Raw genomic sequence first — 115,010 nt, 5'->3', positions numbered from 1 at the left:
CCAACGGCCAGTACGATAGTACCGAGCACGATGACGCGTTTGGTGCCGAGAACTTTGTCACCCAGCCAGCCGCCGATAGCGACCATGCCGTAAACCAGCGCGCTAAAGGATGAGAACAGCGTGATGGAGTCCGCTTCGGACATGCCAAGCATTTTGACCAGGTACACGGCCATAATGCCCTGTAGGCCATAGAAACCAAAACGTTCCCAAAGTTCGATTGAGAAAATCAGATAAAACGATTTCGGTTGTTTGAAAGCGTTCAGGCTAACGCTTTCTGCTGGTTTATTGTTTGCAGTCGACACATATACCTCTTTTTTTACATCCCAATTTAACAGGAGTTTTATAAGCGTGATGCCCGCTGGCATTCACTTTATTGTTATTAAGGGAGGGGGAAACGGCGGGTAATGTTCACTATCTGGCTGCGTCAGGCAAGGGGTTTGTAATACCCTGTTACATATATCTGCGGCGGGATAATGCCCTTTAGACGCAATTGTTATTCAGCGTTAAATTTTAATAATCGAATTTTTACCGACTAAATATCTTTCCGGACGCGCAGGCGAAGCTCGTTTGGGCATATATCCTGCTGTTTAGCCAAAAAAGCAGTGATATGGACCATTCATTAAGAAACATCCAGTTTAATGTATTGGTTAAGATCGTGTATCGCTAAAGATCGCAAAGGGTTATCGACAAAAAAGTGACCAAAAATTAACGTCATGTTATCAAAGTGATCTGCATCACAAATTTATAGAAAATTCTCATCGTAAAAAAATGATTAACCTGCTGAAGCGATTATCAACCACAGCTTATAAGCATCATGGCGGGGATTTATGGAATAAATTGTTGTTAAATGGCGTATTTACGGTAGGGATTAAGGATGGGGCGACGGCCCCGCCAGCTATCTGGCGGGAAGAGAGGAGATCAAAACTCGGTTTTGTCTTTATATTCGCACAGATCTTCGATGATGCACGAGCCGCAGCGCGGCTTGCGGGCGACGCAGGTATAGCGGCCATGCAAAATCAGCCAGTGGTGGCAGTCGACTTTAAATTCCGCAGGAACGACCTTAAGCAGTTTTTCTTCCACCTGCTCCACGTTTTTGCCCGGAGCAAAGTTGGTGCGGTTACAGACGCGGAAAATATGCGTATCCACGGCGATTGTCGGCCAGCCGAAGGCGGTGTTCAGCACCACGTTGGCCGTTTTGCGGCCGACGCCCGGCAGCGCTTCCAGCGCCGCACGGTCTTCCGGCACTTCGCCATGGTGCAGCTCCAGCAGCATGCGGCAGGTTTTAATGACGTTTTCCGCTTTGCTGTTAAACAGGCCGATGGTCTTGATATAAGACTTCACGCCCTCCACGCCCAAATCCAGCATCGCCTGCGGCGTGTTGGCTACCGGATAGAGCTTCGCCGTGGCCTTATTTACGCTCACGTCCGTCGCCTGCGCTGAAAGCAGCACGGCGATCAGCAGCTCGAAAGGCGAGCTGAACTGCAGCTCGGTAGTGGGGCTGGGGTTGTCGGCACGCAGACGCGAGAGGATCTCCAGGCGTTTGGCTTTGTTCATCGGGCTTCCTTATATTTGCTGGACATTTCCTTTCACGGCCGCGCTTTTAGCCGCGCGACGAGCCTTCATTTTTTCATCGATAAGATACTTCACCGCCAGCATCAGGCCGAGACCGATAAAGGCCCCGGGCGGCAGCATGGCGAGCAGGAAAGGCGTATCGGTGTGGAACACCTCAATACGCAGCGCCTTAGCCCAGCTGCCGAGCAAAGCGTCCGCGCCGTCAAACAGGGTGCCGTTGCCGATAATTTCACGCCCTGAGCCCAGCACGAACATGGCGCTGGTCGCGCCAAGGCCGATAGCGAGGCCGTCAAGCGCCGCCATAGGCACGCTGTTTTTTGCCGCGAAGGCCTCCGCCCTTCCAATTACGATACAGTTGGTCACGATGAGCGGAATAAAAATGCCGAGCGACTGATAAAGGCCGTAGGCATAAGCATTGATAAGCATCTGCACGGTGCTTACAACCGAGGCTATGATCATCACGTAAATCGGAATGCGGATTTCGTCCGGCGCCCAGCGGCGAATAGCCGAGACGGCAGCATTCGTCAGCGTCAGCACCAGCGTGGTCGCAAGGCCGAGCCCAAGCGCGTTGGTGGCGGTCGAGGTGACGGCCAGCAGCGGACACATGCCCAGCAGCTGCACCAGCGCGGAGTTATTCTTCCATAACCCCTGTACGATAACGTCTTTTACATCGCTCATGGTTGTGCTCCACAGGAGGGGAACTGCGCCAGACGAGGCGGCAGCGTTTCAGCGAAAAGCCCCGCGCGCTTAACGGCGTTGACTACCGCGCGCGGCGTAATGGTCGCGCCGGTAAACTGATCGAACTGTCCGCCGTCTTTCTTCACCGCCCAGGCGGCGTCGTCCGCGCCCTGGATGGTTCTGCCCGAGAAATGGGTTATCCAGTCGCTCAGGCGAAGTTCGATTTTATCGCCAAGCCCCGGCGTCTCATGATGTTCGGTCACGCGGGTGCCCAGCACTTTGCCGTTGAAATCGGCGCCCACCAGCAGCTGGATTGCGCCGGAATAGCCGTCGGGAGCGGTAACTTCCATCACCGCGGCGACGGGCTCATCGCCTTTACGCGCCACGTATACCCGGCGGTCGCCCGCGCCGATCTGCGGGTCGTTGACGAGGACGCAGCTCTGCTGGATGTCGTTGTCGTACATGTCGGCAGGTAAAACCTGATCGAACAATAATTTTTGCTGCAGCGCGGCCTGGCGATCGATAGTCGGTTTGGTCAGCTCGTTAACCACCGCGGTGAGGCCGGTGGCCAGCGCGGCGAAAATCGCCAGCGTAACGCCATGTTTTTGCATTGTTTTCAGCATGACGATTCCTTAACGATGGCCGTAGACGCGCGGACGAGTGTAGTAGTCAATTAGCGGCACGGTGATGTTCGCCAGCAGCACCGCAAAGGCCACCCCGTCGGGATAGCCGCCCCAGGTGCGGATCAGCCAGACCAGCAAACCGGCCAGCGCGCCAAACAGCAGGCGCCCGCGGTTGGTTGTCGAGGCGGTAACCGGGTCGGTAAGAATAAAGAAAGCCCCGAACATCGTCGCGCCGGAGAAAAGATGCACCGCAGGCGAAACGCATTTTTCCGGCGCAAGCAGCCAGCCGAGCGTGGCGCAAAGGGTCAGCGTCAGCAGGAAACTGGCCGGAATATGCCAGCGGATAGTGCCGCGCCACAGCAGGAAAACGCCGCCCGCCATAAACGCCACGTTAACCCACTGCCAGCCAAGTCCTGCCAGCACGCCGCCGTAAATCGGGGTATTGAGCAAATCCGCAGCCTGACGGCCCGCGTGAATGCCCGTTTTAAAAGTATCGAGCGGCGTAGCCTGGCTGATGCCGTCCACGCCGATGCGCAGCTGCGTCATGGTATCGCCCGCGGCCGTGCTGCCGGTGAAGATAACGTGCAGCACGTCGGTAAAGCCCGGCACCGTAGCGGCGATAGACTGCGGCGGCAGCCATGAGGTCATTTGCACCGGGAAGGCGATTAGCAGCACAACGTAGCCAACCATCGCCGGATTAAAGGGGTTATGGCCCAGGCCGCCATAGAGCTGTTTTGCGATAATCACCGCAAAAACCGTCCCGAGAATTATCATCCACCAGGGCGCCAGCGGGGGAAGGCTGATCCCCAGCAGCAGGCCGGTCAGCGCGGCAGAATTATCGCCAAGGGTAAGACGCAGCGACTGCTTGCGCAGCTTGACCACCAGCGCTTCAGCCGCCACCGCGCTGAGAATGCCCAGGGCGATTTGAATCAGGCTACCCCAGCCGAACCAGAAGCACAGCGCTGCGATGCCCGGCAGGGCGGCGTAGGTCACCAGCAGCATGATCCTTGAGGTGCTGCGCTGGTTGTGGGTATAGGGAGAGCTTGCGATTTTAAAAACCATTTAATCCTCTGGCGCCATCTGCTGAGCGGCTTTACGTGCCTGTACGCGGGCGATGGCCGCAGCGACAGCCGCTTTTCTTGGGTCTTGTTCTTCTGTGGAACCTGCTGCAACGGCCTGTTCCTGCTGAGCCGCTTTACGCGCTTTGGCGCGGGCGATAGCGGCTTCGACGGCGGCCTTGCGCGGATCAACCGGCTCGGCAGGCGCGGCATCTGCGACAGGTTCGCTGTTTGCCTGCGCCGCTTTACGCGCTTTGGCTCGGGCGATAGCCGCTTCGACTGCTGCCTTACGCGGGTCAACCGGTTCGACAGGCGCGGCCTGGGCGACGGTTTCGCTTTCGTTACCCGCCTGAGCCGCTTTACGCGCTTTGGCGCGGGCGATAGCCGCTTCGACCGCGGCTTTACGCGGATCGGCAGCTGTGGTTTCCGTAGCCTCTGCCTGCTGCGCTTTTTCCGCCTGTTTTGCGCGCGCCTGCGCTTTGCGGGCCTCGCGCGCGGCGATTATTTCGCTGTTGTCCGGCTTGCTGCCAGCCTGCACGATAATCGGCTCGCTGCCGGCGGCGTTTTTGCTTTTCACGCGGGCAAGAGCCGCCTGAATCGCATCGCTGTCTTTGGCTGAAGGTTGAACCGTGGCCTGCTTATGACGCTCAAGGCGCGCGGCTTTTTCGCGTTCAAGGCGCGCCTGGCGCGCTTCAAAGCGCTCTTTGGCCTCGGCTGTACGCTTCGCTTCCAGCTCGATTTCGCGGATTTGCGCTTTTTCCTGACGGAAATACTGCACCAGCGGAATATTGCTCGGGCAAACGTAAGCGCAGGCGCCGCACTCGATGCAGTCCTTAAGATTATGCGCGGTGGCTTTGTCGTGCTGCTGGCCTTTGCTGAACCAGTACAGCTGCTGCGGAAGGAGATCCGCCGGGCAGGAGTCCGCGCAGGCGCTGCAGCGAATACAGCTTTGCTCTTCGCCCGGCTCGCCCATTTCGTTTGCCGAAGGGGCGAGCAGGCAGTTGGTTATCTTCACCACCGGCACGTCGAGCCACGGCAGGCTAAAGCCCATCAGCGGGCCACCCATAATGACCTGCTGATCCTGGGAAGGGCGGAAACCGGCGAAATCCAGCAGGTGACGAACCGGCGTGCCCAGACGCGCCCAGACGTTGCCGGGCCGGGCGACGGCTTCGCCCGTTAAGGTCACCACGCGTTCGGTCAGCGGTTCGCCGTCGATGATTGCGCGTTTTACCGCATAGGCCGTACCGACGTTCTGCATCAGTACGCCGATATCCGACGAGCGCCCGCCGTGCGGAACCTGCCTGCCGGTGAGGATTTGCGTAAGCTGTTTCGCGCCGCCGGACGGATATTTGGTTGGGATCACGCGTAGCTGAATATCGTGTGCATCGACCAGCACCGCGCGCAGCATGGAAATCGCCTGCGGTTTATTGTCTTCAATACCGATTAACACCCGCTGCGGCTGCAGGATATGCGCAAGAATGCGGATGCCTTCGACAATCTGCGCCGCGCAGTCCTGCATCAGGCGGTCATCCGCGGTGATGTACGGCTCGCATTCGGCGGCGTTAATAATCAGCGTCTCGATTTTATCGCCGCCGCCCTGCAGCTTGTTGCCGGTCGGGAAGCCCGCGCCGCCCAGGCCGGCGACGCCGAACTGGTGAATACGTTCGATTAACGCTTCGCGGCTGCGGCAGCGGTAATCCGCCCAGCCGTCCAGCTCGGTCCAGGTATCCTTACCGTCGGCCTCGATAATCACGCTCAGCTCGGCAAGGGCTGAAGGATGAGCCGTGGAGTGGGGCGTAATCGCCGTAACCGTACCTGAAGTGGGCGCATGAACCGGCAGCATTCTGCCGCGTCCTTTGGTCAGGGGCTGGCCGCGCAGCACGAAGTCTCCGGCTTTCACGCAGAGTTCGCCCTCGGCGCCGATATGCTGCTTGAGGGGAAGAATAAGCCGTTTCGGCAGGGTAACCTGGCGCAGCGGCGTGCCGTTGGACTGGTTTTTCATCTCCGGCGGATGAATGCCGCCGTCAAAGTCCCAGATACGATCTTTATGAAAACGTTTGAAGAAATTAAGCATGTTGCTCCACCGGAATATTACGTACCGGAATCGTCTGCAGATCCCATTTCCAGCTTTCAGTGGTGGTGGCGACCGGCACCAGCTCAATACAGCTTGTCGGGCAAGGGTCCACGCACAGATTGCAGCCGGTGCACAGGTCGCTCATCACGGTGTGCATCGCACGGGTTGCGCCGACAATGGCGTCGACCGGGCAGGCCTGAATGCATTTCGTACAGCCGATGCAGTTGGCTTCATCAATAACCGCCAGCATGCGCGCGGGAGCAAGCGCTGAATCATCGCCTTCGATAGGCTGCGGATCGACGTTCAGCAGGGTGGCGATTTTTTGCATGACCGCTTCGCCGCCGGGGGCGCAGAGGTTTATCCTGGCGCCGTTATTGCCCACCGCTTCGGCATAGGGACGGCAGCCGGGGTAGCCGCATTGGCCGCACTGGCTTTGCGGCAGCAGCTCTTCGATTTTCTCGACGATAGGGTCTTCTTCAACGGCGAAGCGGCGCGAGGCATACCCCAGGATCAGACCAAAGGCCAGCCCCATCAGGGTCAGCGCGGCAACGGCAATCCACACGGTGCTCATCAGAATTTCACCAGCCCGCTAAAGCCCATAAAGGCCAGAGACATCAAGCCTGCGGTAATCAGCGCAATGGCGTTGCCCCGGAAGGGCGCCGGCACGTCGGCCACGGCAAGGCGTTCGCGAATTGCCGCGAACAGAACCATCACCAGCGAAAAACCGATCGCCGCGGAGAAGCCGTACAGCGCGGATTGCAAAAAGTTGTGGCCGAGATTGACGTTTAACAGCGCCACGCCCAGCACCGCGCAGTTGGTGGTGATAAGCGGTAAAAATATGCCTAACAGACGATAAAGCGCAGGGCTGGTTTTGCGCACCACCATTTCGGTGAACTGCACCACCACGGCGATAACCAGAATAAAAGCAAGGGTGCGCAAATAGACCAAATCCAGCGGGATCAGGATCAGGTCGTTAATCACCCAGGCGCAAATCGAGGCCAGGGTTAAGACGAAGGTGGTGGCAAGCCCCATGCCGATGGCCGTCTCCAGCTTTTTGGAAACGCCCATAAACGGGCACAGGCCGAGAAACTTCACCAGCACGAAGTTATTGACCAGCACCGTACCAACAAAGAGCAGCAAGTAATCTGTCATTTTCTAACCTGAAACGAAAAAAGCCGTCCATTATCGGCGAAAAAATAATCGACGACAACAGGGTATTTATAGGGTTATTACGGATTAATAAAAGTTTGCTTCACGCGCTGCGAGCGTTTGAGGTAGGGCACCAGCAAAGAGGCGGCGAGCAGCGGGAACAGAAGCTGGCGTAGCGCCAGTTCGTCACTGACCGGAGAAAAGGCAAAGGCTTTAAGCGCCAGCAGCACCGAAATCAGCAGCCAGAGAATATAGTGACGCACCGTTTTTTTGCGGCGTTTAAAAAATGCCACGGTCAGCCATACCGTGTAGCCCCACATGGCGATGGCGCAGGCAACCGAGAAGTACCAGAACAGCACCATGTTGTGCCCCTGGGCGTTCATCAGGCGATGGCTTTCAGGAGAGATGAGCATCATCAAATAGATGACCAGCGCAATGGAGCTGCTAAGCAGGGTCAACAGCAGCCAGGCGAGAGGGGCAATAAGCCAGCCTGCAATACGCGGCGCTTGCGTGGTAGTCATGTAGCCTCCCGAATGCAAAATAACGAAATGCGTTTCTTATGTGTGACATAAGGCGGGGGGATTATAAGACTTTTTACGCGTAATGCTACCCGCAAGCGGTTACACGACGTAACGCCAGACGGATTTCGGCACGCGACCGGGATCGAAAAGCCGGCCGCCCGAAACCAGCTCGGCGCGGCGATGATCCGCGGCGCGGTACATATTGATAATCTCGTGGCTGTCGGTAAGGCGATAATTGAGGTGATCGAACAGTTTTTCCAGGCTTTCCAGCGTGGTGATTTTCCTGAACTTAATTAAATAATCTTGCACTGTCATAGCGTTGGGTATCCATACCTGAAAGGGCGTCTGCCGCCTGCCTGCGGCGAATAATAAACGCTGCCCGGCATTCCCTTTAGCGCAATTGTCAAATAACTGATTATTTAAGATTTTTCATCAATCTGCGGCGGAAATAAATCAGGCCCGTTAACCGGGCCTGATTGGGATAACCTGGCTACCTTTTTTCGCCGCGGCTGGCGATCAGCTCCTGATACCAGAAGAAGCTTTTCTTGCGCTTGCGCGCCAGCCCGTTTTGATGGTCCACATAAACGAAGCCGTACTGCTTCTGATAGCCGTTGAGCCAGCTTAGCAAATCGATAAACGACCAGGGGTAGTAGCCCCGCACGTCGGCGCCCTGCTGCATGGCGGCCTCGATGGCGTCGATATGTATTTTTAAATAGTCGATGCGCGGGTCGTCAACGACTTCGCCGTCGATAATGGGATCTTTGGCGCCAAGGCCGTTTTCGGTGATATACATGGGAATATCGCCGTAGCGCGCTTTAATCTGCAAAATACCTTCGGTTAACCCCTGCGGGTAAATCTCCCAGTCCCAGTCGGTATAAACGCCGGTGGGGTTACGAACAAATTTAAATAAACCCTTAAAGCCAAATTCGTGGCCGCTATTACGCTCGCCGCTGTGATTGGCCTGCAAATGCGTCTGCTGGTTATTGGCGGCAACGGTTTCGCGTTTGTAGTAGTTAAGGCCGATAAAGTCGCAGATATTTTCTTTGAGCAGCTGCTCGTCGCCGGCGGCGAATTGCGGCACGTTCCACAGCTCCCGGGCCCTGGCCAACAGCCGGGCGGGATACTCGCCCTTTAACACCGGATCGTACAGCCAGTGGGTCCAGATGCCGTCGGCCAGCTCTGCGGCTTGCTTATCTTCCTGCGAGTCCGTTAGCGGCGTATGGGTCTGCAAAACGTTCACAAAGCCGATGGCGCCCGCGATTTGGCCTGCGCGAAACGCTTTCACCGCCCCGGCATGAGCCACGAAGACGTGGTGGCAGGCCTGAATAGCGCGGGCGGGATCGCGCACCGAAGGCGGGTGGCTGCCGGTGATATAGCCGTGGCCGATAAATACCACGGTTTCGTTAAAGGTTGACCACAGCTTCACGCGGTCGCCAAAGCGGGCATAGCACAGGCGGGCGTAATCCACGAAGGGCCTCGGCGGTGGCTCTGTTTTCCCAGCCGCCCTCATCCTGTAACGCCTGCGGCAGATCCCAGTGATAAAGGGTGATCATGGGTTCAATATTGTTTTCGAGCAGGCAATCAATCAGCTCGCTGTAGAATTGCACCCCGGCCTCGTTAATTTCCCCGCGCCCCTGCGGGAACAGGCGCGGCCAGGAAAGCGAAAATCGGTAGCTCTGCAATCCCTGTTCGGCCATTAGCGCCACGTCTTCACGGAAGCGGTGGTAGTGGTCGACGGCGACGTCGCCGTTGGTGCCCTGGAAGGTGGCGCCCGGCTGATGGGCGAAGACATCCCAGATTGACGGGCCTTTGCCATCGGCATCATGGCCGCCCTCAACCTGATACGCCGCGGTAGCGGCACCCCAAAGAAAGTGTTGCGGAAAAGCTGACATGACCAGGCTCCTTGAGTTGACTCGACCCCGGCAGTGTAGGCAGGGCGGCCAGATGGCCGCAACCGGTTTCCGAAACCGGTTTCATATTTGCGAACTGAATCACTTTTGCCGCCGGACGCGCTAACGCCTGGCAAGTGTGCAACCAGCACGTAACAATTAAAGCAGCTGTTGTTACACTAAACAGGATGATGTCAAATGAGGGCGTCCATAAAAGTGAGGAATACAAATGAGTGATAACATTCGTGTCGGGCTAATCGGCTACGGTTACGCCAGTAAGACTTTTCATGCGCCGCTCATCGTTGGCACGCCGGGAATGGAGCTTGCGGCGGTATCCAGCAGCGATGAGTCAAAGGTCCATGCGGACTGGCCGACGATGCCGGTAGTTTCCGACCCACACCATCTGTTTAACGACCCATCTATCGATCTCATTGTGGTTCCCACCCCCAACGATACCCACTTCCCGCTGGCGAAAGCCGCGCTGGAGGCCGGCAAACACGTGGTGGTCGACAAGCCGTTTACCGTGACGTTGTCACAGGCACGCGAACTGGATGCGCTGGCGAAAAGCCGCGGCCAGCTGCTTTCGGTGTTCCATAACCGCCGCTGGGACAGCGATTTTCTGACGCTAAAGGCGCTACTGGCCGAAGGCACGCTCGGCGAGGTGGCCTATTTTGAATCTCATTTCGACCGCTTCCGCCCGCAGGTGCGTAACCGCTGGCGCGAGCAGGCGGGCGTCGGCAGCGGCATCTGGTACGATTTGGGGCCGCACCTTCTCGATCAGGCGATTAACCTCTTCGGCCTGCCGGTGAGCTTAACCGTCGATCTCGCCCAGCTTCGTCCGGGCGCCCAGGCGACGGACTATTTCCACGCCGTGCTGGCCTATCCGCAGCGTCGCGTTGTGCTGCACGGTTCCCTGCTGGCCGCCGCTGAATCCGCGCGTTATATCGTGCACGGCACCCGCGGCAGCTACATTAAATATGGCCTCGATCCGCAGGAGGATCGCCTGAAGGCGGGCGAAAGACTGCCGCAGGAGGACTGGGGCTATGATATGCGCGACGGCGTGCTGACCCAGGCCGTGGGCGAGGTGATGGCCGAGCAGACGCTGCTGACCGTTCCGGGCAACTATCCGGCCTACTACGCCGCGATTCGCGACGCGTTAACCGGCCACGGTGAAAATCCGGTGCCGGCCGCGCAGGCGATCCAGGTCATGGAGCTTATCGAACTGGGCATTGAGTCGGCGAAAAAGCGCGCGACGCTGAATCTGGCTTAAACGGAGCCCCGGCGTCTGTTGCTATAAATTGTTAAAATTGTAGGTAAACGTCAGGCTAAAACGCCAGCCGCGCTTATCACTGTCGCCCGGCCTGTCGGCCAATGGCCGGGCGCCTTCCACCGTTACCCGATAGTGCTTATCGTCCCCTAACATTACCCCCGCCGCCGCTGAGGCAAGCCGCTGATGGCGGTAGCCGGACTGGTTAAACCAGGTCTGAGCGCTGTCAAGCAGCACGTAGGGCTGCACGCTTTTAAGCCATCTCGCTTCCGGCCGCGCGTGGAGATAGCGCAGCTCAAGCTGCCCGCCGTAGCCGTAATCACCGCTGGCCTCGCCGTCGGGATAGCCGCGACCGAAGCGCTGGGCGCCGAAGGTGACGCGCTCGGCCTCGGGCAGGTCATTATCCGACCAGTCGCCTTCAAGGGCGGTGCTCAGCCGCCAGTTTGGGATAAACAGCCAGCCCGCCTCCAGGTTTCCTTTCCAGCGTGTGAAGTTCAGGTCGCTGCCTTCAGCGGGCGAGGCGTCTGCGCCGAAGGCATCGATACCCTGGCGCAACGTCAGGCGCGACACGAGGCTTGCGGTAGCAAATTCACGGGAACCGTTAACCGAAACTTCTGCCGCCGGATAGCGGGCGTGCTGATGTACCGAAGGCAGATCCAGGGTGTTGCCAAAGCCCTGCGCGCGCAGCCGGTAATCGTTGCGCTTGTCCACATAATCCAGACCGCCGCTGACGCTGAGCTGTTTCTTACGTTCAAGGATCAACGGATAGTTGAGCGAGGCGCCGGCGGTATACTGCTGCGTTTTTTGCCGGGCGTCGATGGATACGCCCTCCGGCAGATAAAGCAGCGGGCTGTAATCGCGCGGGTCTTCCCGGTAGAAGCTGCCTTTAAGCTGCAGCAGCAATCCCTCGTCGGTGAGGTATTGCTGGTAGTTTGCCCCAAGATAGGTTTTACGCGTGTCCTTATCCAGCGGAATAAGCGTGGCCAGCCCCAGCCGATCGCCGTGCGTGGTGAGATTACTCAGCGTGCCGTTTACCAGCGCCAGGTTTTGCCCCTTGCGAAAATCCATCGTCGAGGAGAGATCCCAGCTATGCGGCTGCTTTGCGTCAACCTGCATCGTCGCCGCCCCGTAGATGTTATCGGGCAGGCGGGCGTTTGCCTCCACGACGGTGGCGGGCGTTCTGGCCATCAGCAAACTGTAGCGGTCGAACCTTGCCTGAGTCAGCGGCTTTTCCGTCATCATATGCTGCGCCAGACGGCTTAACCGCACGCCGGCGGCCGCATTTTCACTCTTTATAAAGCTGTGGGCGATATAGCCTTCCACCAGCACGATGCGAACCGTGTCCTGGCGAAAGTTATCCTGCGGCAGGAAGGCATAAGAGAGGGGATAGCCGTCCTGCTTATAGCGTTCGGTAATCGCATTCGTCAGCAAAACGATCTCCCCCAGCGGCACCTTTTTGCCGATCAGAGGACGAAAAGGGGCGACAAGCTCCGGCAGCGGGTAGCGCGTGCCGCCGATAAACTGCACATGCCGTACCGCAACCAGCGTCTGCGCGGTCAGCTTTGGCTGCTGAACCGCAACCGTCACCCGCGGCGCGGCGTTTTGCTTTGTAGAGCTGACGGGCATATTTTGCGAGGGCCTGGCCGGGTTTTCCGGGTCTATCAGGGCGGGAGCCGTATCCGCGTAGCTTACGCACGCGGTGGCACCATAAAGCAGCACGGCGCTAATTCGATGCTTCATCGGCAGGTCCTTCGTCACGCGCTGAAATCAGCTTTAAAATGTATGCTCCCGCCGTTAATACGGGAGCATGCGTGCCGTTATCAATATTATTTTTTAGGCGTCAGAACGCCGCCCAGGGTGGTAGTCAGGCCGCTGACCGGGCCGCCTGTGCTCCCGGCAGCAGCATTGTTGGTGGTAGCGGTATTGGTCGTCAAAGCGGCTGTCAGCCCGGTGGTTACGCCATTAACGGTTGCGCCAAGGTTTGCAGCCAGCCCTTGTTTACCCACGTCGACGTTGGCATCGGCCCCCGCTGATATGCCGCCTGCGCCGGAGCTTCCTGAACCCTGCGCCGGCTTGACCAGGCCGCCGGTATCCGTCACCACTTGACCTACGTTTTGCACAAGCTGCCCGGTACCGTTGAGCGCAGGCGCGCTTTCGCTGACCCGGGCGCCAGCGCCGCTGACGCCGGTGCCTACCGTCGTCAGCAGGTTATTGACCGGCGCGCCAAGTCCCGTCGCGCCGCCCACGGCCTGGGTGGTTTTCTGGGTATCGGTAAGGGCGGTATTTACCGCCCCGGTGGTCGCGGTGGTCAACCTTGTGACACCGTCACTTTGTACGGCCGAGGTCAGGGCGTTGCCCGTACCGGTAACCACTCTGCCGGTAGAGTCGACTACGCCGCCCACGAGGCCCGTCGCGCCGTTAACCGGCGTACCTGAGGTCGTGCTGGCAAGGTTGGTCCCGATAGCCGAAACGGTCGTGCCTAATCCGGACACCGTCCCGGTTGTGCCGGCGAGCGCCGTTCCCAGCCCGTTGGGATTATTAGCGTTGCCGGGCCCCTGGGTTATGCCATTGCTCACGGTGGACACGGCCGTACCCGCGCCTTCAACGGCCAGGGACACGGTTGAGGTAACGGGATTATTGCTAAGTGGGATTTGGCTGCCGACGTCGGTGAGCGTGGAGCCCAGGCCGCTGCCGGCATTTCCCGTATCTTTGAGGATATTATTTACGGCCGAGTTATTCGACGCGGTGCTGGTGCCCCCGCCATCGCCGCCTCCGCCGGTGCCGTCGCCTCCCGTACCCGTGCCGCCGCCGGCGTTTCCGCCTCCGTTACCGGTACCGGCGCCTGCGCCGGAGCCGCCATTGCTTCCGGAACCTGAACCCGTACCGCCGTTACCTGCGGTTGCGCCGTTGCCGTTATTGCCGCTACCGTTGCCTGCGTTTGCGCCATCCCCATTGCCATCGCTGCCGTTACCGGCGGTGCTGCCATCACCGCTGCCTGTTCCTCCATCCGAGCCGGCGCCCGAACCGGCGTTACTGCCGGTGGGCCGGATTGTTTTTCGCCGTATTATGCGAGCCGCCGCCGCTTCCACTACAGGCGGAAAGTGAAAGTGCAAGAAGTACTACCACCGCAACCGCGCTGAGGTGGCCAACGTTATTTGAACGCATAATCATACTCCACAGAATAGAACGCCAGAGGGCGTAATAATAATTGTAAGTTAATTTTTCATCACCGCCATTGGCGCGATAAAATTATTTCATAAAAGGTTAATAAATGACGACGAGATCGCCTTTGTTTTTATTGGTAGTTAATTTTGAATTAATTTCCAATATTTAATCCAATAAAATACAATGAGTTATAATAAACTTTAGAGTGGTTGTTTTATTACATTCAGGCAGCTGGCTAAGCTGCATGATTTTTGTTATTGAGAATGTTCTTAAGGAGAAAATTGCATGACCTTAAAAGAGACATTGTGCTTTATATTAAATTACCGAACGAAGCGGGTAATACAGAATATATGCTTTGAAATTCCCCTTAAATTTCGTGGGTTTCCCATTGCTCGCAACTTTAATAAATTTGATGCAAAGTAAGGAAATGAAGTTCCCGAAACGTTAATGAAGGACAGGACATGGGTTGGTTGCAGCGTCTGAAAATCGATAAATTTTTACTGGTGATGATTGCGGTGGTGGTGGTGGCCTCGCTCTTTCCCTGCGAAGGCGTAGTCAAAACGGGGTTTGAATATCTGACCGCGGTTGCCATAGCGCTGCTGTTCTTTATGCACGGCGCGAAGCTTTCCCGCGACGCGATCGTGGCGGGGATAGGGCACTGGAAGCTGCATCTGGTGGTGTTTCTCAGCACCTTTGCGCTCTTCCCGCTGCTTGGCCTGGCGATGGGCTTTTTGTCGCCCGCCGTGCTTAACCAGCCGCTGTACATGGGCTTTCTCTATCTCTGCGCGCTGCCGGCGACGGTGCAGTCGGCCATCGCTTTTACCTCCGTGGCGGGCGGGAACGTGGCGGCGGCGGTTTGCAGCGCCTCGGCATCCAGCATTCTGGGGATATTTCTCTCGCCGGTGCTGGTCGGCGCGCTGATGAATACCCAGGAAGGGTCGACGGATACCCTGCATGCGATTGGCAAAATTATCATGCAGCTGATGGTGCCCTTTGTGGTTGGCCACCTGTCGCGCCCGCTGATTGGCCGCTGGGTGGATAAGCATAAAAAACTCATCAGCCTGACGGATCGCTCCTCCATTCTGCTGGTGGTGTACGTCGCGTTCAGCGAAGCGGTGGTGCAGGGGATCTGGCATCAGGTTGACGGCTACGCCCTGTTGGGCGTGCTGGCATGCTCAGTGGTGCTGCTGGCGATAGTGCTGTTGATTAATACCTGGGCTGCGCGGCTGCTGGGCTTTAACACCGCCGATGAGATTACCATTGTCTTCTGCGGCTCGAAGAAAAGTCTCGCCAACGGCGTGCCGATGGCGAACGTCTTATTCCCTGCGAGCGCGGTGGGGATGATGGTGCTGCCGCTGATGATTTTCCACCAGATTCAGCTGATGGTGTGCGCGGTCCTGGCCCAGCGCTATGCGCGTAAGACGGCAAAAGAGAAGCGGCAGCTGGAGTCAGCCTCCTGACCCGAGTCGCCGCCGGCGCTATTAAGCAGCGCGCACTTTAGCAAGCAGCGCCTGCTTTTCAGCTTCGCTAAGGAAGGCGATTTTTAAACCATTCTCCTGCGCGGTGCGGATCTGCGCCGCGCTCAGGCCCGCCTGCGGCGCCGCAACGGTATATTCGTGAACGATATCGATGCCCTGAACCGCCGGGTCGTCGGTATTAATGGTCGCCAGCACGCCGTGGTTGAGGAACTTGACCAGCGGGTGTTTATCCAGCGACGCCACTGTGCTGGTCTGGATATTGGATGTCAGGCAGGATTCGATGCCGATGCCTTGCTCCGCCAGGAAATCCATCAGCGCAGGATCCTCAATCGCCTTGACGCCGTGACCAATGCGCTCGGCGCCCAGCTCGCGAATCGCCTGCCAGATGCTTTCCGGCCCGGCCGCTTCGCCCGCGTGCACGGTGATGCGCCAGCCGGCGTCGCGCGCGCGGTTAAAATGATTAAGGAACAGGCTGCCGGGGAAGCCCAGCTCATCGCCCGCCAGATCCAGCGCGGTTATCCGATCGCGGTGGGCAAGCAGGGCTTCCAGCTCGGCCTGACAGGCGGCTTCGCCGAAGGTGCGGCTCAGAATGCCAATCAAACGGGCTTCGACGCCAAAATCACGGCAGCCTTCGCGCACGCCTGCGATAACGGCCTCCACCACTCCGGCAACCGGCAGGCCGTGCGTCATCGCCATATAGCCCGGCGAGAAGCGCAGCTCAACGTAATGCAGGCCGTTACGGGCGGCGTCTTCAATATTTTCCCAGGCTACGCGGCGGCAGGCGTCGAGGGTGGCAAGCACCTTCACGCCCCAGTCCAGCTTCGACAGGAAGCTCACCAGGTCCGGCGCGGTTTCCACCACCTGCACGTGCGGGATCAGGGATTCAACGGTGGTTGCCGGAAGCGGCAAATTATACTGGCGGCCCAGGTCAAGGATAGTTTGAGCACGAATGTTGCCATCAAGGTGGCGGTGCAAATCGGTTAACGGCAGGCTGGTATCAATCATGGTCGCACTCTTTTTTTGATTAAAGTGCGACACATTATAAAAACATTCATAGCCAAAATGCTATCTGCCGGCAGCAATAAGTTGCGCAAATAAAAGGGCGGCGGCCTCCCCGTTGCTTTATTGCAGCGATCGGATAGCGGCGATGAGGCGCTTGACGCCCTCTTCAAGCTTCACCCGCGGGCAGCCGGCGTTGAGCCGGATAAAACCGTTTCCTTCAGCGCCGTAGGTATATCCCGGCATGATGGCGACCTTTTGCTGCTCAATCAGCACTTTTTGCAGAGCTTTATCATCCAGGCCCAGCGGACGCAAATCGATCCACGCCAGATAGGTCGACTGCGGCGGCCGCCAGCTAAGTTGCGCAAACGCCTCGTTCAGCGTACTGGCGACGTACTCAAGATTGCTTTGCAGGTAGGCGCGCAGGGCCTCAAGCCAGGGCTCTCCTTCACGATAGGCTGCGATATGCGCCACCAGCGCCAGCACCGCAGGCGAGGAAAGCCCGTCCTGGCCCTTGAGCACGCCCAGATAGGCCTGCCGATCCTGCTCATCGCTAATCAGCCCGTATGCGCCGGTCAAGGCGGGAATGTTGAAGCTCTTCGAACCGGAGGTAAACAGCGCCCAGCGCCCTTTGCCCACCTCGCACCACGGCGTGTGCCGATGGCCGTCCCAGACCATGTCCATATGGATTTCATCGCTGATGACGCGCACGCTATGGCGTTCGCACAGCTCCGCCATGGTTTCCAGCTCTGCACGCGTCCAGACTTTGCCCGTCGGGTTTTGCGGGCTGCACAGCAGCATGATTTTGCATTCAGGTTTTGCAAGCTGCGCTTCAAGAGCGGCCATATCACACAGCCAGCCCGCGGCGGTATTGCGCAGCGGGGCGCTGAATACCTGGCGATCGTTGCCGGCGATGGCTTTATAAAAGGCGTCGTAGGCAGGCGTATGGATAAGCACCGCGTCGCCCGGGGCGGACCACAGGCGGATCAGCTGCGAAACCATATAGATAACCGACGGACCATAGACCAGGCTTTCAGCATCGACAGCGCTGTTAAAGCGTTTTTGATACCAGTGCGCAACGGCGCCGATAAAATCGTCATTCTTCCAGCGGCTGTAGCCAAGCACCCCGTGCGTAAGGCGCTGCTGCAGCGCCGAGAGAATAACCGGAGCGGTGGGGAAATCCATATCGGAGATGGTGAAGGGCAGCAGATCCGCCGCGCCAAAACGGTCCGCCACGTAATCCCACTGGGTGCACCACGTGCCGTGGCGATCGACCGGAACAGAAAAATCGAACATAGAACCTCACAGCAAAGGGCGCCGCTGCGCCCCTGAGACATTGATAAAGCATTATCGTGCTTAAGGGGGAGTTAATCATGACTGATAAAATCAGGGATAATATTTTCTGGTTTATCCCGGACGACCGAAAACCACGCTTTTCGGTCGTTTGTCATCAACCTTAAGGGCGCCGCCGCGCCCTTTGTGGTTTACGCCTGCGCGGTACTCATCAGGCTGGCCATTTCATCTTTAACCGACTGGACCTGCGGCCCGATAACCACCTGCAGATTGTGCTGGTTTAGCTGCACAACGCCGATGGCGCGAAGGTTTTTCAGCGCGGCGCTGTCCACCAGCGACATATCCTTCACCGTCATCCGCAGGCGGGTAATGCAGTTGTCCAGCGTGACGACATTTTCCGCGCCGCCAAGCGCTGCAAGCATCGCCGGAACGTTGTAGCCGGATTTGCCCACCTGGCCGGCGATCGCTTTTTCCGCGCTGCTGGTGGTGTCGATATCGCGACCGGGCGTTTTGATGTTAAAGCGGGTAATGGCGAAGCGGAAGATGCCGTAGTACGCCGCGAACCAAACCGCGGCCACCACCGGCACCATATACCATTTGGTCGACAGACCGTGCAGGATGCCGAAGACCACGAAGTCGATAACGTTGCCGTCGGTATTGCCGATAGTCACCCCCAGCACCGCCATCATGGTAAAGCCGAGGCCGGTGAGCAGGGCGTGGATGAGATACAGCACCGGAGCCACGAACAGGAAGAGGAACTCCAGCGGTTCAGTGGTGCCGCCCACCACGCAGGCGATAACGCCGGAAATCAGCAGGCCTTTAATCTTGTGGCGGTTTTCCGGACGGGCGCAGTGGTACATCGCCAGGGCCGCGCCGGGCAGGCCGCCCAGGAAGGCCGGCATTTTACCCTGCGAGAGGAAGCGGGTCGCGCTTTCAGAGAAACCGTGCACCGTCGGGCAGCTCAGCTGCGCCTGGAAGATGGTCAGCGCGCCGCTGACGCTGTGGCCGCAGACGTCCATAGTGCCGCCAGCTTCGGTAAAGCGAATCAGCGCCACCAGAATATGCTGCAGGCCAAACGGCAGCAGCAGGCGCTCGCCGGTGCCGAAAATCATCGGGCCGAACACGCCGGCGCTGTTAATCAGGTTGCCGATGCCGGTGATGCCGGCTGCGAATACCGGCCAGATTAAAGGGATAACCAGGCCCACCAGGCCCATCACCACGGTGGTGATAATCGGCACGAAACGGGTGCCGCCGAAGAAGGCCAGCGCGTCCGGCAGGCGGATATTGTGGAAGCGTTTATGCAGCATCGCCACGATAACGCCGGCGATCACGGCGCCAAGAATGCCGGTATCGATGGACTGAATGCCCAGCACGTTCTGAATATTGTTCGCTTTCAGCACCGCGGCATCGGTGGTCGGCAAAATACCTTTGGCGGTTAGCCAGAAGTTAACCCCGAGGTTCATCACCACGTAGCCGACAAAGCCGGCGAAGGCGGCCACGCCTTTGTTTTCGCTCGCCAGCCCCAGCGGGATGGCGATACAGAACATAACCGGCAGGAAGCTGAAGGCAAAAGAGCCGACCTTGCTCATCCAGACAAAGATCAGCTGCAGCGCCGGATTGCCCAGCGCAGGAATTAAGGTGACGACGTCATGGCTGCTTAAAGAGCTGCCGATACCGAGCATAATGCCGCAGAATGACAGCAGCGCCACCGGCAGCATGAAGGTTTTGCCAAGGTTTTGAAAAAATTCCCACAGCGTGACTTTTTGTGATGTATTAGCCGCCATAACGACTCCTGTACCGGGGTTAAAAGACAGTAACGGTGCGAAACAGCGCGGATGATAAAACGTTTTACCAAACTATAGTGCGCGACAGTTCACAGTTTAAAAAGAGAGCTGCGCGCCTGATATACGAGTTTGGGTAAAACGTTTTATCCTGTGCCACAACTGATTCACGGAGGAGCTGTACTGGCTATGAGCACGATGGCAAAGAAAATCACCATTAACGACGTGGCCGACGCCGCAGGCGTCTCGGTTACGACGGTTTCGCTCGTGCTGAGTGGCAAAGGGAGGATCTCTGCGGCTACCGGTACGCGCGTCAATGAAGCCATCGAAAAGCTCGGTTTTGTACGCAACCGGCAGGCGGCGTCGCTGCGCGGCGGACAAAGCGGCGTCATCGGGCTGATCGTCCGCGATTTGTGCAACCCTTTTTATGCGGAGCTGACCGCCGGGCTGACGGATGAACTGGAAAAGCAGGGCAAACTGCTGTTCCTTACCCAAAGCGGCGCTCAAGGCCAGCATATGCAGCGCTGCTTCGATACGCTGCTGGGCCCAGGGCGTGGACGGCATTATTATCGCCGGCGCGGCGGGACAGGGCGCGGAGCTGCGGGAATTAGCGGAGCAAAAAAATCTGCCGCTGGTTTTTGCCTCCCGCGCCAGCTACCTCGACGAGGCGGATATCATTCGCCCGGATAATATGCAGGCCGCGCAGCTGGTGACGGAACATTTAATTAAGCGGGGGCACCAGCGCATCGCCTGGATCGGCGGCCGCGGCTCGTCGCTGACGCGGGCAGAACGCCTGGGAGGCTATTGCGCGACGCTGTTAAAATTCGGCTTGCCTTTCCACAGCGAATGGATAATCGAATGCGAGTCCAGCCAGAAACAGGCGGCGGATGCCATCACCACTTTGCTGCATCACAACCCCACCATTACGGCCGTGCTTTGCCACAACAGCACCATCGCCATGGGCGCGTGGTTCGGCCTGCTGCGCGCGGGCAGACAAAGCGGAGAGGGGAGCCTGGACAGCTATTACGACCGTCACGTCGCCCTGGCCGCCTTTGCGGAGGTGATGGATGACGAGCTGGACGATTTGCCGCTGACCTGGGTTTCGACGCCGGCAAGAGAAATCGGCCGCAGCGCGGGGCAGCGCATCCTGGCGCGAGCGAAGAACGGCGAGGAGGAAATGCGCAGCCAGATAATGCCCGCGCGGCTGGTGGTGCGCAATAGCTAAGGCTGAAAAGCAAAAACCTCCCGAAGGAGGTTTTTTTTACTTACTGCGCAGGCGGCACGGCCGGCGCCGGCGCTTCAGGCTCCGGAGGCGCGACGTCCATTCCCGGCAGGGCAAACATCCCTACCAGTTCGCCCAGCGACATCTGCTCGCCGTTTAGCGACACTTTGCCGCTGCCGTACTGCAGGCTGGTGGTGATGCTATCGTCCTCAACTTTGGTCACGCGGAACATCTGGCCCATGGCCGCAAGGCCCTTGATCTGCTGGCTGGCCAGCTTAGCGGCGTCTTCAGCGTTATAGCCTTCAAGCTGCGCGACCTGCGTCATAAACGCCGTAGCCATATCCATCGGGATAACCAGCCTGCTGTCGAGGGATTTCACATAGCGGTCAAGCTGCTCTTCAGGAGAGTTCGCCGGGCCGGTTGCGCCTGCGGGATCCTTCATATACAGCGAAAGGTTAAAGGTGCTTTCGCCCTTATCGTTTTTCCAGCTCAGCGGCGCAACGGTCACAACCGGGCTGCCTTTTAACAGCAGCGGGAAGTTGGCTGCAAAGACTTCGATGGCTTTTTGCTGATAAATTTCCGGATTTTCCGCCACCGCCGGGTCGGCCAGCAGCTGCTGGGTTTGCGCGTTATAAATTTTGCTGAACTGATGCAGCGCGGCGCCGTCGATATTGCCGACTTTCAGCGTCAGTTTGCCGCTGCCCATATTTTGATTCTGCACCTTCAGCGCATCGATGGCGTAATCGATTTGGCCGGAGAGATGCTTTTTATCCTGCACGTCGGACTTAGCGTTAAGCGTCAGGCCTTCGAGCACCGCCAGCTCCTTGCCTTCCACGGCAACGGCCAGTTTTTCGACCGAGGCTTTTTGCTCGCCCACGCGCTCGTCAAATTCGCTGCGTTCGCTGTTGCCGTCGGTTTTCACGCCGTTGAACGTCATCTGAACGTGCTGGCCGTACTGGTTAACGGTATTCACCAGGCCGCTTTGGGCTTCGCCGGACACGGAGATTTTATTGCCTTCGCCGTCAACGTCCGCGGTGAACTGGCCGCCGCTGAAGGCCATTTTCTCTTCGCCGTTTTGATAGCTCAGCGGCAGCAGCTTGATATCGGATGCCGTCGCGCCGCTGTAGCCCACGCGGGTTTGCGCATCGATAAAGGACTGGCCTTTGGTAATGTCAAACAGCGGCTTAGTGGTGGGGTTGTTGACCAGCACGGTACGGATGGAGGCCATGCCGGGAAGCAAATTGAATTTTTTCAGCTGGGCAAACGGGAAGGGACCGTGGTCGATAGTTTCCGCGAGCACGACGCTCTGGCCGGGTTTCAGAAGCGCGCTTTGCGCGCCCGCCGTTGGCTTAACGACCAGCTGCATGCTGCTGTGGAACAGGCCGCGGTGGTAATCCTGATAGCTCAGCGTCAGGCCGGCTTCCGGCGAGGTCCTGTTTAATTCGGCGTTGGCATTGCCAATCATCTCAGCCATGCGTCCTTCAAGCTGTTTACCGGTGTACCAGGCCGCGCCCGTCCACACCACGCCCAGCGCAACAATTACACCTACCGCAACCAGTGATTTTTTCATCGTGTCCTGTCCATTTTGAAGCGGCGGTCAGACATCCCCTGACCGCCGAATGAAAAACGCCCGCGGGCGTTTTAGAAAACTATCGCTCTAAGCTTAGCAATCCACACGTAAAAGATCAGTAAGTTACTTAAAATCAGAGCCTGTTGTACACGCGGGCGATACGGCCTACGCCGCTTGCGGAAACCGGAGATTCGTTGGCCGCGATAAAGGCGGACTCGCCGGGCCTGAGTACCAGCTGCTGCTCGCCTTTGCTAAGCACGGTTTCGCCTTCCACGCAGAAGATAATCGCTGCGCTATCCTGCGCCAGCTCGGCAGGCGTTGCGTTCAGATCGTGTAAGGAGAAGGCGAAATCAGCCACCGGAACAGGGAAGTCCAGCTCGCTGCCGTTTTGCTGCGGCTGCGTCAGCAGTTCGTCCGCGGGCTTGGGCTCAAACCTGACGTTTGCGACCAGCTCCGGAATATCGATGTATTTCGGCGTCAGGCCCGCGCGCAGCACGTTGTCCGAGTTCGCCATAACCTCCAGCGCCACGCCTTTAAGGTAGGCGTGAGGCGTTTCGGCAAACAGGAACATGGCTTCGCCCGGCTGAAGTTTAACCACGTTGAGCAGCAGCGGGGAGAACAGGCCGCTGTCGTCGGGATAGAATTCGGCGATCGCGCGAATGGTTTCCCACGGCTCGCCCTGCTGGCCGTTCAGCGCGGCTTTCAGGATGGCTAACGCGCGGGATTTTTCCTCGCCCTGCATATTCAGCAGGCTGGCGAACAGCTGGGCCAGGCGTTCGGCACCGGGCTCCTGCAGGAAGTGGGCGATGGCGCCGTGCGCGCCGGATACCGGTTGCAGCAGGGAAACAATTTCAGAAAATTCGCGAAAGGCGTTCATGGCGAGGAACGGGGTTAAGGCGAAGACCAGCTCGGGCTTGTGGTTAGGATCTTTGTAGTTACGCTCGGCTGCGTCAAGGGGGATGCCGGCCGCGTTTTCTTTGGCAAAGCCGATTTCAGAAGCTTTTTTGTTCGGGTGTACCTGAATGGAGAGCGGCTGATCGGCGCAGAGCACTTTGAAGAGGAACGGCAGCTCGCCAAATCGCCGGGCGACGGCCTGGCCGAGGGCGGCGTTCTGGTCGGCGTCAATCACCTCGCGCAGGGCGCGCGGCTGGCCGTTTTCCAGCACTTTCGAGCTGCTTTTAGGGTGCGCGCCCATCCACAGTTCCGCCATCGGCAGGTTTTCAGGATTCTGTACGCCGTAGAGATCCGTTAAGGCGGTTTTACTTCCCCATGCGTAGTTCTGCACCGAGTTGATTAATTTTTGCATTATCAAGCCCTGTTCTAATGTAGATAAGATTCCGGCTATTAAACCAATTATCCGTGGGGAAGTAACCAGGGCAGCAAAAAGTCGTATTAGTCTCAGTTTTTGTTAAAAAATTGTGTAGCATGTCGTGATTCGATTTTTAACAAGGCGCAAGATGGCGCCCGAAGCCAAAATAATTAACGTAGCTGATGTCGTAAGTGAGAGAACAATGCCGAACAAAGCCTTTCATTATCAAGAGCCGTTCCCGTTAAAAAAAGATGAAACCGACTATTACCTGCTGAGCAAAGACTATGTTTCCGTCGGTGAGTTCGAAGGGCAGGAAGTCCTGAAAGTTGACCCGCAAGCCCTGACCCTTCTCGCCCAACACGCCTTCCACGATGCCTCATTTATGCTGCGCCCGGCCCATCAGCAGCAGGTTGCCGACATCCTTAGCGATCCCGAAGCCAGCGAAAACGACAGGTACGTCGCGCTGCAGTTCCTGCGCAACTCAGAGATAGCCGCCAAAGGCATTCTGCCTACCTGCCAGGATACCGGCACGGCCATTATCGTCGGCAAAAAAGGCCAGCGCGTGTGGACCGGCGGCGGCGACGAGGCCCGCGTTGTCGCAGGGCGTCTATAACACCTACATCGAAGACAACCTGCGCTATTCCCAGAACGCCGCGCTGGATATGTACACCGAGGTGAATACCGGCACCAACCTGCCTGCGCAAATCGATCTCTACAGCGTGGACGGCGCGGAGTACAAATTCCTGTGCATCGCCAAAGGCGGCGGCTCGGCCAACAAAACCTATCTCTATCAGGAAACCAAGGCGCTGCTAAGCCCGGGCAAGCTGAAGGATTATCTGGTGGAGAAAATGCGCAGCCTCGGCACCGCCGCGTGCCCGCCGTACCACGTCGCCTTTGTTATCGGCGGCACCTCGGCGGAGTCCACGCTTAAAACCGTCAAGCTCGCCTCCACTAAATATTACGACGGCCTGCCGACGGAAGGTAACGAGCACGGCCAGGCGTTCCGCGATATTCAGCTGGAAGCAGAGCTGTTAAAAGAAGCGCAGAACCTTGGCCTTGGCGCGCAGTTCGGCGGCAAATACTTCGCGCACGATATTCGCGTGGTGCGCCTGCCGCGACACGGCGCTTCCTGCCCGGTCGGCATGGGCGTTTCTTGCTCCGCGGACAGAAACATCAAAGCGAAGATCAACCGCGACGGCATCTGGCTGGAAAAGCTGGAGCACAATCCGGGCAAATTTATTCCGCAGGCGCTGCGCCAGGCGGGGGAAGGCGAGGCGGTTAAGGTCGACCTCAATCGTCCGATGAGTGAAATCCTCAAACAGCTTTCAGGGTATCCGGTTTCTACGCGTCTTTCCCTGAGCGGGACTATTATTGTGGCACGCGATATCGCTCACGCTAAGCTCAAGGAGCGCATCGACAGCGGTGAAGGCCTGCCGCAGTACGTGAAGGATCACCCGATTTATTACGCCGGCCCGGCAAAAACGCCGGACGGCTATGCTTCCGGTTCGCTTGGGCCAACCACCGCAGGGCGCATGGACTCCTATGTGGATCTGCTGCAGGCCAACGGCGGCAGCATGGTTATGCTGGCGAAAGGCAACCGCAGCCAGCAGGTGACCGACGCCTGCCACAGGCACGGCGGCTTCTATCTGGGCAGCATTGGCGGCCCGGCGGCGGTGCTGGCGCAGCAAAGCATTAAGAGTCTGACCTGCGTCGAATATCCGGAGCTGGGAATGGAAGCCATCTGGAAAATAGAAGTAGAGGACTTCCCGGCCTTTATTCTGGTGGATGACAAGGGCAACGACTTCTTCCAGAAAATACACGCCTCGCAGTGTACAAGGTGCGTGAAATAAACCACTGAAACCGCGCGCGCCGACGCTTTTTTAAGCTCAAAAGGAGAGACAAATGGCATCCAGTCGTATCGAAAAAGATTCCATGGGACCCATTGATGTTCCGGCAGACCGGCTCTGGGGGGCGCAAACCCAGCGCTCGCTCGAGCATTTCCGCATTTCTACGGAAAAAATGCCCGTAGCGCTGATTCAGGCGCTGGCGTTGACCAAGCGTGCGGCGGCCAAAGTGAACATGGATCTCGGCTTGCTGGCGGCGGAGCGCGGGAAAGCGATACTGGCCGCCGCAGACGAAGTGCTGGAAGGCAGGCATCCTGATGAGTTCCCGCTCGCCATCTGGCAGACCGGCTCGGGCACCCAAAGCAACATGAACATGAACGAAGTGCTGGCGAACCGCGCAAGCGAGCTGCTGGGCGGAGCCCGCGGCATGGAACGCCTGGTGCATCCCAACGATGACGTGAACAAGAGCCAGAGCTCCAACGACGTTTTCCCGACGGCGATGCACGTTGCAGCGGTTATCGCGGTACGCGAACAGCTCATTTTGCAGCTCAGGGTGCTCAAAGACACTTTGCAGGACAAAGCGGAAGCCTTCCGCGACATCGTCAAAATCGGCCGCACGCATCTGCAGGACGCCACGCCTTTGACGCTCGGCCAGGAAATCTCCGGCTGGGTGGCGATGCTTGAGCACAACCTTAAGCATATCGAACAAAGCCTGCCCCACGTGGCGGAGCTGGCGCTTGGCGGCACCGCGGTAGGTACGGGGCTGAACACGCATCCCGAATACGCCGTACGGGTGGCGAAGGAGCTGGCTGACATCACCGGTCAGCCTTTCGTTACCGCGCCGAATAAATTCGAGGCGCTGGCCACCTGCGATGCGCTGGTCCATCTGCACGGCGCGCTCAAAGGTCTGGCCGCGTCGCTGATGAAAATCGCCAACGACGTGCGCTGGCTGTCGTCCGGCCCGCGCTGCGGCATCGGCGAAATCGCCATTCCTGAAAACGAGCCGGGCAGCTCCATCATGCCGGGCAAAGTAAACCCGACCCAGTGTGAAGCCATGACCATGCTGTGCTGCCAGGTGATGGGCAACGACGTGGCGGTGAACATCGGCGGCGCATCCGGCAACTTTGAGCTGAACGTCTATCGCCCGATGGTTATCCACAACGTGCTGCAGTCGATTCGCCTGCTGGCCGACGGCATGGAGAGCTTTAACGAGCACTGCGCCGTCGGCATCGAGCCGAACCGCGACCGCATCAGCCAGCTGCTGAATGAATCGCTGATGCTGGTGACGGCGCTGAATACGCATATCGGCTACGACAAAGCGGCGGAAATCGCCAAGAAGGCGCATAAAGAGGGGCTGACCCTGAAGGCCTCCGCGCTGAAGCTGGGCTACCTGAGCGAAGAGGAGTTTGACGCCTGGGTACGGCCGGAAGAGATGGTCGGCAGCATGAAGTCCTGACCCTGGAGCCTGAGCGCCTCTTCGGAGGCGCTTTTTTATTGCTCGCAATACAGGTGCAGACGCGGGATCAGTAACCGCAGCGCCTGCGCTTCGGGTTTGTAGCGGTGACGAATATTCTCCGCGTCATAATTTAACAGCTCGCCTGTCTCCGGCGGCATCTCGCCTTTATCGCGCTGGCACAGCACGACCAGGGGCGAAGGGCAGGCGAGCTGCACCTGCTTTTGCCGTTCCTGATACCACACCCGCGCCACCGGCTGCACCTTCACCGGCCGCTTGATTTTCAGCTTCGCGCCCGCGCAGAGCATGGCGACGTTATTCATCTCCCGCTCGATTTGCGCGGCCCACTGTTCGCGCGTGTAAGGCGGCACGGCGCGGTTTGCCTTGCGGCTTTTCTCCAGCATCGCCATAACCTCGTCGCGGGTCAGATTTTTGATTATCTGCTTGTTGGCCCAGCCGAAGCGCAGCGTGGTGGGATTATCGATAAGGGAAATGGCGCGGTAGGCATTGAGCGTAATCAGGCCGGGAAGATGGCGGTGCACCCACTCAAAGCGCTGCACGCTCGCAAGGCCCGAATCAACGCTGATAATCTTCTCCAGCGCGAGTTTGCGCTGATTTATGCAGGCGATCAGGTCATTGATCTCCCGGTATTGCTCAGCGCTTACGTCGTAACAAACGGCGCCGGGAAGGCGCACCGCGGCCTTGCTGCTGATTTTTTCCGACTGCTGCTGGATGAAGAGGCGGGTAAAGTGCGCAAGCGTCTTCTCATGCGCCTCCTTGCCGACCAGCTGCCTGACTTCAATCTGCGTCAGCGGCTCGTGCTCCTGACCTTTCTCTATTAGCGGCAGGGTAAACACGCGGCCCACCAGCAGGCGACAGGCCGCCAGCTGTTCCTGCAACTGGTGCAGATCCCGCTCCAGCTCGCGGAAGGTGGTGGTCAGTCGTTCAATCAGGTCGTAGTCAGTCATCGCGCGCCCACTTTAGTTACAACATACTTATAAGTTATAACACAGGAAATATAACCTGACCACCAGCGTCGCCATCGGTCAGGCAGGTTAAAAAGGGCCTCAGGCAGCAGGCAGGGACGGAGCGCCGGAAAGCGTGACGGGCCAGCTAAAGCGGAAACGGGCGCCGCCCAGAGCGCCGCTATCCACGCTGACCGCCCCGCCCATGGCTACGGCAACGGAGTGAACAATCGCCAGCCCCAGGCCGCAGCCGCCGGTGGCCCTGTCCCGGCTGGGGTCCAGGCGCACAAAGGGCTGGAAAACGCGTTCGCGTTCCTGCTCGGGAATGCCCGGCCCGTCGTCTTCGACCTGCAAAACGGCGCTCTGCGCATCCAGCCACAGGCTGACGCGCAGCTTTTGCCGGCTGTAGCGAAGGGCGTTATTGATCAGATTATCGATAACCCGCTCCATCAGGCGCAGATCAATCTGCCCGAAAATGCCGGCGGCGGGGCACTCCAGTTCGATATGCCGATGGGGATGAATCAGGCGGACGTCGGCAATATGGCTCCGCAGCCAGTCCGGCAGGTCAACCTGCGAAAGGTGCAGGTCGGTCTGAGGACGGTCGAGGCGGGCGTAGGTCAGCAGCTCATCAATCAGGCCTTCGAGCTGGCCGATATCACGGTTAAGGGCCTGCGACTCTTCGTCGGTAAGGTTATCGCTCATCTCCAGCCGGTAGCGCAGGCGAACCAGCGGCGTACGCAGTTCGTGGGCGATGCCGTCGATCAGCAGCTTTTTACTGGCGATCAGCGCGTTAATGTCGTCCGCCATCTGGTTAAAGGCAACGCCCAGGCGTTCAAAGCTGGAGGCGCTGTCAAAATGAATGCGCTCGTCCAGATGCCCTTTGCCAAGCCGCTGCGCCGCGGTTTCCAGCTTCAGCATGTCCTGCCAGTGCGGGCGCATCCAGATGAAAACGGGGAAGGCGAGGGAGATGGCGATAAAAATCATCAGCGCGATATCAAGCAGGCGCATCTGATGCAGGAAAAATAAATAGGGTATAGGGCCGACGGCCAGAACGTAATGGCTGCGGGGAATGCGCTGGATAAACGTATATTCATCGTCGAGGGCGACGATTTCGCCTTCGCGCAGATGGCGCGCGGTCATCTCATCAAGCTTGAATTTGCTCATCGGCTCGATGTTCAGCTTAAACGAAAGGTTAAGATCGAGGTCGTTGATGGTTTTATTCCAGTCGCGGGGGGGAATTTCCCGCAGCTCGCTGCGCATCAGATAGAGGGAGCTTTTCATCAGGTCGTCCAGCGACTGTCGCCCCGCGCGCTCGGCGGTAAATTTATAGACCAGCCCGACCAGCATAGTCATCACCAGAAAGCAGACAAACAGCAGGAGATAAAACTGAATAAACAGCTTTTTCATTCAATATCACCGATAAAACAACGAATTAATTAGTTGACCCTGGGCGGCCGGGGCATTACGGGGGATGACCGTATCCGCCAATACGCTTATTCAGGAACGTAATCCGATCGCCGCAGGTGCATTTACCCACGCCGGGCAAACGGTGTAAACCATTTCAGCATTTTCATTAGCCATCCGTTTCGCGATGCGCGCCTGGTTTGCGCCGGCTTCATTATTTCTGCTCAATTTTTGTGTAAAATGGCCGCCTAAGGTAAATCCGAGTATCCATCATGAAAAACTTTCAGCTCTACGTCGGCGGCGTTAACGACATCACCTACCGGTATGATATTCAGAAAACAGGTGATGCCTTTAGCGTTCGCATTTTCAATCTGGCCAGCAGGCAGCCCGTCGAAGATGGCGTTAAGTCTCTTCGCAGCATCACCTCGCAGGATGTCATCGCCGAGTGCGTCTCGCACTACAACCGGCGCGCAAAAAGCGTCAAAGGTTTCCTCAGATGGCTGGGATTCCACTAGCGCAGACCCCGGCTGAGCCCGGGGTTTTTTATATCTGTCATATATTCTGCGGCCGCTAAAGCTGAAGAAGCGGCTTTTTTATCAAAAATGACCCCGCGGTTAAAACATTCGTTCCTCCTTCTGCCATCCCTATGGCCTGACACAAGCCAGGGTTGAATCTCGGATTTATTATGTTATAACGTAACAATTCGAGCAAAGGGACATACAGGAGAAAGTAACGATCATGAAGAACGCCGCTATTTTACTGGGGCTGGGAGCCCTGCTTGGCAGCCCGCAGGTTTTTGCGCATGCGCATCACCACGGAAAGCCTTTGACGCAAGCGGAACAGAAAGCCAGTGAAGGCGTGTTTGACGATAAAAACGTCAAGGACCGCGCGCTGAGCGACTGGGACGGCATCTGGCAGTCGCTGAACCCGTATTTATTACAGGGCGACCTGACGCCGGTTCTGGAACAAAAGGCGAAAAAGAGCGGGAAATCCATTGCCGAGCTGGAAGCCTATTACCAAAAGGGCTATGCGACCGATATCGAAACCATTGGCATTGAAAACAACGTTATGGAGTTCCACGTCGGGAAAGAGGTGAGGTCGTGCGAGTATAGCTACCAGGGGTTTAAAATCCTCAACTATGTCTCCGGGAAGAAAGGCGTCCGCTATTTATTTACCTGCCCGGACAGCCAGTCAAAGGCGCCGAAATACGTCCAGTTTAGCGATCATATTATTGGCCCGCGCAGCTCCCAGCATTTCCATCTATTTATGGGCAACGCGTCACAGGACGCGCTGCTAAAAGAAATGGACAACTGGCCTACGTTTTATCCCTACAACATGACGAAAGCGCAGATAGTGGACGAAATGCTGCACCATTAACGAAATTAATGCCGCCCTGAGGCGGCATTTTTTCAGGCTTAACTCTCCCAGGCATGGGGAGCAAACAGGTAGCCCTTATTGCGCACGGTTTTAATACGGAAGGGCTCGGTCGCGCTGTCGTAGAGCTTTTTGCGCAGCCGGGAGATGGCGACGTCCACGCTTCGGTCCATGCCGTCATAGCTTACGCCGCGCAGGTTTTTCAGCAGCGCGTCCCTGTCCATGATTTGCCCGGCGTGGGTCGCAAGCTCCCAGAGCAAATCAAAATCCGCCGTCGAAAGCGCAATATTCTCGTCGCCGAGCGTGACCTGCCGATTGAGCGGATCGATGCACAGCGCGCCAAACCTCATCGCCTTATGCGGTTTTAACGCAGCCGGCGTGGTTTCAACGGTGTGCTGGGCCGAAATGCGCTGGCGTAAATGCAGGCGCAAACGCGCCAGCAGCACGGCGGGCGGCGTGGTTTTCAGAATATAGTCGTTCGCGCCCATTTCCAGCGACAGAATATGGTTCATATCGCTGTCCAGCGAGGTGAGCAGAACAATAGGGCCATCCCACTGCGGACGCAGATCGCGGCACAGCGTCATGCCGTCTTTGCCGGGCAGCATCACATCCAGAAGCACCAGGTCGGGTTGCTGTTGTTTAATCACCGCTTCGGCGCGGTCGCCGCGGCTTTCGACGATCACTTCAATGTCGTGTTTACCCAGGTAGGCTGCAATCAGCGCGCCCACTTCGGGGTCGTCTTCCACATATACGATTTTGTTCATAACCCGGCATGTCAGGTAAAAGAGGAAACATACACCGAGCGAATCTATTACGCCATAAATCGCTGGTAAACAGATTTATCGAAGAGGGCGGCCGCCGTCCACCGCATGGGTACGCCCGGTAACGTACCGGCTCGCCAGCAGATACTTCACCAGCGAGACTATCTCTTCTTCGCCCGGCGCGATCTTCATCAGTGATTTATTCAACGCCTCTTTACGGTAACCGGCGTCATCATGCTCGTTAAATAAAATCATCGCCGGGGCGATGGCGTTGACCTTCACTTCGGGAGCAAGCTTGCGGGCGAAAGAGCGCGTAAGGTTATCTAACGCGGCTTTACTGGCGGCGTAGGCGATATGTTTGTCGCTTCCGCGTTCGACCACGTAGTCGGTGAAGTGAATAATGTCCGCACTGGCGTGGCCACGCCCGCGCAGCAAAGGCTCAAGCAGATGGTTTAACAGGTAGGGAGCATGGACGTGGATTTGCAGCATGGCGGCAAGCGTTTCGCCGTGCGCAACCGCGGAGGATTCAGCCTGCCAGGCGCTGGCGTTGTGAATGATGGCGCGCAGGCCGTCGCAGCGCGCCAGCACGCTGTCAGCGAAGGTCCTGATCCCCTCATCGGTAGAGAAATCGCCCGGCAGGCAAAGCGCGCCCGCCTGTTCGAGCTCGTCAATGGAGGCGTAGCGCGTTCTGAAACTGACGATAACGGGCTGCTGACGAGCCAGAAAATCTTTCGCCAGCGCAAGACCGATACGGCGGCCGGCGCCGGTAATCAGCACCGGCCGGGTGGAACACGCTTTATCCATTAGGGGCTTCTCCTTGCTTGCGTTCGGGCGTTATCTCACCAGCATCCACGTCGCCGGGAACGCGGCGACCAGTATCCCGGCGATAATCGCTTTTTCCTGCACGTTGAGCTTGATTTCATGGCTGTGCGTGCTGCGGGCGTACATGAAAACAAGCAGCCCCGGGGCATACAGTACCACCGAAAGAAGCAGGTGCATCGGGCCGGAGGCGTAGAGCAGCCACAGCCCGTAAATGCATGCGCCAAGGCCGATGGCCTGATACAGCGGTCGGGTGGCGACTTTCAGCAGATAAGCGCCCACCAGGAAATAGGGCACGAGGATCATCTCTGAAGCGATGGTCAACAGCGTGTTGTAATCGGAGCCCGTAAGCCAGATCAGCACCAGGCAAACCTGCACGCTGATGTTCGTCAGCCACAGCGACGCCGAAGGCGCGTTGTTTTTATTCTGGCGCGCAAAAATTTTTGGGAAAGCCTTATGCGTGGCGGCGAGGAAAGGCACTTCCGCGGCCATAATCGTCCAGCTCAGGTAGGCGCCGCATACGGAAACGATCAGGCCCGCGGCGATGATCACCTCGCCCCACGGGCCCATCATCTCCACCATGATGCCCGCCATGGACGGGTTGCGCATCGCCGCCAGCTCAGGGCGGGCCACCACGCCAAGAGAAAGCAGGGTCACCAGCAGATAAACGCCCAGCGCGGCAATCACGGCGAGCAAGGTTGCGCGGCCGACATCTTTTTTATTGCGCGCGCGCGCGGAAACCACCACCGCGCCTTCAACGCCGATAAACACCCACAGCGTAATCAGCATGGTGTTTTTCACCTGCTCCCAGACCGGCACGCCCAGCTGCAGGCCGGAAAAGTCGAGGCTGAAGGTAGGAAGCCGGAAAGCCATGGCTGCAAGGACGATAAACATCCCGAGCGGCAGAAGTTTGGCGAGGGTGGCGACCAGATTAATGCTGGCGGCCGTTTGCACGCCGCGCAGCACCAGCCAGTGAACCATCCACAGCAAGACGGAGGCGCCGACGATAGACTGCCAGGTATTGCCGTCGCCAAACAGGCGCAGCTCGGGCGTATCGGTAAAGAAGCTTAACGCCGAGAAGACGATAACCAGGTAAGAGACGTTAGCGATGACCGCGCACAGCCAGTAGCCCCAGGCGGAGCAAAAACCGATTAATTCACCGAAACCTGCCCGTGCGTAGGTGAAGATTCCGCCGTCGAGATCCGGACGCAGACGGGTCAGCACCAGCATGGCGAGCGCCAGCAGCAGAATGCCCGCTCCGGTGATAGCCCAGCCGATCAACAGCGCCGCAGGGCTTGCTACGCTTGCCATGTTTTGCGGCAGGCTGAATACCCCGGCGCCGAGCATCGAGCTGAGGACCAGTGCGGTTAACGCGGCGAGGCCAAGTTTCTTTTCCATAGGTGTCCAGTAAAGGTGAGCCAGGATCCAGAATAATTATTATGCTTTGACGCATAAAAATGGTGGATCACGCTAAGGCGCGGAATTTTACGGAGTGTCGCCACTGCTTGCAATCAGATGCGCCGGAAATTGGACCAACAGCGCAAAAAGAGGACATAAAAAAGGGCAGCGAAGGCTGCCCCGGGAAATTTTTAACGTTTATTTATAGAGGTCCGCGCTGATGGTCATGTTGCCGCCACGCTCCTGCCACTGACGGGTCACGTGATAGAACTTCGCCCCTTTTTTGGCGGCGCGCTTCGCGACCTGGTACGACACTTCGGTCATGCCGCTGTAGTTGCCGGTAAACTTGATGCTGTCGAACGGCACCATCTGGGCGGCGGTAACCTTATTAAGCTCCTGGATCTTAGTCCCGTCCGGCAGGGTGACAGTGTAACGCCCGCCTTTTGATGACTGGGTTTCAAAGAAGCGGCCCACGTCGCTGCTTGGCATAGAAGAGGTGGCAACGCCTGGGATTTCAACTTTTGCGGCGGCTGTGCCACCGGCGGCAATCGCCGCTTTACCGGCTTCAGAGTTTGCAGGAATGGCGTCGGGGCTTTGCACTACGCGCTTTTTCGCATCGGCTTTGTAGATGAACGCGGTAATGCGCTGGTTGCCGCCCTGGTTTGCATCAACCTGGCGCACGATATAGTAAGAGGCGGCGCCTTTTTGCCTGGCCGCTTTGGTAATGGCGTCGTTCACTTCCGGCTGGCTGCGGAAGAAACCCTGTACGGTAACGGTGTCGAAAGGCTCAAGCAGGTAGGGCCTGATCCTTTGGCAGCTCCATCACGCCATTGATGACGCGGTTGCCTTCGGCTGCGGCTTTCGGCGCATCGGCATGGAAAATATCCGCCACCACGCGCCAGTTGCCGCTGTTGCCGGTGTCGTTCAGATCCTGAATATAGAAAGAAGCGGCGCCGGCGTCGTCAGCGCGGCGAGAGACGGCTTTAGCCGCATCGCTGATCGCCGTAAAACGACCCGTTACGATGATGCGATCAAAAGGTTTAAGAGAGGCCGCTTGCTCCGGGGTCAATTCCTGCGCTGCCTGGGCAGACAGCGTCGTCAGGGAGATAAGTGCTGACGCCAGAAGGGTGTTCTTGAGCTTCATAAAAATAATCCTTCGCCTTGCGCAAAATGAATACTAATACCGCATTCTCTGAAAGTTACCAGTAAGCGGCAGATTATGCATCGAATGAGGGCTACTGTCTGCGGCATTTTTCAAAGCGTTAACCTGCCGCGGCAGAATTTCCATAACTAAAAATTATATCTCCTGAATTTGCCCGCTTGACCAGTAAAAGTGATAAAGCTTACGACTTATTTAGTTAATACAATGTTAAAACTGGCTTTTGACGCGGCGCAGAATCATGTTTTCCCGCTTCGCTTAAGCGTATTATCAGGTGTCAGCGATGAATTTTAGTTAAAAATAGCTAGTTTAAGGTCTGGACACTGAGATTTTGCGGTAAAGATACAAATACTGCGATCGCGATGTGGATCACAGGCGTTATTTTCAGTAGGTTATAAAAAGTTTGTTACAGATGTATTTTTTGTTGAAGTGGTAACGGAGATGACGTTTGTCAGGGGTACAGACAACGGGCATACGGTTGGCCGCGGCAACGTCTGACAAACCATCATAATAAACAGATGGAAGGGAATACTATGCGTATTGGTGTACCAAAAGAGCGGTGGGCCGGTGAATCCCGCGTGGCTGCCACACCGAAAACCGTGGAACAACTGCTGAAGCTGGGATTTACCGTCGCCGTTGAAAGTGGCGCGGGCAATCTGGCGAGCTTTGATGATGAAGCTTTTGCGCAGGCGGGAGCCACCGTTACCGACACTGCCGATGTCTGGCAATCCGATATCATCCTGAAGGTTAACGCTCCCCAGGACGATGAAATCGAGCTGATGCGTGAAGGCTCAACGCTTGTGAGCTTTATCTGGCCGGCGCAAAACGCCGAGCTGCTTGAGAAGCTCGCCGCCCGCAACGTAACCGTCATGGCGATGGACTCGGTGCCGCGTATTTCGCGCGCTCAGTCTCTTGACGCCCTGAGCTCAATGGCCAACATTGCCGGCTATCGCGCCATCGTTGAAGCCGCTCATGAATTCGGCCGCTTCTTTACCGGACAGATAACCGCGGCCGGCAAAGCGCCTCCGGCGAAGGTAATGGTCATCGGCGCGGGCGTAGCAGGCCTTGCGGCGATAGGCGCGGCAAACAGCCTTGGCGCCATCGTGCGCGCTTTCGACACCCGCCCTGAGGTAAAAGAGCAGGTGCAGAGTATGGGCGCCGAGTTCCTTGAGCTCGACTTTAAAGAAGAGGCGGGCAGCGGCGACGGCTATGCCAAAGTGATGTCCGAAGCCTTTATCAAAGCCGAGATGGAGCTCTTTGCCGCGCAGGCGAAAGAGGTCGACATCATCGTTACCACCGCCCTGATCCCGGGCAAGCCGGCGCCGAAGCTCATCACCCGTGAAATGGTGGACTCCATGCAGGCGGGCAGCGTGATTGTCGATCTGGCGGCGCAAAACGGCGGCAACTGCGAATACACCGTGGCCGACAAAATTACCGTGACGCCAAACGGCGTGCGCGTCATTGGCTATACCGATCTGCCGGGCCGCCTGCCGACCCAGTCCTCGCAGCTGTACGGCACCAACCTGGTGAACCTGCTAAAACTGCTGTGCAAAGAAAAAGACGGCAATATCAACGTCGATTTTGAAGACGTGGTTATCCGCGGCGTGACGGTTATTCGCGAAGGCGAAGTCACCTGGCCTGCGCCGCCGATTCAGGTTTCCGCGCAGCCTCAGGCGGCGCAGCCGAAAGCTGCCGCTGCGGTAGAAGAGAAAAAACCGGCATCCCCATGGCGCAAATACGCCTTGATGGCGCTGGCGATTATTCTGTTCGGCTGGCTTGCGGACGTCGCGCCGAAAGAGTTCCTCGGCCACTTTACGGTGTTCGCCCTGGCCTGCGTGGTGGGCTACTACGTGGTGTGGAACGTTTCGCACGCGCTGCATACGCCGCTGATGTCGGTGACCAACGCTATTTCGGGGATCATCGTGGTCGGCGCGCTTTTACAGATTGGGCACGGCGGCTGGGTCAGCTTCCTGAGCTTTATCGCCGTGCTGATTGCCAGCATCAATATTTTTGGTGGTTTCACCGTCACTCAGCGCATGCTGAAAATGTTCCGGAAGAACTAAGGGGTAACAAATGTCTGGTGGATTAGTTACAGCTGCATACATTGTTGCCGCGATCCTGTTTATTTTCAGCCTGGCCGGGCTGTCAAAGCACGAAACCTCGAAGCAGGGCAACCTGTTCGGCATGGCCGGGATGGCGATTGCGCTTGTGGCGACCATCTTCGGGCCGGAAACGGGCAACGTCGTGTGGATAATCGTTGCGATGGTTATCGGCGGTGCTATCGGCATGCACCTTGCGAAGAAAGTCGAAATGACGGAGATGCCGGAGCTGGTGGCGATTCTGCACAGCTTCGTGGGTCTGGCGGCGGTTCTGGTTGGCTTTAACAGCTATCTGGATCATGCGCCGGGCCTCGAGCCCGTGATGGAAAACATCCATTTAACGGAAGTTTTCCTCGGCATCTTTATCGGGGCGGTGACCTTCACGGGTTCAATCGTGGCCTTTGGCAAACTGCGCGGCAAGATCTCTTCTAAACCGCTGATGCTGCCGAATCGTCACAAGCTGAATCTGGCGGCGCTGGTGGTGTCCTTCGCCTTGCTGATCGTCTTTGTCCGTACCGAAAGCATTGGCCTGCAGGTGATGGCGCTGCTGTTGATGACCATTATCGCGCTGGCTATCGGCTGGCACCTGGTGGCGTCTATCGGCGGCGCGGATATGCCGGTGGTGGTTTCAATGCTCAACTCTTATTCCGGTTGGGCCGCGGCGGCCGCGGGCTTTATGCTCAGCAACGACCTGCTGATTGTGACCGGCGCGCTGGTGGGTTCTTCGGGCGCCATCCTGTCTTACATCATGTGTAAGGCGATGAACCGCTCGTTCATCAGCGTTATCGCAGGCGGCTTCGGCACCGACGGCTCGTCTACTGGCGAAACCGACGAGGCAGGGGAGCACCGTGAAATCACCGCGGAAGAAACGGCAGAAATGCTTAAGAGCTCCAGCTCGGTGATTATCACCCCGGGCTACGGGATGGCGGTTGCGCAGGCGCAGTATCCGGTGGCGGAAATCACCGAGAAGCTGCGCGCTCGCGGGATCAAAGTACGCTTTGGTATTCACCCGGTTGCGGGCCGTCTGCCGGGCCATATGAACGTATTGCTGGCCGAGGCGCGCGTGCCTTACGACGTGGTGCTGGAAATGGATGAGATCAACGATGATTTCAGCGATACCGACACCGTGCTGGTCATCGGCGCTAACGATACGGTCAACCCGGCCGCCCAGGAAGATCCGCGCAGCCCTATCGCCGGCATGCCGGTGCTGGAAGTGTGGAAGGCGCAAAACGTTATCGTCTTTAAGCGTTCGATGAACACCGGCTATGCCGGCGTGCAGAACCCGCTGTTCTTTAAAGACAATACGCAAATGCTGTTCGGCGATGCCAAAGCAAGCGTGGAAGCCATTCTTAAAGCGCTCTGATTTAACGGGCCGCTAAAAAACCGCCTCCAGGGGCGGTTTTTTATTGCCAGAAAACAGCCGGCGTCAGATCGTCGCGGCCGCGGCGTTAAGGCCCGGGACAAGGATTATCTTGCGGCAGTCTTCCTGGCGCTTTTCAAAGATCTCATAGCCGCGGGCGGCGTCTTCAAGAGGAAGATGGTGGGTGACGATTTCTTCCGGATGCAGATGGCCGCTTTCAATCAGCTTGAGCAGCTCCGGCAAAAACGCATGCACGTGGGTTTGCCCCATTTTGAAGGTTAAGCCTTTGTCGAAGGCGTCGCCGAACAGGAAGCCGTGGATAAAGCCGGCGTAGACGCCCGGCACGCTGACGATCCCGCCCCGGCGTACGGCGGCAATACACTGCCGCAACGCTTTCCCGCTGCTGCCTTCAAGCTTAAGGTTGCTGAGCACCGTTTCGGTTATGCTGCCCTTGGCTTCAAAGCCCACCGCGTCTATGACCGCGTCCACGCCGCGGTTTCCGGCGGTGTTTTCAATAATCCAGGCCGCGGCGTCGTCGTTTTCATCGAAATTAATCGGGATCGCGCCGTAGCGCTGCTGGGCGAAAGCGAGCCGGTAAGGATGATGATCGATAATAAATATCTTCTCGGCCCCGGCCAGGCGGGCGCAGGCGGCGCTCAGCAGTCCCACGGGGCCGGCGCCGAATATCGCCACGCTTGAGCCTTGTTTTACCTCGGCATTTTTAACGGCCTGCCAGGCGGTAGGCAAAATATCCGAAAGGAATAAAACTTTTTCATCGGCAAGGTTTGTGGGAACTTTAAAAGGGCCGGTGTTGGCTTTCGGCACGCGGACATATTCTGCCTGGCCGCCGGGTATACCGCCGTAAAGATCGCTGTAGCCAAATAAAGCGGCAGGCGGCGTAATTGTTTTGCGGTTAAGCGCCGCGCCTTTACCGGTATTGGTCGTTTCACAAGCCGCATACTGATGCATATGGCAAAAGAAACAGTCGCCGCAGGCGATAACGAAAGGGATAACGACCCTGTCGCCTTTATTTACCGCCGTTACGTCAGAACCCGTTTCAACGACTTCGCCCATAAACTCATGACCGAAAATATCCCCGTGATGGGTGCCCGGGATCTTTCCCCGGTACAGATGCAGGTCAGAGCCGCAAATTGCCGTTGCGGTGACCTTGAGGATGATATCGTCAGAGGCTTCGATGATGGGGTCGGGCATGTTGTCTACGCTAACATGCTTAGGGCCATGATAAGTAAGTGCTTTCATAAGTTGGCTTCATCCTCTCAAACGTAATTAATAGCGGAGCGACCCTAAAAATGTAGCCTGGATTCTATTTGCGCGGGTCAGATAAAGCTTATTGTGCAGAATAAAAAAGCTTTTTCAGGATTTTGTATCATACTTATGTTCTGGCGGAATCAGGTAAAACGTCGCTTATCAGGCAGCATGCAGGTTAATAAAAGAGGCTGCGCTTTGGCTTCGCGGTTTATTTTTTTTAGCCTGCAGCCTGGGAAAGCGTAATTTTTTCTGGCCGCATAACAAAGATTAACTTTATCAATTTGCATTCCTGTATAGCGCTATTTCTGACTGCAGGATTTATTTATCTGTCTGGCTAACCAAATGTTGAATACAGGAGAAGCCCAAATGAATTACACCGAAAATTATCATGACTGGTTACGTGACGCTCATGCCATGGAAAAACAGGCAGAATCGATGCTTGAAAAAATGGCGTCGCGCCTTGAGCATTATCCCGATCTTAAAGCACGCATTGAACAGCATATTATTGAAACCCGTCAGCAGCAGCAGCTCCTCAATGAAGTTATCGACAGAAACGGCATCTCCAGCTCGATAGTGAAAGACGCGGTAAGCAAAATGGCCGCCTTCGGGCAGGCTATGGGCGGGATGATGACCCCGGACGAAGTGGTTAAAGGGGCCATCAGCGGCTACGTCTTTGAGCACTTTGAAATAGCCTGTTATACCTCGCTAATCGCCGCGGCTAAGCTTGCGGGCGACCACGACGGCGCGGCGGTTTTCGCCAAAATCCTTGAACAGGAAAAAGCGATGGCCGAATGGGCGATAACGCACCTTGCAGACGTCACGGAGCAGTTTATGGTCCGTTCAAACGCCCCGGATACCGAAGCCAAAAAATAGCTCCGCTCGTTCATTAATAAAAAAGCCCATCGGCGTTGCCAGCGACGGGCTTTTATTTATTCTGACGGCGCGTTAATCGTCTTCATCATCGTCTAATTCAACGGGGGTCTGATATTCATCAGGCTTGATGACTAAAAGGTCGCAGCGTAAATGGTCGATAACCTGCTCTGCGGTGTTGCCGAGGAACGCGGCGGAAAGCCCGGTGCGTCCTACGGTTCCCAGCACGACGATCCCGGCCTGCAGATGCTCCGCCAAATCCGGGATAACCTCTTCAGGCAGCCCCTTTTCGACGTGGGTCATTTTCTCATCGATGCCGAACTGCTGACGGATGGCCCTTCATCGCCACCAGGTGCTGGCCGCGAATGGCGTCGTTATAGACGCTTGGATCAAAATCGGGCAGTTCGATGGCGATATTGATAGGGGTAACCGGATAGGCGCCGACCAGATGAACCTCAGTGTGGTTGATGTCATCCGCGAGGCGCAGGGTTTCTTTGACTAACTTCTCGTTAAGGGCGTTATGATACTGCTCTTCGCTGGCAAGGTTTACCGCGACCAGCGCCTTGCCGCCTTCCGGCCAGGGCTTCTCGTTCACCATCCACACCGGGCATGGGCATTTACGCAGCAGATGCCAGTCGGTCGGGGTGAAAATCACCGCCTCAAGCTTGTCGTGCTGGTGGGTCATTTTCAGCAGCAGGTCGTGACCGCCGCTGATGACTTCCTGAATAATGGCTTCGAAAGGTCGGTTATGCCATACCACTTTAATTTCAACGGGCACGCCGGCTTCGATGTAATACTGGGCCTGTTCTTTAATCCAGGCCGCACGCTGGCTGATCACGCCTTTACGCATAGCGGTGCGTTCATCCGGCGACAGAAGGGTGGTCATTTCATAGGAAAAGTCATAGATAGGCAAAAACGCCTTAATTCTGCCGCCAATCCTTTGGTGCAAATAAACGGCACGCCGCAGGGCAGGTTGGTCGTCCTGATTGGGATCAATCACGACTAGCATGTTTTGATACTTTGCCATACAGGTCTCCTTACAACTGCTTAACCACAGTCTGTTAAGTAAGATTAACCTATAAGAAGAGAATGAAACAGGTGAGAAGCCGTTGCCGGATCAAAAACATAGAAAATATTAGCGATCCGGCAAAGGTCAGGGTTTATCAGGCGACGCTACGCGATTGACCAGCAAGCTGCGACAGCAGCTCGATATTTTCAATCGTAATGTACTTGCCTTTAACCGCCAGCATGCCGCTTTTCTGGAAACGACCCAGCAGGCGGCTGATGGTTTCCACGGTTAAGCCAAGATAGTTACCGATGTCGCCGCGGGTCATGGTCAGGCGGAATTCGCGAGGCGAGAAGCCGCGCTGCGCGAAGCGACGCGAAAGGTTATAAACAAAGGCCGCCAGACGCTCTTCCGCATTCTTCTTGGAAAGCAGCAGGATCATATCCTGATCGCCTTTGATCTCGCCGCTCATTAAACGCATCATCTGCTGGCGCAGGTTCGGCATCTTGCCGGACAAATCATCCAGCGTTTCGAACGGAATTTCGCAAACCATGGACGTTTCGAGCGCCTGGGCGAAGCTTGGGTGATGCCCGGTGCCGATAGCGTCGAAGCCGACCAGATCGCCGGCAAGGTGGAAGCCGGTAATTTGCTCGTCGCCCTGTTCGGTGATGGTGTAGCTTTTAATGGTCCCTGAACGAATGGCGTACAGCGATTTCAGTTCGTCACCCGCTTTAAACAGGGTTTGTCCCTTTTGGATAGGCTTTTTACGCTCGATGATATTATCAAGTTGATCAAGCTCATGCTCGTTGAGCGTAAAAGGGATGCATAATTGGCTGATGCTGCAATCCTGACAATGGATAGCACAACCGCCAGACTGAATGCGTCGAATAATTCGCTTTTCAGGGATCATAGATATGCTCAGGCCGTAATTGATATTGGTCAATTTTAACATCTTTTTGCTGAGCAGGTAAGTATGGCGAAACCCCATTGAGAATATAATGGTATTCAAAATGTAATTTTCATCGCCATCTTATTGATAAGACAGTTATTATCTGATTAAGCTCGCGAATTGCCACCGCATTTATGGCTTAATTCCCGCTTTGAAAACAACCCGCTTGCCTACAGCAGCAAATAGCCTTCATGCCGCAAAAGCCACTCTTTACGGGTTACGCCACCGGCATAACCCGTCATGGTGCCGTTGCGCCCGATAACGCGATGGCAGGGCACCACGATACTTACCGGATTAGAGCCGTTGGCCGCTCCGACGGCCCGCGCCGCACTCGCGCGGCCAAGCTGCTCCGCCAGCTGTCCATAGTGCATGACCTGTCCGCAGGGTATGGCGCGCAGCGCTTGCCATACTTCGCGCTGGAACGGCGTGCCGGCAGTCGCGGTCGGCAGATCCTCAATGATGCTCAAATCGCCGTCGAAGTAGTCGCGCAGCCTGTCGCTCATGCCGCCGGGATTTTGACTGCCGACGCGCTGGTAACCTTCGGCCCGGTAGTGAATATTCAGCAGCTGCACCATACGGTCGCTGTGTTCTTCCCACTCCACGGCGCGCAGCCTGAACTGCTCATCGCACAGTATCCATAGCGGCCCAAGCGGCGTGGCAATCTTGTCTTCAAGCAGTGTCAGCATTATGCGCTCCTTGTTCATCCTCGCGCGGGTAAACCCCACCGGCCGCTAAGATACCATGCCGTCAGCGGAAGCCGCCAGACACCCAAAAAGGGTAGGGAAGCCTTTAAAACTTTGTGGTATTTGCCGCGTAGGTCCGCTCGACAAAATATTCATTTTTTGAACAATGTTTAAATAAGACGGAAAATAACGATTTATAAAGCAGCTATTTTAAATAGGCGCCGGCATAACGATTGATGATGAAAAGATATATTCGATCGTTTTTTGCGCAGTATTTTCCCGCCCGCTCTATTTGGGCGCTCATTTTGTCGTCAGCAGGGTTAATTGTTTGGGCGCGGCTGATAACTAAGCGAAAAGCAAGAATAAAATATATCCATTCGCCGTTAAAAAAAGGGGGCCAGACGACATCAGTCTGACCCCAGTACACACAGCAATGCTTCCTGTTTAGACCCTGTTATATTCCTGTTTCGGGCTACTGTTATTTATAGCCATTTCTGAAAAAAATGCATGGTTATCCAGGTGATTAGTTTCACGCTTTTGCATATGCAATATATTTCTTATTAACAAGTGAAATAAAAATAACCTTGCTGAGCATTATTTGCCCGTGTCGGGCAGCCATTGCCGCGGCCGCTGATATTGAGCCACGGCAGTTCGGCGGCTATAGTACACAGCGAAGACGAGCCTGGAGGACTTTCCATGAACCTTGACGACAAAGCGCTGTTTCTCGACGCCATGGAGGATGTCAAACCGCTGAAAAACTGTACCAGCAGCCAGTGGCTCAAACCTGCCAAAGCAAAACCCCTGCAAAAAATCGACGCTGTGCAGCTCGATAACTTTCTGACCACCGACTATCTGGATATCGTGCCGCTGGGCACGCCGCTGGAGTTTAAACGCGAAGGGCTGCAAACCGGCGTGCTCGACAAGCTTCGCCTGGGTAAATACGGCCAGCAGGCGAGCCTCAATCTGCTGCACCAGCCCGTTGAGCAGTGCCGCCAGATGCTGTTTGCCTGGCTGCAGCAGGCGAAACAGGAAGGGTTGCGCAACCTGCTCATCGTTCACGGCAAAGGCCGCGAAGATCGCTCCCACGCCAATATTGTGCGCAGCTATCTGGCGCGCTGGCTGCCGGAATTTGATGAAGTGCAGGCTTTCTGCAGCGCGATGCCGCACCACGGCGGCAGCGGCGCCTGCTACGTGGCGCTAAAAAAATCGCCTCAGGCCAGGCTTGAAAACCGGGAGCGCCACGCGAAACGCAGCCGTTAGCCGGGCATAGATTTCCGAATCGAAGCCAGCAGAATTTGCGCGCCCGGCGATAGCGTGGCATCCACGCGCGTCAGGATCCCAATCGGCTCTCCCGCGCCCTGTGCGGCAATCGGCAGGGCCGTTAGCGTGCCCTGGCGTAAATCCTCTTTGACCGCGCCGGAGGGCACAAACCAGACGTAGTTGTAATCCACCGTCAGCTGGCGCGAAAGCGAGGCGGACAGGGTTTCGATGCAGGTTGCCGGGAGCTTGCATCCCTGGCTTGCAAGCAGCGTTTCGGCATTCTGGCGTGGAACCGTGCCCTGCGGGGAAACCACCACCGGCCACTCCATTATCCGGCTTAAGGTAATATTTTCCTGCAGGATAGGGTGGCCCGGACGCACCACCAGCTTTAGCGACTCGAGGAACAGCAGCTCGTAATTCAGCCCGGTCATCAGCTCCGGGTCGGACATGCGGCCGATGCCCAAATCCAGCTCGCCGGATTTCAGCCCCGCCAGCAGCATGGTGTTGTTCATGGTGCCGACCTGAAGCGTGACATCGCTTTGCTGCCGGTGAAACTGCCCGATAACCGCGGGCAGGATGCCCAGCGCTGCGGTAGGCAAGGCGCCGATTCTGACCACGGAGCAGGGCTGGTCATCTCTGCGGGTCAGGGACTGCCCGGCGTGGTTGAGCGCGTCAAGCACCTTGACGGCGTGAGTGAGGAACTGCTCCCCCATCAGCGTAAGCTGCGCCCCTAACCGCCCGCGGTCGAACAGGCGCGTGCCGGTCAGCTGCTCCAGCTCGTTAAGGGTTTTGGAGAGCGCCGGTTGACTCAGATTAAGGGTTTCAGCCGCCCGCCCCAGTGTTCCCTGCTGAGCGACGGCTACGAAAGTGTGGAGATGGCGCAAGCGAATGCGCTGACTGAAAAGACCATTTTTTTCCATAAGCGATGTTAAAAACAGACCGCAGGCGGTGACAAGATAAGTTGTTTAATTATGATAACTTGCTAGCAAAATAATGTTAACAATTCCGCAATATAGCCCGCCGGCTTTATCGCGCCGCAGCTTATTTAAGTCGCGGTTAGCATTACTGATTTCGCACCGCTGTAAAGCAGATCACAAAACGCAAATTCTTCGCCCTGAGTGCCTTCCCAGACTCTACGCTTTCAGCAATATCCACTGGAGACACGACATCATGGCGAACAACATCACGGCTGATGAGATTCGGGAAAAATTTTCGCACGCAATGTCGGCGATGTACCAGCAAGAGGTGCCTCAGTACGGCACGCTGTTAGAATTGGTCGCCGATGTGAACCTCGCGGTTCTGGAAAACGACCCGGAGCTGCAGCAACAGCTGGAAAACGCTGACGAACTGGCAAGGCTTAACGTGGAACGCCACGGGGCGATTCGCGTCGGCAAAGCGGAGGAGCTGGCGACCCTGCGCCGGATTTTTGCCGTTATGGGCATGCTGCCGGTCGGCTATTACGATCTTTCGCAGGCGGGCGTGCCGGTACACTCCACCGCCTTTCGCCCGATAGAGGATACTGCGCTGGCCCGTAACCCTTTCCGGGTGTTCACTTCGCTGCTGCGCCTTGAGCTTATTGAAGACGTATCCCTGCGCAAGAAAGCGGCGGCCATCCTCGCGAAACGAGATATTTTCACCCCGCGCTGCCGGGCGCTGCTTGATATTTATGATCGGCAGGGCGGTTTGCATGAAGCCCAGGCCTGCGAGTTTGTCGAGGAGGCGCTGGAGACGTTTCGCTGGCACAGCCATGCGACCGTTGATGCGCAGACCTACCAGGCGCTGCACGATCAGCACCGGCTGATAGCCGACGTGGTCTGTTTTCAGGGCTGCCATATCAATCACCTGACGCCGCGAACGCTGGATATTGACCGCGTGCAGGCGCTGATGCCGGAATACGGCATCTCGCCTAAAGCGATAATTGAAGGGCCGCCGCGCCGCGAATTTCCGATTTTGCTGCGCCAGACCAGCTTTAAGGCGCTGGAGGAGCCGATTTTATTTGCCGGTGAGCATCACGGAACGCACACGGCACGGTTTGGCGAAATCGAACAGCGGGGCGTGGCGTTAACGCCGAAAGGACGCGCCCTGTATGACGAACTGCTGCTCGCGGCGGGCAACGGCAAGGACAACCTCAGCCATCAGCACCACCTGCAGGAGGTGTTCAGCCGCCTGCCGGACAGCGATACGCTGCTGCGTCGCCAGGCGCTGGCCTATTTCCGCTATCGCTTAACGCCAACCGGGGAGATGCACCGCTCGGGGATAAAGCCCGGCGACGATCCGCAGCTGTTAATCGAGCGCGGCTGGCTGGTGGCGCAGCCTATAACCTATGAAGATTTTCTGCCGGTGAGCGCCGCGGGGATTTTCCAGTCTAATCTGGGCGGCGAAGGCGGCGCCCGCAGCCACGGCCATGCCAGCCGCGAGGCCTTTGAGCAGGCGCTCGGCGCGCCGGTCGCCAACGAGTTTGAGCTTTACCAGCAGGCCGAAGACCGCAGCAGGCGGCGTTGCGGTTTGCTCTGAACGCGCTACTGTAAAGGATTGAACAGCAAGGAACCGCAGATGGAACAGCCTGAAATGCCGTTGGTTGAAGTGGCGCAGGGCACGCTTGCCGGCACCACGGAAGGGGAATGCGTCGTCTTTCGCGGCATCCCCTTCGCCGCACCCCCCGTCGGCGATTTACGCTGGCGCGCGCCCGTTCCCGCGGCAGGCTGGGAGGGCGTCAGGCTCGCCACGCGGTTTTCCTGCGCAAGCTGGCAAAGCCTGGAATACTGCAAAGCCGTGGGCGGCGGCGATCCGGGGCGGTTTTCTGAGGACTGCCTCTATCTGAATATCTGGGCTCCGGCAACGAGCGGCGAGGAGCCGCTTCCGGTGATGGTCTGGCTGCACGGCGGCGGTTACACCATCGGCGCCGGCGGGCTAACGCCGTATGACGGCCGCGGGTTCGCCTCGCGCGGCGTGGTGCTGGTCTCCGTCAACTACCGGCTCGGACACCTGGGTTTTTTCGCGCATCCCGCCCTTGAGGGGGAAGACGCCGCAGGCCCGGTATATAACTTTGCCCTGATGGACCAGATACTTGCGTTGCAATGGGTGCGGGAAAATATTCGCGCCTTTGGCGGCGACGCCGGTAACGTAACGCTGTTTGGCGAATCGGCCGGGGCGCGCAGCGTTCTTTCGCTTTTAGCCTCGCCGCTTGCCGGCGGGCTATTCCATAAAGCGATCGTCCAGAGCGCTTACACCCTGCCGGACGTCGAGCGTAGCCAGGCGCTGAGAAAAGGGATTTCGCTGGCGCGTCATTTCGGGCTGCAGGACGCGACGGCGGAACAGCTGCGCGAGCTGCCGGCCGACGTATTCTGGCAGCTAGAGGCGCCGCTGAACATCGGGCCCGCGCCCATCTGCGGCGACCGCGTGCTGCCTGAGCCGATGCTCGATACCTTCTTCGCGGGCAGGCAGCATCCGATGCCGATAATGATCGGCAGCAACAGCGATGAGGCGAGCGTGCTGAGCTATTTCGGCATCGACCTCGCCGGACAGATCGAGCGGCTGCGCCGTGAGAAACGCTTCGGACTGGGGCTGATAAAATTGCTCTATCCCGGCGTAAAAGGCGATAGCGAACTGGGGCGCCAGGTATGCCGCGATATGGCGTTTACCACCATGGGCTTTGTGGTGATGCAGGCGCAGCAGCGCATCGGGCAGCCCTGCTGGCGCTATTACTTCGACTATGTCGCCGAGGCCGAGCGCAAAACCTACGCCAACGGCACCTGGCACGGCAACGAAGTGCCTTATGTCTTCAACACGCTGCTGCTTACTCCGCCGGCCTGCGGGTACGTGAACGAAAGGGATCTCGCCTTCGGCGCCAAAGTCTGCGATTACTGGGCGGAGTTTGCCCGCGCGGCGACGTCCCAAAGCGAACAGCTTGCCGGCGAGCTACGCTGGCCGGCCTGCACGCGGCGCAAAGACAGAACGATGCTGCTGGGCGTGAATCAACAGGCGCGGTTCAAAATAATCAATCGCTTTATGCGAACCCGCATGCAGCTGTTTAAACGCGTAATGAAGCACCAGGTTAGCCTGGATTAAGTTTAGGCCAGTAAGGCCATTCAACGAATGGCCGGCACCTTTGTCATCTCATTCATTTATAAGATTGTTTTAGTTTTAAGGATAATGTCGCCGTCTTTAAACCACGTATCAATGCATGCTCTGGAGTTATCAGGTGTCAACGGTCTATTTTTATCTGCTTCTGGCTTCCGGCTACGGCTCAAACGTCTCATGGAACGTCACGCCGATGCCCAGCATGGAAATATGCAACCTCACGCTGGCGGAAGTGGTGAAGGGGATCAGCCCGGATCTGAATTACGGCAGCGTTCCGGGGCCATCGGGAGCGAAATGTATACAGGTGGAAGGCAGCTAAGGCTGCGCCCCATCAGCTTAGCGCCAACAAACTCTCGCAGAACGTTTCCAGCCCGGCGGTTTTTTCACTTCCCTGACGCAGCGTAAGGCGGTAGCTTGCGCCCGTTTTCACGCTGTGTTCGAAAGGGCGCACCAGCCTGCCCATGCGCAGATCTTCAGCCACCAGGGTTTCATCGGCGATGGCGATGCCGAATCCCTGAATGGCCGCGCTAATCGCCAGATCCATAGTGTCGAAGTGCTGGTTCTTAAGCATCGCGGGTTTTGCCGCCGGATAGTCGGCCAGCCACAGCGACCAGTCCGTACGGTCGCGGGTGGGGTGCAGGAAGGTTAAACGATGCAGGGCTTCGGCCGACAGCGGCCCGGCGGGCATCAGGCTCTGGCTGATGACGGGCGTCAGGATCTCTTCAAAAAGCAGCGTGCCGGCCCTCGCATGCGGGCCAAAAACAATCGCCACATCGTAGGGTTCATTTTTGAAATTCACGCCGTGGTCGACGGTGGTGGTGAGCGCGACCTGGATATCCGGAGCGCGCAGCTCAAGCTGGATGATTTTCGGCACCAGCCAGCGCATGGCGCAGGTCGGCGCCTTCAGGCGTATCACGCTCGGCTTATGGCAGGCGCGGTCGGCGACGTCCAGCAGCTTCGCAAAGGCGTTTTGCAAATCCGGCAGCAGGGCGCTTCCCTGAGGGGTAAGGTATAAACCCCGCGCATGACGTTCAAACAACGCAAAGCCCAGCCACTCTTCAAGGGTGGCAATCTTCCGGCTAACCGCCCCTTGCGTCAGGCACAATTCTTTTGCCGCCCGAGTAAGATTGAGATGCCTGGCGGTGACCAGAAACGCATCAACAGTATTGAGGGGAAAATTATGCCGCGCCATGTCGCTCTCCGCTGAGCCATGCATTTTTTGCATGGCTATTATGACAACAATTCGTTTGTCGTGGCAACCGCATCCGGATTGAATAGTTATGCAAATCGAGTCTTAACAGGAGCGGCCATGACTATTCATACCCCGGTTCAACATCGTTCAAAACTGCCGGATGTGGGAACCACCATTTTTACCGTTATCGGCCAGCTCTCGGCGCAGCATAACGCCATAAACCTCTCCCAGGGCGCGCCAAACTTTTCACCCGATCCCAAATTAATCGCCGGCGTGACCAAAGCCATGCTGGATAATCATAACCAGTACGCGGCCATGACCGGCCTCGTTTCGCTCAAAACGCTTATCGCCGGGAAGGTGGAAACGCTTTACGGCGCGCGCTACGACGTAAACGACGAGGTGCTGATCGCCGCCAGCGCCAGCGAAGGGCTCTATTCGGCCATCAGCGGGCTGGTGCATCCGGGCGATGAGGTTATCTATTTTGAGCCTTCGTTCGACAGCTACGCGCCTATCGTTCGCCTGCAGGGCGCCAGACCGGTTGCCCTGAAGCTTGCGCTCCCGGATTTCACCGTCGACTGGGACGAGGTGCGGGCGGCCATCACGCCTCGTACACGCATGATCATTATCAATACGCCCCACAACCCGAGCGGGCAGATCTTCAGCGCGCACGATCTGGAGATGCTGGCGGCGTTGACGCGCAACACGGATATCGTCATTTTGTCCGATGAGGTCTATGAACATATCGTGTTTGACGGCCAGCGCCACCACGGCATGGCGACGCATCCGCAGCTTGCCGAACGCAGCGTGATCGTCTCTTCGTTCGGCAAAACCTTCCACGTTACCGGCTGGCGCGTGGGGTACTGCCTGGCGCCGGCGGCGCTGATGGATGAAATTTGCAAGGTGCATCAGTTTTTAATGTTTTCTGCCGATACGCCGATGCAGTACGCTTTTGCCGACTACATGAGCGATCCGCAAACCTATCTGTCGCTGGCGGCTTTTTACCAGCGCAAGCGCGATCTGATGCGCTCGCTGCTGGCGGACTCGCCGTTTAAACTGCTGCCGAGCGCGGGGTCGTTCTTCCTGCTCGCCGGCTACGGGCATTTCAGCGACGAGCCCGACAGCGAGATGGTGAAGCGTTTGATTACCGAACAGGGGGTCGCGACCATTCCGCTGTCCGCGTTCTACACCGACGGCACGGACAATAAAATCATTCGTCTTTCATTTGCCAAAGACGAAGCCACGTTACGGGCGGGCGCACGGGCGCTTTGCCAGCTGAAGCCACGTTGAAAAAGGGGCAGGTCGCCATGAAAAAAATCCATGCGCCAGGTTTGGCTGTTGGGACGTTCACTACTTTCTCCGGCTCGGCCGCGGCTACACTGCGCTACGGCGCGTTAGCCGTCGGCATGTTCGCAACTTTCTCCGGGTTGGGCCGCCACCGAACTGCGCTACGGCGTTGAGGCGGAATATCCGCCGTTTGAAAGCCGTAACTCTGCCGGCGAGCTGGAAGGTTTCGATATCGAGCTGGGCAACGCCATCTGCAAGGCGGCGAGCCTTAAGTGCTCCTGGGTTGAAACCTCTTTCGACGCGCTGATTCCGGGCCTGATGGCAAAGAAATTCGACGCCATCAACTCGGCGATGAATATCACCGAGCAGCGGCGTAAAAGCATCGATTTTACCCAGCCGATTTACCGCATTCCTTCGCAGCTGGTGGGGAAAGCCGGCAGCGCCGTGGACGCAACGCCGGAAGGGCTGAAGGGCAAAACCATCGGCGTTCTGCAGGGCTCAATCCAGGAAACCTACGCAAAGGAGCACTGGGAAAAGCAGGGCGTCACCGTCGTTTCCTATAAGGATCAGAATATGGCCTGGGGCGACCTGCTCAACGGCCGAATCGATGCGTCGCTGGTGATGTCCGCCGCCGGACAGGCGGGTTTTCTGAGCAAGCCCCAGGGGAAAGGCTTTGGCTTTATCGGCAAGCCGGTGAGCGACGATACCATCCTCGGCAGCGGTATTGGCTTTGGCCTGCGTAAGGGCGACGCGCAGACGAAGCAACAGCTGGATGCGGCGATTGAGAAAGTGAAGGCCGACGGCACGGTAACGACGCTTGCGAAGAAATACTTCCCCGGCATTGATGTCAGCGTGAAGTAACCTTGCTTATCCCTCTCCCGTAGCGGGAGAGGGACATTTCCTGTCATTTTTCAGTTCATTCCGGTTCAAATAAAAAAACTGCGTTCCTGAGCCAAATCCGGGCCGACAACCATTGGATTAGCGGCAAATTTTGTCTAGAGTGTGCGGTCTTAAGGGTTGCAACAGCTTGCCGTAGTTCTGCTTGCAAAGCGGGACGAAATACATCGACATAAAAGGACGATTTCTCAGGCATGAACCGCAGACGTTTTATTAAGGCCTCTATGGCTCTCGCCGCAGCCTGCGGCACTCCGGCACTGGCCACTTTCTTTTCCCGCGCAGCTTTTGCCGCCGAATCTGATATCGCCGACGGCCGCACCACCGAGTTTGATTTTTCCGTGCTGCAGGCGATGGCCCATGACCTGTCGAAAAAGCCCTGGAGCGGTACGCCCCGTCCGCTGCCGGATACGCTGGCGACGCTTACGCCGCAGGCTTATAACGCCATTCAGTACGATGCGGAACATTCGCTGTGGAACGGCCTGAATAACCGCCAGCTGGACGTGCAGTTCTTCCACGTGGGCATGGGGTTTAAACGCCGCGTGCGCATGTTCTCCGTCGATCCGGCCACGCATCTGTCCCGTGAAATTCACTTCCGTCCGGAATTATTTAACTACAACGATGCGGGGGTTGATACCAGACAGCTCGAAGGGCAGATGGATCTCGGCTTCGCCGGGTTTAAAGCCTTTAAGGCGCCGGAGCTTGCGCGCCGCGACGTGGTTTCTTTCCTCGGCGCCAGCTACTTCCGCGCGGTAGATAACACTTACCAGTACGGTTTATCCGCGCGTGGCCTGGCGGTGAATACCTTTACCGACCAGCTTGAGGAGTTCCCGGACTTCACCGCGTTCTGGTTTGAAACGCCGAAAGCCGGCGACACGACGTTCGTGGTCTACGCGCTGCTGGACAGCAAGAGCGTGACCGGCGCGTATAAATTTATTATCAGCTGTGAAGAAAAACGCGTGGTGATGGAGGTGGATAACCACCTTTACGCGCGTGAAGACATCAAGCAGCTGGGCATCGCGCCGATGACCAGCATGTTCGCCTGCGGCAATAACGAACGCCGCATGTGCGACACCATTCATCCGCAGATTCACGACTCCGACCGCCTGGCGATGTGGCGCGGCAACGGCGAATGGATCGCCCGTCCGCTGAACAACCCGCAGAGGCTGCAGTTCAACGCCTATCTGGACGATAACCCGAAAGGCTTTGGGCTGCTGCAGCTCGACCATGAGTTCGCCAACTACCAGGACATTATGGGCTGGTATAACAAACGTCCGAGCCTGTGGGTGGAGCCGCGCAACAAGTGGGGCAAGGGCAACGTCTGCCTGATGGAGATCCCCACCACCGGCGAAACCCTGGATAACATCGTCTGCTTCTGGCAGCCGGAAAAGCCGGTGAAGGCGGGCGATGAGCTGGAGTTTAAATACCGTCTGTACTGGAGCGGGCTGCCGCCGGTCACCACCGAACTGGCACGCGTCTATGCGACGCGCACCGGCATGGGCGGCTTCCCGGAAGGCTGGGCGCCGGGCGAGCACTTCCCGGACAGGTGGTCGCGCCGTTTCGCCATCGACTTCACAGGCGGCAGTCTGAAAGACGCGGCGCCGAAAGGCATCGAGCCGGTTATCACCCTGTCGAGCGGCGAAGCTAAGCAGATCGAAATCCTCTACGTAGAGCCGTTCGACGGCTACCGCATTCTGTTCGACTGGTATCCGACCGACGATTCCACCGGGCCGGTAGACATGCGTATGTTCCTGCGCTGCCAGGGCGATGCGATCAGCGAAACCTGGCTGTATCAGTATTTCCCTCCCGCCGCGGACAAGCGTAACTACGTCGATGACCGCGTCATGAAATAAAAAAAAGCCCCGCAGGCTAAACCGCGGGGCTTTTTTATCGCGTCTGCACATTACTCCAGCGGTCCGCCCATAATAGTTTCCCGCATCCCGGACAGCACCCGCTCACCGGTTTCGCTTCGCAGTTCTTCATACCAGCTATGGGTAACGGCCATGTCTTTGCCGTGGGTGACGTCGCAGCGTTTACGCGCCTTCAGGACCAGCTCTTTTACCCGATAGGCGCGTTTTTCCTGATAGCGCAGCAGGGCGTCCTCAACGCCGAGGGAGTTGGTTTGCAGGGCGATGGCCAGCACGACGGCGTCTTCCATGGCCGCGCAGCCGCCCTGGCCGATATCCGGCGTGGTGCTGTGCCCGGAGTCGCCAAGCAGGGCGACCCGTCCGCGTACCAGCTGCATAAATGGCTCAATATCATGAATTTCTATGCGGTTCGTGGTAGCGGGATCGATAGCGGCGATAAGCTTCTGCACCGGCGCCGCCCAGCCGGCGAAGTAGCGGGACAAATCGGCTTTTACCGTGGTGCGGTCTTCCGCCAGGCCTTTTGGCAGCGGCACGTCAAAAAAGAAGTAGAAGCGATTGCCGGCGACGGGCATCAGCGACACGCGCTTGCCTTCGCCCACGAATGTCGTCCACTGGTTAGCCGGCGCGATGGCTTCGTCAATCTCTACCAGCCCGTTCCAGTTCACGTAGCCCGCGTAGCGGCGCTCGGTCTGGTGGCCAAGCACCCAGGGGCGAATAACGGAATGGGTGCCGTCGGCGGCTATCAGCACATCGCCCTCGGCGACGTGGCCGTCTGCAAAAGTAGCCCGCACGCCGCGGCCGAAATCCTCTATGTGCGTAACGCGCTTGCCGAACTGAATATCTTCGCGTCCATAGGTATCAATCAGCATGTCCTGCAGTTCGGCGCGGGCGACAGGATAGGGGCGTTCGCCCACGCTGTGGATAAGCGGGTCGAGGCTAAAGCGGGTCATGGTCTGGCCGCGGATATGCTCCTGATAGGCCATATACTCCATCGCTCCCCCAAGCTTTTGCAGCGGCTCCTTCATGCCGAGCCAGTTCAGGCACTTCACGCCGTTGGGCCACACGGAGATCGCCGCGCCCACGGGTTTAATTTCCCTGACCGCCTCATAGACTTCCGTCGCAATACCGCACCGCTTCAGAGCAATGGCCGCTGAGAGTCCGCCGATGCCGCCGCCTATAATTAACGCTTTCATCTCTGTCTCCTTATGGTTACACAGAGGTGAAGCAACATTCGTACCAGAACTTTCGGGTCAGAAATGACGTGGGTGAAACGATAGTTTCTTAGACGTGCGGCGGAGGGATGCTAAGTTTTGGGGAGCCCAAAGGGTGCAGCGCTATTTTTCTGCACCATAAAACATCCCTTCGAGCTTCATGCCGTCCGGATCGAGGAAAAAGACCGCGTAATAATCGGGGTAATACTCGCCGGCGGGATCGAAAATCTTCACCTTATTCTCCTGCAGCCATTTTTGCAGATCGTCCACGTCCTTGCGGCTGCGCAATCCCCAGGCGTAATGATGAAAGCCGGGGTCGCCTTTGCGGTAGGGATGCTGTAAACCTTCTTTATCCGCCTGGCTGATCCACAGGCGGGTGGCGCCGTTGGTCCAGCCCATCATGTCCGGATATTCATCAAGCACCTCAAAGCCCAGAAAGGCCATCAGTCCGGAGTAGAAACGACGCGAGACGGTGAAATCGCTGACGGAAATCACCAGGTGATCGACTGCGACGACGCGAGACATATGCTTTCCCCTTCTTAAAGCCTGTGCTAACTATAGACAATACGTCCACGACCCGGAGAAACACTTTGCAAGAGGCTGAAAACTGGCAGGATGACGCCATTACCGTTAACGAAAACATTAGGCTGCATTCCATTCACGAACGCTACGTCGACGAGCTGTTCGCCCTCGTGGTGCGCAATAAAGCCTGGCTGCAAAAGGCGATGGAGTGGCCGCAGTACGTAACCGGGGTTGAGGAAACCCTCAAAATGGCGCAGGGAAACTACATTTTGCACCACCGGGGCTACGCGAAAATGTTTCTGATTTACCAGCAGGAAAAAATGGTGGGCGTCATCTCTTTTAACCAGATTGAGCCCACCAACAAGACGGCCTATATCGGCTACTGGCTGGACGAGGGCGCTCAGGGGCAGGGCATCATTTCGCAGGCGGTTGAGGCCGTTATCGCCAGATATGCGGGCGAAGGCGCGGTCCGCCGTTTTGTTATCAAATGCATTGTGACAAACGAAGCGAGCAACCGGGTGGCGCAACGCTGCGGATTCACCCTCGAAGGGCCGCTTACGGCAGGCCGAGTTTCTTAACGGCGAGTTCCATGACCAGAACATCTACGCGCGCATCCTTGAATGATTAAAACACGCCGTAAAACGGCGTTCTGCTTACCCGCTGTTCGCCGTTAATATCCTTGATGCCGCGGATATGGATCATTTCCCCGTCAAGCCCGTCTATCGCCGCCCGGTCGTAGACCTGCACGTTATTTTCAATCAGCACGTTGCCGGTGACGCGCGCGCTGCCGTAAATCTGCACGTGGTTATCGAGCTGCACGGGGCCGCCGATGAGCGTGGCATCATCAAAAATGCGCACGTGATGTTTTAACACGCAGTCGCCTTCTATCACCGCGTTGCCATAAACCTGCGAGGAGTAGCGAATGGTTGGGATCTGATCTTCACCAGCACCGGCAACGATGCGGGCGTTATCGAAGATGCGGGCGCAGTCGCAAATCCAGACGTTGTTATCCTCGTTGCCTTCCAGCACGGCGTGGCCAAACACCTCGGCGCGGTGTTCAATAAAGGCGTTGCTGACGACGGCGTCGCCGTAAATTTGCGCCTGGTGCACCACGCGCGAAGCGCTGACCACCGCGTTACCATAAATCTGCAGAAGCTGGTCGCGATCCGCCGTCAGGCCGCGCACGGCGATAACCTGGCTGCCGTTCAGCACGCGGGCTTTGTCACGAACAAAGCATTCTCCGCTGATTAGCGAATTTTCCACGACGGCGTTGCCGGCTACGTGAGCCTGATGGCAGAGCGTGGAAGCGCCGCGGATCCGTGCTGCGTCTGTAACGTCGGATCCGCCAAAAACGTAGCTCTGGCTATCGTAAATCCAGCAGTCGCCCTGCTGGCTCAGGTTGGCCTCATTTTCCACCCAGCCGCCGGCCTGTCCGGCTTTGACATCGCTGAAGTCCCGAAGCGCGCGGATTTGCCAGAGCCTGACCTTTTGCTTTTCGCCGTCGAGCAGGTAGTCATGAAGCTGTGAATCCCCGGTTAACTCATACTTATTCATGCATTCCGCCCCTTTAAGCCCCTGATTAAAACGTAGCAGGTAAATAGCCGGCGTGGCGTTCCGGCGGGGAATCGCATAAAATGCATCTCAAATACATTTTAAAAAATAAACAAAATGAGCAAATCAGAGGCGTCCACCATCATCAACCTGCCGTCGGGTTATTTCGGCATGGTGCTCGGGCTTATAGGGATGGGTTTCGCCTGGCGCTACGCCGCCGTCGTCTGGGCGGTAAGCCCGCTGCCCGGCGAGGCGCTGGAAATTCTTGCGGCGGCGGTCTGGCTGTTGCTGGCGCTGGCGTTTGTGTACCGACTGGTGAGATATCCGCAAACGGTGAAGGAGGAAATTCTTCATCCGTTAATGAGCAGCTTTGTCAGCCTGTTTCCCGCGACGACCATGCTGGTGGCTATCGCGCTTGCGCCTTATCTGCGGCCGCTGGCCGTAGCGATGTTTGTCTTTGGCGTGGCGGCTCAGCTCAGCTACGCCGCCTGGCAAAGCGCGGGCTTATGGCGCGGAAACCATCCGCAGACGGCCACCACGCCGGGTTTATATTTGCCGACGGTTGCCAATAACTTTATCAGCGCGATGGCCAGCGGCGCGCTCGGCTATCACGACCTCGGCATTTTGTTTTTAGGGGCGGGCGTCTTTTCCTGGCTGAGCCTGGAGCCGGCGATTTTGCACCGCCTGCGCAGCGCCGGAGAATTGCCCGCGCCGGTTCGCACCTCGCTTGGCATCCAGCTTGCCCCCGCGCTGGTGGCCTGCAGCGCTTACCTGAGCGTCAACGGCGGCCAGACGGATTTCTTCGCCAAAATGCTCTTTGGCTACGGGCTGCTCCAGCTGCTGTTCACCCTGCGGCTGCTGCCCTGGTATATGGCACAGCCGTTCAACGCCTCGTTCTGGAGCTTCTCGTTCGGTATCTCAGCGCTGGCGACCACCGCGCTGCATCTCAGCCACGGCAGCAAGGGCGGTATTTTTACCGTTATCGCGGTGCCGCTGTTTATCTTTACTAATGTGATTATCGGCCTGCTGCTGGTGCGCACGGTTATCCTGCTGATGCAGGGCAAGCTGATCGTGCGTACCGCCAGGCCCGTGAAAAAGGAACTGCTATGACCTTAAAGTCTGAAAACTACTACAGCGAAAAATATGGTTTAACCCCGACCCATTCTGAGGTGCTCAACGCCGCGACCATCGTCGCGCCGGGTAAAGCGCTGGATCTGGGCTGCGGCAACGGCCGCAACAGCCTGTATCTCAACCAGAAGGGGTTCGACGTCACCGCCTGGGATAAAAACCCGATGAGCATTAGCAATCTGCAGCGGATTATCGAAGCGGAAAGGTTAAAAGGTATCACTACCGATATCGTTAACCTGAATGAACTGAAGTTTGACGGCGAGTACGATTTTATTCTCTCAACCGTCGTGATGATGTTCCTTGAGCGCGACACCATTCCGGGCCTGATCGGCAATATGCAGCGCTGCACCAAACCGGGCGGCTATAACTTAATTGTGGCGGCGATGGATACCGAAGATTACCCGTGCAACGTCGGTTTCCCCTTTGCTTTCCGGGCGGGCGAGCTGAGCGGCTATTACCAGGGCTGGGAGCTGATTAAATACAATGAAGACGTCGGCCAGCTGCACAAAACCGACGCCGAAGGTCAGCGTATCAAGCTGCGTTTTGCGACCCTGCTGGCTCGTAAGGCGTAAGGCGTAAGGCGTCAAGCAGAGCAGCCCGCAAGGGCTGCCTGATTATTTAGCCGCCAGCAAACACAGCTTCAGCGCCACGTGATAAGAAGCCTCGAAGGACTTCAGCGGCAAAAACTCAAAGCGTGAATGGAAGTTATGCGCGCCGGTAAAGAAGTTCGGCGTCAGCAATCCTTTTGCCGACAGCGCCGCGCCGTCGGTGCCGCCGCGCATCGGGATAACCTTCGGCTCGATGTTTAATTCGTCGAGGGCGGCGAAAATCAAATCAATCGCCCGGCGGTCGTCGGTGATGGCGTTGCTGATGTTGCTGTAGGTGTCGCTGATGTGGTAATCCACGCGGGCGGTAGGGTACTGCGCGGCAATTTTGCGCGCCACTTCGCCAATCTGTTTTTTACGCCGCTCGAAGTTCGCAAGGTCGAAATCGCGGATATTGGCCTTCAGCAGCGCTTCGCTCTGGGTGGCCTGCATGCCGTTAAACCAGATATAGCCTTCTCTTCCTTCGGTGTGCTCCGGGGTCTGCTGACGATCGAAATGGCTGATGTAGTCCATCGCCATCAGCAGCGGGTTAACCAGCACGCCTTTGGCGGACATAGGATGGCTGGTTACGCCGGTAAAGCGCAGCTCGGCGTGGGCGGCGTTGAAGTTCTCATACACCACTTCCCCCAGCTCGCAGCAGTCGATGGTCCAGGCGAAATCGACGTCGAAACGCGCCAGGTCTAAGGCTTTCGCGCCGCACAGGCCGATCTCTTCATCCGGCACGAATGCCACCACGATATCGCCGTGTTTATCCTCCGCAGCGAGGTTTTCCAGCAGCGTCATCACCACCGTCACCGCCGCTTTATTATCGGCGCCCAGCACGCTGGTGCCGTCGCTGAAAATAATGTCTTCGCCGTGATAGGCGTTGATTTCCGGATGCTCGGCGGTGCGCAGCCAGATGTCTTCGCGCGCGTTCAGGCACAGATCCTCGCCGTTAAAACGTAAGATTTGCGGATGAATATCAGGCGACAGGCCGACGTCAACGGTGTCGATATGGGTGATAAAACCTATCCGCGGCGCGCCCGGCACGTTGCCTTTTTTCACCGCCGTAACCGTGGCGTGCTCGTCGATAAGCACCTTCTCCAGCCCCAGCTCGCGCAGCTCCGCCGCCAGTATTTTCGCCATCTCATGCTGGCCTTGCGTGCTTGGCAGCGTGCCGGCGCGAGGGTCGCTCTGGCTGGTGACGGCCAGGTAGCGGAAGAAACGTTCGGTCAGCTGCTTAGAGAGCGGTGAGGACATAATGTTTCCTTATTGTTCAATGTTGTCTGTTGGCATTGTTAATTTAATGTTATTTATTAGGACGCTGAGTACAAGCTTTATTCGTTCAGGGGCAGGATAACCAACAGGAAGATAGCGATGAAAATAAAAATCACCACGCTTGCGCTGGCCGTGGCCGCGCTTGCAGCAAGCGCGGGCGCTGCGGCAAACACGCTGGTCTATTGTTCAGAAGGTTCGCCGGAGAACTTCAACCCGCAGTTGTACACCTCGGGAACCAGCGTCGACGCCAGCGCGGTGCCGGTTTATAACCGCCTGGTGGATTTTAAGGTCGGCACCACCGAACTGCAGCCGAGCCTTGCGCAAAGCTGGGAGGTCAGCGAAGACGGGAAGGTTTACACTTTCCATCTGCGTAAAGGGGTGAAGTTTCAGAGCAATAAGTATTTCAAACCGACGCGCGATTTTAATGCCGATGACGTGATTTTCTCGTTTATGCGCCAGAAAGATCCGAAGCATCCTTACCACAACGTTTCCAACGGCAACTATTCCAACTTCGAAAGCCTCGAATTCGGCAAGCTGATCACCGCCATTGATAAGGTGGACGACAATACGGTGCGCTTTACGCTTGCCCATCCGGAGGCGCCGTTTATCGCCGATTTAGGCTGGTATTTCGCCTCCATCCTCTCGGCGCAATACGCCGATGCGATGCTCAAGGCCGGCACGCCAGAGCGCGTGGATATGGATCCCATCGGCACCGGGCCGTTTGAACTCAGGCAGTACCAGAAAGATTCGCGCATCCTGTATACCGCCTTCCCGGACTACTGGCAGGGCAAGGCGAAGCTCGATCGCCTGGTCTTCTCCATCACGCCGGACACCTCGGTGCGCTACGCGAAGCTTGAGAAAAACGAATGCCAGGTGATGCCGTTCCCGAACCCGGCGGATCTGCCGCGCATGAAGGAAAATAAAGACATCAACCTGATGCAAAAGGCGGGGCTTAATACCGGCTTTTTGGCGTTTAACACCCAAAAGCCTCCGCTGGATAACGTGAAGGTGCGCCAGGCGCTGGCGCTGGCTATCAATAAACCGGCGATTATCGAAGCCGTCTTCCACGGCACGGGTACGGCGGCGAAAAACCTGCTGCCGCCGGGGGTGTGGAGCGCCGATGACCAGCTGAAAGATTACGCTTACGATCCGGAAAAAGCCAAAACGCTGCTCAGGGAGGCGGGCTTTGCCAACGGCATGACCATCGACCTGTGGGCGATGCCGGTTCAGCGTCCCTATAACCCGAACGCCAAACGTATGGCGGAGATGATTCAGGCGGACTGGGCAAAAGTGGGCGTGAAGGCGAAAGTCGTGACCTATGAGTGGGGCGAATACCTCCAGCGCGTGAAAAGCGGTGAGCACCAGGCCGCCCTGATGGGCTGGACGACGGCCACCGGCGATCCGGACAACTTCTTCGGCCCGCTGTTTACCTGTACGGCCGCAAACGGCGGCTCCAACTCGTCGAAGTGGTGCTACCAGCCGTTTGACAAGCTGATTCTGCAGGCCCGCGCCGAGGGGGATCATGACAAGCGCGCGGCGCTGTATAAGCAGGCGCAGCAGGTGATGCACGACCAGATGCCGGCGGTAATGATTGCCCATTCGACGATTTTCGAACCGGTGCGCAAAGAGGTGACCGGCTATGAAATCGATCCGTTCGGGAAGCATATTTTTTATCAGGTGGACGTGAAGTAACTTTTCCCGACGGCAAAAAGCCCTGTGGCATAGCGCGACAGGGCTTTTTTTATGCTGCGGGCCTTAGCGCTGCGTGGAGCCGCGAATCTTTAATTTTCCCGCCATCGTCACGTGCGTCGCGTTGTCTTCTCCCTGGCAGAGATACTCAACGGCCATGCGCCCGAGTTCGGTATAGGGCAGCTGCACGCTGGTGAGCTTTGGCGTTAGCTGATCGGCGATGCGCTGGTCGTCATAACCGGCTACCAGCACCTGCTGCGGCACCTGCACCCTGAGCTGGGCCAGCGCCTGATAGCAGCCCAGCGTCATCCAGTCGCTGGCGCAGAAAATGGCGTCCGGCGGCGTCGGCAGCTGCATCACCTGGCGGGTGGCGCGCAGCGTTTCATCGATTTGCCAGTTGGTTTTGATAACCAACTGCGGATCGAAGGGAAGGCCGGCTTGTTCAAGCGCCGCCCTGTAGCCGGCAAGGCGCTGGTGCGAGGCGTCCATCCAGTCGTCGCCGGTGATATGGGCGATGCGCGTGGCTCCGCGATCGATAAGATGCCGGGTTACCTGCAGCGCGTTCGCGTAGTCATCGGGCAGAAAAGTGGGCTGCAGAGGGTACGCGCGGTCATAAACGTTGAGCAATACCGTAGGCAGCGAAGTGCAGTTGTCAAAGACCGAAAAGTCGATGGCGCTGGTAATGGGCGAGGCGAGAATAATTCCGGCGCAGCGGCGCTGTTCCAGCTGTTTGATGATGCGCAGCGCCAGCTCGTTATCATCGCCATAGTCGTAAATGGTCAGCAGGGCGTCGTGGCGCCAGGCCGCATCCCGGGCCTGGCTTAGCGCGTCGACAAAGGGATCGTAGCTCGGCATGGCGTTTATCAGCACCGCGATCTCTTCCTGACCTTCTGGCTTATGGGGCGCGGGAATTTTTTTATAGCCCAGCGCGTGGGCCGCCGCGATAACGCGCTGGCGCGTCTCTTCGCTGAGCTTAATGCTCTGCGCGTTATTTAAAATTAGCGATACCGTCGCCTGGGAAACGCCCGCCTCGCGAGCGACGTCGGTCATTGTAATTTTGCTTTTCTTTTCCATTGCCTTAGCCGTCTGCTGCCTTTCCGCGGGCACTATACCACAGCGTGCCGTCAGTCACGTTGCGCCGGGGCGGGAATCGCCGGAGTGTGATCCCGCCTGCATTTGCCGCATCGCGAGCTTGCGCCGGATAACCTTGCTAATAAATATTAGCTAATAATATTAGTGGTGAGTTAAACGGAGGAACTATGGGACAGCAGTGGACTAAACAGCAGGCAAACGAGTGGCAGCAGCAGCAGGGCTGGCTGTGCGGCTTTAACTATCTGCCGCGCACGGCGGTGAACTGGACGGATCTTTGGCAGGCGGAAACCTTTGACGCCGCCACCATCGATGAGGAGCTGGGATGGGCGCGGAATGTGGGCTACACCACGCTGCGCACCAATCTGCCTTTTATCGTCTGGCAGCACGACCGGCAGGGGCTGATGGATCGCATTGACGCTTTTTTGAGTATTGCGAAAAAGCACAATATTCGCGTGATGCTCACGCTGATGGACGACTGCGGTTTTTCCGGCGACGAGCCGTACCTTGGTGAGCAGAAAGCGCCGGTGCCGGGCAAACATAACAGCCAGGCGGCCGCAAGCCCGGGGCGGGATAAAGTCTGCGACCGCAGCGTGTGGCCGGAAGTGGAGCGCTATGTACGCGACGTCGTGCGAACTTTTGCTAACGATGAGCGCGTGCTGGTCTGGGATCTGTATAACGAACCCGGCAACCGCGGCACCTTCGCAACCGGCGTTGAAGAGGTGCTTTATGATGAGAAGCTGGAGTCGTTCGCGCTGGAGTTAATGACCAAATCCTTCGCGTGGGCCCGCGATGAAAATCCTTCCCAGCCGTTGACCGTCGGCGCCTGGCATTTAAACCTTATCGATAACGATCAGCCGGAAGATACGTTCTTCCAGCACCCTATCGACCAGGCCGCGCTGCGGCTATCCGATGTGGTCAGCTATCACGCCTATGTCCCGACGGCGAAAATGGTGCGGGCGATAAGGGTGATGGAACAGCTGGGGCCGCCCGATTATGTGTACCGAGTGGCTGGCAAGGCACGTCGGCGGCAATTTCGAAGAACAGCTGCCCCTGATGCACGCGTGCAACGTTGTGCCTTATCAGTGGGGGCTGGTGCGCGGCAAAACGCAAACCTACCTGCCATGGCCGATTTATTTGAAAAGGCGCGAAGATTACGCCCACCTCTGGTTCCATGACGTATTTGACGAACACGGCATTCCATTCCGCCGCGCGGAGATGGAGCTGGTGTCGCGTCTGAGCAGGACAGGGCTGCATCCCCGCGGCTAAATAACGATCGCATGCTTCATCATAATAATGTTCACCCCGGTATCCGCTACCGGGGAATAAGAGGCTACTACGATGACAATGGCAATGAAAATTCCCGGACGGGAATTATGGTCTTATTTTGGTTATGGTTTAGGACAGTGTTTTAGCTTTGGGCTGGTAGGTTCTTTTATTAACTATTTTTATACCGACGTGCTGGGGATCTCCGCGCTGGCGGCGAGCACCATCTTTCTGATTGCCCGCGCGTGGGACGCGATTCACGATCCGTTCTTCGCAAGCATTATGGATACCCTGAACTCGCGCTTCGGTAAATTCCGCCATTTTATGCTGCTGGCGCCTTTGCTGATTACGGTCATGACCCTGGCGTCGTTTTATAATATCGACGCGCCGACGAGCACCAAAATTATTTATGCCGGGGTGACCTATATATTATGGGGCACGCTGTATGCGATATCCGATATTCCGTTCTGGTCGATGTCGTCGGTCATGAGCAGCGAGCCGCGCGAAAGGACGAAGGCGGTAACCGCGGCGGTGCTCGGCGTCAACGCGGGCATCGCCTGCGCAAATATCTTCTTCCCGCGGCTGACGACCTTCTTCGCGCCTTACTCCAGCGACCACGGCTATTTTATGGCGGTGCTGGTGATGATGGTTATCGGCATGCTGTTAATGATTAACGGCTTCTTTAACGTTAAAGAACGCGTACCGCCCAGCCATGAAAAAGTCACCATCCGCGATACCTTCCGCAATCTGCGGCATAACAAACCGTTATTTTTCGTGCTGGCCGCCTTTTTCTTCTGCGTGCTGCACAATATCGCCAACGGAATTTATATCTATTTCTTTATCTACAATATGGGCGACGGCGGCCTGCAGGCGGCGATCGGGATCATCGGCATTATTGCCGCGCTTGCCTGCCTGCTAGCGCCGATACTGACGCGGCGTTATAAAAAACGCACTTTATTTATCGCCCTTTGCGCGCTGGATATTCTGGTCAGGGTGGTGCTGTGGTTCGCCGGCTATCACAGCCTGACCGTGCTGTTTATCCTGTTGGGGCTAAGCTCGCTCTTTGTGATGATGAGCAACCTGTTTACCTCCGCGATGATCGTCGACACTATCGAATATGCGGAATATCACTCCAATAAGCGCTGCGCCGCCATTACCTTCTCCGGCCAGACTTTTACCGGGAAAATGTCCGTGGCGGTGGGCGGGGGATTGATCGGCGTCTACCTCACGGCGATAGGCTACGTGCCGCAGGCGGCCACCCAGACCGAAAGCGTGCTCAACGGGCTGTTTTTCGGCATCAGCCTGCTGCCGGCTATAGGTTCGCTGATCCGCATCGGCTTTATGTGGTTCTTTGATTTTACCGAGGATAAGCACGCGGAGATTAGCCGTCTGCTTGCGCTGCGGCGTGCTGGCGGGGCGGAACCCGCGCCGCAAGACAAGGAGAGCGACATCGCCGAGCCGGTTTACCAGCGCTGATCCCTACTGCAAAAAGCAAAAAGCCCTGCCGCGTAAAAAGACAGGGCTTTTTCATGGGCGATTTAAATCGGGCTGCGTTCCGTTACGGCCTGCGCTTCAGCTTCCGGCGCCGTCCGGCTCGCCTGCTCCTCGCGGTATTTCAGGTTATCCCAGATGCGGAAGAACGGGTAATACATCACCAGCGAAATGCCCAGGTTGACGATTTGCAGCACCGAGCCGGAGATATGGCCGCCGGTGGCAAGATAGCCGCTGACCACAATCGGCGTGGTAAACGGCAGCGCGATACCCGCAGGCTTCGCCACGAGGCCCGTGGTCATAGCGACGTAAGAGACAATCACCAGCACCACCGGCGTGAGGATAAAAGGCACAACCAGATACGGGTTCATCACGATCGGAATGCCGAACACCATCGGCTCGCTGATGTTAAACAGGCCGCCGGGCGCGGCGATCTTACCGAGCTGTTTCATCTGCGCGCTGCGGCTGCGGATCAGCATAAAGATAACCAGCCCCAGCAGGGCGCCGGTGCCGCCTGGCGCAATCCACAGGTCATAAAACTGCTGCGTAATGATATGCGGAATGGGCAGGCCGTTCTGAAACGCCTCGAGGTTTTCCGACATATTGCTCAGCCAGACCGGGCGAATAAAGACCAGCACTATGGTGTCGCCGTGCAGGCCCAGCATCCACAGAATACCAATCAGCAGCACCGAAATAATCATTCCCGGCAGCGAGCCGCCGACGTGGCTCATCGGGATGCCCACCAGCTCGGTTATCAGCGTATTGATATCGCCAAACGGCGTGGCTTCTACCAGCAGGCGCAGCGCCAGCACCACCGCCAGCACGCAAAAGCCGGGGATCAGCGCGAGGAAGGATTTCGCCACCGCCGGCGGCACCCCTTCCGGCATGCGGATAACCAGGTTGCGGTTATTGATAAAGCGATAAATTTCAGTGGAAAGCAGGGCGATGAGAATAGCGACGAACAACCCCTGGCTGCCGATCTGGCCCATCGGCAGCACGCCTTTGACAAACTGCGCCGCGCCGCCCTCCGCAGGGGTAAACATAATATGCTGCGGGATGGTCATAATAAACGCCACCAGCGAGACGGCGCCGGCGGTGAGCGGGTCGATAGTGCGGTATTTTTCCGCCAGCCGATAGGCGATGCCGAAGGCCGAAATTATCGCCATGATGTCATAGGTGGCCTTAACCGGATACAGCACCTTCTCCTGCCAGGCGGGGCCGAACAGGCTGCTCATCATCTGCGCGTAGCCCGGCACCGGCAGGTAGGCGAAGATAAGGAAAAACGAGCCGATCAGCATAAACGGCATATTAAGAATGATGCCGTCACGCACGGACAGGACATGCTTCTGCCCGGCTATTTTAAGCGCGGCGGGCAGCACGTATTTTTCAATGATGGATTTGTTGACTGACACAGACACCCCCTGCCCGGGGCAGAGCCTGCCGACCGGGTATTATCGTTTTTTGTTATTTCCGCCCGTAGACGGGCAGCGCGCCAGGAGCGTGGTTAGCCGCTAAACTGCGGCAGCCACGCTTTATTGATGCTGAGCACCTCTTCGACCAGCGCCGACGCCAGGTTCACATCCGCCACCAGCGGATTGGCCACCAGCGCCAGCAGGGCTTTGCCCTTATCGCCGTGCACGGCCGCTTCAATGGTCAGGCGTTCGAAATCTTTCACCTGCTGCGTCAGGCCGTTCATCAGCGGCGGCAGCTTACCAAAGGCCAGCGGATGCGCGCCCAGCGCGTCAATCAGGCAGTTCGTTTCGATAACCGCGTCGTCCGGCAGGCCCTGAATAGCACCATTGTTGGCGGTATTCACCACCATTTCAACGCCGAGGTTGTTATGCAGCGCGTTAATGAGCTCAACCGCCACCTCCGAATAGAACGAGCCGCCGCGCTGGCTGAGTTCCTGCGGTTTTTTATCCAGCGCCGGGTCGGCGTAAAGTTTGAATAAGGCCTCTTCCACCTGCATAACCTGCTCTGCGCGGGTTCCCTTACTGTCGGCGTCAGCCAGTTCGTCTTCCAGCATGGTGCGGGTTTGCCAGAAATAGCGGTGATAAGGGCAGGGAATGGCGCGCAGCGCACGCAGCAGATCCGCAGGCCAGGGTATGGCCTTAATATTGTTCATCGAAAGCTGCTCGCCGTCGCAGAGCATTTCCAGAACCTCATCGGTAGCGTCGCGTCCATCGGCCAGCACTTTGTGCACCCAGACCATATGGTTAAGGCCCGCGAAGCGCAGCGAAACGGATGAGTGCGGAAGCTTCAGCATATCGGCGATGGTGTGGTGCATGGTGACCGGCACGTTACACAGGCCGATGATTTTCGCCCGGCTGTAGCGGGACACCGCTTCCGTGACGATCCCGGCCGGATTGGTAAAGTTAATGATCCAGGCCTCGGGCGCCAGGCGCTCCACGCGTCGTGCAATATCCAGCATTACCGGAATGGTGCGCAGGGCTTTAGCAAAGCCGCCGACGCCGGTGGTTTCCTGACCCAGCAGCCGGTGGCTCAGGCCCAGGCGTTCATCTGCGGCGCGAGCGGGAAGCTGGCCGACGCGCAGCTGCGTCAGCACGAAGCTGGAGCCGGCAATCGCCTCGTCCGCGTCAAAATGCACGGAGACTTTCACCGCCTCCAGCCCGTTGCGGTCCAGCATGCGCCGCGCGAGGCGGGCGATAACCTCGACTTTCTGGCGTCCCGCCTCCACGTCCACCAGCGCCAGCTCCGTTAAGGGCAGCGTTGCGTGGCGTTCGATCAGGCCTTCTATCAGTTCCGGGGTATAGCTGCTTCCCCCGCCGACGACGGTAATTTTCATTATGCTCTCCGTTTGCCTCAGGCCATCAGGGCGATGGCTTTATCCAGCACGCGATCGCCGCGCATGGTGCCGTAATCCATCATGTCGATAACCGCTACCGGCTTGCCAAGCGGCGCGGACAGATCGCGCAGGCGCTGGAGCTCAAACTGCACCTGCGGCCCCAGCAATACCACGTCGGCGTGGCGCAGCTGGCTTTCAATTTCGGCGACCGGGTAAGCGTCAATTTCCACCGCCAGCGAACGCTTCGCCGCTTCCGCCCGCATCTTCTGCACCAGCATGCTGGTGGACATCCCGGCGGCGCAGCACAACATGATTTTTTTCATTAACAGCTCCTTTTCTCTTTGAAAACATATTTCATACATTAGCCTTGTTGCGCAGCATGTATGAAAATTATTTTCATGAGTGTGATCGCCGTTGGATTATCACAAAAGCGGATGACAGGCGTCAGAAAATGTGATCTCAGCGGGAAAATAGAATTTTGGCGGGGTAGCAACGCTGCAGAACAGCAGCCCTGAGCGGCGGCTGATTGAAAAATAATTTCAATAATCTATGATGATGACACGAGCCGTCGCCGCTGACTAAAGGGAGCAACCCGTTATGGATATCGTTTATCAACTGGTACAGGGCATGTCCGGCCTGCCCGCGCAGGAATCCCGGCTGGCGCGCTTTTTCCTTGAGAATTTCGCGCAGATCCCCGAGTCGACCATGGAAGAACTTGCGATCAGGGCGGGAGTCAGTCCCGCCACGCTGCAGCGCTTCGCCCGCAGCATCGGCTGCGACGACATCAATGATTTTCTGGGCAAAGTCCGTTACCAGCAGCAGGAGAGCAGTCCTCAGGCCTGGCCTGGCGCGACGGGAATTCTGGGCGATGCCACCTGGGTTGAGCCGGGTGAACTGCAAAAGCTGGCGACCCATGCGGGAATCGGCCGCGATATCGTGGAAAGGTTTTCCCACTCCACCGGCAAAGAGAGCAGCGGCGATATTCTCAGCCAGATACGCGCGCGCCTGAATGAGTTCAGCCAGCAGGAGTCCCGGGTGGCGCAAACCATTCTTGACGACGTGGGGTTTGCCGCTTCGGCAACTATCGATCAGCTGGCGACCGCTGCGGGCGTAAGCCCGGCGACTATTACCCGCTTTGCGCGAGCGGCGGGCTGCGACGATATCCGCGATTTGCGCATGAAGCTTGCGCAGTCCAGCCAGCCCGCTTCGCAAGGAACGCTGCCGGAACCCTGGCGGGAAAAGCTTAACGGCGTGCAGAGCGCGCTGAATTCACAGCTGAGCGAGCTTTCCCCGGCGGCGCTTGCGCGGGCCGCGCAGGTGCTGAAACGGGCCGCGGCAACGCATATTTTCAGCGCCGGCGCGGCAGATACGCCTTTTGCCGGCGAATTGCAGTACCGCCTGCTCACGCTGGGATATCCTGCCAACCTTTGTCAGGACGCCGCGCTGATGGCTATTACCGCATCAATGCTGGGAACAGGGCAGGCGCTGGTGATTTTTTGCGCCCACGCAGCGGAAAACGCCTTATTGGCCGCGGTGCATCAGGCGCGGCGCAAAGGAGCGGATATCGTTATTATCGGCCAGCAGGCGGGCGCGCTCGTTCAGCAGCAGGATATATTGCTGCCGGTCATGGATGCCCGCTACGGCTATCTGCTGATGATTGATTTAATCTGTGAAAGCCTGGCTAAGTGATAAGCGCCGGGCGATAAATAGCGATCGGTTAACGTTCAAATACGTGATAAAGACCGGCAAGGGTCGTCACGTCGAATTTTAAATAAATATTCCGTCGGTAATGGCTGATCGTTTTTCCGCTGAGGTCCAGATACCTGGAGATCTCTTTATTCTTTTTACCGGAAATGATGAAAGGCAAAACCATTGACTCCTGGCGGGTCAGTTTTTTCTCTTTTTCGGTGCTGTACCAGCGCATGTTTTTAGTAATGGTGACCGCTTGCTTTCCCGAATGAAGATAAATCAGGCAGCTCTTTAATTTTTTTAGCGCATAAATACAGTCGATGGTGAAATCGGAAACCGTATTGATGAGAATGTTGTCTATGGTGTTATCAAAACAGCTATCTTTTGTAATAAAAATAAAATAGCTGCCGGGGTTTTTTAATTTAATCTCCATCAGATTAATCAGCGTCTGAATGTCGGGCTGACAATAATCGACGACTATGGCTTTTGATTTCTCTACTATTTTCTTGTCAATGCCGCGGGCTTCTTTGACGAAAACAACCTCTGAAAACGTATGATGCTCTTTAACTATATCTTCAGCGAGCATACAGAATCCCATTCTGAAATACTCGCAGGAGGACAGGACGACGACCATATTCCCTTACCTTGTAAACAATTCTCTCTAAATATAAATAACCTGAAGGCCGGATTCAGGCAACTCAGAATATGGGACGGGATTATAAGAAAACTCCTGGATAAAGAGAGGCAAATTGTGCGGTCGCGGTATTTAAATCATTTTATTTCGTTCACAACAAAAATAATTACTTACAACAATTTACTAAGATAAATCTCAGGTATCGGCCAAAGATCCTAAGGCGCTAAAGTTTATCTGTTTGTTATTGTTAAAACATCTTCAGGCGGGACAGGGTATTAAGCCTGAAATGATAATAAGTTAATGGAGATGTTAAGTAATTGTCATGTCAATCCATACGATAAAGGGAGCTTTTTATGGACAGCAACTTTCGTATCAGCAAAATCGCCAAAAGCGTTGGGGTGGTTTTGGGCAGCAGTTTATTATTGCCCCACATGCCGGATCGCTGCTTCTTAGCGCAGTTGATTAGCTCGGCGTGCGGTCGCGGGCCCGTTAAAAATCTCAACCGAACACTATTTGATATCGCCACATGGTTTAGCCAGGGTTGGTTTGCTATAACTGAAAGGCTCCTATGCAAATCACAGGGATTTAAAATGCGTACCTCCACTCTTTTTAAGGCAGCGTGCCTGACCGGCCTGCTTGCGCTTGCGGGCTGCTCTTCATCCGTGACGGCTCCGGAAAAATACTCTGGTTTTTTAAAGGATTACTCCGGCCTGCAGGAAACAAAATCCGCGACCGGTAAACCTGTTTTACGCTGGGTCGATCCCGATTTTAAAAGCGCTAACTACGATAGCCTGGTCTATAACCCCGTAACCTATTACCCCATCCCCAAACCGACTACCCAGCTTGGCGCGCAAACGCTGGATCAGATCCTCGTTTACACCAATAGCAAACTGAAAGCGGCGGCGGCGCAGCGTAAACCGCTGGTGGCTACGCCTGGCCCGCGCAGCCTGATTTTCCGCGGCGCGATTACCGGCGTGGACAGCAGTAAAGAAGGGCTGCAATTCTATGAGGTGGTTCCGGTAGCGCTGGTTGTGGCGGGAACGCAGATGGCTACGGGGCACCGTACCATGGACACCAGCCTGTATTTTGAAGGGGAGCTGATTGACGTGGCGACCAATAAACCCGTCATGAAGGTCGTGCGTAAAGGCGAAGGCAAAACGGTAAGTAACGAAAATACGCCGATCGCCGTCGAAACGCTAAAACAGGTGATAGATGACATGGCGACGGACGCCACCATGTTTGATATCAACTGATTCTTTATCTGTTAAGGGAGCCGTCAGGCTCCCTTTTTATCTTCAGGCTGCGCGTCTGCGCCACTTTATGAATCTGAAGGTTCCGGGCTTTGAGAACATCACCAGGTTGCCGACCAGAATCATCGCAAGGCCGGTGACCGCGTTAGCGTGCCAGACGTAGCCTTCGTAAATCGTTGACAGACTCAGCGCCACCAGCGGGAAAAGTAACGTGCTGTATGCCGCCTTGCCTGCGCCGATGCGTCCCACCAGCGTGAAATAAGCGCCGAATGCGATGACCGATCCGAATATCGCCAGATAGAAAAGCGAGCCGAGATAGCGGACGGTAAATTCAGGCATAAAAGAGTCGCCGCGGATCAGCGCAATGGCGCCCATAATCGCCGCGCCGTAACACATGGCCCAGGTATTGGTCGACAGGGTTTCGAGCCCGCGGCGCTGGTGCCGCGCGCTGATCATATTGCCCAGCGAGAAGCCGAAGGTTCCCAGCGCGCTAAGCCCGATGCCCAGCAGAAGTTCCGGCGCCAGCTGCGTTGCCGCCAGGTCGCGCCAGAACAGCGCGATAACGCCGGCAATGCCGAGCGCCGCCGCAGGCAGCAGGTTCGCATGCGGACGCTGGCGGAAAAACAGCATGCCGTTGAAGGCGTTAAACAGCACCGCCATCGAGAAGATAACCGACTCCAGCCCCGAGCTGATGTACGCCGCGGCATGGTAAAAGCACAGGAAGTTAAAGCCGAACACGCAGGCGCCCTGAAGCAGGCAAAACAGATGATCGCGCAGGCTGATACGACGCAAACGCCCCAGCGCGAGCAGCGCTACCAGCATCACCACTGCCGCTACGGCAAAGCGCCAGAAAATCGAAACCGGCGCCGACACCACGCCCTGCTGCATATAAATAGCAAGCCAGGTCGTTCCCCAAATCACCACCACCAGAATATAAAGTACCGCGTTCATAAAGTTATCCTACCGTCAAACAGAGGCTTCAGTTTGCTGGTAACTATAAGCCCCGGCTTTCACAGCCCTGCGCGACTTGCATAATCTTGCGCATTTTTTTGTTTCCGTCAGGTTAATGGCTGGTAACCCGCAGCGCCTCTACTTACACTAGCTTTCCGGCCCCTTAAGCGATATGCGACCTATGACCCAGTATCTTGCCTTTGAAAATCTGCGTAAGCACAACGCCCGTCTGAACGACAGCGTGCGGCTCGGCTCGGGTATTCAGCTGGCGGCCTGGTCAAATCATCACGATCGCGTCACCCAGCTTAGCGATCACCATACGCTTAGCCTGTATATCAATAACGGGTACGAAACCTACCAGAAAACGCCGAGCGGCTGGAAAAACGGCGGCGGCCCGGACAGGTTCTGCCTGATGCCGCAGGAGAGCGAAACCACCTGGGATATCCGTAACGATTTCTCGTTTGTGCACCTGTACTGCACGGACGCGCATCTGCGCCATATCGCGGAGCAGGTCTGGGATCGCAGCCCGGCAAGCCTGCAGGTCAACGAAAAGATTTTCGCCGAGGACCCGCGCATCACGCAGCTTTATCGCCACTTTTTATTGAGCAGCAGCTGGCAGCAAAGCGCCAGTCATCTGACGTTAAGCACCGCCTCGACGCTGCTGCTGACCCATCTGGTGCAGAACTACAGCAGCGTGCAGTGGCGCCTGCCTGCGGTGCGCGGCGGGCTGGCTCCGGTGGTGTTGCGCAATATTCAGGCCTGGATAGAGCAGCATCTAAGCGAACCCTTGACGCTTGCGGATCTGGCGCTCGAGGCGGGGTTAAGCGAATTCCATTTCGCCCGCATGTTTAAGCAGTCGACCCGGCTGGCTCCGCATCAGTACGTTATGCAGCGGCGTATGGCGCGGGCCGAAGCGCTGGTGCGCCACAGCACGCTTGCGCTGACGGAGATCGCGCTGTCCTGCGGATTCAGCTCCGCCAGCCATTTCAGCAACCGCTTTAAGGCGGCCATCGGCATAACGCCTTCGCAGCTACGCGCGGCGAGCCAGTGAGAAGGCGGCGTAGCAGAGCCCGCCGGCCACCAGCCCCCAGAAAGCCGAACCTATTCCCGCAAGCGTAAGCCCCGAGGCGGTAACCAGAAAAGTCACAATAGCCGCGTCGCGCTCCTGCGCATGGTTTAGCGCCTGATGCAGGCTGCCCGCAATGGCGCCCAGCAGCGCAAGCCCGGCAAGGGTATGGATAAAGGCCGGCGGCAGGGCGGTTAACCACGCTGAAATCGACCCGCCGAAGATCCCCGCCAGCAGATAAAAAAAACCGGCCGCGGCGGCAGACAGCCAGCGTTTAGCCGGATCCGGATGCGCTTCGCTCCCCTGGCATATCGCAGCGGTTATCGCCGCAATGCAGATGGAAAATACCCCAAAAGGCGCAAGCAGCAGGGCGATGGCCGCGGTAACCACCATCAGGGGCGAAACGGGAAGGTTATAGCCGGAGGCTTTCAGGGTCGCCACGCCGGGCGCGTTTTGCGACGCCATGGTGACAAGGAAAAACGGCAGCCCGATGCCCAACAGGCTGCTGAAGGCGAAATGCGGCGCGGTGAACTCCGGTAACGCCACGCCGGCCATCGGCACGCCTTCGCTTTTAAATTCTCCCGTCGCCAGGCAAATAACCAGGCCCGCGGCCAGCGCCGCGACCACCGCGTAGCGCGGGGCATAAATCTTTGCCAGCAGCCAGCCTGCAAGCATCGTCCCGCACAGTAAAAAGTGACCCTGTAACGAAGTAAAGGCGTCCAGGCCAAAGCGCAGAAGGATCCCCGCCAGCATCGCGGCCGACAGGGTATGCGGAATAAGGCGCATCAGGCGCGCGAACAGGCCGGTTGCGCCGCAAATTAAAATGAGCGCCGAGGCGAAAATAAAGATGCCAACGGCTTCGTTTAACGTACTGCCGGGTAAGCTGGTGGCGAGCAGCGCCGCGCCGGGTGTGGACCAGGCGGTCAGCACGGGCGCGCGATACCACAGCGTCAGCGCAAGCGTGCTGACGCCCATGCCGATGCCGAGCATGGTCAGCCAGCCGGCGATCTGCGGCGCGCTCGCGCCGGCGGCCTCGGCAGCCTGCCAGATAATCGCCGCCGAGCTGGCGTAACCCACCAGAACGGCGACAAAACCCGCAAGCACCGCAGGCAACGGAAGCGAAAAGGCGCGCATAGAATCCCCTTTGTGCGTTATAACGTCCGTCGGACTATAGCATCGTGCGTTATAGCGCACAAGGCGCTATACTCCGGCCGCTGATAAGGAGAAAAAGATGGATATTGCCGCCCATTTAAGCGCCACGCTAAAGGCGCTGCGCCAGGCGCGAGGCTGGAGCCTGACGCTTGCCGCCGAGAAAACCGGCGTGTCGAAAGCCATGCTCGGCCAGATAGAACGTAATGAGTCCAGCCCGACGGTGGCCACCTTATGGAAAATAGCCACCGGTCTGAACGTGCCGTTTTCGGTATTTCTTGCCTCGGGCGAACCGCCGGAGCGGGCGGCATTCGATCCGCAAAACAGCGATATGGTTGTCGTTGCGCTTTTCCCTTATGACGAGCAGCTGCGTTTTGATCTGTTTTCCATCACCCTTGCGCCAGGAGCGCTGAGCGAATCATCCCCGCACGATACCGGGGTCATTGAGCACGTCACGGTTATTAGCGGCGAGCTGGATATGCGGATTCAGGGGCAGTGGCGCACGCTAAGGGCGGGAGAAGGGTTGCGCTTCGCGGGTGACGAAGCGCACAGCTATCGCAACGCTGGTGAGGCGCGAACGCATTTCCATTCGCTGATTCACTATCCCTGATGCGCCACCTGAAAGGCGTGGCTGAAGGTCGGGGTGACCTGAATCGTTTTGGGCAGCAGGCTGCTGGCATGGTAGAAATCAGCGGTTTGCTGCTGCTGGGCTACCGTGGCGTCGTTGATGGTCTGCCAGACGGAATGGCGGCGCTCAAACGACAAACGGGCCACGTCTTCCGGGAAGCCGATAATCTTCGCCAGGGTTTTGCCGTACACGTCCGGATGCTGGTTCGCCCATATCTGCGCGGCGTTCAGACGTTGCAGATAATCAGCGATGGCGGCTTTTTTCTCGCCGTCCGCCAGCGCGCCGTCGGTTGCCGCAAGAAACGTATTGCCCGACCATAATCCGCGCCCGTTCACCGCCACGCGTAGCTTATCCACGCTTTCGGCATAGGCGGTATAGGGTTCCCATGTCGCCCAGACGTCCACCGAGCCCTGAATCAGCGCAAGCTTGGCTTCGCTCGGCGGCAGAAAGCGGAAAGTTACGTCTTTTGCGCTAAGCCCTGCCGATTCCAGCGCCTTTAGCGCCACGAAATGGCCTATTGACCCGCGGTTGGTGGCGATGCTTTTGCCTTTTAAATCGGCGGCGGATTTGATGGGGCTGTCCGGCCGCACCAGCAGCGCCGTGCCGTAAGGATCCGACTTGCTTACCGCAATCGCCTTCGCCTGTGCGCCCGCGGCCACGGCAAACAGCAGGGGCGCGTCGCCGATAATACCCACGTCGATTGCCCCAGCGTTCAGCGCCTCGGCCAGCGGCGCGGCGGCGGGAAACTCGGACCATTCGATTTTGTACGGCAGGTTTTCAAGCTTGTTTGCCGCCTCCAGCTGCGAGCGCATGCCGCCTTTCTGATCCCCGACATGCAGCGTCACTTCCGCCTGTGAAAAGGCGCTCCACATCGCCAGGGCCAGCCCGGCGGTTATCCACTTTTTCATCAGGCGCTCCTTGCAAGGCGATGGCGGGCGGCGGCTTTTTCACGCGTCAGCGGAATAAGCTCTTTACCGTATTCGACGGCGTCATTGAGCGGGTCGAAGCCGCGGATCAGGAAGCTGTCGATGCCCAAATCGTAATAGTCGAGCAGGGCGTCGGAAACCTGATCCGGCGTGCCGACCAGCGCGGTGGAGTTATAGCCGCCGCCGACCAGCGCCGCGATGCCCGTCCATAACCTTGTGTCCAGGCGATCGCCCTGGTGGGCCGCGTCCAGCAGGCGCCTGGCGCCCACGCTCTGCGGTTTCTTCAGCCCGTAGGTGTGGTGATTTTCCGCAAGATTTTTGCGGGTCGTCTCGCGGATATGCTCCGCTTTTTCCCAGGCCTCGGCTTCGGTTTTGCCGAGGATTGGACGGAAGGAGATATTAAAGCTGATATCCCGGCGATGCTGTTTCGCCGCCGCCCGAACGGCTTCCACCGTTTGACGCGCCCCGGCCAGCGGTTCGCCCCATAGCGCAAAGACATCCGCATGCTTTGCCGCCACCTCAATAGCCTCTTCGGATGAGCCACCGAAGTAGATCGGCAGGCGAGGCTGCACGGGTTTGATAGCGGAAAATGCCTGCTCGGCGCGGAAGAATCCGCCGGTATGATCGTAGGGCTCTTCGCCGTGCAGGCTGTTATTTAACACCGTCAGAAACTCGTCGGTGCGGGCGTAGCGCTCTTCTTTATTCAGCCAGTCGCCGTCTTTACGCTGCTCGGCATCGCTGCCGCCGCTGATGATATGCACCGCCAGGCGGCCATCAAGTAGCTGATCGAGGGTCGCGAGCTTACGCGCCGCAAGCGTCGGGGCCACGAAGCCCGGACGGTGGGCCAGCAGAAACTTCACGCGCGTGGTGTTGGCTCCGGCGTGAGCGGTGACCAGAAAGCCGTCCGGTTGATCCGACCAGTAGCCCACCAGAATGCGGTCGAAGCCCGCGTCTTCGTGAGCCCGGGCAAAGCGCGCGATATAGTCTTTGTCGAAAATCGGCCCGGTAGCGGGCAGGATTTCCGAGGCCAGGCGATGGCCTATCATGCCGAGAAATTGAATGCTCATTGCAGGTTCCTTATCGTTGTTGGTTTGCCCACCATAGCGGGCGACGGGGCCGCGCCGAAATGCGAATTCCGGCTATGCTTTGCCGGGATTAAGCTATGCCGGAATACGGATAACCAATTGCTTTTCCGGCATTTGGCGCGCCGCCAGACGCTGGTAGTCTTTGGTTTTCAGGACGACCTGGAGCAAGCTATGTCCGCATCGCCATCCGCGCCAAACTACGCGCGCTTACGCCATTTCCTTACCGAGTTCTCACGGCTGGTGGAACATTTTCATCAGGAAAAACCGCTGCTGGAGAAAGGCCGCCGGCTCCTGTCCGAGCTGGTGCGCCACGACGACTGGCTGCCCGAGTCCGCAGCCCTTGCCGATCCTCAGCGCTATCAGCAGCATCTGCTGTACGCCGATCCGCAGGGACGCTTCTCGGTGGTGAGCTTTGTCTGGGGGCCGGGCCAGCAAACCCCGATTCATAACCACGGCGTCTGGGGGCTTATCGGCATGCTGCGCGGCGGCGAGCGCAGCCAGTTCTACGCCAAAGTCAACGGCAAATGGGTGCCGGAGGGCGAGGCGGCGATGCTAAAACCGGGGGAGATCGAGACGGTTTCCCCCAATGCGCAGGACGTGCATCAGGTAAGCAACGCTTTTGACGATCGGATCTCCATCAGCATTCACGTATACGGCGCCAATATCGGCGCGGTTCATCGTCGGGTATTCACTGCCGACGGCGAGGAAAAACCGTTTATTTCCGGTTATTCGGGCGCTTTTTTGCCGAACATCTGGGACCTGTCTAAAGAGAGGGCGATATGAGTGAATTACGGCACTATGCACAGCTGCGCGCAGCGCTAATCAATAAAGAAGAGCTGGCGCTAATCGACGTGCGCGAAGAGGCTGCGTTTGCCTCCGGGCATCCATTATTCGCGGCAAATTTCCCGCTCGGCAAGCTGGAGCTGGAGGCGTTCGCGCGCATTCCGCGCCGCACTACGCCGATTACCGTCTATGACAACGGCGAAGGGCTGGCCGTCAAAGCCGTCGAGAAACTAAAACAGCTGGGCTACAGGGACGTAGCGCTGCTGGCGGGAGGATTACAGGGCTGGCAGGAGGCGGGCGGCGAACTGTTTATCGACGTGAACGCGCCGAGCAAAGCTTTCGGCGAGCTGGTGGAAGCGAAGCGGCATACGCCTTCGCTAAGCGCCGAAGAGGTGCAAAAACTGCAGCGGCAGGGGGCCGATCTGGTGGTGCTGGACGTGCGGCGTTTTGACGAATACCAGACCATGAGTATTCCGGGCGGCGTCAGCCTGCCCGGCGGCGATCTGGTGCTTAAAGCGCGCGCGCAGGTCAGCGGTCCGGACACGCAGATCGTGGTCAACTGCGCGGGACGCACGCGCAGCATCATCGCGGCGCAGTCGTTAATTAACGCGGGCATCGGCAATCCGGTTGCCGCCCTGCGTAACGGCACCATCGGCTGGACGCTGGCGGGACAGGAGCTGGAGCACGACCAGCAGCGTCAGGCGCAGGAAAGCGCGGGCGAGGAGGCCGATCGCATCGCGGCCTGGGAACTGGCGACCAGCGCCGGGGTGAGCTTCGTGGCGTGGAGCGACTGGCAAATCTGGCAGCAAAACGGCGACCGCAACACCTGGCTTTTCGATGTGCGTTCGCCGGAAGAATACCGGGCGGGTCATCTGCCGGGGGCCAGATCGGTGCCGGGCGGGCAGCTGGTGCAGGAAACCGATCACTATGCGGCGGTGCGGGGCGGAAGGATCGTCCTGGCGGATGATGACGGGATACGCGCGCCGATGGCCGCGTCCTGGCTGGCGCAAATGGGCTGGGAGGTGGCGGTGCTGGAGGCCTCTCGCGAACTGTTTACCGAACGTGGCGACTGGCAGGCTCCCGTGCCGGCGGCGCCGAAGGCGGACGAAATTTCGCCGCAAACGCTGGCCGCGTGGTTAGAACAGTCCGGCACCACGCTTCTGGACTTCACCACCTCGGCAAATTTCCGCGCGCGCCATATTCCCGGCGCGAAATGGCTTAGCCGCAGCCGGCTGAGCGAAGCCGTCGCCGCTCTGCCGGAGCCTGAACGCTGGGTGGTAACCTGCGCAAGCAGCGCGCTGGCAAGGTTTGTGGTGCCGGAACTGCAGGCCCTCTCCGACCGGCCGGTCTACGTGCTGCAGGGCGGCACCCTGGCCTGGATTGCCGGGGAAAAACCGCTGGCTACGGGGCCGGAAGGCGAGCTGCATCTGCCGGAAGACCGCTATCGCCGCCCGTATGAGGGCACCGGGGTTCCACGCCAGGCAATGGAAGATTATCTGCAGTGGGAATATGGCCTGGTCGCGCAGCTTGAACGCGATGGCACCCACGGTTTTCGGGTAATCTGATTTTCAGCCCTCATCGCGTTCGGCGGTGAGGGCCGCCTGAGAGCCACGAAAAACCGCAACTTCAAAACGCGCTCTGTTTTTACCCGACCTTTCTGACTACAATAGCCGCCTTTCGCCCGTCTACTTAAAAATAACGAACTATGCGCCTGCACGCTAACCATCTTGAATTACTCAGCCCCGCCCGGGATACCGATATTGCCCGCGAGGCCATTTTGCACGGCGCCGACGCCGTTTATATCGGCGGTCCGGGTTTTGGCGCCCGCCATAACGCCGGCAACAGCCTGCGCGACCTGGCCGAACTGGTGCCTTTCGCCCATCGCTACGGCGCCAAAATCTTTGTCACGCTGAACACCATTTTGCACGACAACGAGCTGGAACCCGCGCGGCTGATGATTCACGATCTTTACCAGGCGGGCGTCGACGCGCTGATCGTTCAGGATATGGGCGTGCTGGAGATGGATCTGCCGCCAATTGAGCTGCACGCCAGCACCCAGTGCGATATCCGCAGCGTGGAAAAAGCGAAGTTCCTCTCCGACGTCGGCTTCTCGCAGATTGTTCTGGCCCGCGAGCTTAATCTGGAGCAGATCCGCGCTATCCACCAGAACGTTGACGCGACTATTGAGTTCTTTATTCACGGCGCGCTTTGCGTAGCGTATTCCGGCCAGTGCAATATTTCCCACGCCCAGACCGGCCGCAGCGCCAACCGCGGCGACTGCTCCCAGGCCTGCCGCTTGCCTTATACCTTAAAGGACGATCGGGGCCGCGTAGTGGCGTTCGAAAAACATCTCCTGTCGATGAAGGATAACGACCAGAGCGCCAACCTGGCGGCGCTGGTGGAGGCAGGCGTGCGCTCCTTCAAGATTGAAGGGCGCTACAAAGATATGAGCTATGTGAAAAACATCACCTCATACTATCGCCAGCTGCTCGATGAGCTGATGGAAAACCGCACGGACCTTCAGCGCGCTTCTTCGGGCGTGACCTCGCATTTCTTTATTCCTTCGCCGGACAAAACCTTCCACCGCGGCAGCACGGACTACTTCGTTAACGAGCGCAAGATCGATATCGGCGCGTTCGATTCGCCGAAGTTCGTTGGCCTGCCGGTGGGGGAAGTGCTGAAGGTGGCTAAAGACCATCTCGACGTGACCGTTACCGAAGCGAATACGCTGACCAACGGCGACGGGCTCAACGTGCTGATCAAGCGCGAAATCGTCGGCTTCCGCGCCAATACCGTGGAGAAAACCGGTAAAAATCAGTACCGCGTGTGGCCAAATGAGATGCCGGATACGTTAAAAAACGTGCGTCCGCATCACCCGCTTAACCGCAACCTTGACCACAACTGGCAGCAGGCGCTGCTGAAAACCTCCAGCGAGCGCCGCGTGGCGGTGGATATGGAGCTTAGCGGCTGGGAAGAGCAGCTGGTGCTGACGCTTACCTGCGAAGACGGCATCAGCGTAACGCAAACGCTCGAAGGCCGGTTTGACGTGGCGAACAACCCGCAGAAGGCCTATGACAATCTGCGCGACGGCCTGGTGAAGCTGGGCCAGACGATGTACTGCGCCCGGGCGGTTAATATCGCGCTGCCGGCGCCGCTGTTTGTGCCTAACGGCCAGCTAAACCAGCTGCGCCGTGACGCAATCGACGCGCTTACCGAAGCGCGTTTGCAGCAGTATCAGCGCGGAACGCGTAAAGCCGTCCGCGTGCCCGCTCCCGTTTATCCGGAAGAGCATCTCACTTTCCTGGCGAACGTCTACAACCATAAGGCGCGTGAGTTCTACCAGCGTTACGGCGTAAAACTTATTGATGCCGCCTATGAAGCACACGAAGAGAAGGGCGAAGTGCCGGTGATGATCACCAAACACTGTCTGCGCTTTGCCTTTAACCTGTGTCCAAAGCAGGCGAAAGGCAATATCAAAAGCTGGCGCGCCACGCCGATGCAGCTGGTTCACGGCGACGAAGTGCTGACCCTGAAATTCGACTGCCGGCCGTGTGAAATGCACGTTATCGGCAAAATGAAAAACCACATTCTGAAGATGCCGCTGCCCGGCAGCATCGTGGCGACCATCAGCCCGGACGAGCTGATGAAAACCCTGCCGAAAAAAGCGAAAAGGTAACCGCAGCAACGGGCTTCGCGTCGACGGGGCCGTAGGGTGCATAAATCGATCGATTTTTAAACGCCTGTTACAGCAGGCGTTTTTTTATGCCTCATGGTTAAGACATAGATAAATAATCTATGAGTTTTGTCATCTGGTCGAACAAGCTGTGGGAAATTAGTAGGGCAAAAAAATTACCGCAAGCGGCGGCAAACACTATCTAAAGTTTGCGCATGCACTGCGGTAATTCACTGCTTTGCAACGCGATCTAAGACTCCTTAGATCGTTCTCTCACCCTGAAACCCAGGATAAAAAGATGACTGTGATAAACCAACCAACCTGCAAATTGTTTACCGATACTGCACGCTTCACCCAGCTGTCGGGTTATTACGAAGAAGAACGCCGCACGGTATGGATGATGCTTCGCGCCCAGCCTCGCCCTTGCTTTAACCATGTGCTGATCGAAGAGATCATGAACATGAGTTATCTGGTACAGCGTTCGGGGTTTGCCGTCGATTTCTGGGTAACCGGCTCGCTGGTCCCGGGGATGTACAACACCGGCGGCGATCTGGGCTTTTTCGTGGAAACCATACAGCAGGGACGGCGCGAGGCGCTACGCGCCTATGCGCGGGGCCTGCGTGGACTGCGTTCACGCGGCCTCCCGCGGGTTTGACACCGGCGCCATCAGCCTGGCGATGGTGGAAGGCAGCGCGCTGGGCGGCGGCTTCGAGGCGGCGCTTGCGCACCATTTCGTGCTGGCGCAGCGCGATGCCCGCATGGGCTTCCCGGAAATAGCTTTTAACCTGTTCCCGGGAATGGGCGGCTATTCGCTGGTCGCCCGGCGTTCAGGCATGAAGCTTGCGGAGGAGTTAATTTATAAAGGGGAGTCGCACACCGCGGAATGGCACGAACAGCATGGGCTGGTGGATTTATTATTTGAACCCGATCAGGGCTATGTCGCTACCCGCACCTTTATCGATACTCTGCAACCCAAGCTGAACGGCGTTCGCGCCATGCTGCGCGCCCGCCAGCGCGTGCTGCAGCTGCCGCGCGCGGAGCTGATGGATATCACCGAGGACTGGGTGGAGGCGGCATTCTGCCTGCTGCCGAAGGATATTGCCTATATGGAAAGGCTGGTGCAGTTGCAAAACCGTCATACCTCGACGGCTTTGCGGAAAGCCAGCTAGCGCGCCGTTCTGACCTGATACCGTTTTAACCATCGCTCGAATGCGGCAGCGGGCATGGGTTTAGCAAATAAGTAGCCCTGCCGTTCGTTGACGCCGTTCTTGGTCAGAAAGGCGTCTTCTTTCTGACTTTCCACCCCTTCCGCAATCACCTGTAAATTGAGCGCCTGCGCCACGGCGACGATTGCGCGCACCAGCGACTGCGAAACGGATTGCTTATGGATATCGCGCACAAAGGCCTGGTCGAGCTTGATTGCGTCGATAGGGAAACGCGCCAGCTGCGACAGCGACGAATAACCCGTGCCGAAGTCGTCCAGGTGAACCTGCGCGCCGAGCTTGCTGAACTGCTGGATAACGGACAGCGCCAGCTCCTCGTTTTCAATCAGGCAGCTTTCGGTGAGCTCGACGTCGATAGGGCAATATTCGAAACCTAAATCTTTCAGCGCCTGTTTGAGATCGCTAAAAATAGTCTGATCGGCAAGCTGCCTTGCGGAAACGTTCACCGCCACGCGCAGGTTTATGCCTTTGTCGCGCCATTTCGCCACCTGCTGCACCACGCTTAGCATCACCCAGCGCCCCAGCGGCACAATCAGCCCTGACTCTTCCGCATAGGAGATAAAATCCAGCGGCGGAATCAGGCCGCGCTCCGGCGACTGCCAGCGCACCAGCGCTTCCAGGCTGCGCACTTCGCCGCGCCAGGTAATTTTGGGCTGATAATGGATAACCAGCTGATCGTTTTCCAGCGCCTTACGCAGGTTGGTATCAAGCCACAGATATTCAAAGACGCGCTGGTTCATTTCCGGCGAGAAGACGCAAAACTTGCCGCGGCCGCTTTCTTTGGCGGTATACATGGCGGTATCCGCATTGCGGATCACGCTTTCCCGGTCTTCCCCGTGCTGCGGGGCGAGAGAAATCCCCAGTGAACAGCCGGAATACACCTCAATCAGGCCAATGCGGAAAGGCTGCTTTAAGCGGGTGAGAATGCGGGAAGACATGGCTTCAAGCGTGGCCTGTGAGGTGTCGGTCGCCAGCACGATAAACTCATCGCCGCCAAGCCTTGCCAGCACCTGGCCCTCTTCAAGACAGCTGAGGATCGCCAGCGAAACGGCCTGCAGTAGCTGGTCGCCGAACATATGCCCGTAGGCGTCGTTTACTTTCTTAAAGTTATCGAGGTCGAGATAGACAATACCCACCTGGGTTTCGCCGCGATTTTCTATGGCGGTGCTGATCAAATCATGTATAGCGTTGCGGTTCGGCAGGCCGGTGATGGTATCGGTGTTGGCCAGCACGCGCAGTCGCTCCTGGGCGCGGCGCTCTTCCGTAATGTCCGTACCTGAACAGATCAGATAGATTTCGTTTTTGCCGCTGCCGCTGTGGACGAACTTATTGCGAAACAAAAACAGGCGCTGGCCCTTGCGGGTTTTAATCCAGCGTTCGACTTCGTAGGAGTTGCCGTTGCGGAAAAACCCGCTGATATTGCGTCTGGAGGCGGCGGCCTCGCTGCGGCTCATAAAGAGTTTAAAAACGTTCTGCCCGATGACCTCATGCTCTTTAATGCCGGTGTACTCTTCGCTAAGCCGGTTAAAGCGCTGAATGTTGCCCTGGCGATCGAGGATGACGATAACCGAGTTCGCCTCCGAAACCACCTGTTCGGCAAAAGAGAGCCCCTGCACGAGATCGCGCGCGACGGAAGGGGTGTCGTGCCACGCCGATGCCGTTCCGGCCCATTCGCGTTTCGACACTTTACGTCCCACCAGATGGACGGGAACCTCGCTGCCAAACAAAGATATCGACATAGTGATGCTTGAGGTGATCACCGTCATCTGCCGAATTTCATCCGCCTGTTCCTGGCTCAGGGCAATCACCTGGCTGGTGTCTGAGCTTTCGTCGGCGGCGAGCTGCAGGGCGTTGCTGTCGGAAGGCAAACGCCAGTATGGGCTGGTTGTCCCTAAATAACGGTAAAGCAGGTTCTGCTCCAACTCGTCTTTCATGCTTTCTCCTGAACCGGTGCATGGCGCGTCAGTTTACTATTTATATTAGCAACATAAAGCCAGTGTTAAACAAGCGGCGACAGTTAAAAACCTGCAGATATATGTTAACCGTCAGAAAAATGAAGATAACTTGCATAATTTCTGAAAACGTTAAGATCGCGAAGCGATAGAAATTTTTAGCGTTTCTTATTGGTTTACCGCTGAAATTATAACTAAAGCAATAGGTTGTTGATAGAGGCGAATGACAAACGGCGAAAAAGAGAGCGCGAAAAGAGCAAGTTTAGAGCAAGGCAAAAGAAAAAGGCTGAAAATTTATTCAGCCTTTATGGGTAGTTATTACGATTTACGCCGCCGGTCTGGCGATAACGCTGCGCGTTTCCATGCGCACCTCGGCGATGGTCACATCAATCACGTCGGTGACCTTGTAGGCCACCTCGCCTTTAATCTGCACGGTGCCGTTTTCCTGGCTGCAAACCAGCTCGTCGCGTACGGCGTGGATGAACGGCGCGGGGATAAAGGCTACTGCGCCATTCTCCACCAGACGCACGCGCATTCCGCCGCGGCTGACGTCGATGATCTCAGCGGCGAAGCGCGTATCGGTGCCGGCTTTATCGTTCAGGAAGCGGGCGTACAGCCAGTCGCCCACGTCGCGTTCCGCCATACGGTTCAGGCGGCGGCGTTCCGCCATCTGGACGGTGGTTTCGTCCTGCGGACGCGCGGCGGACTCGCCTTTAATAATCGCTTTAAGCAGACGATGGTTGATCATGTCGCCGTATTTACGAATCGGCGAGGTCCAGGTGGCGTAGGCTTCCAGACCCAGGCCGAAGTGCGGGCCAGGCTCGGTGCTGATTTCCGCGAAGGACTGGTAGCGGCGAATGCGGCTGTCCAGGAAACCTGTCGGCTGGGCGTCGAGCTCGCGGCGCAGCTTGCAGAAGCCGTTAAGGGTCAGCACTTCCTGCGCGTCTACGGTAAAGCCGTGGCCGGCAAGCATGTTCGCCAGCTGTTCGGTATTGGCCGGATCGAAACCGGTATGCACGTTGTAGATGCCAAAGCCGAGTTTGTCGCGCAGAACGACGGCCGCACAGACGTTGGCGGCGATCATCGCTTCCTCAACGATGCGGTTAGCGATGCGGCGCGGCTCGGAGACGATATCCAGCACTTCGCCTTTCTCGCCCAGCACGAAGCGGTAGTCCGGACGATCTTTAAAGACCAGCGCGTGGGTGTGACGCCACTCGCCGCGGCTCAGGCAGATGCGCTGCAGCAGACGGATCTGACGGGCAATCTCGTCGTTGTGCGGCTGCCATTCGCCTTTCTCTTCCAGCCAGTCGGAGACTTCGTCATAGACCAGCTTGGCCTTTGATTCGATGGTGGCGGCAAAGAAGTGGATATCGCTGCCAATTGCGCCATCCTGCTCGATAACCATGCGGCAGGCTAAGGCAGGGCGGGTAACGTTCGCGCGCAGGGAGCACAGGTCGTCAGACAGCTCGCGCGGCAGCATCGGGATGTTAAAGCCCGGCAGATAGTTGGTGAAGGCGCGGACCTTAGCGATGCCGTCGAGCTTGCTGCCTTCGGCGATCCATGCGGTAGGATCGGCGATGGCAACGGTCAGCTGCAGCTTGCCGTCGGCGAGCTCTTCCACAAACAGCGCGTCGTCCATATCCTCGGTGCTGGCGCTGTCGATGGTGACGAAGTTCAGGGCGGTTAAATCTTCACGCACCAGGCCATCGTCAAGCATTTCGGTGGCGACGCCGTTTGGCGCTTCGCGCTCCAGGTTGTGGCGGGACAGGGTGACCCACCACGGCGCAAGGTGATCGTCGCCAAAGGTGATGAACTGGGTCAGCTCGGCGTAAAAACCGCGATCGCCCTTCAGCGGGTGGCGTTTCATTTCCGCCACGGCCCAGTCGCCGTTCTGGAAATCATGCGTGACGCTGCGTTCGGCACGGCACTGAATCGCGTCTCTTAATAAAGGGTGATCCGGCACGATGGAAAGACGGTCGTCTTTCTTCTGCACGCGGCCCACGAAGCGGGTCAGGAACGGTTCGATAAGCTCTTCTGGCTCAGCGGTCTCACGGTCTTTATCCTTGTGGATCACAGCGCTGATACGGTCGCCGTGCATCACTTTTTTCATCTGCGGAGGCGGAATAAAGTAGCTTTTATTGGCGTCGACCTCGAGGAAGCCAAAGCCTTTTTCAGTACCTTTTACCACGCCTTCGGCGCGAGGAGTCTGGGAATGCAGTTGCTGTTTAAGCTGCGCGAGCAGCGGGTTATCCTGAAACATATTGTTTAGTTTTCGTGGCCAAAAGAGCGGCTGACAGTTTTACGCGAATCCGTACTGCGCGGCAAGCGCTGTTTGCCGCAAAAGCACGTCGAATTCACAGGTTACGGCTGGCTTCCCAGCCCTACTTTCAGCCGGTTGAGCCAGCCAAACAGACCCGAACTGACCAGCAGCCGCAGCGCCTGGGAGGCGGAAAAACCCTGCTCCAGCAAGGGTTGGACATGGGCGGCGCTGAATCTGTCCGGCGCGCGGGTAAGCAGCTGAACGGCCTGAATGATGGCCCGCTCGCGGGGATGGTTATGGCTCCACGCCTGCAGCGCTCTTTCGCCGTTGCGCACCGCGTCAGGCAGGCTGCTGTCGCCGCGCCACAGCTGCGCCGCTTCGGCGAAGCAGGAGGGGCTGCCGTTGATGCGCGCGGAAAGCAGCATCACCAGGGTCTGGTCGTCGGTATGCGTCGGCGCCGGCTGCCAGAACAGGCGAATAAGCTGGCTTAGGGCGGCCAGCGCCGGCGCGTCATGCGCCAGCAGCCAGCCCATGCCGTGCAGCGGGCGAAGAGGCTGGCTTACGCTCAGCGCCTCAAGCTGTTCGGCCTGAGCGTAACGCAGCTCCACCGGCGGTAAATCCGCAGCCCAGGCTGCGCCTTCGGCGCTAAAAAGCTCCGCCGGCGCATCCTGCAGCATATCGAGTCCTGGCAGCCAGCGCACGGGCAGTCCCTGCAGCGCCTGCCAGACGGCCACGGCGCGAGCCTGGAAGCCAATAAAGCCAATCAGCTGATTGAAGGTAACGATGTCGTTGACCGACAGCCCAACCTCATCGAGCTGGGTACGCGAATTGTTATCAATCAGCGTCGGCTGGCTGGCGAGCTGGCGGGCGTACTGGGTGATTTGCGTCAGGCGGCGGTTGCTCTCGCGCGAAGAGTCGGGGCCCGGCTGGGGCGCCAGGCGCGCCGCATAGTGGTTGCAAAGCCTCTGCACGCCGTAAACCTGAGCGACGGTAAGGGCGGTGCTCAGGCGGTCGTAACTGCTCAGCGTATGCATGCGGGTCACGTTGACGCTTTCCGGCAGCAGCGTTTCGCTTGCGCTGCGCGCCGCCGCTATCCACGTCTGTTCTTCGCTGAGCTGTTCTGGCGTTAACTTCAGGTCGATTAAAAAGCGGTCTGCGTGCGCGGCTTCGGGAACTAAAGGCAGCACATCTGCCGGACAGAGACTGGACTGGGTTTCATGATACCAGTGACTTTTGCCGGAAAAATGGCGTTGTTCCATGGTCGTTCCTTGGTCAAAGAGTTAACAGGCCGAGGGATTCGGGAGGCCTGGTTCGCTGCTTTATCCTGGCGCAAGCGCGGGAGGTGACAAAAGAATGATCGGTGATAATAAATATCGGAATGGTATATGGCAGGTGGCGCAGAAGGTGAACGGGGCGGGCAGGCGCCCACCCCGAAACGAGCGCAATTAGTCTTTCAGTTCCAGCTCGTTCATGGCGGCGATGCTGAAACCGCCGTCAACGTGGACCACTTCACCGGAGATACCGGCGGACAGGTCAGAACACAGGAAGGCTGCGGAGTTGCCCACGTCTTCGATAGTCACGGTACGGCGAATCGGGGTAACCGCTTCGCAGTGCGCCAGCATTTTACGGAAATCTTTGATGCCGCTTGCCGCCAGGGTACGGATTGGGCCCGCGGAGATGGCGTTAACGCGCACGCCCTCAGGACCCATCGCGTTCGCCATGTAACGCACGTTAGCTTCCAAAGACGCTTTCGCCAGGCCCATAACGTTATAGTTAGGGATAGCGCGCTCCGCGCCCAGGTAGGAAAGGGTCAGCAGGGCGGAGCCCGGGTTCAACATTTCACGGCACACTTTAGCCATCGCCACGAAGCTGTAGGCGCTGATGTCGTGAGCGATTTTAAAGCCTTCACGGGTAACGGCATTGACATAGTCGCCGTCCAGCTGATCGCCCGGCGCGAAACCGATGGAGTGTACGAAACCGTCAAATTTCGGCCAGCTTTTCGCCAGTTCGGTAAACAGCGCGTCGATGCTCTCATCTTCCGCCACGTCGCACGGCAGAACGATAGAAGAGCCCAGTTCGGCAGCAAAACCTTCCACGCGGCCCTTCAGTTTTTCGTTCTGATAGGTGAAGGCCAGTTCCGCGCCTTCACGGTGCATCGCCTGCGCGATACCGTAGGCGATGGACAGTTTGCTGGCAACGCCAGTGATCAGAATGCGTTTACCGGTAAGAAAACCCATAGCTTTGAATCCTTATAGTTTCTGCTAATTTTGTGGCCGTATAATCATAGGGTTACCAATGATTAGTCACAATTATTCAACACTAAATTGAAATTATATCCCACTCACGCCGGGTTGTGTCACGTTATTTTTCCAGCCCGGGGCCGAGTGGCTATCGCATCGCCAGAGGTCGTGCCTGTGCTAGCGGTCTTTGCGCCAGGCGTCCGCGGTCAACGCTTCGCCAAAGTGGCTGGCGATTAAACGCCTGGTCAGCTCGTGAAGAGGAGAGGCCAGCACGTCTGCGGTGCTGCCGCGCTCGACCACTTCCCCGTGATGCATCACCATCACCTGATCGCTGATGTGCTTCATCATGCCGATATGCTGCGTCACATAGATGTAGGCGATGCCCTGTTTCTCCTGCAGTTCGAGCATCAGGTTGATAAGCTGCGAGCGCATCGACATATCCAGCGAGGCCAGCGCTTCGTCGGCGATTATCACCTTCGGGCGCAGGATCAGCGCGCGCGCCAGACCCAAACGCTGCTTCTGACCCGGGGCGAGCATGTGGGGATAATAGCTGGCATGATCCGGCAGCAGCCCTACCTGGCGCAGCGTTTCGACAATCCTTTTGCGGCGCGCCTCCGGCTCCAGGTCGGTATTCAGGCGCAGCGGGAAATCCAGAATCTGCGAAATACGCTGGCGAGGATTCAGCGAGGTGCTCGGATCCTGGAAAATCATGCGGATGCGCTGGCTGCGGTATGAGTAGTCGCCAAAGTGCAGCGGATGGTCGTCAATCAGCAGCTCGCCGCCGGTGGGTTCAATCATGCCGGCGAGCATTTTCGCCAGCGTCGATTTGCCTGAGCCATTCTCGCCGATAATCGCCAGCGTCTGCTTCTCGCGCAGGGTGAAGCTTAAGGGCTTGACGGCCTCGATATGCTGACGGTGAAACAGCCCGGTGCGGTAGCGAAACGTCTTACTTAAATTGCGAACTTCCAGCAAGGTTTCGACCATTACTGACGCTCCATATTCAGCGGGAAATGACAGGCGTAAAGATGCGTTTTCGCCCCGGTAAGCCGCGGGGTTTCAATGCACTTGCGCTGCGCATACGGGCAGCGGGGACCAAGGCGACAGCCAATCGGCAGATGTTCGAGCAGGGGAATCGCCCCCGGCAGGGTGTTGAGGCGGCTTTTATGCGGCATCGGGCTGCCGAAGTCAGGGATCGCGCGAATCAAAGCCTGGGTATACGGATGGTGCGGCGTGGCAATAAGCTCTTCGCTCGGCGCGCTTTCCACCGTTTGCCCGCAGTACATCACGTTGATTCTGTCCGCCCACTTGCTGAGCATCTGCAGATCGTGGCTGATAAGCAAAATCGTGGTGTTGTTGTACTGGTTAAGCCGGGTCAGCAGCTTGAAAATTTGCGACTGGGTCGTCGGCTCCATGGCGTTGGTCGGCTCATCGGCAATCAGCAGGCGCGGCTGGTTGGCCAGCGCAATGGCGATCATCACCTTCTGGCACTCGCCGTCGGTCAGCTCATAGGGATAGCTGCGCAGCGCGTCCTTATGATCCTTGATCCCCACGCGGTGAAGCAGCTCGATGGCCCGGCGTTTACGCCAGCCGAAGCGTTTCCACCAGCGGCCCTTATAGGTCCAGCTCGGGATATTCTGGGCAAGCTGGCGCCCGACTTTTTCTGAGGGATCAAGGCAGGACTGCGGCTCCTGAAAGATCATCGAGACGTTATGGCCGACCAGGCGGCGGCGCTGGCGCGCGCTAAGGCGCAGCAGGTCGATATCGTCAAAACGCATGCGGTCCGCGGTCACGCGCCAGTTGTCTTTGGTCACGCCGCAAATGGCCTTGGCGATAAGGCTTTTGCCCGAGCCGGACTCGCCGACCAGGCCGCGGATTTCGCCTTCGTTGAGCGTCATGCTGACGCGGTCAACGGCCTTTACCCAGCCTTCGGCGGTCATAAACTCGATGGTCAGGTTGCGGATATCAAGTAATGGCATTATTGCACCCCCGCGTTGATAGCGCGGCGCAGGCCGTCGCCCAGCAGATTGACCAGCAGTACGCTAATCATAATCGCCGCGCCCGGCAGCATTACGGTCCAGGGCGCAACGTAAATCAGCTCCAGCGCGTCCCCGAGCATCGCTCCCCATTCCGGAGAAGGGAGCTGCGCGCCGAGATCCAAAAAACCGAGCGCGGCGATGTCCAGTATCGCCATCGACAGGGCGCGGGTAATTTCCGTGACCATAACTGAGGCGGTGTTCGGCATCACGGCGAACCATAAAATATTAGGCGTCGAGGCGCCGTCGAGGCGAGCGGCAACGACGTAATCTTTTTCCAGCTCGTCATGCACCGCGCTGTACACCGAGCGCACCATTCGCGGCAGCAGCGCCAGCCAGACGGCGAACATCGCGTGCGTGAGGTGCGGGCCGGCAAAAGCCACCACGACGATCGCCAGCAGCAGCGAAGGAATGGAAAGCAGCGTATCAAGGATATGGTTAAGCACGGCGGAGCGCAGGCCGTGCGTCGCGCCGGCGATCACCCCGAGCACCACGCCGCAGACGGTGGCGCCAAGCGTCACTACAAAGGCGCCGCCCACGGTAGGCGCCGCGCCGCTCAGCAGACGGCTCAGCACGTCGCGACCTAAATCGTCGGTGCCGAGGAAGAAAGAAACCTCGCCATAGCGTGACCAGGAAGGCGGCAACAGCTGATAGCCAAGGAACTGCTGATCGAGGCCATAAGGGGCAAACAGGCCGCCGAACACGCACAAAAGCACCAGCGCGCCGCAGCCGTAAAGGCCAACCATTGCCGAGGTGTCGCCATAGAATTTGCGCCACGTCAGGCGCAGCGTGCTCGGCGGCCGTTTTTCGCGGTAGACGCTATCGTAAGGCATACCATTCCTTATGTTTCAGCGGGTTAGCCATAGCACCCAAAATATCGGAAATCACGTTCACCACGATGACCAGCGAACCTATGACCATCACGCCCGCGGAGATGGCCGCGTAATCCTGCTGACGAATAGCGTTAATGAGCCAGCGCCCAAGTCCCGGCCAGCTAAACACCACTTCGGTGATCATCGCAAGCGTCAGCATGGTGGAAAACTGCAGCCCAAGGCGTGGGATCACCGGCGGCAGCGCGTTGTGCAGCACGTGGCGATGCAAAATTGTGAAGCGGGATAAACCGCGCGTTGCCGCCGCCTTAATATAGTTCTGGTCGAACACTTCGCTGGTGCTCAGGCGCATCAGGCGTATGACTTCCGTCATCGGGGCGACGGCAAGCGTAATCACCGGCAGCACTATATGGCGCACGGCGCTCATGATCATCTCCTGACGATAAGGCGAGTCGGAAAGCCAGGCGTCCACCAGCGCAAAGCCGGTCACGGACTTCACTTCATAGAGCAAATCGAAACGCCCGGAAACGGGGAACCAGCCAAGGGTGAGCGAGAAAAACAGCGTCAGCAGCAGGGCGAACCAGAACACCGGAATGGAAAAGCCGAGCAGCGCCAGGGCGCCAATCAGTTTGTCCTGCCATTTATTGCGCGTAATGCCCGCGAGCATGCCTGCAGGTATGCCAATCAGCAGCGCCAGGCCAAAGGCCAGCAGGCACAGCTCCATGGTGGCCGGGAAAACGTCGCGCAGCTGTTCGTTAATGGACTGGCCGTTGATGCTGGAGACGCCAAAATCCCAGTGCAGCAGGCTTTCAATCCAGAACACCCAGGCGTTCCACAGCGACGCGCCCTGCAAAGGCGCGTGCGGCGTAAAGTAGTTCAGGCTAAAGCCGACCATCGCGAGGAACAGCAGGGTAATCAACAGCAGCAGCAAACGCCGCAGGGTAAAGATGATCATGGTTTTTTCACCTCTACGTCTTCACGGGATACGCCGGCAAAAGAAGCGTTGCCAAACGGGCTCAGCACCAGGCCTTTAATGTCATAACGGTAGGCCTGCAGGCGCAGCGAAGAGGACAGCGGCAGCACGGGAAGCTCTTTTGCCAGAATATCCTGCGCTTCGTTATAGGCCTCGATGCGCGAGGCGAGCTGCTGGGAAGCCAGCGCTTTTTGCAGCACCCGGTCGAACTGTGGGTCGCACCAGCGGGCATAGTTGGTTTGCGAACGAATCGCCGCGCAGCTCAGCATCGGCCGGAAGAAGCTGTCCGGATCGTTACTGTCCGTGGCCCAGCCGGCCAGCGTCAGATCGTGATTCATGTCCATCAGACGCGCCTCCTGGAAACGGCCTTCCACGGGCACGATTATCACCTTCACGCCGATTTGCGCCATATCGGCCTGAATCAGCTCGGCGGTCTTCAGCGGGCTTGGGTTCCAGGCCTGGGAGCTGGTCGGCACCCACAGGCGCAGCTCGAGGTTATTCACCCCCAGCGCTTTAAGACGCTGGCGCGCTTTTTGCGGATTGTATTCGGTAATTTTAGAATCGCTGTCGTACGCCCAGGAAGCGCGAGGCAGAATCGACGCGGCGGTTTCTGCCGTTCCGTAATAGATAGACTGCATCAGGCGCTGGTTGTTAATCGCCAAAGCGAGGGCGTGGCGCACTTCAGGGTTATTCATCGGCGCCTTATTGGTATTAAAAGCCAGGTAGGCGATATTCATGCCCGGACGCAGGGTCAGGCGCAGGCGCGGGTCGTCGCGCAGGATGGTTAGCTGGCTGGCGGCAGGGTAAGCCAGCACGTCGCATTCGCCGGTCAGCAGCTTCGATAAGCGGCCCGTGCCGCCCGAGCCCAAATCCAGCACCACCTGCGGCATCAGCGGAACGCCGCGCCAGAACTTAGCATTGCGGGCGAGGCGGATATATTGTCCGGCCCGGTACTCGCTTAGCTGGAACGGACCGGAGCCTACCGGCTGGCGATCCATTAATTCCTGACGATCTGTTCTGGTCAGCTGCGCGGCGTATTCAGCCGACATCACCGAGGCGTAGTGGGTCGCCATGTGCCACAGGAAGGAGGCGTCCGGCTTTTCCAGGCGGAACTCAACGGTATTGTTATCGAGTTTACGGACGCTTTTTACCGAGTCCGGGAACTGGAGGCTGTCGAAATAGGGATAGTTTCCGCCGTTGACGTTATGCCAGGGATGGTGGCGATCGAACACCCGCTGAAAGCTGAACACCACGTCGTCGGCGTTCAGCGCGCGCGTCGGCTTAAACCACGGCGTGGTCTGGAACTGCACGTTCGGCCGCAGATGGAAGCGGTAGGTGGCGCCGTTGTCCAGCACCTCCCAGCTTTGCGCCAGCTCCGGCACCAGACGATAGGTGTAAGGATCGACATCCAGCAGACGGTCATACAGCTGTGCGGCAAGGGTGTCCACGGTCAGGCCGCCGCTCGCCATCTGCGGGTTGAAGGTATTGACCTGGCCGTTAACGCAATAAACAAATCCGCTCTTGCGAATGTCGTCAGGCTTCTGGTCAGGCGTAGCCGCCAGCGCCACGCTGCTCAGGCAGCTCAGACTCAGTAAGAGGGAGGGGATAATTCCGCGCATAAGTTTTTGAGTTTTCAAAGGTGATAGGCAAAGTGTATCGCACTCTGGCCTTCCCCCCAAAATAAGTGGTGATGATTGGCAGTTTTCTGGACAGAGTGATGATAAAAGCGCCGCCACGCCTTCCTTTCAGGGCATATTTCCCGCCTGAATAAGATGCTTTTTCATCATGGCGCGCAGCTGGTGATAGGTAAGGCCCAGCAGCTGGGCCGCGCGGCGCTGATTATAGTTCGCCTGCTGCAGGCTGTTTTCCAGCAGCTGTTTCTCCCGATCGTTTTGCCACTGCCGCAGATCGACAGGCAAAGCGGGGAGCGCTGATGATTCAACGGCGGCGACGGGAGCGCGGCGGGCGAAAGGATCGAGAATCACTTCATCAACCGGTTCATCGCTGGTGCCGTGACGATAAACCGAGCGCTCTACCACGTTTTTCAGCTCGCGTATGTTTCCCGGCCAGGCGTAGTTGAGCAAAATTTGCTGCGCTCTTTCGGTAAAGCCCGGGAAGAGGGGAAGCTGCAGCTCCCGACACATCTGAATCGCAAAATGGTCGGCCATCAGCATGATATCCGGCTGCCGTTCGCGCAGCGGCGGCAGGGTGACGACGTCAAAAGCCAGCCTGTCGAGCAGGTCGGCGCGGAACTTGCCTTCCTCGGCCAGGGCGGGCAGATCGGCGTTGGTGGCGCACACCAGCCGCACGTTGACCTGCAAAGGCTGGCTGCCGCCGACGCGCTCAAGCTCGCCGTATTCCACCACCCGCAGCAGCTTTTCCTGCACCATCATCGGCGCGGTTGCCAGCTCATCAAGAAACAGCGTGCCGCCATCCGCGCGTTCAAAGCGGCCGGGGTGGCGCTTTTGCGCGCCGGTAAAGGCGCCGGCCTCGTGGCCGAAAAGCTCGGAGTCAAGCAGGTTATCGTTCAGCGCGGCGCAGTTTAGCGAGATAAAAGGCCCCTGCCAGCGGCGCGACAGAAAGTGCAGACGGTTGGCGATCAGCTCCTTGCCGGTCCCGCGTTCGCCGATCACCAGCACGGGCTTCTCAAGAGGCGCAAGGCGCGAAACCTGCTCCAGCACTTCTAAAAAGCTGTTCGCCTCGCCGATCAGGTTATCTTTATGTTCTGCCATGATGAAATTAACCAACTGTTAGTGAATTTAACCACTATAGTCCGCGTGCGGCGGGAGTCAAACTTAACCATTTATTTAAAAATCAAACAGATAAAAAGTTGGCACGGTAATTGTATTATTCCATACGTGCAGGGTGCCTGGCACCTGAAATAATGACTAAAGAGGATTGAATTATGGGTATTTTTTCTCGTTTTGCCGACATCGTGAACGCCAACATCAACTCGCTGCTGGAAAAAGCGGAAGACCCGCAAAAGCTGGTGCGCCTGATGATTCAGGAAATGGAAGATACGCTCGTTGAAGTGCGTTCCACCTCGGCTCGCGCGCTGGCTGAAAAGAAACAGCTTTCCCGCCGCGTAGAGCAGGCGACGGCCCAGCAGGCTGAATGGCAGGAAAAAGCGGAGCTGGCGCTGCGTAAAGATAAAGAAGATCTGGCCCGTGCGGCGCTGATCGAAAAACAGAAATTAACCGACCTGATCACCACCCTGGAAGACGAAGTGGTGCACGTCGATGAAACCCTGGCGCGTATGAAAAAAGAGATCGGCGAGCTGGAAAATAAACTCAGCGAAACCCGCGCGCGCCAGCAGGCGTTAACGCTGCGCCATCAGGCCGCTTCCTCTTCCCGCGACGTGCGCCGTCAGCTGGATAGCGGTAAGCTGGATGAGGCAATGGCTCGTTTTGAATCTTTCGAACGCCGCATCGACCAGATGGAGTCTGAAGCCGAAAGCCACGCCTTTGGCAAACAGAAAAACCTTGATAGCCAGTTTGCCGAGCTGAAGGCGGATGATGAAATCAGCGAGCAGCTGGCGGCGCTGAAAGCAAAAATGAACGCCCAGGATCGCGGTTAATTTTTCGAACTGCGGCCGTGCGCGGCACGCCGCAGTCGACTGACTTGTAAGGAGTACACATGAGCGCGCTTTTTCTGGCCATACCGTTAACGATTTTCGTGCTGTTTGTCGCCCCCGTCTGGCTGTGGCTGCATTACAACAGCCGCTCCGCGAACGGCGGGCAGCTTTCACAGGGCGAACAACAGCGGCTGGCGCAGCTCACCGAAGAGGCGAAGCGTATGCGTGACCGCATTCAGACGCTTGAGCAGATCCTCGATGCTGAGCACCCGAACTGGAGAGACAAATAATGGTGAATTCATTTTCCGGTCGTAAGTTATGGCGTATCCCTGAGAAAGGGATGCTGAAGGGCGTTTGTGCAGGCATTGCGCAATACCTGGACGTACCAGTAAAACTGATCCGCCTGATCGTTGTTTTATCGATGATTTTTGGCCTGTTCTTCTTTGTGCTGGTGGCCTATATCGCCCTGACGTTTATTCTCGATCCGATGCCGCACGGCGCCGAGGGCGAAGCGATCCCGCCCAGCAGCCGCGGCTTGCTTAATGAAGTGGATGCGCAGCTGGCGGAAGGGGAGCAGCGCCTGCGTTCGATGGAACGCTATATCACATCAGACACCTTCACTTTACGCAGCCGGTTCCGCCAGCTATAACCAACCTGTAGGGCGGATAAGCTGGCACCTTTCTTCGTGGGTGGATAACGCTTCGTTTATCCACCCTACGACTCTATTTAGCATCAGGAGAAACCATGACCACATTTCGCACCGCGAGCCAGAAAGCCAAACCGGGCCTTAAAATCGCCGGCAAACTGGCGCTGCTCGTTGCCTTACGTTACGGCCCGGCAGGAGTTGCGGGATGGGCGGTGAAATCCGTTGCGCGTCGTCCGTTGAAAATGCTGCTGGGGCTGGCCGTCGAGCCGCTGTTAGCGCGCCTGCTGCGCAAAGTGTCCGCACGCTATAACGGAAAAATAACCAAGTAACCTCTTCGTGCTGATTCTTTTTCCTCCTCTTTGATTCGCTATTCACAAACCTTATTTATTACAATCGGTGAAGCCATCTTTCCCGTAGTAACGAACGGGCGCAACAAGGACGCAGATGAACAGAATCAAGAATGAGCTGAACGCTCTTGTGAACCGCGGCGTGGACAGGCACCTGCGGCTTGCGGTCACTGGCCTCAGCCGCAGCGGCAAAACCGCTTTTATCACCGCGATGGTTAACCAGCTGCTGAGCGTCAACAACGGCGCTCGCCTGCCGATGCTTGGCGCCGCGCGCGAAGAGCGCCTGTTGGGCGTTAAGCGCGTGCCGCAGCGCGACTTAGGCATTCAGCGTTTCACTTACGATGAGGGCCTGGCGCAGCTCTACGGCACTCCTCCCGCCTGGCCGACGCCGACCCGCGGCGTCAGTGAAATGCGCCTTGCGCTGCGCTACCGCTCTAATGATTCCCTGCTACGCCACTTCAAAGACACCTCAACCCTGTACCTGGAAATCGTGGATTATCCGGGGGAATGGCTGCTGGATCTGCCGATGCTGGCGCAGGATTATTTAAGCTGGTCGCGCCAGATGACCGGCCTGTTACAGGGCGACCGCGCCGAATGGTCCGCCGCGTGGCGTAAATTATGCGCGGGATTAGATCCCCACGCTCCGGCCGATGAAAACCGCCTGGCGGCCATTTCGGAAGCCTGGACGGATTACCTGCTGCGCTGCAAGCGCGAAGGGCTGCACTTTATTCAGCCGGGCCGTTTTGTGCTGCCGGGCGACATGGCCGGCGCGCCGGCGCTGCAGTTCTTCCCCTGGCCGGACGTCGATAACTTTGGCGAATCCAGGCTCGCCCAGGCCGATAAAACCACCAACCTCGGCATGCTGCGCTCACGCTTTGACTATTACTGCGAAAAGGTGGTGAAGGGATTTTATAAGAATCACTTCCTGCGTTTCGACAGGCAAATCGTGCTGGTGGACTGCCTGCAGCCGCTTAACAGCGGGCCGCAGGCGTTCAACGATATGCGCCTTGCGCTGACCCAGCTGATGCAGAGCTTCCAGTACGGGCAGCGCACCTTATTCCGCCGGCTTTTCTCCCCGGTTATCGACAAGCTGCTGTTTGCGGCCACCAAAGCCGATCACGTGACCGTCGATCAGCACGCCAATATGGTTTCTTTATTGCAGCAGCTGGTGCAGGACGCCTGGCAGAACGCCGCGTTCGAAGGCATAGCCCGTGAATGCATGGGCATCGCCTCGGTGCAGGCAACGCAAAGCGGGCTGGTGGACGTGCAGGGCGAGCAAATTCCTGCGCTGCGGGGAAACCGCTTAAGCGATGGCGCGCCGCTGACGGTATATCCGGGAGAAGTGCCTGCGCGCCTGCCGGGCAGCGCCTTCTGGGAAAAGCAGGGCTTTCAGTTTGAACAGTTCCGCCCGCAGGTAATGGATGTCGACAGGCCGTTGCCCCATATTCGGCTGGATGCGGCGCTGGAATTTTTAATAGGGGATAAACTGCGATGAACGAACCTTTAAAACCGCGCGTCGACTTCGCACAGCCGCTGGATGTGGAAAACGAACAGGCCTACAAGGCGGCCCAGGCCTTTAGCGAATCGGAAGCCGGGAAGTTTACCCCCGCGCTGACGGTTGCTGATGAAGCGGAAGAAGAAAGCCAGGCCGAAGCGGTGGTGGAGGCGGCGCTGCGGCCAAAACGCAGCATCTGGCGCCGTATGGTCACCGCCGGGCTTGGGCTTTTCGGGCTTAGCGTTATCGCTCAGGGCGCGCAGTGGACGCACAACGCCTTCGTCACTCACGACTGGATCGCGCTCGGCGGCGGCATCGCCGGCGGGCTAATAGTCGCCGCCGGCGTCGGCTCTTTAGCGACGGAATGGCGGCGTTTGTGGCGTCTGCGCCAGCGCGCCGAAGAGCGTGACGAAGCCCGGGAGCTGCTCAGCAGCCACAGCATCGGCAAGGGCCGCGCCTTCTGCGAGAAGCTGGCGCGCCAGGCCGGGCTGGACCAGGGCCATCCGGCATTGCAGCGCTGGTACGCGTCGATTCACGAAACGCAAAACGACCGTGAAATCGTCGCGCTTTATGCGCAGCTGGTGCAGCCGGTGCTCGACGGCCAGGCCCGCCGCGAAATCAGCCGTTCCGCCGCGGAATCCACCCTGATGATCGCCGTCAGCCCGCTAGCGCTGGTGGATATGGCGTTTATTGCCTGGCGCAATCTGCGCCTGATTAACCGCATCGCCACGCTGTACGGCATAGAGCTGGGCTATTTCAGCCGCATTCGCCTGTTCCGCCTGGTGCTGCTGAATATCGCCTTTGCCGGCGCCAGCGAACTGGTGCGCGAAGTGGGAATGGACTGGGTAGGACAGGATATTGCCGCCCGCCTGTCGGCGCGCGCCGCGCAGGGGATTGGCGCAGGCCTGCTCACCGCGCGCCTTGGTATCAAAGCCATGGAGCTTTGCCGTCCACTGCCGTGGATGGACGACGATAAGCCCCGTCTTGGCGATTTCCGCCGCCAGCTGCTTGTGCAGCTCAAAGAAACGATAAGCAAGAGCAAAACTAAGCCCGTTTCCTGACACTCGGGTGATGCCGTGACCGTCTGGCTTTACGGCATCGCCCGCATTCATACACTTATCTGTCAACTTTTCTTCACACATCTCTTCTGACCGGCAGGTATCTGGAGTATTATCACTCTACCCAATGATTCCGTTCTAAAGCGAAGAAAGGTCACCTCCATGCGTCTGGAAGTCTTTTGTGAAGACCGCCTTGGTCTGACACGCGAATTACTCGATTTATTAGTGCTGCGTGGCATCGATTTACGAGGCATTGAAATTGACCCGATTGGGCTCATTTACCTGAATTTCTCAACGCTTGAGTTCGACTCATTCAGCAGCCTTATGGCTGAGATTCGTCGCATCCCGGGCGTGAAGGACGTTCGCACCGTGCCGTGGATGCCTTCCGAACGCGAGCATCGGGCGCTGAGCGCGCTGCTCGAAGCCTTGCCCGAACCCGTGCTGTCTTTGGATATGAAAAGCAAAGTCGAGCTGGCCAACCCGGCAAGCTGCGCGCTGTTCGGACAGGGCGAGGATAAGCTGCGCAACCACAACGCGGCGAGCCTGATCAACGGCTTCAATTTTATGCGCTGGCTGGAAGGCGCGCCGGCGGACTCTCACACCGAACATGTGGTCATCAACGGGCAGAATTTCCTGATGGAAATCACGCCGGTGCATCTGGACGGCGAAAATAATCAGCCGATGCTGGTGGGCGCGGTGGTGATGCTGCGCTCCACGGTGCGTATGGGCCGCCAGCTGCAAAATATCACCCAGGCCGACACCAGCGCGTTTAGCCAGATAATCGCCGTTAGCCCGAAAATGCGCCACGTCGTCGAGCAGGCGCATAAGCTGGCGCTGCTGAACGCTCCGCTGTTAATCGTCGGCGATACCGGCACCGGTAAAGATTTGCTCGCTCATGCCTGCCATCTCAGCAGCCCGCGCGCGCAAAAACCCTATCTGGCGCTTAACTGCGGTTCGATGCCGGATGACGTGGTTGAAAGCGAGCTGTTCGGCCACGCGCCGGGGGCCTATGCTAACGCCGTCGAAGGGAAAAAAGGCTTCTTCGAGCAGGCGAACGGCGGCTCGGTGTTGCTTGACGAAATCGGCGAAATGTCGCCGCGCATGCAGACCAAGCTGCTGCGTTTTCTCAACGACGGCACCTTCCGCCGCGTGGGGGAAGAGCATGAGGTTCATGTCGATGTGCGCGTGATTTGCGCGACGCAGAAAAACCTGGTGGAGCTGGTGCAAAAAGGCGAGTTCCGCGAGGATCTGTATTATCGCCTCAACGTGCTGACGCTCAATCTGCCGCCGCTGCGCGACCGTCCGCAGGATATTATGCCGCTTACCGAACTGTTTGTGGCGCGCTTTGCCGATGAACAGGGCGTGCCGCGTCCGAAACTGGCCGGCGATCTGAGCAACGTATTAACGCGTTACGGCTGGCCCGGCAACGTACGCCAGTTGAAAAACGCTATTTACCGCGCGTTAACCCAGCTGGAAGGTTACGAGCTGCGTCCGCAGGATATCCTGCTGCCCGATTTTGATACCGCAAGCCTGGCCGTCGGGGAAGAAGCGATGGAGGGGACGCTGGATGATATTTCGCGCCGCTTTGAGCGTTCGGTGCTGACCCAGCTTTATCGTACTTATCCAAGCACGCGTAAGCTGGCAAAACGACTTGGCGTCTCCCATACGGCGATTGCCAATAAGCTGCGGGAATATGGCCTGAGCCAGCGTAAAACCGAAGAGTAATCCTTTTAATGTCCCCCGTAAGGGGGACATTCACACCTTAAGCCTTCAGGGCTTCCAGCGCCGCGGCGTAATCCGGCTCGTTAGTAATTTCGTTCACTAACTGGCTGAATACCACCTCATCCTTTTCGTCGATCACAATGACCGCGCGAGCCGTCAGGCCTTTTAACGCGCCTTCGGCGATGCCTACGCCGTAAGCCTGCTGGAACTCAGGGTTACGCAGGGTGGACAGGGTGATAACGTTGCTCAGGCCTTCCGCGCCGCAGAAGCGGGACTGGGCGAACGGCAGGTCGGCGGAGACGCACAGAACCACGGTGTTATCCAGCTCGGTCGCCAGCTGGTTGAATTTACGCACGGACGCGGCGCAAACGCCGGTGTCGATGCTTGGGAAAATGTTCAGCACTTTACGTTTGCCCGCGAACTGGCTCAGCGCAACGTCAGAGAGATCTTTTGCGACCAGCGAGAAGGCCGCGGCTTTGCTGCCGGCCTGTGGGATTTGACCTGCAACCGCAACCGGGTTGCCCTGGAAATGAACGAGTTGTGACATGTTTGATTTTCCTTTTTACATATAATTAACGCCGCATGCAGTGTATTCCAGGATTCACCGGTTGAATATAAAAAACTGATACTGCACGTAAAAGTGTTCACTCCTATACTGAGCAAAAACCCCCGTTGACAAGGTTAATAATGAGAACAGTTAAGGTTTATCAGGAAGCATGGCCGTTACATACGCCCTTTGTCATCTCGCGCGGCACGCGCAGCGAGGCGGCCGTGGTGGTGGTTGAACTCGAAGAAGACGGCATCAAAGCCGTCGGGGAATGTACGCCTTATCCGCGCTACGGCGAAAGCGAGGCCTCGGTGCTGGCGCAGATCGCTACGCTAATCCCGCAGCTGGAGCTTGGGATGACGCGCGAAGAGCTGCAGCGGGCCTTGCCGGCGGGAGCCGCGCGTAACGCAGTGGACAGCGCATTATGGGATTTGGAAGCGCGGCGTAATGGCGCTTCCGTTTCACATCTTGCCGGCATCGAACTGCCGGAGATGATAACCACCGCGCAGACGGTGAGCATTGGTTCACCTGAACAGATGGCCGACGCCGCCGCGTTACTGTGGCGCAAGGGCGCACGTTTGCTGAAGGTGAAGCTCGACGATCGTCTGATTACCGAACGCATGGTGGCCATTCGCGCCGCGGTGCCGGAAGCCGTGCTGATCGTCGACGCCAACGAAGCCTGGCGCAGCGAAGGCTTAGCCGCGCGCTGCCAGCTGCTGGCCGATTTAAACGTTGCGATGCTCGAACAGCCTCTTCCCGCCGGTGAGGACAGCGCGCTGGCAAACTTCATCCATCCGCTGCCGATTTGCGCTGATGAAAGCTGCCACACGCGTGAAAGCCTGGCCGCGCTGAAGGGGCGCTATGAAATAGTGAACGTCAAGCTGGATAAAACCGGCGGCCTGACCGAGGCGCTGGCTTTAACGCAGGCGGCGCGCGAGCAGGGCTTTGATGTGATGCTTGGCTGCATGCTTTGTACTTCCCGCGCCATCGCCGCCGCGTTGCCGCTGGCGGCGATTGTCCGCTTCGCCGACCTGGATGGGCCGACGTGGCTGGCGGTGGATGTCGAGCCGGCCCTGCATTTCGAAAATGGAAAACTTTATCCTTAACGGACGGCTATCGATGCCAGTGCAGTAGCCCCATCATCGCGTCAAGGTAACGCTCGCAGGCTTCGTCGGCCGAAACGGGCGGAAATTCTGCCGTGATGCACGGCAGATTAAGATCCGCGCACCAGCTGCCAAAAGAGCCCGGCGTTTCATAGCCGACGCTCGTTACCAGCGGCAGCGCAAAGGCCTGCGCCAGCCAGTTGCCCAGCAGAGAATTAGCGGGATCTTCAATGCAGCCGAGAGGATCGTGAAAGGAAACGACCCAGGCCGGCTGCAGCGAGTGAATCAGCCGGCACAGGGCCGCGGTTTCCGGCTCGGAGCCGGGTTTTTCGCCGGTCGATAACACCACGTCGCGCTGCTCGGCGCTGCTGTTCCAGCGGTAGACCGTTTCGCCCGCCTTCCAGTTTGCCGAGGGAAAATTACGGTTCAGGTCGACGCCGTTGGCGTTGGCGCGCAGGCCAAGCTGGCAGCCATCCGGATTGACCGCCAGCACAACGTGATGACGGCGGTATTTTGACTCAAGCGTGCGCAGTGCGCAGGAAAGCGTGACTACCGCCGCGTTTTCATCACCGTGCGTTCCGGCAATGATCAAACCGCTGCGCGTCTCGCTCGGGCTTGCCGGGAACCACAGCAAAGGCGCGCCAAAAACAGACTTACCGTAGCGCTCGCTGCCCGAAGGCAGATGACCGCGCTGTGGGCGAGGGCGATGACCTGGCATAGAAATCCTTATACAAGTCGAATGGTTGCAACATTAATAGCAGTGTTTAGCAAAAATCTCATCTGAAACAACCGGCTGCCTTGTCGTTCACCGGCCCGAGCGTCCGGTGACGATGACCGCGCTCAAGTTATAAGAATTTAATTGGCTCCGGCGGTTGCATTGCGGCATGTTGTTTGCTTTTCTGATTGTCAAAACAAGCAATTGCGCTTCATTTCCTCTCAATGACAGGCGTGCGCTTAACGCCGAAAGTACTCTTAAGGTAACTGATGAAAAAAACTTTTCGTATTACCTGCTGCGCGCTGGCCGTAGCCTGCACTTTTTCGACGGCCCGGGCGGCGGACGTACCTGCCGGGACCCGGCTTGCGCCCAATCAGGAGCTGGTGCGTCATATTAAGGATGAGCCTGCGTCATTAGATCCCGCTAAAGCGGTCGGCCTGCCGGAAATCCAGGTCATCCGCGATCTTTTCGAAGGCCTGGTGAATGAGAATGAGAAAGGCGAACTGATTCCGGGGGTCGCGACAAAATGGCGCAGTAATGATAACCGCACCTGGACCTTTACCCTGCGTGACGATGCCCGCTGGTCTGACGGCTCCCCGGTCACCGCGGAGGATTTCGTTTACAGCTGGCAGCGCCTGGTCGATCCGGCAAATACCTCTCCGTTTGCCTGGTTTGCGGACCTTGCGGGCATCACCAATGCCCAGGCCATCATCGATGGCAAAATGCCCGCGGATAAGCTGGGCGTAACGGCGGTCGATGCCCACACGCTGCGCGTTCAGCTCGACAGGCCGGTAGCCTATTTTCCGAGCCTGACGGCGAACTTCTCGCTCTATCCGGTTCCCAAAGCCACGGTGGAAAAGCTGGGGCCGGACTGGATTAAGCCCGGCAATCTCGTTGGCAACGGCGCCTTTACCCTGGCCGAGCGCGTGGTAAACGAAAAGCTGGTATTAACGCCGAATAAAAGCTACTGGGATAACGGCAAGACCGTCCTGACCAAAGTAACCTTTATCCCTATTAACCAGGAAACCGCGGCAACCAAACGCTACCTGGCAGGCGACATTGATATCACGGAATCCTTCCCGAAAATCATGTACCAGAAGCTGAAGAAGGATATTCCCGACCAGGTTTACACGCCGCAGCAGCTCGGCACCTATTATTACGCCTTCAATACGCAAAAAGGCCCCACCGCGGATGCGCGGGTCCGCCTTGCGTTGAGCATGACCATCGACCGCAGGTTGCTGGCGGAGAAGGTGCTGGGGACCGGCGAAAAACCAGCCTGGCGCTTTACGCCGGACGTCACGGCGGGCTTTAAGCCCGATCCTTCGCCGTTTGAGCAGATGAGCCAGGCGGAGCTGAACGCGCAGGCGAAGACGCTGCTGCGCGCGGCAGGCTATGACGCCAGTAAGCCGCTTAAGCTCTCGCTGCTGTATAACACCTCGGAAAACCACCAGAAAATAGCCATTGCGGTGGCCTCCATGTGGAAGAAAAACCTTGGCGTCGAGGTGAAATTACAAAACCAGGAGTGGAAAACCTATATCGACAGCCGGCATAGCGGCAATTTCGATGTGATTCGCGCCAACTGGATAGGGGATTACAACGAGCCTTCGACCTTCCTGTCGCTGATGACCTCAACGCACAGCGGCAATATCGCGCGCTTTAATTCACCGGCCTATGACAAGGTAATGACGCAGGCAAGCCAGCAGGTGTCGGAGGCTGAACGCAATAAATACTATAACCAGGCGGAAAGAATCATCCAGGAACAGGCGCCTATCGCCCCGGTTTATCAGTACACCAACGGCCGCCTGATCAAGCCGTGGCTGAAGGGGTATCCGATCAACAACCCGGAAGATATGGCCTACAGCCGCACGATGTATATCCTGGCGCACTAGGCATAAAATTTTTACCTCCCCGGGCTCATGTAATTTTACATGAGCCTTTTAACCTGCCGACGTCGCATAGCCGCCAACAATAAACCAGGTAATAAAAACAATCGCCGAGATGATAATCGCTATCGGAAAGAGGATGCCTATTTTCATTTTTTCCTTCAGGGGCTGAGTGTGATTAACGGAGCATACTAAAGAACCCCGCCAGGAAAGGCTATAATTGTCTTTTAATCCCTTTGATAGCCACACGAGGTGACAAATGGCATCAGGCTGGGCACATGACGACGCGGTGCAGGAGCAGATTGACAGCACGATAGACGATGCCGTTGCCCGCGCGCGCAGCGAATTACCAAAAGGGGAAAGCCTCACGCACTGCGAAGAGTGCGGGGAGCCTATCCCTGAACAACGTCGTAAAGCGATTCCCGGCGTGCGGCTGTGCGTAAAATGCCAGCAGGAAGAGGACGCCCGCAGGGCCACTTTCTCCGGCTATAACCGCCGCGGCTCGAAAGACAGCCAGCTGCGCTAGCCGGAATAATAATGCCAGCGGTTTCTCCCCGCATTTTTTGCCTGATAGAGCGCCGCATCGGCTTCGGCGATAAGCCGAATGGCCGAGGAGCCCTGCACGCCGCTGGCGATGCCCTGGCTTAACGTTACGAAGGGAGAGACGGAAGAGCTTTTATGCTCCATACCCAGCTCCTGCAGGTTCATTTTTATTCGTTCCGCAATCGCCTCCGCCTGCTGTCGTGAGGTGTCCGGCAGCAGCATAATGAACTCTTCGCCGCCAAAACGCGCCACCATATCCTGACCGTTGCGCGCCGCGCTTTCCAGGCAGCGCGCAACCTTTATCAGGCATTCATCTCCCGCCTGATGGCCGTAGCTGTCGTTGTACTTCTTGAAGTGGTCGACATCGAGCATGATGAGCGCAAGTTCAGCATGGGTTTGCTGCAGGCGTTGAATCTCTTTATCCAGCAGTAGCTGGAATGCGCGCCTGTTGGCGATGCCGGTCAGCGGGTCCCGGTTGGCCAGCAGCTTTAGCTGGCTTATTAAGTCGACATTTTCCTGCTCGCGACGAATGGCGAGCACAAACCAGCTGCGCAGCGTTCGCCTTCCTGACTCAAACAGCGCCGCCATCAGCACGTATAAGATCGCGTTCAAAGCGGTGAGCGTGGAAGGATAGACGAAGTTACATATCAGAATCACCAGCCAAATCGGCAGGGTAAAGCTGAGCAGCACGCGCCCGTCAAAGTACAGCGAAATCAGCGCGGTAAAAATAAGCAGCGCCGAGAACGGAAAAACAATCCTCACGTCGCCGCTGGCGATAAAGACGTAGAAACACAGCGCCCAGAGCCCGCTGAGGCACATCATCGTCCCGTGCGTCAGTTTGCTCAGCCAGGGCGCCTGCTGGTCGGGTGCCATGCGCAGAATAAATATAACCGCCGCGGAGATGGCCAGCACCAGCACCATTGAAACTTCCAGCAGGTGCCGGGGATGGTGCGGTCCGGCGGCCAGGCTTTGCGGCGAAAAATAATTTCGCCCAAGGATAAAAGCAGAAAACAGGATATTCACCCAAAGAAACCAGATGCCGCTTACGTTGATCGCGTGCTGGCGTATCATGCTGAGGCGCAAGTCAAAATCGGGGCATGCTTTACGTCTGTCTGACAAACTCTTCTCCTGAACCGCGTAAATAAGAGATATCGCTTTGCGATTAACTGTAGCCTGTGTCGCTATCTTGTCTAATGGTGAAGCGGGAGTAAATGCCTTTTCTTTAATTAATTCAGCACGTTTGCTTACAGATGCAGGTTGATTAACAAAACAAGATGGCTAGACTGACAGGAGGTCTTTGTCTGGTTGGGGGAAAAGAAGTGGAAGTGATGAAAGGGTCCGAGCTCAATGTGCCTGATGCCGTATTCGCCTGGCAGCTGGACGGGCAGGGCGGCGTAAAACCGATTGCAAGCGACACCGTCATCGATCGCGAGCATCCATGCTGGCTGCATCTCAATTACACCAATCGTGACAGCGCAGAGTGGCTGGCGACGACGCCGCTGCTGCCAAATTATGTACGGGATGCGCTGGCGGGGGAAAGCCTGCGCCCGCGCGTGTCCCGGGTCGGTGAAGGCACATTAATCACCTTGCGCTGCATTAACGGCAGCACCGATGAGCGCCCCGACCAGCTTGTCGCTATGCGGCTGTATATGGACGAACGTCTTATCGTCTCTACGCGTCAGCGGCAGGTGCTGGCGCTTGACGACGTGGTTAACGATTTGCATGAGGGCACCGGTCCTACGGATTGCGGCAGCTGGCTGGTGGACGTTTGCGATGCGTTGACCGATCACGCCAGCGAATTTATCGAACAGCTGCATGACAAAATCATCGATCTCGAAGATAACCTGCTCGATCAGCAAATACCGCCGCGCGGTTTCCTGGCGCTGCTGCGCAAGCAGCTGATCGTGATGCGTCGTTATATGGCGCCGCAGCGGGACGTTTACGCGCGTTTATCAAGCGAGCGGCTGTCCTGGATGAGCGATGATAACCGCCGCCGCATGCAGGATATCTCAGACCGTTTAGGACGCGGGCTGGATGAAATCGATTCCTGCATAGCCCGTACGGCGGTTATGACGGACGAAATCGCGCAGGTGATGCAGGAGGCGATGGGGCGGCGAACCTATACCATGTCGCTGATGGCGATGGTGTTTTTACCCAGCACCTTTCTTACCGGCCTGTTCGGCGTAAACCTTGGCGGCATTCCGGGCGGGGCGTGGCATTTCGGCTTCAGCCTGTTCTGCATTATGTTGGTGGTTCTTATTGGCGGTGTTGCCTGGTGGTTACATCGTAGTAAATGGTTGTAAAATTTCGTCTTTTTAAAAGCGGCGCGGCTAAAAAAGGCCGTCTAATTTGAGCGAAGTCAATAAACTCTGGCGCCGTTAGGGGCAATATCTCTCCTGCAGGTGAATGCAACGTCAAGCGATGGGCGTTGCGCTCCATATTGTCTTACTTCCTTTTTTTAGAATTACTGCATAGCACAATTGATTCGTACGATGCCGACTTTAACAGTCGGCTTTTTTTTGTCTGCGATTTGTTGTCTATGCTTAAAGGGAGAACTAAACAGGAGGAGTTTATGACCTATCACCAAGGCATATTGATGAGCGACCCGGTTCCCACCGATCCGGTGCCGGTTCCAGACCCTATTCCAAAACCGCAGCCGATACCCGATCCACCTGTCGACCCCGATCCGAAACCTATCATCGACCCGCCGCCGCACATGTAAAGGGTTCCCTCTCCGTTACGGAGAGGGAGAAAGCTTATTTGATTTCCAGCACGTCCAGACGCTGCAGCGGGGTTTCGCTGTCGTCTTCTTCCGGCTGCCAGCCGATTGGCTGCATCGGCAGCTCTTCACGATCGAACGCCAGATCGCCACCGTCCACGACCTCCGCGCCGTGCTGAAGGCCTTTGAAGTCGAACATTTCGGTATCGCACAGGTGCGAAGGCACCACGTTTTGCATCGCGCTGAACATGGTTTCGATACGGCCCGGATAGCGTTTATCCCAGTCGCGCAGCATTTCGCCGATGACCTGACGCTGCAGATTAGGCTGTGAGCCGCACAGGTTGCACGGAATGATTGGGTACTCGCGCGCGGTGGCGAAACGCTCAATGTCTTTCTCGCGGCAGTAGGCCAGAGGACGAATAACGATGTGCTTGCCATCGTCGCTCATCAGCTTCGGCGGCATGCCTTTCATCTTGCCGCCGTAGAACATATTAAGGAACAGCGTTTGCAGGATGTCGTCACGGTGATGGGCCAAGGGCGATTTTAGTGGCGCCGAGCTCGGTGGCCGTGCGATATAAAATGCCGCGGCGCAGGCGGGAACATAAAGAGCAGGTAGTCTTACCTTCCGGGATCTTGTCTTTTACGATGCCGTAGGTGTTCTCTTCGACAATCTTATACTCAACGCCGATGCTCTCCAGATAGGCCGGCAGGATATGCTCCGGGAAGCCGGGCTGTTTCTGATCGAGGTTAACCGCCACCAGGCTGAAGCTGATTGGGGCGCTTTGCTGCAGGTTACGCAGAATTTCCAGCATGGTGTAGCTGTCTTTACCGCCGGAGAGGCAAACCATAATGCGGTCGCCGTCTTCAATCATATTGTAATCAGCAATAGCCTCACCAACGTTACGGCGCAGACGTTTTTGTAATTTGTTCAGATTGTACTGTTCTTTCTTATTAACCTGTTGATTTTCTTGCATATATTTTTGTCGTTTGTTCTTTCGGGGACACTATAGGGGCAAAGCCTACAATGCGAGTTTCTCGTTGAGCATGTTGATCTGGTCGCCGCTGAGGTCCTGAATCCACTTTGAGTAAATGTCGTAGACCATCCGGGCGTTTTCATGTCCCATCTGTTCGGCTATGAATGATGGGTTCGCCCCGGCTGATAACATCCAGTACGCATAAGTATGCCGCGTATGGTACGGATTACGGCGGCGAATGCCAGCACGTTTTACAGCTGCGTTCCAGCGGGCGCCAATGGACGACAGCGCATAGTGCGGAGCCTGTACTCCTTTACGTACCCGCGGCATGAAAACAAAGTGCAACATCTAGGCCTCTCGCTGATTATCACGACTACCTGACCTTGATTGATATTGGCATGACCTGACCGTGGAGCATGTATCCGGTAACCTGAAACGCCTAGCTAAAGAGATCAGCATGCCAGTACTTGTTCCCGCTGTCCCTGCAGGTCGAGCTGCGTCCTAACAAACGTCCCAATAACTCTGATCTGCGCGACTCAGACAGGACATGGTAATCATGCTCTACTGGGATGTGGTCTACAACGAAGACTCACCGACTGCGCCATTCGCGGAAATTATCGTGACGAAAAACCGGTTCGGCACCTTGGGCACCGTCTACCAGAAATTCACGCACGGCCACTTTTCGCCATGCGATCAGACGCAGGCGTGCAATGCATCGCGGCAGAGCGCAACCACTAAACAGCCAAGCCGCCGTTACGCCTCCGGCGCTGACGTGTGAGGAAGTCGCAGATGAACAGTGAAAATAAAATTTTCGGGAGCACACGTCCATGAACAACGAACATAATCGAGAACTGGTGAGAGCAGGCCACGAACTGGCGAAATGTCTTGATGATGACGTCGTCGCGCTAGATGAGATTCAGGCGCAGCTTATTGAGTTTCAGAGCAGAGCCAGCGTATAGCAGATTCGCGCATAAGCATGGATTAAAACATTGGAAGTTCAAAAAGTTTCTAAGATATACTATCGTTTAATGCACTTATGGTTTCTTTAGGCAACGATAAGTATATGGCATATTAAATTTTAAATCGTCAAGAGTTAATCTTATAACCTAAAAGGATTTATAAAGATGCTAGAGACAGTTGTAACATCTTCGATGGCTTTGGTCGGTAAGGCAGTTATCAATCATGGTACTAAAAACGCACTAGACCTCCTTGTAAAAAAAATTAAAGAACAGAAATGGAAACATGGAAGTGAAATAGGTAAATCCATTTACAATGATATAGTTGACAATGATAAGACATATTTAAAATATATTGATATTTGCATTTCAAAGTACCTTTTTTCATATACGATATTAGATCCTGAGCAAAAGAAAAATCTAAGTGATATTTATCACCCTATAAAAATAAAGAAAGTTGTGAAAGACTCGGAATCTAAAATGGTATTAATCAATGATGATTTTTTCATTAATGATAAAAACATAACCAACATATCAGGAACAGCAGGCCCAAGGCAAGAGCACAATATTGAGAAAGATTCTAATAAATCATATTGAGCACGGCGAAAAATTACCATTTTTTTTGAATCTTAGCACCATTCAACATGAAAGTATTAAATCTGAATTATTAAACTTAATGGAGCGCATCGGACTTTCATTAGATGAAAAGAAAATGGATGCATTATTAAAATCTGAAAAAATCATTGTTTTTTTAGATGGTTTTGATGAGTTACCTATAGCAAAAAGGGATGGGATACTCAAGGAGGTTATGAAATTAAATGAGGATTTTTCTCTTCAGTTAATAACCACATCGAGACCTGATACTAAAATTTGTGACACTGCCGGTATTATTCAATATAAAGTATCGTCTTTAGATTTTTCCGATATTTTAGAGATTGTAAAGAAAAGTGGTGTTAATTTAGATATAAAGGCAGTTGAAAGATCGTTGTCATTAAATAGAAGGTTTGCGGATTCATTAAATACTCCTATTTTAGTGGTGCTATTTATTAAATGCTTCCCATTTATGAATATCATCCCGAATGATACAATAGATTTTTATAAAAGCATCTTCGATGTTATGTATGAAACCCATGATAAAGCAAAAAGATTTCTCGACAGAGATAAGAGAATAAAAGATATAACAAGAACAGTATCATACGACTTCTTTTGCGCACTATGTTTTGTGAGCCTATTCGATGAAATCACTTCGTTCAGTGAGAAACAATTAGAAGATAAACTGATGGAAGCAATGGAATTAGTTGATCCTGAATTTATCAAAAGGGGCGTATCTCAAAGGAAATATGCTAATGATTTTATGCATGATTTAATTGATATTACATCCCTTATAGCTAAAGACTCGGATGATAGTTATATATATAGTCATAAATCAATACAAGAATTCCATGCCGCTGAGTTTATAAAAAATCAACCCTCGAGCAATAATGCCAAGTTAGAATATTGTCAAATAATCACAAGGAGTTTATTGGATTCAGAGATTATGTTAAGTGCTATTGATTTTCTAACAAAAATTGATAAAACAGATTCAATTAATTATATATTAAAGCCATATTGCGAATCTCTTAATTTTGAAGTGCAAGGCGGGGATATTATTGCTAGCAATGAAGCATTGGATAATTATATTGATCATCAATTTAAAGATACATTTATAGCATTTATGCCTAAAGGTAAATTTGGCGATGTTCGAGATATGGGTATTGAGCATATTACAAAAGCCAGCAAGAAAGATGGAAGGGTAATAATTGGTCCAACTTCGGAGTTTTTACCTATATTTAATGTGTTCTCTATTAACTTAAAAGATGATTATATAAGTGATTTGATAAACAAAATTGCCATTTCTAAATCCACTATTAATTATTTAATGACTAAAAATAAGTTTGAGAAAATGCCAATTGTGGTTTACTTTAAAAACCTTAGCGAAGGTGAAAAACAAGAAATTAGGAGTAATATTAGGATAAAGATTAATGACTTTTGTAGGGTTTATTTTAAAGATGAATATAATAAAATAACCAAAAAACGTACTACATTTATGGAAAGGTATAAGAAATGAATGAAATATATATTGAAAATATAAATTTTTCTTAATGTTTTGAACCCTTAATGGGAATCTTTAAGTGTTTCGGTGATTTATTATTATCTGTCCTCATCCGGATGTCAGCCTGAACAACTGACACCCGGCTATTCGTGCCACGGAGAACACCATGGCGCAGCGAGCGCGCTGACGCAGTTCGGCGACAAGAAAATTGCGGACATCATCAGCGAGATTGGCATAGGCCACTCGCTCGGTGAAACGCAGCGCCAGATCGTTCGGCGGTTAACGTCGCTGGGCGTATCACACGAAAAGCAGGGCGCCCGGCGGTCGGTCCGGATGGTACGCAGCAGGTCAGCAGCAAAACCACTTACGGCGAGTGGCTGGCGCGGCAGCCCACAGCATTCCAGAAGGAGGTGTTCGGCCCCAGCGCGCTACAGGTTATTTTCAAAAGGTTGTTTGACACTTGACCGCTTCGTTGACGGAGAGTCTGGAGAGCAGTACAGCCTTAAGAAATTGAAAGAACTCGAACTACAGGCCTTTAGCTAGTTTCGTTGCATAATTCTCTTTCTTTTTTTAATTCTTCTAAATCAAGGCGATATTGCTTTAACCATGCTTCGCTAAAATGATTGAATGAATTAGCTTTGATCGTCGCATCTTCATTAGAAATATTTCCTTCTTCGCTTATTTTCCTGACGCTTTCAGACAATTTAATTGTTATGTCTGAAAGGGCTGTGCTTGTGTAAGCGCTGGTCTGTAAGCCGTTCACGACTATGGAATCCATATTTTTTGTGAAGTCCTCATTTTTATATAGATGAGGGTGAGCCACTAAATTACGAAAAGCACCAAGACTACCTAAGAAGATGGCGGCGTTAGACCTGAGGTTCTGCTCTTGTGATGCAATAGATTGAATACACAAAGAGCGAATCTGGATTGCAGCAGCTTTGTCAGCAGATTCTGCAGCCTGATTACTTGTTATATAAGCAGCTAATGTGCCACCACTTATTGCAGCTAAGGCACCTGTTAATGCACCAAAGAAAGTA

95 protein-coding genes and 11 pseudogenes (2 of these 106 only partly in view) are annotated in these 115,010 nt (G+C 56.9%); 46 read left to right on the top strand and 60 right to left on the bottom strand.

Translation table 11 applies throughout. The features are described 5' to 3' along the window. The 11 genes and pseudogenes from dtpA to WLO32_RS11060 form a co-directional block, all read right to left on the bottom strand. Positions 1 to 302: the 5' end (the start) of a dipeptide/tripeptide permease DtpA gene (dtpA, locus tag WLO32_RS11110; protein WP_435945245.1), read on the bottom strand. The gene continues 1,201 nt to the left of window position 1, outside the view; the window shows 302 of its 1,503 coding nt (coding positions 1–302); the start codon lies at positions 300 to 302; its stop codon lies beyond the left edge, outside the window. Between the two features lie 616 nt (positions 303 to 918). Next, a complete protein-coding gene (gene nth, locus WLO32_RS11105; protein ID WP_121268717.1) occupies positions 919 to 1,554 on the bottom strand; it encodes an endonuclease III in 636 nt (211 codons plus the stop codon). 9 nt (positions 1,555 to 1,563) lie between these two features. Continuing rightward, complete coding sequence (locus WLO32_RS11100) at positions 1,564 to 2,250, bottom strand: electron transport complex subunit E (RefSeq protein WP_435945244.1); 687 nt, start codon at positions 2,248 to 2,250, stop codon at positions 1,564 to 1,566. Next, entirely contained in the window at positions 2,247 to 2,873 is a 627-nt protein-coding gene (gene rsxG, locus WLO32_RS11095; RefSeq protein ID WP_435945243.1) for an electron transport complex subunit RsxG, read from the bottom strand. The genes WLO32_RS11100 and rsxG overlap by 4 nt, the downstream gene beginning before the upstream one ends. 9 nt (positions 2,874 to 2,882) lie before the next feature. Beyond that, positions 2,883 to 3,935, bottom strand: a complete 1,053-nt coding sequence (gene rsxD / locus WLO32_RS11090; RefSeq protein ID WP_435945242.1) for an electron transport complex subunit RsxD — start codon at positions 3,933 to 3,935, stop codon at positions 2,883 to 2,885. Further along, entirely contained in the window at positions 3,936 to 6,005 is a 2,070-nt protein-coding gene (rsxC, locus tag WLO32_RS11085; protein WP_435945241.1) for an electron transport complex subunit RsxC, read from the bottom strand. It lies immediately after the preceding gene. After that, positions 5,998 to 6,576 (bottom strand): electron transport complex subunit RsxB, encoded by a 579-nt coding sequence (gene rsxB, locus WLO32_RS11080; protein WP_435945240.1) that lies wholly within the window; start codon positions 6,574 to 6,576, stop codon positions 5,998 to 6,000. Before rsxB ends, rsxC begins: the two co-directional genes overlap by 8 nt. After that, the gene (gene rsxA / locus WLO32_RS11075) at positions 6,576 to 7,157 is read right to left on the bottom strand and encodes an electron transport complex subunit RsxA (protein WP_435945239.1); all 582 of its coding nucleotides are present in this window, start codon (positions 7,155 to 7,157) and stop codon (positions 6,576 to 6,578) included. Before rsxA ends, rsxB begins: the two co-directional genes overlap by 1 nt. 77 nt (positions 7,158 to 7,234) lie before the next feature. After that, complete coding sequence (locus WLO32_RS11070) at positions 7,235 to 7,675, bottom strand: DUF2569 domain-containing protein (protein WP_435945238.1); 441 nt, start codon at positions 7,673 to 7,675, stop codon at positions 7,235 to 7,237. Between the two features lie 99 nt (positions 7,676 to 7,774). After that, entirely contained in the window at positions 7,775 to 7,990 is a 216-nt protein-coding gene (gene ydgT, locus WLO32_RS11065) for a transcription modulator YdgT (protein WP_435945237.1), read from the bottom strand. 175 nt (positions 7,991 to 8,165) lie between these two features. Beyond that, positions 8,166 to 9,567: pseudogene (locus WLO32_RS11060) on the bottom strand (GH1 family beta-glucosidase). A 226-nt stretch (positions 9,568 to 9,793) separates the two neighbouring features. On the opposite strand from WLO32_RS11060, the gene WLO32_RS11055 reads away from it, so the two are divergent. Beyond that, positions 9,794 to 10,834, top strand: a complete 1,041-nt coding sequence (locus tag WLO32_RS11055) for an oxidoreductase (RefSeq protein ID WP_435945236.1) — start codon at positions 9,794 to 9,796, stop codon at positions 10,832 to 10,834. A 21-nt stretch (positions 10,835 to 10,855) separates the two neighbouring features. Here WLO32_RS11055 and WLO32_RS11050 read toward each other — a convergent pair whose 3' ends face one another. Together WLO32_RS11050 and WLO32_RS11045 are read right to left on the bottom strand one after the other, a co-directional pair. Next, positions 10,856 to 12,571 carry a ShlB/FhaC/HecB family hemolysin secretion/activation protein gene (locus WLO32_RS11050; protein ID WP_435945235.1) on the bottom strand — a complete coding sequence of 572 codons (1,716 nt, stop codon included), beginning with the start codon at positions 12,569 to 12,571 and terminating at the stop codon, positions 10,856 to 10,858. An 86-nt stretch (positions 12,572 to 12,657) separates the two neighbouring features. Continuing rightward, positions 12,658 to 13,944, bottom strand: a complete 1,287-nt coding sequence (locus WLO32_RS11045) for a collagen-like triple helix repeat-containing protein (RefSeq protein WP_435945234.1) — start codon at positions 13,942 to 13,944, stop codon at positions 12,658 to 12,660. 513 nt (positions 13,945 to 14,457) lie between these two features. Between WLO32_RS11045 and WLO32_RS11040 the strand changes: the two genes are divergently transcribed. After that, positions 14,458 to 15,456, top strand: a complete 999-nt coding sequence (locus WLO32_RS11040) for a bile acid:sodium symporter family protein (RefSeq protein WP_435945233.1) — start codon at positions 14,458 to 14,460, stop codon at positions 15,454 to 15,456. Positions 15,457 to 15,477: 21 nt separating this feature from the next. On the opposite strand, the gene add is transcribed toward WLO32_RS11040, so the two are convergent. From add to malX, 3 genes are all read right to left on the bottom strand, one after another. Beyond that, a complete protein-coding gene (gene add, locus WLO32_RS11035; protein ID WP_435945232.1) occupies positions 15,478 to 16,479 on the bottom strand; it encodes an adenosine deaminase in 1,002 nt (333 codons plus the stop codon). 117 nt (positions 16,480 to 16,596) lie between these two features. Then, positions 16,597 to 17,769 (bottom strand): MalY/PatB family protein, encoded by a 1,173-nt coding sequence (locus tag WLO32_RS11030; protein ID WP_435945231.1) that lies wholly within the window; start codon positions 17,767 to 17,769, stop codon positions 16,597 to 16,599. A gap of 188 nt (positions 17,770 to 17,957) precedes the next feature. Next, entirely contained in the window at positions 17,958 to 19,550 is a 1,593-nt protein-coding gene (gene malX, locus WLO32_RS11025; RefSeq protein ID WP_435945230.1) for a maltose/glucose-specific PTS transporter subunit IIBC, read from the bottom strand. Between the two features lie 186 nt (positions 19,551 to 19,736). On the opposite strand from malX, the pseudogene WLO32_RS11020 reads away from it, so the two are divergent. Beyond that, positions 19,737 to 20,772: pseudogene (locus WLO32_RS11020) on the top strand (Mal regulon transcriptional regulator MalI). A 40-nt stretch (positions 20,773 to 20,812) separates the two neighbouring features. On the opposite strand, the gene WLO32_RS11015 reads toward WLO32_RS11020, so the two are convergent. Continuing rightward, positions 20,813 to 22,339, bottom strand: coding sequence for a YdgA family protein (locus tag WLO32_RS11015; protein WP_435945229.1), 1,527 nt, complete (start codon positions 22,337 to 22,339; stop codon positions 20,813 to 20,815). A 133-nt stretch (positions 22,340 to 22,472) separates the two neighbouring features. Further along, complete coding sequence (gene manA / locus WLO32_RS11010) at positions 22,473 to 23,645, bottom strand: mannose-6-phosphate isomerase (RefSeq protein WP_435945228.1); 1,173 nt, start codon at positions 23,643 to 23,645, stop codon at positions 22,473 to 22,475. Positions 23,646 to 23,850: 205 nt separating this feature from the next. On the opposite strand from manA, the pseudogene fumA reads away from it, so the two are divergent. After that, positions 23,851 to 25,498 (top strand): annotated as a pseudogene (fumA, locus tag WLO32_RS11005) (class I fumarate hydratase FumA). A 52-nt stretch (positions 25,499 to 25,550) separates the two neighbouring features. After that, on the top strand, positions 25,551 to 26,948 hold the full coding sequence (gene fumC, locus WLO32_RS11000; protein WP_435945227.1) for a class II fumarate hydratase: 1,398 nt from the start codon (positions 25,551 to 25,553) through the stop codon (positions 26,946 to 26,948). Between the two features lie 35 nt (positions 26,949 to 26,983). On the opposite strand, the gene tus is transcribed toward fumC, so the two are convergent. After that, positions 26,984 to 27,913: a DNA replication terminus site-binding protein gene (gene tus / locus WLO32_RS10995; RefSeq protein ID WP_435945226.1), complete on the bottom strand. Its 930-nt coding sequence runs from the start codon at positions 27,911 to 27,913 to the stop codon at positions 26,984 to 26,986. 99 nt (positions 27,914 to 28,012) lie between these two features. Then, positions 28,013 to 29,317, bottom strand: a complete 1,305-nt coding sequence (rstB, locus tag WLO32_RS10990; RefSeq protein ID WP_435945225.1) for a two-component system sensor histidine kinase RstB — start codon at positions 29,315 to 29,317, stop codon at positions 28,013 to 28,015. A 269-nt stretch (positions 29,318 to 29,586) separates the two neighbouring features. Between rstB and WLO32_RS10985 the strand changes: the two genes are divergently transcribed. After that, on the top strand, positions 29,587 to 29,829 hold the full coding sequence (locus WLO32_RS10985) for a hypothetical protein (protein ID WP_435945224.1): 243 nt from the start codon (positions 29,587 to 29,589) through the stop codon (positions 29,827 to 29,829). Positions 29,830 to 30,052: 223 nt separating this feature from the next. Beyond that, positions 30,053 to 30,691, top strand: coding sequence for a metal-binding protein ZinT (gene zinT / locus WLO32_RS10980; protein WP_435945223.1), 639 nt, complete (start codon positions 30,053 to 30,055; stop codon positions 30,689 to 30,691). A gap of 38 nt (positions 30,692 to 30,729) precedes the next feature. Here the strand turns inward: zinT and rstA are convergent, their stop codons facing one another. The 4 genes and pseudogenes from rstA to ydgH form a co-directional block, all read right to left on the bottom strand. After that, positions 30,730 to 31,452: a two-component system response regulator RstA gene (rstA, locus tag WLO32_RS10975; protein ID WP_435945222.1), complete on the bottom strand. Its 723-nt coding sequence runs from the start codon at positions 31,450 to 31,452 to the stop codon at positions 30,730 to 30,732. 75 nt (positions 31,453 to 31,527) lie between these two features. After that, positions 31,528 to 32,253, bottom strand: a complete 726-nt coding sequence (folM, locus tag WLO32_RS10970; RefSeq protein ID WP_435945221.1) for a dihydromonapterin reductase — start codon at positions 32,251 to 32,253, stop codon at positions 31,528 to 31,530. A 30-nt stretch (positions 32,254 to 32,283) separates the two neighbouring features. Continuing rightward, positions 32,284 to 33,666: an amino acid permease gene (locus tag WLO32_RS10965; RefSeq protein ID WP_435945220.1), complete on the bottom strand. Its 1,383-nt coding sequence runs from the start codon at positions 33,664 to 33,666 to the stop codon at positions 32,284 to 32,286. Between the two features lie 198 nt (positions 33,667 to 33,864). Beyond that, positions 33,865 to 34,810, bottom strand: a pseudogene (gene ydgH / locus WLO32_RS10960) (DUF1471 family protein YdgH). A gap of 548 nt (positions 34,811 to 35,358) precedes the next feature. On the opposite strand from ydgH, the gene pntA reads away from it, so the two are divergent. Both pntA and pntB read left to right on the top strand, forming a co-directional pair. Further along, on the top strand, positions 35,359 to 36,888 hold the full coding sequence (gene pntA / locus WLO32_RS10955) for a Re/Si-specific NAD(P)(+) transhydrogenase subunit alpha (RefSeq protein WP_435945219.1): 1,530 nt from the start codon (positions 35,359 to 35,361) through the stop codon (positions 36,886 to 36,888). Positions 36,889 to 36,898: 10 nt separating this feature from the next. Further along, positions 36,899 to 38,287 carry a Re/Si-specific NAD(P)(+) transhydrogenase subunit beta gene (pntB, locus tag WLO32_RS10950; protein ID WP_435945218.1) on the top strand — a complete coding sequence of 463 codons (1,389 nt, stop codon included), beginning with the start codon at positions 36,899 to 36,901 and terminating at the stop codon, positions 38,285 to 38,287. A 63-nt stretch (positions 38,288 to 38,350) separates the two neighbouring features. On the opposite strand, the gene WLO32_RS10945 is transcribed toward pntB, so the two are convergent. Then, complete coding sequence (locus tag WLO32_RS10945; protein ID WP_435945217.1) at positions 38,351 to 39,544, bottom strand: zinc-dependent alcohol dehydrogenase; 1,194 nt, start codon at positions 39,542 to 39,544, stop codon at positions 38,351 to 38,353. A 375-nt stretch (positions 39,545 to 39,919) separates the two neighbouring features. Here WLO32_RS10945 and WLO32_RS10940 point away from each other — a divergent pair, with 375 nt between their 5' ends. After that, entirely contained in the window at positions 39,920 to 40,426 is a 507-nt protein-coding gene (locus WLO32_RS10940; RefSeq protein WP_435945216.1) for a ferritin-like domain-containing protein, read from the top strand. Between the two features lie 72 nt (positions 40,427 to 40,498). Here the strand turns inward: WLO32_RS10940 and uspE are convergent. The 3 genes and pseudogenes from uspE to ogt form a co-directional block, all read right to left on the bottom strand. Next, positions 40,499 to 41,450 (bottom strand): annotated as a pseudogene (gene uspE / locus WLO32_RS10935) (universal stress protein UspE). Positions 41,451 to 41,586: 136 nt separating this feature from the next. After that, positions 41,587 to 42,339, bottom strand: a complete 753-nt coding sequence (gene fnr / locus WLO32_RS10930) for a fumarate/nitrate reduction transcriptional regulator Fnr (RefSeq protein ID WP_147402976.1) — start codon at positions 42,337 to 42,339, stop codon at positions 41,587 to 41,589. A gap of 209 nt (positions 42,340 to 42,548) precedes the next feature. Next, the gene (gene ogt, locus WLO32_RS10925; protein WP_435945215.1) at positions 42,549 to 43,064 is read right to left on the bottom strand and encodes a methylated-DNA--[protein]-cysteine S-methyltransferase; all 516 of its coding nucleotides are present in this window, start codon (positions 43,062 to 43,064) and stop codon (positions 42,549 to 42,551) included. A 693-nt stretch (positions 43,065 to 43,757) separates the two neighbouring features. Between ogt and smrA the strand changes: the two genes are divergently transcribed. After that, the gene (smrA, locus tag WLO32_RS10920; protein WP_435945214.1) at positions 43,758 to 44,321 is read left to right on the top strand and encodes a DNA endonuclease SmrA; all 564 of its coding nucleotides are present in this window, start codon (positions 43,758 to 43,760) and stop codon (positions 44,319 to 44,321) included. Here smrA and WLO32_RS10915 read toward each other — a convergent pair. Continuing rightward, positions 44,318 to 45,241, bottom strand: coding sequence for a LysR substrate-binding domain-containing protein (locus WLO32_RS10915; RefSeq protein ID WP_435945213.1), 924 nt, complete (start codon positions 45,239 to 45,241; stop codon positions 44,318 to 44,320). The genes smrA and WLO32_RS10915 overlap by 4 nt on opposite strands. Positions 45,242 to 45,491: 250 nt before the next feature. On the opposite strand from WLO32_RS10915, the gene hglS reads away from it, so the two are divergent. From hglS to WLO32_RS10900, 3 genes are all read left to right on the top strand, one after another. After that, a complete protein-coding gene (gene hglS, locus WLO32_RS10910) occupies positions 45,492 to 46,835 on the top strand; it encodes a 2-oxoadipate dioxygenase/decarboxylase HglS (protein WP_435945212.1) in 1,344 nt (447 codons plus the stop codon). A gap of 39 nt (positions 46,836 to 46,874) precedes the next feature. After that, positions 46,875 to 48,389, top strand: coding sequence for a carboxylesterase/lipase family protein (locus WLO32_RS10905; protein ID WP_435945211.1), 1,515 nt, complete (start codon positions 46,875 to 46,877; stop codon positions 48,387 to 48,389). A 133-nt stretch (positions 48,390 to 48,522) separates the two neighbouring features. Continuing rightward, positions 48,523 to 48,720 carry a hypothetical protein gene (locus tag WLO32_RS10900; RefSeq protein ID WP_435945210.1) on the top strand — a complete coding sequence of 66 codons (198 nt, stop codon included), beginning with the start codon at positions 48,523 to 48,525 and terminating at the stop codon, positions 48,718 to 48,720. 12 nt (positions 48,721 to 48,732) lie between these two features. Here WLO32_RS10900 and WLO32_RS10895 read toward each other — a convergent pair whose 3' ends face one another. Next, positions 48,733 to 49,593 carry a LysR substrate-binding domain-containing protein gene (locus WLO32_RS10895; protein ID WP_435945209.1) on the bottom strand — a complete coding sequence of 287 codons (861 nt, stop codon included), beginning with the start codon at positions 49,591 to 49,593 and terminating at the stop codon, positions 48,733 to 48,735. Positions 49,594 to 49,710: 117 nt separating this feature from the next. Between WLO32_RS10895 and WLO32_RS10890 the strand changes: the two genes are divergently transcribed. The 3 genes and pseudogenes from WLO32_RS10890 to WLO32_RS10880 all read left to right on the top strand — a co-directional run bounded on the left by WLO32_RS10890 (position 49,711) and on the right by WLO32_RS10880 (position 53,624). Beyond that, positions 49,711 to 50,880 (top strand): pyridoxal phosphate-dependent aminotransferase, encoded by a 1,170-nt coding sequence (locus WLO32_RS10890; protein ID WP_435945208.1) that lies wholly within the window; start codon positions 49,711 to 49,713, stop codon positions 50,878 to 50,880. Positions 50,881 to 50,996: 116 nt separating this feature from the next. After that, positions 50,997 to 51,738 (top strand): annotated as a pseudogene (locus tag WLO32_RS10885) (ABC transporter substrate-binding protein). A gap of 230 nt (positions 51,739 to 51,968) precedes the next feature. Further along, entirely contained in the window at positions 51,969 to 53,624 is a 1,656-nt protein-coding gene (locus WLO32_RS10880) for a glucan biosynthesis protein D (RefSeq protein WP_435945207.1), read from the top strand. A gap of 50 nt (positions 53,625 to 53,674) precedes the next feature. On the opposite strand, the gene hpxO is transcribed toward WLO32_RS10880, so the two are convergent. Next, positions 53,675 to 54,832 carry an FAD-dependent urate hydroxylase HpxO gene (hpxO, locus tag WLO32_RS10875; RefSeq protein ID WP_435945206.1) on the bottom strand — a complete coding sequence of 386 codons (1,158 nt, stop codon included), beginning with the start codon at positions 54,830 to 54,832 and terminating at the stop codon, positions 53,675 to 53,677. A 141-nt stretch (positions 54,833 to 54,973) separates the two neighbouring features. After that, entirely contained in the window at positions 54,974 to 55,375 is a 402-nt protein-coding gene (locus WLO32_RS10870; protein ID WP_435945205.1) for a VOC family protein, read from the bottom strand. A gap of 65 nt (positions 55,376 to 55,440) precedes the next feature. Here WLO32_RS10870 and rimL point away from each other — a divergent pair. Further along, positions 55,441 to 55,996 (top strand): annotated as a pseudogene (rimL, locus tag WLO32_RS10865) (50S ribosomal protein L7/L12-serine acetyltransferase). Here the strand turns inward: rimL and ydcK are convergent. After that, a complete protein-coding gene (ydcK, locus tag WLO32_RS10860) occupies positions 55,997 to 56,926 on the bottom strand; it encodes a YdcK family protein (protein WP_435945204.1) in 930 nt (309 codons plus the stop codon). A 114-nt stretch (positions 56,927 to 57,040) separates the two neighbouring features. Between ydcK and tehA the strand changes: the two genes are divergently transcribed. Both tehA and tehB read left to right on the top strand, forming a co-directional pair. After that, entirely contained in the window at positions 57,041 to 58,033 is a 993-nt protein-coding gene (gene tehA / locus WLO32_RS10855) for a dicarboxylate transporter/tellurite-resistance protein TehA (protein WP_435945203.1), read from the top strand. Further along, a complete protein-coding gene (gene tehB / locus WLO32_RS10850) occupies positions 58,030 to 58,623 on the top strand; it encodes a tellurite resistance methyltransferase TehB (RefSeq protein WP_435945202.1) in 594 nt (197 codons plus the stop codon). The genes tehA and tehB overlap by 4 nt, the downstream gene beginning before the upstream one ends. Before the next feature lie 42 nt (positions 58,624 to 58,665). On the opposite strand, the gene pepT is transcribed toward tehB, so the two are convergent. Then, positions 58,666 to 59,895, bottom strand: a complete 1,230-nt coding sequence (pepT, locus tag WLO32_RS10845) for a peptidase T (RefSeq protein WP_435945201.1) — start codon at positions 59,893 to 59,895, stop codon at positions 58,666 to 58,668. A gap of 117 nt (positions 59,896 to 60,012) precedes the next feature. On the opposite strand from pepT, the gene WLO32_RS10840 reads away from it, so the two are divergent. Then, positions 60,013 to 61,605: an ABC transporter substrate-binding protein gene (locus WLO32_RS10840; RefSeq protein ID WP_435945200.1), complete on the top strand. Its 1,593-nt coding sequence runs from the start codon at positions 60,013 to 60,015 to the stop codon at positions 61,603 to 61,605. Between the two features lie 63 nt (positions 61,606 to 61,668). Here WLO32_RS10840 and WLO32_RS10835 read toward each other — a convergent pair whose 3' ends face one another. Then, positions 61,669 to 62,676: a LacI family DNA-binding transcriptional regulator gene (locus tag WLO32_RS10835; RefSeq protein WP_435945199.1), complete on the bottom strand. Its 1,008-nt coding sequence runs from the start codon at positions 62,674 to 62,676 to the stop codon at positions 61,669 to 61,671. Between the two features lie 185 nt (positions 62,677 to 62,861). Between WLO32_RS10835 and WLO32_RS10830 the strand changes: the two are divergent. Together WLO32_RS10830 and WLO32_RS10825 are read left to right on the top strand one after the other, a co-directional pair. Continuing rightward, positions 62,862 to 63,960 (top strand): annotated as a pseudogene (locus WLO32_RS10830) (cellulase family glycosylhydrolase). Positions 63,961 to 64,032: 72 nt separating this feature from the next. Continuing rightward, complete coding sequence (locus WLO32_RS10825) at positions 64,033 to 65,433, top strand: MFS transporter (RefSeq protein WP_435945198.1); 1,401 nt, start codon at positions 64,033 to 64,035, stop codon at positions 65,431 to 65,433. Positions 65,434 to 65,495: 62 nt separating this feature from the next. Here the strand turns inward: WLO32_RS10825 and celB are convergent, their stop codons facing one another. The 3 genes from celB to WLO32_RS10810 form a co-directional block, all read right to left on the bottom strand. Next, complete coding sequence (celB, locus tag WLO32_RS10820) at positions 65,496 to 66,860, bottom strand: PTS cellobiose transporter subunit IIC (RefSeq protein WP_435945197.1); 1,365 nt, start codon at positions 66,858 to 66,860, stop codon at positions 65,496 to 65,498. A 92-nt stretch (positions 66,861 to 66,952) separates the two neighbouring features. Then, positions 66,953 to 68,254: a 6-phospho-beta-glucosidase gene (locus WLO32_RS10815; protein ID WP_435945196.1), complete on the bottom strand. Its 1,302-nt coding sequence runs from the start codon at positions 68,252 to 68,254 to the stop codon at positions 66,953 to 66,955. Between the two features lie 17 nt (positions 68,255 to 68,271). Continuing rightward, on the bottom strand, positions 68,272 to 68,577 hold the full coding sequence (locus WLO32_RS10810) for a PTS sugar transporter subunit IIB (RefSeq protein WP_435945195.1): 306 nt from the start codon (positions 68,575 to 68,577) through the stop codon (positions 68,272 to 68,274). Positions 68,578 to 68,851: 274 nt separating this feature from the next. Between WLO32_RS10810 and WLO32_RS10805 the strand changes: the two genes are divergently transcribed. After that, on the top strand, positions 68,852 to 69,943 hold the full coding sequence (locus WLO32_RS10805) for a MurR/RpiR family transcriptional regulator (RefSeq protein ID WP_435945194.1): 1,092 nt from the start codon (positions 68,852 to 68,854) through the stop codon (positions 69,941 to 69,943). Positions 69,944 to 69,971: 28 nt separating this feature from the next. Here WLO32_RS10805 and WLO32_RS10800 read toward each other — a convergent pair whose 3' ends face one another. Next, on the bottom strand, positions 69,972 to 70,529 hold the full coding sequence (locus tag WLO32_RS10800; RefSeq protein WP_435945193.1) for a LuxR C-terminal-related transcriptional regulator: 558 nt from the start codon (positions 70,527 to 70,529) through the stop codon (positions 69,972 to 69,974). A gap of 638 nt (positions 70,530 to 71,167) precedes the next feature. Here WLO32_RS10800 and WLO32_RS10795 point away from each other — a divergent pair. Further along, positions 71,168 to 71,830 carry a DUF3313 domain-containing protein gene (locus WLO32_RS10795; protein ID WP_435945192.1) on the top strand — a complete coding sequence of 221 codons (663 nt, stop codon included), beginning with the start codon at positions 71,168 to 71,170 and terminating at the stop codon, positions 71,828 to 71,830. Positions 71,831 to 71,872: 42 nt separating this feature from the next. Here the strand turns inward: WLO32_RS10795 and WLO32_RS10790 are convergent, their stop codons facing one another. Beyond that, complete coding sequence (locus tag WLO32_RS10790) at positions 71,873 to 72,778, bottom strand: DMT family transporter (protein WP_435945191.1); 906 nt, start codon at positions 72,776 to 72,778, stop codon at positions 71,873 to 71,875. Positions 72,779 to 72,959: 181 nt separating this feature from the next. On the opposite strand from WLO32_RS10790, the gene WLO32_RS10785 reads away from it, so the two are divergent. Next, positions 72,960 to 73,829, top strand: a complete 870-nt coding sequence (locus WLO32_RS10785) for an AraC family transcriptional regulator (RefSeq protein WP_435945190.1) — start codon at positions 72,960 to 72,962, stop codon at positions 73,827 to 73,829. On the opposite strand, the gene WLO32_RS10780 is transcribed toward WLO32_RS10785, so the two are convergent. Next, entirely contained in the window at positions 73,809 to 74,978 is a 1,170-nt protein-coding gene (locus tag WLO32_RS10780; RefSeq protein WP_435945189.1) for a benzoate/H(+) symporter BenE family transporter, read from the bottom strand. The two genes, WLO32_RS10785 and WLO32_RS10780, sit on opposite strands and share 21 nt — an antisense overlap. A gap of 97 nt (positions 74,979 to 75,075) precedes the next feature. Between WLO32_RS10780 and WLO32_RS10775 the strand changes: the two genes are divergently transcribed. Beyond that, a complete protein-coding gene (locus tag WLO32_RS10775; protein WP_435945188.1) occupies positions 75,076 to 75,603 on the top strand; it encodes a helix-turn-helix domain-containing protein in 528 nt (175 codons plus the stop codon). Here the strand turns inward: WLO32_RS10775 and WLO32_RS10770 are convergent. Continuing rightward, positions 75,594 to 76,529 (bottom strand): ABC transporter substrate-binding protein, encoded by a 936-nt coding sequence (locus tag WLO32_RS10770; RefSeq protein WP_435945187.1) that lies wholly within the window; start codon positions 76,527 to 76,529, stop codon positions 75,594 to 75,596. The two genes, WLO32_RS10775 and WLO32_RS10770, sit on opposite strands and share 10 nt — an antisense overlap. Further along, positions 76,529 to 77,614, bottom strand: a complete 1,086-nt coding sequence (locus tag WLO32_RS10765) for an LLM class flavin-dependent oxidoreductase (protein ID WP_435945186.1) — start codon at positions 77,612 to 77,614, stop codon at positions 76,529 to 76,531. The genes WLO32_RS10770 and WLO32_RS10765 overlap by 1 nt, the downstream gene beginning before the upstream one ends. A gap of 189 nt (positions 77,615 to 77,803) precedes the next feature. Here WLO32_RS10765 and WLO32_RS10760 point away from each other — a divergent pair, with 189 nt between their 5' ends. From WLO32_RS10760 to WLO32_RS10745, 4 genes and pseudogenes are all read left to right on the top strand, one after another. Next, positions 77,804 to 78,415, top strand: a complete 612-nt coding sequence (locus tag WLO32_RS10760) for a cysteine dioxygenase (protein WP_435945185.1) — start codon at positions 77,804 to 77,806, stop codon at positions 78,413 to 78,415. After that, positions 78,412 to 79,980, top strand: a complete 1,569-nt coding sequence (locus WLO32_RS10755) for a rhodanese homology domain-containing protein (protein ID WP_435945184.1) — start codon at positions 78,412 to 78,414, stop codon at positions 79,978 to 79,980. The genes WLO32_RS10760 and WLO32_RS10755 overlap by 4 nt, the downstream gene beginning before the upstream one ends. Positions 79,981 to 80,120: 140 nt before the next feature. Beyond that, positions 80,121 to 82,091 (top strand): peptidase U32 family protein, encoded by a 1,971-nt coding sequence (locus WLO32_RS10750; RefSeq protein WP_435945183.1) that lies wholly within the window; start codon positions 80,121 to 80,123, stop codon positions 82,089 to 82,091. Positions 82,092 to 82,386: 295 nt separating this feature from the next. Next, positions 82,387 to 83,257: pseudogene (locus WLO32_RS10745) on the top strand (crotonase/enoyl-CoA hydratase family protein). On the opposite strand, the gene pdeR reads toward WLO32_RS10745, so the two are convergent. The 10 genes from pdeR to pspF all read right to left on the bottom strand — a co-directional run bounded on the left by pdeR (position 83,254) and on the right by pspF (position 96,331). Continuing rightward, entirely contained in the window at positions 83,254 to 85,245 is a 1,992-nt protein-coding gene (pdeR, locus tag WLO32_RS10740; protein WP_435945182.1) for a cyclic di-GMP phosphodiesterase, read from the bottom strand. The pseudogene WLO32_RS10745 and the gene pdeR overlap by 4 nt on opposite strands. A 343-nt stretch (positions 85,246 to 85,588) precedes the next feature. Beyond that, positions 85,589 to 87,523, bottom strand: a complete 1,935-nt coding sequence (locus WLO32_RS10735; RefSeq protein ID WP_435945181.1) for an exoribonuclease II — start codon at positions 87,521 to 87,523, stop codon at positions 85,589 to 85,591. Between the two features lie 101 nt (positions 87,524 to 87,624). Continuing rightward, complete coding sequence (locus WLO32_RS10730) at positions 87,625 to 88,782, bottom strand: CMD domain-containing protein (protein ID WP_435945180.1); 1,158 nt, start codon at positions 88,780 to 88,782, stop codon at positions 87,625 to 87,627. A 186-nt stretch (positions 88,783 to 88,968) separates the two neighbouring features. After that, positions 88,969 to 89,760, bottom strand: a complete 792-nt coding sequence (fabI, locus tag WLO32_RS10725) for an enoyl-ACP reductase FabI (RefSeq protein ID WP_121268087.1) — start codon at positions 89,758 to 89,760, stop codon at positions 88,969 to 88,971. A gap of 180 nt (positions 89,761 to 89,940) precedes the next feature. Then, entirely contained in the window at positions 89,941 to 90,747 is an 807-nt protein-coding gene (sapF, locus tag WLO32_RS10720; RefSeq protein ID WP_435945179.1) for a putrescine export ABC transporter ATP-binding protein SapF, read from the bottom strand. Further along, a complete protein-coding gene (gene sapD, locus WLO32_RS10715) occupies positions 90,747 to 91,739 on the bottom strand; it encodes a putrescine export ABC transporter ATP-binding protein SapD (protein ID WP_435945178.1) in 993 nt (330 codons plus the stop codon). Before sapD ends, sapF begins: the two co-directional genes overlap by 1 nt. After that, entirely contained in the window at positions 91,739 to 92,629 is an 891-nt protein-coding gene (gene sapC, locus WLO32_RS10710) for a putrescine export ABC transporter permease SapC (RefSeq protein WP_435945177.1), read from the bottom strand. The genes sapD and sapC overlap by 1 nt, the downstream gene beginning before the upstream one ends. Next, entirely contained in the window at positions 92,616 to 93,581 is a 966-nt protein-coding gene (sapB, locus tag WLO32_RS10705) for a putrescine export ABC transporter permease SapB (protein ID WP_435945176.1), read from the bottom strand. The genes sapC and sapB overlap by 14 nt, the downstream gene beginning before the upstream one ends. After that, positions 93,578 to 95,218, bottom strand: a complete 1,641-nt coding sequence (sapA, locus tag WLO32_RS10700) for an ABC transporter substrate-binding protein SapA (protein ID WP_435945175.1) — start codon at positions 95,216 to 95,218, stop codon at positions 93,578 to 93,580. The genes sapB and sapA overlap by 4 nt, the downstream gene beginning before the upstream one ends. Before the next feature lie 126 nt (positions 95,219 to 95,344). Next, a complete protein-coding gene (gene pspF / locus WLO32_RS10695) occupies positions 95,345 to 96,331 on the bottom strand; it encodes a phage shock protein operon transcriptional activator (protein ID WP_435945174.1) in 987 nt (328 codons plus the stop codon). Positions 96,332 to 96,504: 173 nt separating this feature from the next. On the opposite strand from pspF, the gene pspA reads away from it, so the two are divergent. The 7 genes from pspA to tyrR all read left to right on the top strand — a co-directional run bounded on the left by pspA (position 96,505) and on the right by tyrR (position 102,444). Next, positions 96,505 to 97,176 carry a phage shock protein PspA gene (gene pspA, locus WLO32_RS10690; RefSeq protein ID WP_435945173.1) on the top strand — a complete coding sequence of 224 codons (672 nt, stop codon included), beginning with the start codon at positions 96,505 to 96,507 and terminating at the stop codon, positions 97,174 to 97,176. 59 nt (positions 97,177 to 97,235) lie between these two features. Beyond that, positions 97,236 to 97,463, top strand: a complete 228-nt coding sequence (pspB, locus tag WLO32_RS10685) for an envelope stress response membrane protein PspB (RefSeq protein WP_121268081.1) — start codon at positions 97,236 to 97,238, stop codon at positions 97,461 to 97,463. After that, positions 97,463 to 97,822 (top strand): envelope stress response membrane protein PspC, encoded by a 360-nt coding sequence (gene pspC, locus WLO32_RS10680; protein ID WP_435945172.1) that lies wholly within the window; start codon positions 97,463 to 97,465, stop codon positions 97,820 to 97,822. The genes pspB and pspC overlap by 1 nt, the downstream gene beginning before the upstream one ends. Before the next feature lie 95 nt (positions 97,823 to 97,917). Then, positions 97,918 to 98,148: a phage shock protein PspD gene (gene pspD / locus WLO32_RS10675; RefSeq protein WP_435945171.1), complete on the top strand. Its 231-nt coding sequence runs from the start codon at positions 97,918 to 97,920 to the stop codon at positions 98,146 to 98,148. Positions 98,149 to 98,263: 115 nt separating this feature from the next. Then, entirely contained in the window at positions 98,264 to 99,661 is a 1,398-nt protein-coding gene (locus tag WLO32_RS10670; RefSeq protein ID WP_435945170.1) for a YcjX family protein, read from the top strand. Then, a complete protein-coding gene (locus WLO32_RS10665) occupies positions 99,658 to 100,722 on the top strand; it encodes a TIGR01620 family protein (protein WP_435945169.1) in 1,065 nt (354 codons plus the stop codon). Before WLO32_RS10670 ends, WLO32_RS10665 begins: the two co-directional genes overlap by 4 nt. A 159-nt stretch (positions 100,723 to 100,881) precedes the next feature. After that, entirely contained in the window at positions 100,882 to 102,444 is a 1,563-nt protein-coding gene (gene tyrR / locus WLO32_RS10660) for a transcriptional regulator TyrR (protein WP_435945168.1), read from the top strand. 37 nt (positions 102,445 to 102,481) lie between these two features. On the opposite strand, the gene tpx is transcribed toward tyrR, so the two are convergent. Continuing rightward, a complete protein-coding gene (gene tpx, locus WLO32_RS10655) occupies positions 102,482 to 102,988 on the bottom strand; it encodes a thiol peroxidase (RefSeq protein ID WP_435945167.1) in 507 nt (168 codons plus the stop codon). A 140-nt stretch (positions 102,989 to 103,128) separates the two neighbouring features. Between tpx and ycjG the strand changes: the two genes are divergently transcribed. After that, positions 103,129 to 104,094 (top strand): L-Ala-D/L-Glu epimerase, encoded by a 966-nt coding sequence (ycjG, locus tag WLO32_RS10650; protein ID WP_435945166.1) that lies wholly within the window; start codon positions 103,129 to 103,131, stop codon positions 104,092 to 104,094. Between the two features lie 7 nt (positions 104,095 to 104,101). Here ycjG and mpaA read toward each other — a convergent pair whose 3' ends face one another. Continuing rightward, positions 104,102 to 104,809: a murein tripeptide amidase MpaA gene (gene mpaA / locus WLO32_RS10645; protein WP_435945165.1), complete on the bottom strand. Its 708-nt coding sequence runs from the start codon at positions 104,807 to 104,809 to the stop codon at positions 104,102 to 104,104. A 266-nt stretch (positions 104,810 to 105,075) separates the two neighbouring features. Between mpaA and WLO32_RS10640 the strand changes: the two genes are divergently transcribed. Further along, positions 105,076 to 106,695, top strand: coding sequence for a peptide ABC transporter substrate-binding protein (locus WLO32_RS10640; RefSeq protein ID WP_435945164.1), 1,620 nt, complete (start codon positions 105,076 to 105,078; stop codon positions 106,693 to 106,695). Between the two features lie 48 nt (positions 106,696 to 106,743). Here WLO32_RS10640 and WLO32_RS10635 read toward each other — a convergent pair whose 3' ends face one another. Further along, positions 106,744 to 106,842: a YoaK family small membrane protein gene (locus tag WLO32_RS10635; protein WP_147402969.1), complete on the bottom strand. Its 99-nt coding sequence runs from the start codon at positions 106,840 to 106,842 to the stop codon at positions 106,744 to 106,746. Between the two features lie 106 nt (positions 106,843 to 106,948). On the opposite strand from WLO32_RS10635, the gene WLO32_RS10630 reads away from it, so the two are divergent. Next, positions 106,949 to 107,215 (top strand): DksA/TraR family C4-type zinc finger protein, encoded by a 267-nt coding sequence (locus tag WLO32_RS10630; protein WP_435945163.1) that lies wholly within the window; start codon positions 106,949 to 106,951, stop codon positions 107,213 to 107,215. Here WLO32_RS10630 and WLO32_RS10625 read toward each other — a convergent pair. Next, a complete protein-coding gene (locus tag WLO32_RS10625) occupies positions 107,212 to 108,351 on the bottom strand; it encodes a membrane-associated sensor domain-containing protein (protein ID WP_435945162.1) in 1,140 nt (379 codons plus the stop codon). The two genes, WLO32_RS10630 and WLO32_RS10625, sit on opposite strands and share 4 nt — an antisense overlap. 200 nt (positions 108,352 to 108,551) lie before the next feature. On the opposite strand from WLO32_RS10625, the gene zntB reads away from it, so the two are divergent. Both zntB and WLO32_RS10615 read left to right on the top strand, forming a co-directional pair. Then, positions 108,552 to 109,535, top strand: a complete 984-nt coding sequence (zntB, locus tag WLO32_RS10620) for a zinc transporter ZntB (RefSeq protein ID WP_435948284.1) — start codon at positions 108,552 to 108,554, stop codon at positions 109,533 to 109,535. Between the two features lie 269 nt (positions 109,536 to 109,804). Continuing rightward, a complete protein-coding gene (locus tag WLO32_RS10615; RefSeq protein ID WP_435945161.1) occupies positions 109,805 to 109,954 on the top strand; it encodes a hypothetical protein in 150 nt (49 codons plus the stop codon). Positions 109,955 to 109,988: 34 nt separating this feature from the next. Here the strand turns inward: WLO32_RS10615 and ttcA are convergent. Together ttcA and WLO32_RS10605 are read right to left on the bottom strand one after the other, a co-directional pair. After that, positions 109,989 to 110,925, bottom strand: a pseudogene (gene ttcA, locus WLO32_RS10610) (tRNA 2-thiocytidine(32) synthetase TtcA). A 45-nt stretch (positions 110,926 to 110,970) separates the two neighbouring features. Then, a pseudogene (locus tag WLO32_RS10605) lies at positions 110,971 to 111,270 on the bottom strand (tyrosine-type recombinase/integrase); the annotation flags it as partial. A gap of 211 nt (positions 111,271 to 111,481) precedes the next feature. Between WLO32_RS10605 and WLO32_RS10600 the strand changes: the two are divergent. The 3 genes from WLO32_RS10600 to WLO32_RS10590 all read left to right on the top strand — a co-directional run bounded on the left by WLO32_RS10600 (position 111,482) and on the right by WLO32_RS10590 (position 113,988). Further along, the gene (locus tag WLO32_RS10600; protein ID WP_435945160.1) at positions 111,482 to 111,703 is read left to right on the top strand and encodes a hypothetical protein; all 222 of its coding nucleotides are present in this window, start codon (positions 111,482 to 111,484) and stop codon (positions 111,701 to 111,703) included. A gap of 346 nt (positions 111,704 to 112,049) precedes the next feature. Then, the gene (locus WLO32_RS10595) at positions 112,050 to 112,478 is read left to right on the top strand and encodes a hypothetical protein (RefSeq protein ID WP_435945159.1); all 429 of its coding nucleotides are present in this window, start codon (positions 112,050 to 112,052) and stop codon (positions 112,476 to 112,478) included. Next, positions 112,450 to 113,988, top strand: coding sequence for an NACHT domain-containing protein (locus WLO32_RS10590; RefSeq protein ID WP_435945158.1), 1,539 nt, complete (start codon positions 112,450 to 112,452; stop codon positions 113,986 to 113,988). Before WLO32_RS10595 ends, WLO32_RS10590 begins: the two co-directional genes overlap by 29 nt. 520 nt (positions 113,989 to 114,508) lie before the next feature. Here WLO32_RS10590 and WLO32_RS10585 read toward each other — a convergent pair. Further along, positions 114,509 to 115,010, bottom strand: partial view of a hypothetical protein gene (locus tag WLO32_RS10585; RefSeq protein WP_435945157.1) — the 3' portion only. Its footprint extends 32 nt past the window's final position; 502 of the gene's 534 nt are visible here — the last part of the coding sequence; its start codon lies off the right edge, out of view; the stop codon is at positions 114,509 to 114,511.

The sequence above is a fragment of the Dryocola mayonis genome, from assembly GCF_051307045.1.
GTDB lineage: Bacteria > Pseudomonadota > Gammaproteobacteria > Enterobacterales > Enterobacteriaceae > Dryocola.
The sequence above is the reverse complement of the archived record's forward strand: the minus strand, read 5'-3'. Positions and strand labels throughout refer to the sequence as shown.

What these genes read in the sequence shown, in the direction of transcription:
- WLO32_RS10835 (WP_435945199.1), bottom strand. Translation starts at nt 62,676, where the DNA reads ATGGAAAAGAAAAGCAAAATTACAATGACCGACGTCGCTCGCGAGGCG.
- WLO32_RS11030 (WP_435945231.1), bottom strand. Translation starts at nt 17,769, where the DNA reads ATGTTCGATTTTTCTGTTCCGGTCGATCGCCACGGCACGTGGTGCACC.
- fabI (WP_121268087.1), bottom strand. Translation starts at nt 89,760, where the DNA reads ATGGGTTTTCTTACCGGTAAACGCATTCTGATCACTGGCGTTGCCAGC.
- WLO32_RS10750 (WP_435945183.1), top strand. Translation starts at nt 80,121, where the DNA reads ATGCGCCTGCACGCTAACCATCTTGAATTACTCAGCCCCGCCCGGGAT.
- pntB (WP_435945218.1), top strand. Translation starts at nt 36,899, where the DNA reads ATGTCTGGTGGATTAGTTACAGCTGCATACATTGTTGCCGCGATCCTG.
- WLO32_RS11100 (WP_435945244.1), bottom strand. Translation starts at nt 2,250, where the DNA reads ATGAGCGATGTAAAAGACGTTATCGTACAGGGGTTATGGAAGAATAAC.
- WLO32_RS10770 (WP_435945187.1), bottom strand. Translation starts at nt 76,529, where the DNA reads ATGAAAAAGTGGATAACCGCCGGGCTGGCCCTGGCGATGTGGAGCGCC.
- WLO32_RS10895 (WP_435945209.1), bottom strand. Translation starts at nt 49,593, where the DNA reads ATGGCGCGGCATAATTTTCCCCTCAATACTGTTGATGCGTTTCTGGTC.
- pspA (WP_435945173.1), top strand. Translation starts at nt 96,505, where the DNA reads ATGGGTATTTTTTCTCGTTTTGCCGACATCGTGAACGCCAACATCAAC.
- WLO32_RS10755 (WP_435945184.1), top strand. Translation starts at nt 78,412, where the DNA reads ATGAGTGAATTACGGCACTATGCACAGCTGCGCGCAGCGCTAATCAAT.
- rsxA (WP_435945239.1), bottom strand. Translation starts at nt 7,157, where the DNA reads ATGACAGATTACTTGCTGCTCTTTGTTGGTACGGTGCTGGTCAATAAC.
- WLO32_RS10810 (WP_435945195.1), bottom strand. Translation starts at nt 68,577, where the DNA reads ATGAAAAAAATCATGTTGTGCTGCGCCGCCGGGATGTCCACCAGCATG.
- ycjG (WP_435945166.1), top strand. Translation starts at nt 103,129, where the DNA reads ATGAGAACAGTTAAGGTTTATCAGGAAGCATGGCCGTTACATACGCCC.
- sapF (WP_435945179.1), bottom strand. Translation starts at nt 90,747, where the DNA reads ATGGTCGAAACCTTGCTGGAAGTTCGCAATTTAAGTAAGACGTTTCGC.
- pspF (WP_435945174.1), bottom strand. Translation starts at nt 96,331, where the DNA reads ATGGCAGAACATAAAGATAACCTGATCGGCGAGGCGAACAGCTTTTTA.
- pdeR (WP_435945182.1), bottom strand. Translation starts at nt 85,245, where the DNA reads ATGAAAGACGAGTTGGAGCAGAACCTGCTTTACCGTTATTTAGGGACA.
- tus (WP_435945226.1), bottom strand. Translation starts at nt 27,913, where the DNA reads ATGACTGACTACGACCTGATTGAACGACTGACCACCACCTTCCGCGAG.
- sapD (WP_435945178.1), bottom strand. Translation starts at nt 91,739, where the DNA reads ATGCCATTACTTGATATCCGCAACCTGACCATCGAGTTTATGACCGCC.
- WLO32_RS10640 (WP_435945164.1), top strand. Translation starts at nt 105,076, where the DNA reads ATGAAAAAAACTTTTCGTATTACCTGCTGCGCGCTGGCCGTAGCCTGC.
- WLO32_RS10780 (WP_435945189.1), bottom strand. Translation starts at nt 74,978, where the DNA reads ATGCGCGCCTTTTCGCTTCCGTTGCCTGCGGTGCTTGCGGGTTTTGTC.
- rstA (WP_435945222.1), bottom strand. Translation starts at nt 31,452, where the DNA reads ATGAACAAAATCGTATATGTGGAAGACGACCCCGAAGTGGGCGCGCTG.
- tyrR (WP_435945168.1), top strand. Translation starts at nt 100,882, where the DNA reads ATGCGTCTGGAAGTCTTTTGTGAAGACCGCCTTGGTCTGACACGCGAA.
- ogt (WP_435945215.1), bottom strand. Translation starts at nt 43,064, where the DNA reads ATGCTGACACTGCTTGAAGACAAGATTGCCACGCCGCTTGGGCCGCTA.
- tpx (WP_435945167.1), bottom strand. Translation starts at nt 102,988, where the DNA reads ATGTCACAACTCGTTCATTTCCAGGGCAACCCGGTTGCGGTTGCAGGT.
- WLO32_RS10670 (WP_435945170.1), top strand. Translation starts at nt 98,264, where the DNA reads ATGAACAGAATCAAGAATGAGCTGAACGCTCTTGTGAACCGCGGCGTG.
- WLO32_RS10825 (WP_435945198.1), top strand. Translation starts at nt 64,033, where the DNA reads ATGACAATGGCAATGAAAATTCCCGGACGGGAATTATGGTCTTATTTT.
- tehA (WP_435945203.1), top strand. Translation starts at nt 57,041, where the DNA reads ATGAGCAAATCAGAGGCGTCCACCATCATCAACCTGCCGTCGGGTTAT.
- WLO32_RS10945 (WP_435945217.1), bottom strand. Translation starts at nt 39,544, where the DNA reads ATGAAAGCACTTACTTATCATGGCCCTAAGCATGTTAGCGTAGACAAC.
- WLO32_RS11015 (WP_435945229.1), bottom strand. Translation starts at nt 22,339, where the DNA reads ATGAAAAAATCACTGGTTGCGGTAGGTGTAATTGTTGCGCTGGGCGTG.
- nth (WP_121268717.1), bottom strand. Translation starts at nt 1,554, where the DNA reads ATGAACAAAGCCAAACGCCTGGAGATCCTCTCGCGTCTGCGTGCCGAC.
- tehB (WP_435945202.1), top strand. Translation starts at nt 58,030, where the DNA reads ATGACCTTAAAGTCTGAAAACTACTACAGCGAAAAATATGGTTTAACC.
- WLO32_RS10775 (WP_435945188.1), top strand. Translation starts at nt 75,076, where the DNA reads ATGGATATTGCCGCCCATTTAAGCGCCACGCTAAAGGCGCTGCGCCAG.
- WLO32_RS10965 (WP_435945220.1), bottom strand. Translation starts at nt 33,666, where the DNA reads ATGGAAAAGAAACTTGGCCTCGCCGCGTTAACCGCACTGGTCCTCAGC.
- WLO32_RS11050 (WP_435945235.1), bottom strand. Translation starts at nt 12,571, where the DNA reads ATGAAGCATCGAATTAGCGCCGTGCTGCTTTATGGTGCCACCGCGTGC.
- WLO32_RS10940 (WP_435945216.1), top strand. Translation starts at nt 39,920, where the DNA reads ATGAATTACACCGAAAATTATCATGACTGGTTACGTGACGCTCATGCC.
- WLO32_RS10760 (WP_435945185.1), top strand. Translation starts at nt 77,804, where the DNA reads ATGTCCGCATCGCCATCCGCGCCAAACTACGCGCGCTTACGCCATTTC.
- pspC (WP_435945172.1), top strand. Translation starts at nt 97,463, where the DNA reads ATGGTGAATTCATTTTCCGGTCGTAAGTTATGGCGTATCCCTGAGAAA.
- WLO32_RS10840 (WP_435945200.1), top strand. Translation starts at nt 60,013, where the DNA reads ATGAAAATAAAAATCACCACGCTTGCGCTGGCCGTGGCCGCGCTTGCA.
- WLO32_RS10735 (WP_435945181.1), bottom strand. Translation starts at nt 87,523, where the DNA reads ATGTTTCAGGATAACCCGCTGCTCGCGCAGCTTAAACAGCAACTGCAT.
- WLO32_RS10805 (WP_435945194.1), top strand. Translation starts at nt 68,852, where the DNA reads ATGGATATCGTTTATCAACTGGTACAGGGCATGTCCGGCCTGCCCGCG.
- fumC (WP_435945227.1), top strand. Translation starts at nt 25,551, where the DNA reads ATGGCATCCAGTCGTATCGAAAAAGATTCCATGGGACCCATTGATGTT.
- WLO32_RS10800 (WP_435945193.1), bottom strand. Translation starts at nt 70,529, where the DNA reads ATGCTCGCTGAAGATATAGTTAAAGAGCATCATACGTTTTCAGAGGTT.
- WLO32_RS10985 (WP_435945224.1), top strand. Translation starts at nt 29,587, where the DNA reads ATGAAAAACTTTCAGCTCTACGTCGGCGGCGTTAACGACATCACCTAC.
- ydgT (WP_435945237.1), bottom strand. Translation starts at nt 7,990, where the DNA reads ATGACAGTGCAAGATTATTTAATTAAGTTCAGGAAAATCACCACGCTG.
- WLO32_RS10880 (WP_435945207.1), top strand. Translation starts at nt 51,969, where the DNA reads ATGAACCGCAGACGTTTTATTAAGGCCTCTATGGCTCTCGCCGCAGCC.
- WLO32_RS10630 (WP_435945163.1), top strand. Translation starts at nt 106,949, where the DNA reads ATGGCATCAGGCTGGGCACATGACGACGCGGTGCAGGAGCAGATTGAC.
- WLO32_RS10615 (WP_435945161.1), top strand. Translation starts at nt 109,805, where the DNA reads ATGACCTATCACCAAGGCATATTGATGAGCGACCCGGTTCCCACCGAT.
- folM (WP_435945221.1), bottom strand. Translation starts at nt 32,253, where the DNA reads ATGGATAAAGCGTGTTCCACCCGGCCGGTGCTGATTACCGGCGCCGGC.
- WLO32_RS10905 (WP_435945211.1), top strand. Translation starts at nt 46,875, where the DNA reads ATGGAACAGCCTGAAATGCCGTTGGTTGAAGTGGCGCAGGGCACGCTT.
- WLO32_RS10815 (WP_435945196.1), bottom strand. Translation starts at nt 68,254, where the DNA reads ATGAAAATTACCGTCGTCGGCGGGGGAAGCAGCTATACCCCGGAACTG.
- rsxB (WP_435945240.1), bottom strand. Translation starts at nt 6,576, where the DNA reads ATGAGCACCGTGTGGATTGCCGTTGCCGCGCTGACCCTGATGGGGCTG.
- pspD (WP_435945171.1), top strand. Translation starts at nt 97,918, where the DNA reads ATGACCACATTTCGCACCGCGAGCCAGAAAGCCAAACCGGGCCTTAAA.
- mpaA (WP_435945165.1), bottom strand. Translation starts at nt 104,809, where the DNA reads ATGCCAGGTCATCGCCCTCGCCCACAGCGCGGTCATCTGCCTTCGGGC.
- sapB (WP_435945176.1), bottom strand. Translation starts at nt 93,581, where the DNA reads ATGATCATCTTTACCCTGCGGCGTTTGCTGCTGCTGTTGATTACCCTG.
- sapA (WP_435945175.1), bottom strand. Translation starts at nt 95,218, where the DNA reads ATGCGCGGAATTATCCCCTCCCTCTTACTGAGTCTGAGCTGCCTGAGC.
- WLO32_RS10595 (WP_435945159.1), top strand. Translation starts at nt 112,050, where the DNA reads ATGCTAGAGACAGTTGTAACATCTTCGATGGCTTTGGTCGGTAAGGCA.
- sapC (WP_435945177.1), bottom strand. Translation starts at nt 92,629, where the DNA reads ATGCCTTACGATAGCGTCTACCGCGAAAAACGGCCGCCGAGCACGCTG.
- fnr (WP_147402976.1), bottom strand. Translation starts at nt 42,339, where the DNA reads ATGATCCCTGAAAAGCGAATTATTCGACGCATTCAGTCTGGCGGTTGT.
- WLO32_RS10790 (WP_435945191.1), bottom strand. Translation starts at nt 72,778, where the DNA reads ATGAACGCGGTACTTTATATTCTGGTGGTGGTGATTTGGGGAACGACC.
- hglS (WP_435945212.1), top strand. Translation starts at nt 45,492, where the DNA reads ATGGCGAACAACATCACGGCTGATGAGATTCGGGAAAAATTTTCGCAC.
- smrA (WP_435945214.1), top strand. Translation starts at nt 43,758, where the DNA reads ATGAACCTTGACGACAAAGCGCTGTTTCTCGACGCCATGGAGGATGTC.
- manA (WP_435945228.1), bottom strand. Translation starts at nt 23,645, where the DNA reads ATGCAAAAATTAATCAACTCGGTGCAGAACTACGCATGGGGAAGTAAA.
- WLO32_RS10785 (WP_435945190.1), top strand. Translation starts at nt 72,960, where the DNA reads ATGACCCAGTATCTTGCCTTTGAAAATCTGCGTAAGCACAACGCCCGT.
- rsxD (WP_435945242.1), bottom strand. Translation starts at nt 3,935, where the DNA reads ATGGTTTTTAAAATCGCAAGCTCTCCCTATACCCACAACCAGCGCAGC.
- WLO32_RS11040 (WP_435945233.1), top strand. Translation starts at nt 14,458, where the DNA reads ATGGGTTGGTTGCAGCGTCTGAAAATCGATAAATTTTTACTGGTGATG.
- pspB (WP_121268081.1), top strand. Translation starts at nt 97,236, where the DNA reads ATGAGCGCGCTTTTTCTGGCCATACCGTTAACGATTTTCGTGCTGTTT.
- WLO32_RS10795 (WP_435945192.1), top strand. Translation starts at nt 71,168, where the DNA reads ATGCGTACCTCCACTCTTTTTAAGGCAGCGTGCCTGACCGGCCTGCTT.
- WLO32_RS10915 (WP_435945213.1), bottom strand. Translation starts at nt 45,241, where the DNA reads ATGGAAAAAAATGGTCTTTTCAGTCAGCGCATTCGCTTGCGCCATCTC.
- WLO32_RS10635 (WP_147402969.1), bottom strand. Translation starts at nt 106,842, where the DNA reads ATGAAAATAGGCATCCTCTTTCCGATAGCGATTATCATCTCGGCGATT.
- WLO32_RS10870 (WP_435945205.1), bottom strand. Translation starts at nt 55,375, where the DNA reads ATGTCTCGCGTCGTCGCAGTCGATCACCTGGTGATTTCCGTCAGCGAT.
- rstB (WP_435945225.1), bottom strand. Translation starts at nt 29,317, where the DNA reads ATGAAAAAGCTGTTTATTCAGTTTTATCTCCTGCTGTTTGTCTGCTTT.
- WLO32_RS11070 (WP_435945238.1), bottom strand. Translation starts at nt 7,675, where the DNA reads ATGACTACCACGCAAGCGCCGCGTATTGCAGGCTGGCTTATTGCCCCT.
- ydcK (WP_435945204.1), bottom strand. Translation starts at nt 56,926, where the DNA reads ATGAATAAGTATGAGTTAACCGGGGATTCACAGCTTCATGACTACCTG.
- malX (WP_435945230.1), bottom strand. Translation starts at nt 19,550, where the DNA reads ATGGCGGCTAATACATCACAAAAAGTCACGCTGTGGGAATTTTTTCAA.
- pntA (WP_435945219.1), top strand. Translation starts at nt 35,359, where the DNA reads ATGCGTATTGGTGTACCAAAAGAGCGGTGGGCCGGTGAATCCCGCGTG.
- WLO32_RS11055 (WP_435945236.1), top strand. Translation starts at nt 9,794, where the DNA reads ATGAGTGATAACATTCGTGTCGGGCTAATCGGCTACGGTTACGCCAGT.
- WLO32_RS10665 (WP_435945169.1), top strand. Translation starts at nt 99,658, where the DNA reads ATGAACGAACCTTTAAAACCGCGCGTCGACTTCGCACAGCCGCTGGAT.
- hpxO (WP_435945206.1), bottom strand. Translation starts at nt 54,832, where the DNA reads ATGAAAGCGTTAATTATAGGCGGCGGCATCGGCGGACTCTCAGCGGCC.
- rsxG (WP_435945243.1), bottom strand. Translation starts at nt 2,873, where the DNA reads ATGCTGAAAACAATGCAAAAACATGGCGTTACGCTGGCGATTTTCGCC.
- zinT (WP_435945223.1), top strand. Translation starts at nt 30,053, where the DNA reads ATGAAGAACGCCGCTATTTTACTGGGGCTGGGAGCCCTGCTTGGCAGC.
- WLO32_RS10730 (WP_435945180.1), bottom strand. Translation starts at nt 88,782, where the DNA reads ATGGAACAACGCCATTTTTCCGGCAAAAGTCACTGGTATCATGAAACC.
- add (WP_435945232.1), bottom strand. Translation starts at nt 16,479, where the DNA reads ATGATTGATACCAGCCTGCCGTTAACCGATTTGCACCGCCACCTTGAT.
- rsxC (WP_435945241.1), bottom strand. Translation starts at nt 6,005, where the DNA reads ATGCTTAATTTCTTCAAACGTTTTCATAAAGATCGTATCTGGGACTTT.
- WLO32_RS10765 (WP_435945186.1), bottom strand. Translation starts at nt 77,614, where the DNA reads ATGAGCATTCAATTTCTCGGCATGATAGGCCATCGCCTGGCCTCGGAA.
- WLO32_RS10600 (WP_435945160.1), top strand. Translation starts at nt 111,482, where the DNA reads ATGCTCTACTGGGATGTGGTCTACAACGAAGACTCACCGACTGCGCCA.
- WLO32_RS10890 (WP_435945208.1), top strand. Translation starts at nt 49,711, where the DNA reads ATGACTATTCATACCCCGGTTCAACATCGTTCAAAACTGCCGGATGTG.
- pepT (WP_435945201.1), bottom strand. Translation starts at nt 59,895, where the DNA reads ATGTCCTCACCGCTCTCTAAGCAGCTGACCGAACGTTTCTTCCGCTAC.